106 protein-coding genes and 6 pseudogenes are annotated in these 110373 nt (G+C 73.6%); 58 read left to right on the forward strand and 54 right to left on the reverse strand.

Translation table 11 applies throughout. The annotated features are described in order from the left end of the window. The 5 genes from ACYVO2_RS05975 to ACYVO2_RS05995 all read left to right on the forward strand — a co-directional run. Positions 1-2032 (forward strand): tetratricopeptide repeat protein (locus tag ACYVO2_RS05975; protein WP_461006532.1); only part of this gene is annotated, 2032 nt, incomplete at its 5' end. Positions 2033-2250: 218 nt separating this feature from the next. Then, a complete protein-coding gene (locus ACYVO2_RS05980) occupies positions 2251-2646 on the forward strand; it encodes an effector-associated constant component EACC1 (RefSeq protein ID WP_461006533.1) in 396 nt (131 codons plus the stop codon). A gap of 6 nt (positions 2647-2652) precedes the next feature. Beyond that, complete coding sequence (locus ACYVO2_RS05985; RefSeq protein WP_461006534.1) at positions 2653-5688, forward strand: caspase, EACC1-associated type; 3036 nt, start codon at positions 2653-2655, stop codon at positions 5686-5688. Between the two features lie 308 nt (positions 5689-5996). Then, on the forward strand, positions 5997-6446 hold the full coding sequence (locus tag ACYVO2_RS05990) for an RICIN domain-containing protein (RefSeq protein ID WP_461006535.1): 450 nt from the start codon (positions 5997-5999) through the stop codon (positions 6444-6446). A 679-nt stretch (positions 6447-7125) separates the two neighbouring features. Continuing rightward, positions 7126-7509 carry a VOC family protein gene (locus ACYVO2_RS05995; protein ID WP_461006536.1) on the forward strand — a complete coding sequence of 128 codons (384 nt, stop codon included), beginning with the start codon at positions 7126-7128 and terminating at the stop codon, positions 7507-7509. A gap of 226 nt (positions 7510-7735) precedes the next feature. Here the strand turns inward: ACYVO2_RS05995 and ACYVO2_RS06000 are convergent. Then, positions 7736-8086: pseudogene (locus ACYVO2_RS06000) on the reverse strand (NUDIX hydrolase); the annotation flags it as partial. A gap of 112 nt (positions 8087-8198) precedes the next feature. Beyond that, positions 8199-9182 carry a carbohydrate kinase family protein gene (locus ACYVO2_RS06005; RefSeq protein ID WP_461006537.1) on the reverse strand — a complete coding sequence of 328 codons (984 nt, stop codon included), beginning with the start codon at positions 9180-9182 and terminating at the stop codon, positions 8199-8201. 376 nt (positions 9183-9558) lie between these two features. Here ACYVO2_RS06005 and ACYVO2_RS06010 point away from each other — a divergent pair, with 376 nt between their 5' ends. Next, positions 9559-10590 (forward strand): LacI family DNA-binding transcriptional regulator, encoded by a 1032-nt coding sequence (locus ACYVO2_RS06010; RefSeq protein ID WP_461006538.1) that lies wholly within the window; start codon positions 9559-9561, stop codon positions 10588-10590. A gap of 290 nt (positions 10591-10880) precedes the next feature. After that, on the forward strand, positions 10881-11972 hold the full coding sequence (locus ACYVO2_RS06015; RefSeq protein WP_461006539.1) for a LacI family DNA-binding transcriptional regulator: 1092 nt from the start codon (positions 10881-10883) through the stop codon (positions 11970-11972). Here ACYVO2_RS06015 and ACYVO2_RS06020 read toward each other — a convergent pair. Genes ACYVO2_RS06020 through ACYVO2_RS06035 form a run of 4 tightly spaced genes read right to left on the reverse strand, consistent with a single transcriptional unit; the run spans position 11935 to position 16587 of the window. Further along, positions 11935-13362: a glycoside hydrolase family 32 protein gene (locus tag ACYVO2_RS06020; protein ID WP_461006540.1), complete on the reverse strand. Its 1428-nt coding sequence runs from the start codon at positions 13360-13362 to the stop codon at positions 11935-11937. The genes ACYVO2_RS06015 and ACYVO2_RS06020 overlap by 38 nt on opposite strands. Then, positions 13359-14183: a carbohydrate ABC transporter permease gene (locus tag ACYVO2_RS06025; protein ID WP_461006731.1), complete on the reverse strand. Its 825-nt coding sequence runs from the start codon at positions 14181-14183 to the stop codon at positions 13359-13361. Before ACYVO2_RS06025 ends, ACYVO2_RS06020 begins: the two co-directional genes overlap by 4 nt. Positions 14184-14224: 41 nt before the next feature. Continuing rightward, a complete protein-coding gene (locus ACYVO2_RS06030) occupies positions 14225-15181 on the reverse strand; it encodes a carbohydrate ABC transporter permease (protein WP_461006541.1) in 957 nt (318 codons plus the stop codon). After that, entirely contained in the window at positions 15178-16587 is a 1410-nt protein-coding gene (locus tag ACYVO2_RS06035) for an extracellular solute-binding protein (RefSeq protein WP_461006542.1), read from the reverse strand. Before ACYVO2_RS06035 ends, ACYVO2_RS06030 begins: the two co-directional genes overlap by 4 nt. 253 nt (positions 16588-16840) lie before the next feature. On the opposite strand from ACYVO2_RS06035, the gene ACYVO2_RS06040 reads away from it, so the two are divergent. Then, positions 16841-18370: a glycoside hydrolase family 32 protein gene (locus tag ACYVO2_RS06040; RefSeq protein WP_461006732.1), complete on the forward strand. Its 1530-nt coding sequence runs from the start codon at positions 16841-16843 to the stop codon at positions 18368-18370. Between the two features lie 203 nt (positions 18371-18573). Here ACYVO2_RS06040 and ACYVO2_RS06045 read toward each other — a convergent pair whose 3' ends face one another. Beyond that, on the reverse strand, positions 18574-19149 hold the full coding sequence (locus tag ACYVO2_RS06045; protein ID WP_461006543.1) for a TetR/AcrR family transcriptional regulator: 576 nt from the start codon (positions 19147-19149) through the stop codon (positions 18574-18576). A 102-nt stretch (positions 19150-19251) separates the two neighbouring features. On the opposite strand from ACYVO2_RS06045, the gene ACYVO2_RS06050 reads away from it, so the two are divergent. Beyond that, entirely contained in the window at positions 19252-20103 is an 852-nt protein-coding gene (locus ACYVO2_RS06050) for an SDR family oxidoreductase (RefSeq protein ID WP_461006544.1), read from the forward strand. Between the two features lie 23 nt (positions 20104-20126). On the opposite strand, the gene ACYVO2_RS06055 is transcribed toward ACYVO2_RS06050, so the two are convergent. The 8 genes from ACYVO2_RS06055 to ACYVO2_RS06090 form a co-directional block, all read right to left on the reverse strand. Further along, positions 20127-20501: a hypothetical protein gene (locus ACYVO2_RS06055; RefSeq protein ID WP_461006545.1), complete on the reverse strand. Its 375-nt coding sequence runs from the start codon at positions 20499-20501 to the stop codon at positions 20127-20129. 64 nt (positions 20502-20565) lie between these two features. Continuing rightward, a complete protein-coding gene (locus ACYVO2_RS06060; RefSeq protein WP_461006546.1) occupies positions 20566-21159 on the reverse strand; it encodes a SigE family RNA polymerase sigma factor in 594 nt (197 codons plus the stop codon). 251 nt (positions 21160-21410) lie between these two features. Next, the gene (locus ACYVO2_RS06065) at positions 21411-21776 is read right to left on the reverse strand and encodes a hypothetical protein (protein WP_461006547.1); all 366 of its coding nucleotides are present in this window, start codon (positions 21774-21776) and stop codon (positions 21411-21413) included. 255 nt (positions 21777-22031) lie between these two features. Next, complete coding sequence (locus tag ACYVO2_RS06070; RefSeq protein ID WP_461006548.1) at positions 22032-22640, reverse strand: response regulator transcription factor; 609 nt, start codon at positions 22638-22640, stop codon at positions 22032-22034. Next, positions 22637-23911 carry a sensor histidine kinase gene (locus ACYVO2_RS06075; RefSeq protein WP_461006549.1) on the reverse strand — a complete coding sequence of 425 codons (1275 nt, stop codon included), beginning with the start codon at positions 23909-23911 and terminating at the stop codon, positions 22637-22639. The genes ACYVO2_RS06070 and ACYVO2_RS06075 overlap by 4 nt, the downstream gene beginning before the upstream one ends. Before the next feature lie 24 nt (positions 23912-23935). Next, complete coding sequence (locus tag ACYVO2_RS06080) at positions 23936-24766, reverse strand: ABC transporter permease (RefSeq protein WP_461006550.1); 831 nt, start codon at positions 24764-24766, stop codon at positions 23936-23938. Next, positions 24763-25740: an ABC transporter ATP-binding protein gene (locus ACYVO2_RS06085; RefSeq protein WP_461006551.1), complete on the reverse strand. Its 978-nt coding sequence runs from the start codon at positions 25738-25740 to the stop codon at positions 24763-24765. The genes ACYVO2_RS06080 and ACYVO2_RS06085 overlap by 4 nt, the downstream gene beginning before the upstream one ends. Positions 25741-25855: 115 nt before the next feature. Further along, complete coding sequence (locus tag ACYVO2_RS06090) at positions 25856-26980, reverse strand: amidinotransferase (RefSeq protein WP_461006552.1); 1125 nt, start codon at positions 26978-26980, stop codon at positions 25856-25858. A gap of 468 nt (positions 26981-27448) precedes the next feature. Between ACYVO2_RS06090 and ACYVO2_RS06095 the strand changes: the two genes are divergently transcribed. Next, entirely contained in the window at positions 27449-28249 is an 801-nt protein-coding gene (locus ACYVO2_RS06095; protein ID WP_461006553.1) for an MBL fold metallo-hydrolase, read from the forward strand. A 68-nt stretch (positions 28250-28317) separates the two neighbouring features. Here the strand turns inward: ACYVO2_RS06095 and ACYVO2_RS06100 are convergent, their stop codons facing one another. Further along, positions 28318-28857: a GNAT family N-acetyltransferase gene (locus tag ACYVO2_RS06100; protein ID WP_461006554.1), complete on the reverse strand. Its 540-nt coding sequence runs from the start codon at positions 28855-28857 to the stop codon at positions 28318-28320. Positions 28858-29215: 358 nt separating this feature from the next. Here ACYVO2_RS06100 and ACYVO2_RS06105 point away from each other — a divergent pair, with 358 nt between their 5' ends. From ACYVO2_RS06105 to ACYVO2_RS06120, 4 genes are all read left to right on the forward strand, one after another. Further along, positions 29216-29572 carry a PRC-barrel domain-containing protein gene (locus ACYVO2_RS06105; RefSeq protein WP_461006555.1) on the forward strand — a complete coding sequence of 119 codons (357 nt, stop codon included), beginning with the start codon at positions 29216-29218 and terminating at the stop codon, positions 29570-29572. Positions 29573-29606: 34 nt separating this feature from the next. Beyond that, entirely contained in the window at positions 29607-29777 is a 171-nt protein-coding gene (locus tag ACYVO2_RS06110) for a hypothetical protein (protein ID WP_461006556.1), read from the forward strand. Positions 29778-30410: 633 nt separating this feature from the next. After that, positions 30411-31637 carry a PP2C family protein-serine/threonine phosphatase gene (locus tag ACYVO2_RS06115; protein ID WP_461006557.1) on the forward strand — a complete coding sequence of 409 codons (1227 nt, stop codon included), beginning with the start codon at positions 30411-30413 and terminating at the stop codon, positions 31635-31637. A 262-nt stretch (positions 31638-31899) separates the two neighbouring features. Next, entirely contained in the window at positions 31900-33396 is a 1497-nt protein-coding gene (locus tag ACYVO2_RS06120) for an FGGY-family carbohydrate kinase (RefSeq protein ID WP_461006558.1), read from the forward strand. 309 nt (positions 33397-33705) lie between these two features. Here the strand turns inward: ACYVO2_RS06120 and ACYVO2_RS06125 are convergent. The 3 genes and pseudogenes from ACYVO2_RS06125 to ACYVO2_RS06135 form a co-directional block, all read right to left on the reverse strand. Beyond that, positions 33706-34014 (reverse strand): annotated as a pseudogene (locus ACYVO2_RS06125) (histidine decarboxylase, pyruvoyl type); the annotation flags it as partial. Further along, the gene (locus ACYVO2_RS06130; protein WP_461006559.1) at positions 33963-34958 is read right to left on the reverse strand and encodes an RICIN domain-containing protein; all 996 of its coding nucleotides are present in this window, start codon (positions 34956-34958) and stop codon (positions 33963-33965) included. The gene ACYVO2_RS06130 and the pseudogene ACYVO2_RS06125, both read right to left, overlap by 52 nt. Then, positions 34955-35257: a hypothetical protein gene (locus tag ACYVO2_RS06135; RefSeq protein WP_461006560.1), complete on the reverse strand. Its 303-nt coding sequence runs from the start codon at positions 35255-35257 to the stop codon at positions 34955-34957. The genes ACYVO2_RS06130 and ACYVO2_RS06135 overlap by 4 nt, the downstream gene beginning before the upstream one ends. Positions 35258-36752: 1495 nt before the next feature. On the opposite strand from ACYVO2_RS06135, the gene ACYVO2_RS06140 reads away from it, so the two are divergent. The 3 genes and pseudogenes from ACYVO2_RS06140 to ACYVO2_RS06150 all read left to right on the forward strand — a co-directional run. Further along, positions 36753-37718, forward strand: coding sequence for an RNA polymerase subunit sigma-70 (locus ACYVO2_RS06140; protein ID WP_461006561.1), 966 nt, complete (start codon positions 36753-36755; stop codon positions 37716-37718). Between the two features lie 111 nt (positions 37719-37829). After that, entirely contained in the window at positions 37830-39314 is a 1485-nt protein-coding gene (locus tag ACYVO2_RS06145) for an MFS transporter (protein WP_461006562.1), read from the forward strand. 252 nt (positions 39315-39566) lie between these two features. Next, positions 39567-39716 (forward strand): annotated as a pseudogene (locus tag ACYVO2_RS06150) (helix-turn-helix domain-containing protein); the annotation flags it as partial. 171 nt (positions 39717-39887) lie between these two features. Here ACYVO2_RS06150 and ACYVO2_RS06155 read toward each other — a convergent pair. Beyond that, a complete protein-coding gene (locus tag ACYVO2_RS06155) occupies positions 39888-40808 on the reverse strand; it encodes an aldo/keto reductase family oxidoreductase (protein WP_461006563.1) in 921 nt (306 codons plus the stop codon). Positions 40809-40988: 180 nt separating this feature from the next. On the opposite strand from ACYVO2_RS06155, the gene ACYVO2_RS06160 reads away from it, so the two are divergent. Further along, positions 40989-41852, forward strand: a complete 864-nt coding sequence (locus ACYVO2_RS06160) for a LysR family transcriptional regulator (protein ID WP_461006564.1) — start codon at positions 40989-40991, stop codon at positions 41850-41852. A gap of 231 nt (positions 41853-42083) precedes the next feature. Here the strand turns inward: ACYVO2_RS06160 and ACYVO2_RS06165 are convergent, their stop codons facing one another. Next, entirely contained in the window at positions 42084-42542 is a 459-nt protein-coding gene (locus ACYVO2_RS06165) for a carboxymuconolactone decarboxylase family protein (protein WP_461006565.1), read from the reverse strand. Between the two features lie 86 nt (positions 42543-42628). On the opposite strand from ACYVO2_RS06165, the gene ACYVO2_RS06170 reads away from it, so the two are divergent. Beyond that, complete coding sequence (locus ACYVO2_RS06170; protein ID WP_461006566.1) at positions 42629-43504, forward strand: sigma-70 family RNA polymerase sigma factor; 876 nt, start codon at positions 42629-42631, stop codon at positions 43502-43504. Between the two features lie 4 nt (positions 43505-43508). Here the strand turns inward: ACYVO2_RS06170 and ACYVO2_RS06175 are convergent, their stop codons facing one another. Together ACYVO2_RS06175 and ACYVO2_RS06180 are read right to left on the reverse strand one after the other, a co-directional pair. Beyond that, entirely contained in the window at positions 43509-44270 is a 762-nt protein-coding gene (locus ACYVO2_RS06175) for a cation transporter (RefSeq protein ID WP_461006567.1), read from the reverse strand. Next, entirely contained in the window at positions 44267-44605 is a 339-nt protein-coding gene (locus ACYVO2_RS06180) for an ArsR/SmtB family transcription factor (RefSeq protein WP_461006568.1), read from the reverse strand. Before ACYVO2_RS06180 ends, ACYVO2_RS06175 begins: the two co-directional genes overlap by 4 nt. A 299-nt stretch (positions 44606-44904) precedes the next feature. On the opposite strand from ACYVO2_RS06180, the gene ACYVO2_RS06185 reads away from it, so the two are divergent. Both ACYVO2_RS06185 and ACYVO2_RS06190 read left to right on the forward strand, forming a co-directional pair. Further along, complete coding sequence (locus ACYVO2_RS06185) at positions 44905-45654, forward strand: DUF4232 domain-containing protein (protein ID WP_461006569.1); 750 nt, start codon at positions 44905-44907, stop codon at positions 45652-45654. A gap of 167 nt (positions 45655-45821) precedes the next feature. After that, the gene (locus ACYVO2_RS06190; RefSeq protein WP_461006570.1) at positions 45822-46244 is read left to right on the forward strand and encodes a hypothetical protein; all 423 of its coding nucleotides are present in this window, start codon (positions 45822-45824) and stop codon (positions 46242-46244) included. Positions 46245-46369: 125 nt separating this feature from the next. Here the strand turns inward: ACYVO2_RS06190 and ACYVO2_RS06195 are convergent, their stop codons facing one another. Beyond that, complete coding sequence (locus ACYVO2_RS06195) at positions 46370-47056, reverse strand: SDR family oxidoreductase (RefSeq protein WP_461006571.1); 687 nt, start codon at positions 47054-47056, stop codon at positions 46370-46372. Between the two features lie 114 nt (positions 47057-47170). Here ACYVO2_RS06195 and ACYVO2_RS06200 point away from each other — a divergent pair, with 114 nt between their 5' ends. After that, positions 47171-47794 carry a TetR/AcrR family transcriptional regulator gene (locus ACYVO2_RS06200; RefSeq protein ID WP_461006572.1) on the forward strand — a complete coding sequence of 208 codons (624 nt, stop codon included), beginning with the start codon at positions 47171-47173 and terminating at the stop codon, positions 47792-47794. A gap of 37 nt (positions 47795-47831) precedes the next feature. Here the strand turns inward: ACYVO2_RS06200 and ACYVO2_RS06205 are convergent, their stop codons facing one another. Further along, on the reverse strand, positions 47832-48530 hold the full coding sequence (locus tag ACYVO2_RS06205; RefSeq protein WP_461006733.1) for a DNA alkylation repair protein: 699 nt from the start codon (positions 48528-48530) through the stop codon (positions 47832-47834). Between the two features lie 167 nt (positions 48531-48697). Between ACYVO2_RS06205 and ACYVO2_RS06210 the strand changes: the two genes are divergently transcribed. Both ACYVO2_RS06210 and ACYVO2_RS06215 read left to right on the forward strand, forming a co-directional pair. Further along, positions 48698-49795: a saccharopine dehydrogenase family protein gene (locus ACYVO2_RS06210; RefSeq protein ID WP_461006573.1), complete on the forward strand. Its 1098-nt coding sequence runs from the start codon at positions 48698-48700 to the stop codon at positions 49793-49795. Then, the gene (locus ACYVO2_RS06215; RefSeq protein WP_461006574.1) at positions 49792-50421 is read left to right on the forward strand and encodes a TetR/AcrR family transcriptional regulator; all 630 of its coding nucleotides are present in this window, start codon (positions 49792-49794) and stop codon (positions 50419-50421) included. Before ACYVO2_RS06210 ends, ACYVO2_RS06215 begins: the two co-directional genes overlap by 4 nt. A gap of 82 nt (positions 50422-50503) precedes the next feature. Here ACYVO2_RS06215 and ACYVO2_RS06220 read toward each other — a convergent pair whose 3' ends face one another. The 3 genes from ACYVO2_RS06220 to ACYVO2_RS06230 form a co-directional block, all read right to left on the reverse strand. After that, positions 50504-51247 (reverse strand): VOC family protein, encoded by a 744-nt coding sequence (locus tag ACYVO2_RS06220; RefSeq protein WP_461006575.1) that lies wholly within the window; start codon positions 51245-51247, stop codon positions 50504-50506. Between the two features lie 127 nt (positions 51248-51374). Next, the gene (locus ACYVO2_RS06225; protein WP_461006576.1) at positions 51375-51830 is read right to left on the reverse strand and encodes a Clp protease N-terminal domain-containing protein; all 456 of its coding nucleotides are present in this window, start codon (positions 51828-51830) and stop codon (positions 51375-51377) included. 6 nt (positions 51831-51836) lie between these two features. Further along, positions 51837-52040, reverse strand: a complete 204-nt coding sequence (locus ACYVO2_RS06230) for a helix-turn-helix domain-containing protein (protein WP_461006577.1) — start codon at positions 52038-52040, stop codon at positions 51837-51839. 223 nt (positions 52041-52263) lie between these two features. Here ACYVO2_RS06230 and ACYVO2_RS06235 point away from each other — a divergent pair, with 223 nt between their 5' ends. Beyond that, positions 52264-52893 carry a DUF998 domain-containing protein gene (locus ACYVO2_RS06235; RefSeq protein WP_461006578.1) on the forward strand — a complete coding sequence of 210 codons (630 nt, stop codon included), beginning with the start codon at positions 52264-52266 and terminating at the stop codon, positions 52891-52893. Between the two features lie 108 nt (positions 52894-53001). On the opposite strand, the gene ACYVO2_RS06240 is transcribed toward ACYVO2_RS06235, so the two are convergent. Beyond that, positions 53002-53613 (reverse strand): dihydrofolate reductase family protein, encoded by a 612-nt coding sequence (locus tag ACYVO2_RS06240; protein WP_461006579.1) that lies wholly within the window; start codon positions 53611-53613, stop codon positions 53002-53004. 434 nt (positions 53614-54047) lie between these two features. Then, positions 54048-54635: a TetR family transcriptional regulator gene (locus tag ACYVO2_RS06245; protein ID WP_461006580.1), complete on the reverse strand. Its 588-nt coding sequence runs from the start codon at positions 54633-54635 to the stop codon at positions 54048-54050. Positions 54636-54728: 93 nt separating this feature from the next. On the opposite strand from ACYVO2_RS06245, the gene ACYVO2_RS06250 reads away from it, so the two are divergent. Both ACYVO2_RS06250 and ACYVO2_RS06255 read left to right on the forward strand, forming a co-directional pair. Continuing rightward, positions 54729-55772, forward strand: coding sequence for an NAD(P)-dependent alcohol dehydrogenase (locus ACYVO2_RS06250; protein WP_461006581.1), 1044 nt, complete (start codon positions 54729-54731; stop codon positions 55770-55772). A gap of 207 nt (positions 55773-55979) precedes the next feature. Further along, positions 55980-56336, forward strand: coding sequence for an STAS domain-containing protein (locus tag ACYVO2_RS06255; protein WP_461006582.1), 357 nt, complete (start codon positions 55980-55982; stop codon positions 56334-56336). Positions 56337-56354: 18 nt separating this feature from the next. On the opposite strand, the gene ACYVO2_RS06260 is transcribed toward ACYVO2_RS06255, so the two are convergent. Further along, on the reverse strand, positions 56355-57155 hold the full coding sequence (locus tag ACYVO2_RS06260; RefSeq protein WP_461006583.1) for an SMP-30/gluconolactonase/LRE family protein: 801 nt from the start codon (positions 57153-57155) through the stop codon (positions 56355-56357). 275 nt (positions 57156-57430) lie between these two features. Here ACYVO2_RS06260 and ACYVO2_RS06265 point away from each other — a divergent pair, with 275 nt between their 5' ends. Further along, on the forward strand, positions 57431-57841 hold the full coding sequence (locus ACYVO2_RS06265) for an SRPBCC family protein (RefSeq protein ID WP_461006584.1): 411 nt from the start codon (positions 57431-57433) through the stop codon (positions 57839-57841). Between the two features lie 88 nt (positions 57842-57929). Continuing rightward, entirely contained in the window at positions 57930-58277 is a 348-nt protein-coding gene (locus ACYVO2_RS06270) for a VOC family protein (RefSeq protein WP_461006585.1), read from the forward strand. A 428-nt stretch (positions 58278-58705) separates the two neighbouring features. Here ACYVO2_RS06270 and ACYVO2_RS06275 read toward each other — a convergent pair whose 3' ends face one another. Continuing rightward, a complete protein-coding gene (locus ACYVO2_RS06275) occupies positions 58706-59191 on the reverse strand; it encodes a MarR family winged helix-turn-helix transcriptional regulator (RefSeq protein WP_461006586.1) in 486 nt (161 codons plus the stop codon). A gap of 231 nt (positions 59192-59422) precedes the next feature. Between ACYVO2_RS06275 and ACYVO2_RS06280 the strand changes: the two genes are divergently transcribed. The 6 genes from ACYVO2_RS06280 (at position 59423) to ACYVO2_RS06305 (ending at position 65263) form a co-directional block, all read left to right on the forward strand. After that, a complete protein-coding gene (locus ACYVO2_RS06280; protein ID WP_461006587.1) occupies positions 59423-60571 on the forward strand; it encodes a PP2C family protein-serine/threonine phosphatase in 1149 nt (382 codons plus the stop codon). A 131-nt stretch (positions 60572-60702) separates the two neighbouring features. Next, positions 60703-61587, forward strand: a complete 885-nt coding sequence (locus ACYVO2_RS06285) for an STAS domain-containing protein (RefSeq protein ID WP_461006588.1) — start codon at positions 60703-60705, stop codon at positions 61585-61587. Further along, positions 61584-61988 (forward strand): STAS domain-containing protein, encoded by a 405-nt coding sequence (locus tag ACYVO2_RS06290; RefSeq protein WP_461006589.1) that lies wholly within the window; start codon positions 61584-61586, stop codon positions 61986-61988. The genes ACYVO2_RS06285 and ACYVO2_RS06290 overlap by 4 nt, the downstream gene beginning before the upstream one ends. Further along, entirely contained in the window at positions 61988-62434 is a 447-nt protein-coding gene (locus ACYVO2_RS06295) for an anti-sigma regulatory factor (RefSeq protein WP_461006590.1), read from the forward strand. The genes ACYVO2_RS06290 and ACYVO2_RS06295 overlap by 1 nt, the downstream gene beginning before the upstream one ends. Next, a complete protein-coding gene (locus ACYVO2_RS06300) occupies positions 62431-63501 on the forward strand; it encodes an anti-sigma regulatory factor (RefSeq protein WP_461006591.1) in 1071 nt (356 codons plus the stop codon). Before ACYVO2_RS06295 ends, ACYVO2_RS06300 begins: the two co-directional genes overlap by 4 nt. Next, on the forward strand, positions 63488-65263 hold the full coding sequence (locus ACYVO2_RS06305; RefSeq protein WP_461006592.1) for a PP2C family protein-serine/threonine phosphatase: 1776 nt from the start codon (positions 63488-63490) through the stop codon (positions 65261-65263). The genes ACYVO2_RS06300 and ACYVO2_RS06305 overlap by 14 nt, the downstream gene beginning before the upstream one ends. 34 nt (positions 65264-65297) lie before the next feature. Here ACYVO2_RS06305 and ACYVO2_RS06310 read toward each other — a convergent pair whose 3' ends face one another. After that, positions 65298-65807: a MarR family winged helix-turn-helix transcriptional regulator gene (locus ACYVO2_RS06310; protein WP_461006593.1), complete on the reverse strand. Its 510-nt coding sequence runs from the start codon at positions 65805-65807 to the stop codon at positions 65298-65300. 161 nt (positions 65808-65968) lie between these two features. Beyond that, positions 65969-66577, reverse strand: coding sequence for a TetR/AcrR family transcriptional regulator (locus tag ACYVO2_RS06315; protein ID WP_461006594.1), 609 nt, complete (start codon positions 66575-66577; stop codon positions 65969-65971). A gap of 87 nt (positions 66578-66664) precedes the next feature. Between ACYVO2_RS06315 and ACYVO2_RS06320 the strand changes: the two genes are divergently transcribed. Next, a complete protein-coding gene (locus ACYVO2_RS06320; RefSeq protein WP_461006595.1) occupies positions 66665-67075 on the forward strand; it encodes a DUF4345 domain-containing protein in 411 nt (136 codons plus the stop codon). A gap of 58 nt (positions 67076-67133) precedes the next feature. On the opposite strand, the gene ACYVO2_RS06325 is transcribed toward ACYVO2_RS06320, so the two are convergent. Further along, entirely contained in the window at positions 67134-67973 is an 840-nt protein-coding gene (locus tag ACYVO2_RS06325) for a phytanoyl-CoA dioxygenase family protein (protein ID WP_461006596.1), read from the reverse strand. Positions 67974-68092: 119 nt separating this feature from the next. Here ACYVO2_RS06325 and ACYVO2_RS06330 point away from each other — a divergent pair, with 119 nt between their 5' ends. The 4 genes from ACYVO2_RS06330 to ACYVO2_RS06345 all read left to right on the forward strand — a co-directional run bounded on the left by ACYVO2_RS06330 (position 68093) and on the right by ACYVO2_RS06345 (position 71905). Continuing rightward, positions 68093-69112 (forward strand): LacI family DNA-binding transcriptional regulator, encoded by a 1020-nt coding sequence (locus ACYVO2_RS06330; protein WP_461006597.1) that lies wholly within the window; start codon positions 68093-68095, stop codon positions 69110-69112. Positions 69113-69274: 162 nt separating this feature from the next. Further along, the gene (locus ACYVO2_RS06335; protein ID WP_461006598.1) at positions 69275-70507 is read left to right on the forward strand and encodes a GNAT family N-acetyltransferase; all 1233 of its coding nucleotides are present in this window, start codon (positions 69275-69277) and stop codon (positions 70505-70507) included. 211 nt (positions 70508-70718) lie between these two features. Continuing rightward, on the forward strand, positions 70719-71165 hold the full coding sequence (locus ACYVO2_RS06340; protein ID WP_461006599.1) for a hypothetical protein: 447 nt from the start codon (positions 70719-70721) through the stop codon (positions 71163-71165). A gap of 233 nt (positions 71166-71398) precedes the next feature. Next, positions 71399-71905, forward strand: a complete 507-nt coding sequence (locus ACYVO2_RS06345; RefSeq protein ID WP_461006600.1) for a carboxymuconolactone decarboxylase family protein — start codon at positions 71399-71401, stop codon at positions 71903-71905. Positions 71906-72000: 95 nt separating this feature from the next. On the opposite strand, the gene ACYVO2_RS06350 is transcribed toward ACYVO2_RS06345, so the two are convergent. Both ACYVO2_RS06350 and ACYVO2_RS06355 read right to left on the reverse strand, forming a co-directional pair. Then, positions 72001-72414, reverse strand: a complete 414-nt coding sequence (locus ACYVO2_RS06350) for a hypothetical protein (protein ID WP_461006601.1) — start codon at positions 72412-72414, stop codon at positions 72001-72003. 66 nt (positions 72415-72480) lie between these two features. Next, complete coding sequence (locus ACYVO2_RS06355; RefSeq protein ID WP_461006602.1) at positions 72481-73434, reverse strand: helix-turn-helix transcriptional regulator; 954 nt, start codon at positions 73432-73434, stop codon at positions 72481-72483. A 226-nt stretch (positions 73435-73660) separates the two neighbouring features. Between ACYVO2_RS06355 and ACYVO2_RS06360 the strand changes: the two genes are divergently transcribed. Together ACYVO2_RS06360 and ACYVO2_RS06365 are read left to right on the forward strand one after the other, a co-directional pair. Continuing rightward, a complete protein-coding gene (locus ACYVO2_RS06360) occupies positions 73661-74968 on the forward strand; it encodes an ATP-grasp domain-containing protein (protein WP_461006603.1) in 1308 nt (435 codons plus the stop codon). Continuing rightward, a complete protein-coding gene (locus ACYVO2_RS06365) occupies positions 74965-76182 on the forward strand; it encodes an MFS transporter (RefSeq protein WP_461006604.1) in 1218 nt (405 codons plus the stop codon). The genes ACYVO2_RS06360 and ACYVO2_RS06365 overlap by 4 nt, the downstream gene beginning before the upstream one ends. A gap of 7 nt (positions 76183-76189) precedes the next feature. Here ACYVO2_RS06365 and ACYVO2_RS06370 read toward each other — a convergent pair whose 3' ends face one another. The 3 genes from ACYVO2_RS06370 to ACYVO2_RS06380 form a co-directional block, all read right to left on the reverse strand. Continuing rightward, positions 76190-76363 (reverse strand): hypothetical protein, encoded by a 174-nt coding sequence (locus ACYVO2_RS06370; RefSeq protein WP_461006605.1) that lies wholly within the window; start codon positions 76361-76363, stop codon positions 76190-76192. A 28-nt stretch (positions 76364-76391) separates the two neighbouring features. Continuing rightward, a complete protein-coding gene (locus ACYVO2_RS06375) occupies positions 76392-76931 on the reverse strand; it encodes a class I SAM-dependent methyltransferase (protein ID WP_461006606.1) in 540 nt (179 codons plus the stop codon). Between the two features lie 155 nt (positions 76932-77086). Then, entirely contained in the window at positions 77087-79852 is a 2766-nt protein-coding gene (locus ACYVO2_RS06380) for a glycosyl hydrolase (protein ID WP_461006607.1), read from the reverse strand. A 460-nt stretch (positions 79853-80312) separates the two neighbouring features. Here ACYVO2_RS06380 and ACYVO2_RS06385 point away from each other — a divergent pair, with 460 nt between their 5' ends. Further along, complete coding sequence (locus ACYVO2_RS06385) at positions 80313-80705, forward strand: metalloregulator ArsR/SmtB family transcription factor (protein ID WP_461006608.1); 393 nt, start codon at positions 80313-80315, stop codon at positions 80703-80705. Continuing rightward, positions 80702-81193 (forward strand): SRPBCC family protein, encoded by a 492-nt coding sequence (locus tag ACYVO2_RS06390; RefSeq protein ID WP_461006609.1) that lies wholly within the window; start codon positions 80702-80704, stop codon positions 81191-81193. The genes ACYVO2_RS06385 and ACYVO2_RS06390 overlap by 4 nt, the downstream gene beginning before the upstream one ends. 17 nt (positions 81194-81210) lie before the next feature. On the opposite strand, the gene ACYVO2_RS06395 is transcribed toward ACYVO2_RS06390, so the two are convergent. Then, positions 81211-82044: an MOSC domain-containing protein gene (locus ACYVO2_RS06395; RefSeq protein WP_461006610.1), complete on the reverse strand. Its 834-nt coding sequence runs from the start codon at positions 82042-82044 to the stop codon at positions 81211-81213. A 145-nt stretch (positions 82045-82189) separates the two neighbouring features. Further along, positions 82190-82945, reverse strand: coding sequence for a metallophosphoesterase (locus ACYVO2_RS06400; protein ID WP_461006611.1), 756 nt, complete (start codon positions 82943-82945; stop codon positions 82190-82192). Positions 82946-83073: 128 nt separating this feature from the next. On the opposite strand from ACYVO2_RS06400, the gene pdxR reads away from it, so the two are divergent. Next, positions 83074-84525 (forward strand): MocR-like pyridoxine biosynthesis transcription factor PdxR, encoded by a 1452-nt coding sequence (gene pdxR / locus ACYVO2_RS06405; RefSeq protein ID WP_461006612.1) that lies wholly within the window; start codon positions 83074-83076, stop codon positions 84523-84525. A gap of 229 nt (positions 84526-84754) precedes the next feature. On the opposite strand, the gene ACYVO2_RS06410 is transcribed toward pdxR, so the two are convergent. The 3 genes from ACYVO2_RS06410 to ACYVO2_RS06420 all read right to left on the reverse strand — a co-directional run bounded on the left by ACYVO2_RS06410 (position 84755) and on the right by ACYVO2_RS06420 (position 89672). Beyond that, positions 84755-85222 (reverse strand): cupin domain-containing protein, encoded by a 468-nt coding sequence (locus tag ACYVO2_RS06410; RefSeq protein ID WP_461006613.1) that lies wholly within the window; start codon positions 85220-85222, stop codon positions 84755-84757. Positions 85223-85514: 292 nt separating this feature from the next. After that, positions 85515-88520, reverse strand: coding sequence for a family 16 glycoside hydrolase (locus tag ACYVO2_RS06415; protein WP_461006614.1), 3006 nt, complete (start codon positions 88518-88520; stop codon positions 85515-85517). A gap of 846 nt (positions 88521-89366) precedes the next feature. After that, positions 89367-89672 (reverse strand): hypothetical protein, encoded by a 306-nt coding sequence (locus ACYVO2_RS06420; protein WP_461006615.1) that lies wholly within the window; start codon positions 89670-89672, stop codon positions 89367-89369. 145 nt (positions 89673-89817) lie between these two features. Here ACYVO2_RS06420 and ACYVO2_RS06425 point away from each other — a divergent pair. The 6 genes and pseudogenes from ACYVO2_RS06425 (at position 89818) to ACYVO2_RS06450 (ending at position 94740) form a co-directional block, all read left to right on the forward strand. Then, positions 89818-90385: pseudogene (locus tag ACYVO2_RS06425) on the forward strand (DinB family protein). Between the two features lie 81 nt (positions 90386-90466). Next, on the forward strand, positions 90467-91273 hold the full coding sequence (locus ACYVO2_RS06430) for a leucine-rich repeat domain-containing protein (RefSeq protein ID WP_461006616.1): 807 nt from the start codon (positions 90467-90469) through the stop codon (positions 91271-91273). Between the two features lie 224 nt (positions 91274-91497). After that, the gene (locus ACYVO2_RS06435; RefSeq protein ID WP_461006617.1) at positions 91498-93036 is read left to right on the forward strand and encodes an isocitrate lyase/PEP mutase family protein; all 1539 of its coding nucleotides are present in this window, start codon (positions 91498-91500) and stop codon (positions 93034-93036) included. 60 nt (positions 93037-93096) lie between these two features. Beyond that, positions 93097-93585 (forward strand): GNAT family N-acetyltransferase, encoded by a 489-nt coding sequence (locus ACYVO2_RS06440; protein WP_461006618.1) that lies wholly within the window; start codon positions 93097-93099, stop codon positions 93583-93585. A gap of 182 nt (positions 93586-93767) precedes the next feature. Further along, on the forward strand, positions 93768-94085 hold the full coding sequence (locus tag ACYVO2_RS06445; RefSeq protein WP_461006619.1) for a hypothetical protein: 318 nt from the start codon (positions 93768-93770) through the stop codon (positions 94083-94085). A gap of 202 nt (positions 94086-94287) precedes the next feature. After that, positions 94288-94740 carry an iron chaperone gene (locus ACYVO2_RS06450; protein ID WP_461006620.1) on the forward strand — a complete coding sequence of 151 codons (453 nt, stop codon included), beginning with the start codon at positions 94288-94290 and terminating at the stop codon, positions 94738-94740. A gap of 40 nt (positions 94741-94780) precedes the next feature. Here ACYVO2_RS06450 and ACYVO2_RS06455 read toward each other — a convergent pair. The 3 genes and pseudogenes from ACYVO2_RS06455 to ACYVO2_RS06465 form a co-directional block, all read right to left on the reverse strand. Continuing rightward, positions 94781-94929, reverse strand: a pseudogene (locus ACYVO2_RS06455) (acyl-CoA dehydrogenase family protein); the annotation flags it as partial. A gap of 122 nt (positions 94930-95051) precedes the next feature. Continuing rightward, complete coding sequence (locus ACYVO2_RS06460; RefSeq protein ID WP_461006621.1) at positions 95052-97313, reverse strand: glycoside hydrolase family 3 N-terminal domain-containing protein; 2262 nt, start codon at positions 97311-97313, stop codon at positions 95052-95054. 466 nt (positions 97314-97779) lie between these two features. Beyond that, positions 97780-98808 carry a saccharopine dehydrogenase family protein gene (locus ACYVO2_RS06465; protein WP_461006622.1) on the reverse strand — a complete coding sequence of 343 codons (1029 nt, stop codon included), beginning with the start codon at positions 98806-98808 and terminating at the stop codon, positions 97780-97782. A gap of 101 nt (positions 98809-98909) precedes the next feature. Here ACYVO2_RS06465 and ACYVO2_RS06470 point away from each other — a divergent pair, with 101 nt between their 5' ends. Further along, a complete protein-coding gene (locus ACYVO2_RS06470; protein WP_461006623.1) occupies positions 98910-99890 on the forward strand; it encodes a helix-turn-helix domain-containing protein in 981 nt (326 codons plus the stop codon). A 93-nt stretch (positions 99891-99983) separates the two neighbouring features. Here ACYVO2_RS06470 and ACYVO2_RS06475 read toward each other — a convergent pair whose 3' ends face one another. Then, entirely contained in the window at positions 99984-102500 is a 2517-nt protein-coding gene (locus ACYVO2_RS06475; protein ID WP_461006624.1) for a HelD family protein, read from the reverse strand. A gap of 134 nt (positions 102501-102634) precedes the next feature. After that, on the reverse strand, positions 102635-103540 hold the full coding sequence (locus ACYVO2_RS06480; protein ID WP_461006625.1) for an NADP-dependent oxidoreductase: 906 nt from the start codon (positions 103538-103540) through the stop codon (positions 102635-102637). 321 nt (positions 103541-103861) lie between these two features. Here ACYVO2_RS06480 and ACYVO2_RS06485 point away from each other — a divergent pair, with 321 nt between their 5' ends. Next, entirely contained in the window at positions 103862-104779 is a 918-nt protein-coding gene (locus tag ACYVO2_RS06485) for an RNA polymerase sigma-70 factor (RefSeq protein WP_461006626.1), read from the forward strand. A 512-nt stretch (positions 104780-105291) separates the two neighbouring features. Here ACYVO2_RS06485 and ACYVO2_RS06490 read toward each other — a convergent pair. Further along, a complete protein-coding gene (locus ACYVO2_RS06490) occupies positions 105292-106029 on the reverse strand; it encodes a dienelactone hydrolase family protein (RefSeq protein ID WP_461006627.1) in 738 nt (245 codons plus the stop codon). Positions 106030-106267: 238 nt separating this feature from the next. Here ACYVO2_RS06490 and ACYVO2_RS06495 point away from each other — a divergent pair, with 238 nt between their 5' ends. Further along, positions 106268-106519 carry a hypothetical protein gene (locus tag ACYVO2_RS06495; RefSeq protein ID WP_461006628.1) on the forward strand — a complete coding sequence of 84 codons (252 nt, stop codon included), beginning with the start codon at positions 106268-106270 and terminating at the stop codon, positions 106517-106519. A gap of 197 nt (positions 106520-106716) precedes the next feature. On the opposite strand, the gene ACYVO2_RS06500 is transcribed toward ACYVO2_RS06495, so the two are convergent. Continuing rightward, complete coding sequence (locus ACYVO2_RS06500) at positions 106717-107010, reverse strand: DUF1330 domain-containing protein (protein WP_461006629.1); 294 nt, start codon at positions 107008-107010, stop codon at positions 106717-106719. 436 nt (positions 107011-107446) lie between these two features. Between ACYVO2_RS06500 and ACYVO2_RS06505 the strand changes: the two genes are divergently transcribed. After that, positions 107447-107815 (forward strand): winged helix-turn-helix transcriptional regulator, encoded by a 369-nt coding sequence (locus ACYVO2_RS06505; RefSeq protein ID WP_461006734.1) that lies wholly within the window; start codon positions 107447-107449, stop codon positions 107813-107815. Further along, positions 107808-108677: a PhzF family phenazine biosynthesis protein gene (locus ACYVO2_RS06510; RefSeq protein WP_461006630.1), complete on the forward strand. Its 870-nt coding sequence runs from the start codon at positions 107808-107810 to the stop codon at positions 108675-108677. The genes ACYVO2_RS06505 and ACYVO2_RS06510 overlap by 8 nt, the downstream gene beginning before the upstream one ends. A 185-nt stretch (positions 108678-108862) precedes the next feature. Here the strand turns inward: ACYVO2_RS06510 and ACYVO2_RS06515 are convergent. Continuing rightward, positions 108863-108967, reverse strand: a pseudogene (locus ACYVO2_RS06515) (Tn3 family transposase); the annotation flags it as partial. Between the two features lie 44 nt (positions 108968-109011). Here ACYVO2_RS06515 and ACYVO2_RS06520 point away from each other — a divergent pair. Next, positions 109012-109341: a hypothetical protein gene (locus tag ACYVO2_RS06520; protein ID WP_461006631.1), complete on the forward strand. Its 330-nt coding sequence runs from the start codon at positions 109012-109014 to the stop codon at positions 109339-109341. 183 nt (positions 109342-109524) lie between these two features. Then, positions 109525-109731, forward strand: a complete 207-nt coding sequence (locus ACYVO2_RS06525) for a hypothetical protein (RefSeq protein WP_461006632.1) — start codon at positions 109525-109527, stop codon at positions 109729-109731. 105 nt (positions 109732-109836) lie between these two features. Here ACYVO2_RS06525 and ACYVO2_RS06530 read toward each other — a convergent pair whose 3' ends face one another. Continuing rightward, the gene (locus tag ACYVO2_RS06530; RefSeq protein ID WP_461006633.1) at positions 109837-110283 is read right to left on the reverse strand and encodes a nitroreductase family deazaflavin-dependent oxidoreductase; all 447 of its coding nucleotides are present in this window, start codon (positions 110281-110283) and stop codon (positions 109837-109839) included. Positions 110284-110373: the final 90 nt, after the last annotated feature.

Raw genomic sequence — 110373 nt, forward strand, 5'->3', positions numbered from 1 at the left:
CACCCTGCCGGAACACCGCGTCCTCACCCCCACCGTCGGCACCGAACTGCCCGCGGCGGTGGAGACCATCGAACGCAGCGGTGTGTCCTGTGTGGTGTGGCTGGACGATGTGGAGAAGTACCTCGGCCCCGGGGCTTTGGAGCCGGGGTTGCTGGCGGAGCTGGTGCGGCTGCGGGTGCCGGTGCTGGCCACGATGCGAGCGCGGCAGTGGGAGGCGTTCACCCGGCCTGAGGCCGACCGGGCCGCCGAGACGGGGGACCCGGCCCGGTACCTGGCCGCCGACCTCGGCGCGAAGGTCCTCAACCAGGTCCAGCCGATCGAGCTCGACCGCGTCTGGAGCAGCGCCGAGTTGGGGCGGGCCGGGGAGTGCGAGGATGAGCGGATCGTGGACGCCACCGTCCACCACGGCTCCCACGGGATCGCCGAGTACCTCGCCGCCGGGCCCGCGCTGCTGACCCAGTGGCACCGTGCTTGGGGTGCCGGCCACCCCCGCGGTGCCGCCTTGGTCGCCGCCGCCGTCGACCTGGCCCGCACCGGGCTGCGCGGCCCGTACAGCACCGAGGTCCTCGTCGGGCTCCACGGCCGCTACCTGAGGGAAAAGGGTGGCGCCCGGCTGCGTCCCGAACCGGTGGAGGGCGCGCTGGAGTGGGCGGCGCGGGTGCGGTACGGCGCCACCGGCCTGCTCAACCCCGCGGACACCGGCGGGGATCCCGACGGGCCGCAGGCAGGAGCGTGGCAGGCGTTCGACTACCTCGTCGACCACACCACCGGCCCCGTACCCGAGGCGGCCTGGCACACCGCACTCGACCACACCACCGACAGCAGCACGCGGTTCGTCATCGGCCTGCACGCCTACCAGCACCGCGCCATGGACATCGCCGAGACCGCCTGGCGCACCGCGGCCGACGCCGGGCACCTCGACGCCGCCTTCATCCTCGGGAATCTGCTCCAGGAGACCGGGCGGCCGGCGGAAGCCGAGACCGCCTGGCGCACCGCGGCCCACGCCGGACACCTCGACGCCGCTTTCAACCTCGGTCTCCTGCTCCACGAGGCCGGGCGGCTGGAGGAGGCCGAAACCCTCTACCGCACCGCGGCCGATGCCGGACACGCCAAAGCCGCCTACAACCTCGGTCTGCTGCTCCACAGGACCGGACGGCCGGCGGAAGCCGAAACCCTCTACCGCACCGCGGCCGACACGGGGAACCCCGACGCCGCGACCAACCTCGGCCTCCTGCTCCAGGAGACCGGACGGCAGGAGGAAGCCGAGACCACTTGGCGCACCGCGGCCGACACCGGAAACCTCGACGCCGCCTTCAACCTGGGCCTCCTGTTCCACCGGACCGGGCGGGTGGAGGAAGCCGAAGCCGCGTGGCGCACCGCGGCCGACGCCGGTCACATCAAAGCCGCCCACAACCTCGGCCTCCTGCTCCACGAGACCGGACGGCAGGAGGAAGCCGAGACCGCCTGGCGCACCGCGGCCGACGCCGGACACCTCGACGCCGCCTACAACCTCGGCCTGCTGCTCCACAGGACCGGACGCCGGGAGGAAGCCGAAACTCCCTGGCGCACCGCGGCCGAGGCGGGACACACCGCGGCCGCCCACAACCTCGGCGTCGTGCTCCATCAGACCGGGCGGCTGGACGAAGCCGAAACCCTCTACCGCGCCGCGGCCGACACCGGGCACCCCGACGCCGCCTACAACCTCGGCCTCCTGTTCCACAAGACCGGGCGGCGGGAGGAAGCCGAAACCGCTTGGCGCACCGCGGCCGACGCCGGACACACCAAGGCCGCCCACAACCTCGGTCTCCTGCTCCACCTGACCGGGCGGCTGGACGAAGCCGAAACCCTCTACCGCGCCGCGGCCGGGGCCGGAGACCTCGACGCCGCCTACAACCTCGGGATCCTGCTCGGCGGGATGGGGCGGGTGGGGGAGGCCGTGGTGGTGCTGGAGGGTGCGGCGCGGGCCGGGCACGAGGTGGCAGCGCGGATGTTGGAGCGCCTGGGCGGGTCGGCCGGGGGTGGTGGCGCGTAGGGCGGGGGTGGTCGGGCTGCCCGGCGTTGTGGGCCGCTGCACAGCACCGGAACCGCCCGAGGACCCTTTGTCGTGCTGACTCGTTAACCGGGCGTGGGTTTTCCGCTACGGTCGGCAGTGCTGTGGACGATTCGGTGGCTGACCGCAGGGTGACGGCAGAGGGCCGAGACGGCCTGACGCGGGTTGTGGGGGCGTGGGTGGATGTGACGGTCGCGGTCATGGGGGCAGGGGCGGCGGATGAGCTGCGTTCCCTGCATGGGTGGCTGGTCGCGGAGGAGGAGTTGCGGGGCCGGGTGCGGCTGGTGCAGTCGGCGCCACCGCCCGGCGCCCTCGGCTCGGTGCCGGAGACGCTGGCGGTCGTGCTGGCCCCGGGTGGGGCGTCGGCGGTGCTGGCGAGCGCTGTCATCGCCTGGATGCGGCACCGCACAGGTGAGGTGGTGTGCAAGCTGACCCGGCCGGACGGGTCCAGCGTGGAGGTCTCGGCCCAGCGGGTGCGCGGCACGGACGTGGCACAGGTGCGGGAGCTGGTCTCCGAGCTGGCCGAGACACTGGTCGACGACCCCGGGGCTGCCGCGGACGACGGAGCCGGTGCGGGCGCAGCACCCGGTCAGTAGATCCCGATGACGAGGTTGAGCGCGCCGGGGACGCGGGTGCTGCTGATCGGCACCGGCGCCCACAGCGCGGCCTCCGGCCTGCCGCCGGTTCCGGCGGTGATGGGCACCTTGGCCGACCTCGGGCAGGTGCTGGTCGAGCGGTGCGGGCTGGCGCAGGAGAACCTGCGCGTGGTGCGCGACCCGGCGAACCCGACGGAGCTGGGGATCGCGATCGCGCAGGAGGCTGAGCACGCCGAGGACGTGCTGTGGGTCTACTACGTGGGGCACGGGCTGGTCGGCCCCGCCGGCGACCTGTATCTGGCCACGGCCGCCACCGATCCGCGCCCGGGCTGGGTGGCCTACACCGCGCTGGCCTACACGGCGGTCCGCGGCTCCCTGCTGCAAACCGCGGCTCGGTCCATCGTCGTTGTGCTCGACTGCTGTTTCTCCGGGCGGGCTGTGGGGGTGCTGGGCGCCGCCGAAGAGCAGGAGGTGGACTTGGCCCGGGTCCACGGCGGGTACGTGCTGGCCGCCGCGGCCCGGGACGAGCTGGCCCTGGCCACGCCCGGAGCCCCGCACACCGCGTTCACCGGCGAGTTGATCCGTCTGCTCACCGAAGGCGATCCGGAAGGCCCGCAGCATCTGACGCTGGGCCACGCGTACCGGTACCTGAACCGGACGCTGCCCGCGCGGGGCTTCCCGCGCCCCCGCCGCCGCGCCAGCGAGTGGATCGAGGACCTGGTGCTGGGTCCGAACCCCGCCTACCGGCCGCCACCGCCGGCGCCCGCACCGACGCCGGCCCCGCGCGACGCGCTGCCGCACACCTGCCCCTACCCGGGCCTGGCCGCGTTCGGCCCGGGCCAGATGCAGTGGTTCTTCGGCCGGGAACGGTTGATCAACGAGCTGGCCGAAAGGCTGGCCGGGTGCATGGACGCGATCGTCCCGCTGTTCATGGTGGGGCCCTCCGGGGCCGGGAAGTCCTCTCTGCTGGGCGCGGGCCTGCTGTCCGCCCTGGGCAAGGGCGCGGTGCCGGTGCCCGGCTCCCAGACATGGCCGCACCTGCTGTTCACCCCGACCGAGCACCCGTTGCGGGAACTGGCCGACCGCCTGGCGGGGCTGACCGGCGGGCCGGGGGCGGCACTGCGCGAGGAACTGGCCGACGACCCGCGCCGGCTCGCCGCCGCCATCCGCGAGATGCTGCGGGCCCGAGCCGGCCGAGCGGCGATCACCGGGACGCGGCTGGTGCTGGTGGTGGACCAGTTCGAGGAGACCTTCACCCAGTGCGCCGACGCGCACGAGCGCCAAGTGTTCATCCGCGCCCTGTGCGCCGCCGCCGACGGCGACGGCGGTGAACCCCCGGCGCTGGTGGTCCTGGGCCTGCGATCGGATTTCCACGACCACTGCGCCACCTTTCCCGAACTGCGGTCCGCCCTGCACAGCACTCCCCTGTTCGTCGGACCGATGACCGCCCCCGAGTTGCGCGAGGCCATCGCGAAGCCCGCCCAACTCACCGGCTCGGCGCTGCAACCTGGACTGATCGAGGTCCTGCTGCGCGATCTGGGTGCCGACCGCGCCGGACAGGACCACGACCCGGGGGCGCTGCCGCTGCTCGCCCACGCCCTGCGCGCCACCTGGCAGCACCGCGAGGACCGTACGCTGACCGTGGCGGGCTATCTGGCGGCGGGCAGTGTCCGGGGCGCGGTCGCCACCACCGCCGAGGCGGCCTACAGCCGGTTCGACGCCACCGGACAGCAGGTGGCCCGGTTGCTGATGCTGCGTTTGGTGCACGTCGGAGAGGGCACCCAGGACACCCGTCGCCGGATCGGCCGCACCCGCCTGTTCCACGGCCTGCCGGACCCGGACATCGCGGCCACGGTCCTGGAAGCCCTGGCCCGCGCCCGGCTGGTCACCCTCCAGGCCGACACCGTAGAGATCACCCATGAGGCACTCCTGCACGCCTGGCCACGGCTTCGCGAGTGGATCGACACCGAACGGTCCGCGCTGCACATCCACCAACAGCTCGCCCATGCCGCCGACGCCTGGGAACGGGCAGGCCGCGATCCCGCCCGGCTCTACCGCGGCGCCCGCCTGGGTCTCACCCGAGACTGGGCCACCGACCCCGCCCACCACACCGACACCACCCCCGTGGAACGTGAGTTCCTGCACGCCAGCGCTCAAGCCGTGCGGCGGCGGCGGAAGCTGTTGGGGTTGCCCGCGGTCGCACTGTGCCTGCTGCTCCTGTTCAACGTCACCCAGGCGGCATACGACCGCTGGCGCGGCGGCACCGACCCGCTCAGCGGCTCGGCGACCTACCAGGAGGCGAGGAAGCGCGGCTACCTGGCCGTCGGGGTCCAGGCCGACCAGCCCGGAATGAGCGTCCTGGACTCCGCCAGGGACTCCTACCGGGGCTTCGAGGCGGACCTCGCCCGACACCTCGCCTCAGACCTCGGCTTCGAACGCACGCGGTTCATCCCCGTGTCTTCGCACAGCCGGGAGCTCCACTTGAAGAGAGGCAACGTGGACCTCATTGTCGCCGGCTACGGCATCACCGCGGCCCGGCAGAGGCAGGTCGACTTCGCCGGACCGTACCTGCTGGCCGGGCAGAGCTTCCTGCTGCGCCGCGACGGACCGGGGGGCGACGGTCCGGAGGACCTGGACGGCCGGATGGTCTGCACGGTGCGGGATTCCAGCTCCGAGCTCCTGCTGCGCGAGCAGTACCCGCGGGTCGACGTCACTTTGCGCAGAAGCCACCGGGAGTGTGTGAGCGACCTGGCCGACAACGCCGTGGAGGCGGTGTCCGGGGACGATGTCATCCTCGCCGGGCTCTCCTACCGGCACCGGGACCGGTTGCGCCTGCTCGATGCCCGGTTCGGCAGGGAGGCGTACGGGGTCGCGACAGCGCGCGGTGACGTGGCGCTCCGGCAGGCGGTGTGCGACTCGCTACAGCACTACGCCGGCAGCGGAGCATGGCGACGCTCCTACGACAAACACCTGGCGCCCCTGGGACTCCCTGCCTCACAGGCCCCGAAATTGGTCACCTGCGACGACGCGCCACGGGGTTGAAGCGCTGATCCGAGGCGGCGGTCCAGGTCCGCGGGGAAGGCGAGGACATGGCGGTCGCCTTGGCCCAATGTGCTCTGGCGGGGTTGCCCAACCGCCTGGGAGACTGCGACGTCGCCTTCGATGCGACGGCGTACAGCAGTGGCGAGCACGGACGCGTGTCCTGGGACGGCCGCACATTTCGCGCCGGGCCCTGGACGTGGTCGTGCCGTATGAGGGGACCTCGTGTTCTCCCGCGAGGCCCGGAGCAGCGCCGCCGTGAGCAGCACGCGAGGACCCCATCTCATCCGAGACAAGCAGGAGGTTCAGTCATGCGGTTACGAACGACCCTACTGGCCACCGTGGGCGTGGCGTGCGCCCTGGTGGGAACGTTGTCCAGCCCGGCCTCCGCTGCCTCGCAGACGCGGAACGTGAACGTGGCGACGGGCAGGTGCCTGGACAGCAACGGCGCCGGTGACGTCTACACCCTGGGCTGCAACGGCGGCAACTACCAGCTCTGGTCGGTGCAGTACGACCACACCGGGGGCGCAGAGGTCAGGAACGTGGCCACGGGCAGGTGCCTGGACAGCAACGGCGCCGGTGACGTCTACACGCTGGGCTGCAACGGCGGCAACTACCAGCGCTGGAGGGCACAGGTATCGGGCACCAACATCGTGGTGTGGCGGAACCTGGCCACGGGCAGGTGCCTGGACAGCAACACGGGCGGTGAGGTCTACACCCTGGGCTGCAACGGCGGCAATTACCAGCGCTGGGGACTGTGACCCTCGGGCAGGGCGCCGCCCTGCCCTGGCGTCGGCCCGGCCCGAGCCCGGGGCGACGCGCATCCCAGCCACGTGCCCCGGGACGGCACACCTGGCCTCGCGCTCGCACGAGGCGGGCTGTCCGGGGTCGATGACGACGGAGAAGCGCTCCTGACCGGGAACGAGAGGCTTCCGGTGCGCAGCCGGGTGTCCCGAGCCGCCGGCGGCCATCGTGATGGCTCCACCCTTGCCGGTCCTCGAAGCAGACGGGCAGGTGCCCGGGTAGGCGGCCCGGACCCAGCAGGGGCGGCAGCGGCACCGCCTTCTTCCCCGGCGGTCTTCTTCCCACCGACCTTCCCGTGGGCGGGATGGGCGGTCGGGTCGGTGGGCGGCTGCTGGTCGCAGTCCGGATCGTCGCAGCCCGGAGCGGCGAGCGCGGCGGGTGGGTTCGGCGTTGTCCGGTGGTGCCGGAGCGTCGGTGGGCGCCTCCCCGGGTGGGGACGCGCCGCCCCCGGGGACGGCGAGTTTCCGCACCGTCGGGCTGGTGAGTTCGGCGGGTTGTGGTGACTTCCCGCCGGAGGGCGGTGAGTGCGCGGTGCCTCGCTCGCGATCGAATGCCGCCGAGCGCCTGCCGCCGGGTACGCGGAGAACACGCGCGCATCGGTGGCGTTCGGCGTGGAGATCGGGAAGGATCGCGCGCATGGTTTCGGTAGTGCAGAACGTGGCGATCGACTGTGCGGATGCGTACGAGCTGGCCCGGTTTTGGAGCGGTGTGACCGGCCGTCCCATGCATCCGGAGGACAGGCCGGGTGACCGGGAGACTCAGGTGCCGCTGGCGGAGGGCCCGGTCCTGTACTTCAACCAGGTGCCCGAGACCAAGACGATCAAGAATCGGATCCACCTGTGTCTGCGCCCCGAGACCACGCGCGAGCAGGAGGTGGACCGGCTCCTGGGCCTCGGCGCCACCTTTGTCGCCGATCACCGGAATGCCGATGGTTCGGGCTGGGTGATCCTCGCTGATCCCGAAGGCAACGAGTTCTGCGTGCTGCGCAGCGAGTCCGAACGAGCCGCCGCCGATTCCTGACCCCCCACGCCCCACGCCCCGCCGTCCTGGCTGTCGGGAGAGGGCCGGGCGCGACAAGGCGGGCCGGGCTCCCGGGTCGGCCGATCGGGATGGTGACGGCGCCTCAGTGCTGGATCAGGCCGCCGACCGGGACGTGAGCGACGTGGCCGGTCGCCGGAAGCGTGCGGGCCAGTGCGAGGCCGATGTCGACCAGCGATGACCGGCGCAGTCCGGCGACGTCGGGAAGCGGAGTCCAGACCGACTCGGCGACTCCGCCGCCCGGCTCCGGCCGGAGTCGGCCGCCGGTGATGCGGACCTGATAAAAGATGCCGACATTCTGGTGGTCCGATCCACCGGGGACGGCACGTTCGGCCGCGGGGATCACCCTGGAGTCCACGCCCAGCAGGCGTTCGACCACCGCGTCGCAGCCGGTCTCCTCGGCGACCTCCCTGATCACCGCGTCGAACGGATCCTCCCCGTGCTCCACCCCACCGCCCGGAAGCGACCAGTTGCTCTCGCCCTCCGGCGACACGTGACGGGCGAGCAGCACCCGCCCGCCCTCGACGCACACGGCGTATGCCGCCAACCGGAAACTCATCCCCCGCACCTCCCCTCGAACCCTACCCGCCGCCCCGACGAGGAGCGCTTCCACGGTCTGTCTCGACGCCGGGCCGAGCGGCGCCCGGGCGGCGGCAGCCGTCCGGGAGGGATCAGCGGGCGGGGTCCGCCTCCCGCCGGGGGCCGGTGGTCGCGAGTGGCGCCAACTGGTGCTGCCACGGCGGATTCGGCCCGGCGACCGAGCAGGTCAGGGCCGCGACCCGGGTGCCGAACCGGCAGGCTTCGGCGACGTCGTCGAGACGGATGTCCGCCAGCCGGCCGCCGAGCAGCCCGCGGGCGCCGAGCCGGTGCAGCAGGCCGGCGGTGAAGGAGTCTCCCGCGCCGACCGTGTCCACGACCTCCACCGCCACCGCCGGCACGTGCACCCGTTCGCCGTCGAGTGAGGCCAGGACACCGTCGGTGCCCTGCGTGATCACGACCAGCCGCGCCCCGGCGGCGTGCCAGATGTCGCACGCCCGCTCGGGCGGCGTGTCCGGCAGGAGCAGACGCAGGTCCTCCAGGCTCAGCCGGAGCACGTCGGCGAGGCCGCACCAGTCCGCCAGCCGGGCACGGTAGACCTCGGGGCGCACCAGCAGCGGCCGGACATTGGGGTCGATGCTGACAGTGGCGTGAGGGGCGGCCGCGGCCAGGAACTCCTCCACCACCGCCGCGCCGGGCTCGCGGACCAAGGCCAACGACCCGGTGTGCACACAGGCGGTGGCGGAGAGGTCCACTCGGGCCAGTTCCGCCGCGGTCCACTGCCAGTCGGCCGTGTTCTGCGCGTGGAAGGAGAACGACGCCTGGCCCTGGTCGTCCAACTCCGCCACGGCCAGCGTGCTGGGCTCCGCGGCCGCGGCGGCGTACGACAGGTCCACCCCGGACCCCTCCAGGCGCGCCCGGAAGAGGCGGCCGAACACATCACCGGACAGACGTGCCAGGAAGCGGGCCGGGGTGCCCAGCCGCGCCAGGGCCACGGCCGTGTTGGCGGGCCCGCCGCCCGGCAGCACCCGCAGGGCGAGTTCGCTCGCGTCGTCGGCCGGTTCGGCGAACGCGTCCGCGACGCACTCTCCCAGGACGGTGATCTCGCGTGGGCTCATGGGCTGCTCTCCTCTGCGGACGGCAGATCGGGCTTGTCGCCACACCACCGGCTGTCGCTCGGTTTGGGAGCGGCAGCCTCTCGGGCGGTGCCGATCTGCGACGGGTGTGAGGCGTCGGTGTCGCCGGGATGCGGAGTCCATCATCCTTGCCAGGCAGTGTCAACGATGACACATGTCATCGTTGACAGTTCGGCGGGGTGGTACCTGGATGCCGAGCGCACCCGCTCACCGTGGACGCGGTCGGGGATACTGTCGTGGCGGACCTGGGGCGGCGAAGGCCGCGAGGGTCCGGGCCGGATGACGCGGGGCCGACGGCACCCACCGGTTCCGGCCGAGACCGCGGCCCGAACCGACGAGCACGGGAGAGCGTTTCCCCATGGCAGCGAACCGCCGCCCGACCCTGGCAGACGTCGCCCGGGAAGTGGGCGTCAGCGCCAAGACGGTCTCCCGCGTCCTCAACGAGGACGGGCCCGCCTCCGCCCGGACCAGGGAGCGGGTTCTCACCGCCGTGGCGAAGCTCGGCTTCCAGCCGAACCTCATGGCGCGCAACATCCGCGTCGGCGGGCCCGACACCACCGTCGGGCTGGTCGTCCCGGATCTCGGCAACCCCTTCTTCGGAGCCGTGGCCGGTGGCATCGAGGACACCGTCCGCGACCGCGGCCTGACCCTGCTCATGGGGTCCTCCGGGGAAGACCCCGACCGCGAACGCGCGCTGACGGAGAAGTTCCTGGCCCGTCGCGTCAGCGTGCTGATGCTCGTGCCGTCCGTCGGCGCCGACCACTCCCACCTCAAGCCCCACCGCGCCGCGGGCCTGCCCGTCGTCTTCATCGACCGCCCCGCGACCGGCCTGACCACGGACTGCGTCGTCAGCTCCAACCGCGCGGGCGCCCACGACGGCGTCGCCCATCTGATCGCCCACGGCCACCGGCGCATCGGGTTCGTCGGCGACCTGCCCCTCGGCCTCCACACCCGCCGCGAACGCCTGAAGGGGTACCGGTCGGCCCTGGCGGAGGCGGGCCTCGCCCACGACCGGTCCCTGGTCGCCGACGCCCACGACCGGAGCGCCGCCGGGACCGCGACCTCCCGGTTGCTCGGCCTGCCGGATCCCCCCACGGCGCTGTTCGCCGGCAACAACACGGTCGCCCTGGGCGTGATCGCCGAGCTCTCCCGCAGCGGGCGGAAGGACGTCGCCCTCGTCGCCTTCGACGACGTCCCGCTCGCCGAGGTGCTCGAGCCCGCCCTGACCGTCGTCGCCCAGAACCCCGAGGAGATCGGCAGAGCGGCAGCGGTCGCGGCGCTGGCCCGCCTGGACGGTGACCGCTCCCGCGCCCGCGTCGTCACCGTCCCCACCCGGCTGATCGTCCGGGGCTCGGGCGAGCGCTCCGCCGCCGCCCTCCGGGTCACCTGACCTTCCACGGGCCGCGTCGGCGGGTGCGGCGGCCGGGTGAGCGCGGGTGGCGTGCGCCGCCCCGGGGAGCCGGGGACGCGGGTGCGGACGTGCCGGCGGGGTACGGGCGGGCGGAGGCGCCGCGGACCCTCCCCCGCCCCCTGCTCGGGAGCGTCTTCCCGGCCGTCCTTCCTGACACCGGTTGGGCCCCTTAGGCTGGGCGGGCGGGGCGCGCGGCAGGGACGCGCCGCCCCGGGACGCGGATGGAATGGGGCGCGACGCCGCCCCGGACGGACGAGGACTTCGACGCCATGGAGAGGCAGGACGGCACCGATCGAACCGTGCCGCCGCGACACGGTGCGACGGGCCGCCGCCCCACGTCCCGGGACGTGGCGCAACTGGCGGGTGTGTCGCACACGGCGGTCTCGTTCGTCTTCAACGGCCGGGCCAAGGGGAACCTGTCCGAGCGGACCCAGGAGCGGATCCGGGCGGCGGCGGAGCAACTGGGGTACCGGCCCAACGCCGTCGCGCGCGGGCTGCGTCGCAGCCGGACGGCCGTCGTGGGGCTGATCACCGACGAGATCGCGTCATCGCCGTTCGCCGGCCGGCTGCTGCGCGGCGCCATGGAGACCGCGTGGAACCGGGACCACCTGGTGGTGACGGTCGATTCCGGCGGCGATCCGGAGAAGGAGGAGGCAGCCGTCACCGAGCTGCTGGACCGCCGGGTGGACGGCATCGTCTACGCCGCGATGTCGCTGCGCCCCGTGACCGTCCCCGACGGGCTGCGCCGCACCCGGACCGTGCTGGCCAACTGCCTGGCCGACGACGGCTCGCTGCCCGCGGTGATCCCCGCGGAACACGCCGGGGGGCACGCCGCGGCCCAGGTGCTGCTGGACGCCGGGCACCGCAGGATCGCCTCGGTGGGCGGGCTGGAGGCGGACGACATCGCCTCGGCGGAACGGCTGCGCGGCTTCCGGGAGGCGCTGGACGCCGCGGGGGTCGCCGTCGACGACGGCTGGATCGTCCGCGGCGGCGGCGAGATCTCCTCCGGCTACCAGGGGAGCCTGGCACTGCTGGCGGAGGTGCCCGCCGCCCGCCGCCCGACCGGCGTGGTCTGCTTCAACGACCGGGTGGCCGCGGGTGTCCTGCACGCCGCCGCCCGCCTGGGGCTGCGTGTCCCCGAGGAGCTGTCGGTCGTCGGCTACGACGACCAGGAGCACATGGCGGCCTTTCTCAGCCCGCCGCTGACCACCGTCGCGCTGCCGCACCGGGCGATGGGCGAGGCGGCCGTGCGGCTGCTGCTGGACGCGATCGACTCCGACACCGAGCCGCCCGTCACCGTGCACCGTCTGCGCTGCGACCTCGTCAGCCGAGGGTCGGTGGGACCAGCTCCCAACCCGTGACGCGGACTCCCGTGCCGCGCACGGTCAGCTCGGGGACGTCCCCCGGGCGCCGGTAGATCCGTTCGGTGGCGACGGCGGCGTCCCCGGCGAACAGCTCGAACAGCGAGCCGTCCACCAGCAGTTGGACGGTCAGCCCGCCCCCCGCCGTCCCGGGCCGGGTGGTGAGGGTGAGCGGGCCCGAGCCTCCGGGCCGCTCGCGGGGCCAGCCGGACCGGTCGAGCGTCACCGCCCCGGCCTCCGGGTCGAGGGTCAGCGTCACCCGCTTCCCGGCCGGTGCGCGCAGCACCTCCACCGTGGCGGGTCCGGTCGCGGTGACGACCAGCTCGTACGCGTCCGGGAGCGGGACCGGCGAGCCGTCGCCGGCCGTGAACGGCACCGGTGCGCGCAGCCGTTGCAGTTCGGGGGCCGGTGACACGGACAGGCCGCCGTCGGCCCGGACGTCCACCACCCGGGGAGCGGTCAGCACCCCGGCCCAGCCGGCCCGGTCCACCTCCTCCTGGCCGCGGGCCTCCCAGGACCAGCCCCACAGCAGGACCCGGCCGGCCCCGTCCCGCTGGAGCACGGCCGGGGCGTAGAAGTCCCGGCCCTGGTCGAGGCGGCCTCCGCCGCGGGGTTCGAACCGGGGAGCGGGGTCGCCGGGGCCGGCCGCGCGCAGGGTGCCGGTGAGCCGGGCGGTGGTCAGCGGCTGCCCGTTCCACAGGGACAGCACCAGCACCCAGCGGCCGTCGCCGGCCTCGAAGAGCTGGGGGCACTCCCAGCCGGTGGCCTCCTCGCCCAGCGCCTCGGCGGCGCGGGGGTGGTGGCCGTCCAGCAGGAGACCGGCGAACCGCCAGGAGCGCAGGTCGTCGCAGGCGTACAGCAGGACGGAGGGGGTGCCGTCGGCGTGGCCCGCGCCGACCGCGGCCCAGCGGTGGCCGCCGTGGTGGAAGACGAACGGGTCGCGGAACATGGTGACGTCCAGGCCGGGCGGCGGTGCCGTCACCACCGGCGCGGGCTCCGGCCCCCACGCGGTGAGCATGTCGTCGCCCGGCACGGCGCGGGCCAGGCAGATGGTGCCCAGGCCGGTGTGGTTCCGGTCGATGCCGGTGTAGACGGCGGTCGGGACACCGTCGTCGTCGACCACGCAGCCGGACCAGCACCCGGCCTCGTCCGGACCGCCCGGGGTCGGGGTGAGGGCGATCGGGTGGTGGTCCCAGCGGACGAGGTCGGGGCTGGAGACGTGCCCCCAGTGGATGTTGCCGTGCTCGGGGGCGGCGGGGTTGTGCTGGTAGAAGAGGTGGTGGCGGCCGCGCCAGCGGAACGGCCCGTTGGGGTCGTTGATCCAGGCGGCGGGCGGTCGGACCCGGAAGCGCGGCGCGTGCGGGTCGTGGGACGAGGGCTGCTGGTTCAACGGTTGACTCCGGCGGAGGAGATGCCCTCGCGCAGAGGGCGCTGGCCGACCACGAAGACGAGCACGGCCGGGATCATGGAAAGGACGACACCGGCGAGCACCACGGAGATGGAGCCGGTGCCGAGGTTGCCCTGGAGCGAGACCAGACCGAGCGGCAGGGTGAAGTTCTCCGTGGAGACCTCCAGGATCAGCGGCCGGAAGAACTCGTTCCAGTGGTAGTTGAAGGCGAGCACGCCGACGATGGCCAGGCCCGGGGCGGCGAGGGGCGCGTAGACCGAGCGGAAGATCCGCCAGGGGCCGGCGCCGTCGAGCATGGCCGCCTCGCCGAGGTCGGCCGGCATGGCCAGGAAGTACTGCCGCATCAGGAAGGTGCCGAAAGCGGTGGGGAAGGCGGGGATGATCAGGCCGAGCAGGGTGTCGGTCAGGCTCATCTCCTTGAGCACCAGGAAGACGGGCACGATGGTGACCTGGAGCGGGACCATCATGGTGGCCAGGACCAGGCCGAACAGCGCCTTCTTGAAGCGGAAGTCCAGGCGGGCGAACGCGTAGCCGGCCAGTCCCGCCGTGACCATCTGGCCCACGGCGATCAGCCCGGTCACCAGGGTGGAGTTCAGGGCCAGCAGCCACACGTCGATCGTGTCGAACACCTGGCCGTACGCCGCGGTGGTGGGATCGGTCGGGATGATCTCCGGGGGCAGGTCGAAGGACTCGGCGGGGGGCCGCAGGGAGGTGGAGACCGTCCAGATGACCGGGCCCAGGGTCAGCAGGGCGCACACCGCGAGGCCGGTCACTCTGGCCCAGGGGGCGAGTCCGTGGCGCAGACGGCCGGGGGAGGGTATCGGGCTCAAGGGAATCACTCGGCTCACTGGTAGTGGACGAAGCGCCGGCTGAGCCGGAACTGGAGGGCGGTGACCGCCATGATCAGCACGAACAGCAGGACGCCGACCGCGGACGCCTCGCCGAAGCGCAACTGCTCGAACGCGGTCTGGTAGATGACCATCACCACGGTGCGCGTGGAGTCACCGGGGCCGCCGTCGGTGAGGATGTACGGCTGCTCGAACACCTGGAGGGCGTTGATGATGCCGACGACCGAGGCCACGAGCAGCGTCGGGGACAGCAGCGGGAGGGTGACGGAGAGGTGTTTGCGCAGTCCGGTGGCGCCGTCGAGCGACGCGGCCTCGTGGATCTCGCGGGGGATGTTGTTCAGTCCGCCGACGAACAGGAGGAACGAGAAGCCGAACTGCTGCCACACATAGGCCAGCACCACCGCGGCCATCGCCGAGTTCCCCGAGGTCAGCCAGGGCACCGGGGAGACACCGACCTGGCCGAGCAGCCAGTTCACCACTCCGAGGTCCTGGTTGAACAGGTACTTCATCACCACCGAGACGGAGGCGGCGGACAGGATCAGCGGGAAGAAGAACGCCGAGCGGAACATCGAGCGCAGCCAGCCCGGCATCCGGCCGTTGACCGCGAGCGCGAGGGCCAGGGCCAGCAGCAGTTGCAGGCCCACGGCGAGCACCATGAAGACCAGCGTGTTGCGGAAGGACACCAGCACCGTCCGGTCGGCGAACACCTCGCGGTAGTTGGCCGTCCCCGCGTAGCGCGGCGAGGTGATCACGTCCCAGTGGAAGAAGCTGAGGACCACGGAGCCCGCGATCGGCACCACGGTGAACACGGTGATGCCGATCACGGTGGGGGCCAGGAACAGCCATGCCATCACCCGGGACGCGCGCCGACGTCCTGGGTGGTGCCGCGGGGGCGGTCGCCGGGCGGCGGTGCTCGGGCTCGGGCGTTCCTCGGTGAGCCGGACGTTCGTCATCGCGTACGCTCCATGGCGTCCTCCAGGTCGTGTTGCAGCCGGCGCAGGGCCGGGCGGACGGCGCCCGGGTCGGCCAGGGCTGTTCCGGTGTGCTTCAGCAGGAGCTGTTCGACCTCGGCGGCCTGCGGGGGCGCCGGGATCGGGCCGGTGTCGGGGAAGCGGTCGAGGGTGTCGTAGAAGACCGGCCAGTTCGCGGGGCCTGTCTCGCGGTAGCGCGCGGCGTCGACCATCGACCGGCGCGCCGGGGTGGTCTCGTTGGTGCGGAACAGTTCGGCGAGGACTTCGCGCCGGGTGGTGTACTTGATGAACTCCCAGGCCGCGTCCTGCTTCTTCGAGGTGCGCAGCAGGGCGTAGCCCGCCGCGCCGTACTGGTGCCGCTGGGTGCGCCAGCGCGGGAAGTGCTGCACGTCGTAGGCGTCGGCGGACATGCCCGCGGTGTGCAGGCCGCCCGCCCAGAAGCCGCCCGCCGGGGTCACCCCGACCCGTCCGTTGGCGAACACCCCGACGAGGTTGGTGCCGCCGCCGCCCTCGGGCCGTGAGCACAGGCCGTCCCGGATCAGGGACGTCAGATAGTCGTAGACCTCCTCGACCCGGTCGTCGGTGGCCTGCGGATCGGTCCACCGGTACCCGCCGCCCCGGCCGCGCCGTTCCGCGGCGGGGTAGAAGGTGTCCCACAGCCACTCGCCGCCGGGTGCCTTGGACTCCGCGAGGATGTTGGTGCCGTTGGCGAACAGCCAGGGCACCACGCCGCCCCACAGCCGGTTCGTCCAGAAGTACGGGGTGAATCCGGAGCCGCCGGAGCGCTTCATGGCGCGCAGCAGCGCGGTGAAGTCGTCACGCGTCCAGTCGGGCGGCGGCATGGCGGCCCCGGCGCGCGCCACGACCCCGGTGTTGAGGTACATGTCGGCCGCGTTGAACTCCAGCGGCAGTTGGTACAGGCTCCCCTCGTACATCATCGACTCCACCAGGGAGGGGTGGACGTCGGCGAAGTACTCGCGCAGCTCCCGCGCGTCCCGCCGCACCCAGTCGTCCAGGGCCACGCCGAGCCGCCGCGCGAAGAGCTGCACCCCCTCGGTGGCCACATAGACCACGTCGGGCGCGGTCCCCGCGGCGATCAGCGTGAGGATCTTGGCGAAGAAGTCGGACCAGTCCGTCGCCTGCACGGGGAACAGGCGAACCTCGATCTCGGGGTGGAGGGCGCGGAATCCGCTGCTGAGGGCACGCTGCGCGGCGGGATCGACGGCGGTGCCGAGCGTGGCCACCACCAGCGCGTCGTCGCCCCGGTGGGGGATGTCGGCACCGGTGAGGCGGTCCCGGTTGGCGGCGGTTCCGGCCAGGGCGGCCGCTCCCGCGCCGTAGGCGCCGTACCGCAGCAGGGTGCGGCGGGTGAGCTGCGAGTCGGTCATGGGGCAAGCCCTAACTCGTATTAGGCGTGAGTGATCGGCCCACATCATGTGAATCGGGTCACGGGGCTGTCAAGCGCCGCGAACCCTTGACCTTTAACGAGTTAGGTCTACAGTCCTGCTTCACATGAGCCGTTCCCCACGAGAGGAATGTCACGGTATGAGCCGAACACGCGCATCAGCCGGAGGTGCGGACAGGCCCGAGGCGTCCGCGGCTCCGGGCAGCACGAGGCGCGCCGTGCTGACGGCGTCGGCCCTGGGCGCGGCGGCGGTGGCGGCGACCGCCACCCGGGCCGCCGCCGCCCCGGCGGTACCGGCCGCCGCGGACGGGGCCCCTCGCCGCGCCGCCGCGCGGGCCGCCGCCAGCTACCGGGCGGAGTACCACTTCACCGTCCCCGACCAGTGGAAGAACGACCCCCAGCGGCCGATCTGGCTCGACGGCGAGTACCACTACTACTACCTGTACAACCCCGACTACTTCGCGGGCAGCCCCCCGGGCACCGCCTGGCGCCGCGCCTCCACCACCGACCTGGTGGCCTTCCGCGACGGGGGCATCGCGGTGCCGAAGACCACCGCGATCGGCGACGTGTGGTCGGGATGCGCGGTGGTGGACACCGAGGGCACCGCGGGCTTCGGGCGCGGCGCCGTCGTGATCGTCGCCACCGCCGATCCCCGCACCGCCCAGGAGCAGTACCTGTTCCGCTCCACCGACGGCGGCCGGTCCTTCACCCCGTACGGAACGACCCCCGTGCTGCCCAACCCCGGTGTCGTCGACTTCCGCGACCCCAAGATCATCCGCGACGAGGAGCGCGGCCGCTGGGTGATGGCCCTGGCCGAGAAGAACAAGATCGGCTTCTATCACTCCGGCAACCTCAGGAGCTGGACCTACGTCGGCGGCTTCATCAAGGACGGCCTCGGCGTCTTCGAGTGCCCCGACCTGTTCCGCATCACCGCCGCCGACGGCACCACGCGGTGGGTGCTCGGGGCGAGCGCCGACGGCAGGGCCTCCGGGCGGCCCAACACCTACGCCTACTGGACCGGCGCGTTCGACGGCTCGACCTTCACCCCCGACGCGCCCGACCCCCAGTGGCTGGACCACGGCTTCGACTGGTACGCCGCCGTCACCTTCGACCGGCACCGACCGGACGGCACCGTCGACCCGACGCGCCGGTACGCCATCGCCTGGATGAACAACTGGGCCTATTCCGGCATCACCCCCACCATCGACGCCGACGGCTTCAACGGCACCGACTCAATCGTCCGCGAGATCACCCTCGAGCGCGACGCCGCCGGAACCCTCTACCTGGCCTCCCGCCCCGTCTCCGGGCTGGACGGGCACGTCTCCCGCACCGTGCGCCTCGGTGACCTGCGGGTGGACGGCAACCTCCTGCTCGGCTACCGCGGCACCGCATACGAGCTGACCACCGAGATCACCTGGGACCAGCTCACCGGCGCCGGCGTGCAGCTACGGCGCTCGGCGGACGGCGGGCGCCACATCGACGCGGGCGTCTGGGGCGACTACGCCTTCGTCAACCGCCGCGGCGTCGCCAACCCGGACCACAGCGGCGCCATGCAGGAGAGCAGAAGCCCCTTCGCCCCCTCGGCCCGCCGCGTCGCGATGCGCGTGCTGGTGGACCGCACCACGGTCGAGGTCTTCTTCGGCGACGGCCGCCACACGCACTCCATGCAGGCCTTCCCCAACCTGACCGACACCGGGCTCGCCCTGTTCACCAGCGGCGGTCCGGCCATCTTCAGGAACACCGTGATCAGGGAGTTCAGCGTCTGACCTCCGCGGTGCCGTGTCCGGCGGGCCCCGGCCGGACGGACACGGCACCGGACGGACACGGCACCGGACGGACACGGCACCGGACGGCCGCGCGGCGGTGCGGCGGTGCGGCGGTGCGGCGGTGCGGCCCGGGGACTCGGACTCGGGTCCGTAGCAGTGCCGGTCGGCGGTCGCGTACGCCCAGGGCGGACGGCGGCCCGGGGTCAGCTCGCGGTCGAGTCCTTGGTGAGCGCGTCCATGAGGAGGTCGACGAGCCGACGGGCCTGCTCCGCGGTGCCGTGCTGCACGGAGTAGGCGATGCCGCCCATGAGGAGGAGGACGTCGTCGGCAGTGACGTCGGCGCGCAGGCTGCCGTCCCGGGCGCCGGCCTCGAGCAGGGCGGCGACGGCGCCGGTGAGCAGTGCGCGGCTGTCGGCGTACGGGTCCACTCCGGAAGCGATGACCGTGTTGAGTGCCGCGGACATGCCGCGCTTGGCCGTGGCGTAGTGGAGGAAGTGCTCCATCCACATCCGGGTGGCCTCGGCGGCCCGGTGCCGGGCGAGGAGGTCGTCCGCCTTCTCGCAGACGCGGGTGAGTTGGCGCCGGTAGGCGGCGTCGATGAGGGCTTCCCGAGTCGGGAAGTGCCGGTAGAGCGTGCCGACACCGACGCCCGCCCGCTTGGCGATGGCGGCCGGCGCGGTGTCCAGCCCCTGCTCGGCGAAGACCTGCGCGGCGACCTCCAGCAGGCGCTCCCGATTGTGCAGCGCGTCGCTCCTGGTCCGGCGGGGGGTGGAGGGCATGCGGGTTCCTTCGGTGCCTGTCTCCGATTGCGTTCCGGAATCCGTTCCGCTTAACTCGTAACCGGAACAGATTCCGGTATCACTCTACTCCAGGGGACTCCCATGCCCACTCTCTGCGACAAGGCCGTGCGCCACTGGTTCGTCACCGGAGCCTCCGGCGGCCTGGGCCGCCGGATCACCGAGTGCGCGCTCCAGCGCGGTGACCGGGTCACGGCCACGGTCCGCCGTCCCGCCGCCCTGGACGAGCTGCGCGGGACGTACGGCGACCGGCTGACCGTCGAGACCCTCGATCTCACCCGGCCGGGCGACGTCGGCGAGGTGATCGGCAGGACCCTCCGGACCGAGCCGGTCGACATCGTGGTCAACAACGCCGGATACGCGGTCGTGGGCGCCGCGGAGGAGATGACCGACGAGCAGGTCCGCGACCAGATCGAGGTCCTCCTGCTCGCTCCGATGCTGATCACCAGGGCCTTCCTGAAGCCGATGCGCAAGCAGGGCGGAGGCCGGATCGTCCAGATCTCCAGCATGGGCGGCCAGATCGGCGTTCCCACCCACAGCGCCTACCACGCGGGCAAGTGGGGACTGGAGGGCTTCACCGAGAGTGTCAGCCGCGAAGTCCGCGACTTCGGCATTCACCTCACCCTGGTCGAACCCGGTGCCACCCGCACCGGGTTCTCGTCGGCCCTGCGCTACACCGCCGAGACGGCCGTCTACCGGGACGGCGCCGTCGGGCGGACACGGCGCCATCTGGAGACCGCCGACGACAGCGCCTTCACCGGCGACCCGGCCAAGCTCGCCGCCGCCATCCACGACACCACCCGCCACCCCGACCCGCCCCTGCGCCTCACCCTGGGGTCCGACGCCTACGACGCCATCCACACCGCCCTCACCGAACGCCTCACCGCGCTCGGGACCCAGAAGGACCTCGCGGCGTCCGTCGCCTTCACCCGGTGACCCGCGCCGAACCACCCACGAGCTCACGGACGCGCCCCCGCGGGGGAAGCCGGGTCGGGTGCTCCCGCGGTGGCGGCCCCGCCGGGGGGCGGCACCGGGACGGCGGGGGACGCCGGGGCCGGAGACGTGGGCGGGCTTGTCGAGTGCGAGGGGCTGACGGCGGGACGGACCGGGCTGTCCGAACCGCCGTCCGTGACGGCGAGCAGTACGCAGGCGGCAGCCGCGGCCAGGCCGAACAACGCGACGACGGTCCGGCGGGGAGCGGGGAAGGACCGCCCGGATCCGGTGGGAAGGGCGGCGGGCCGCAGGTGTTGCCGGTCGACGCCGCCGGCGCGGGCCTCCAGGGCCTCGCGCAGTCGTCGCTCGATCTCCTCGTGGCGGTTGCGGCCGCGGCTCATGGCCGGATCTCCGCGAGGCGCCGGCGGCGGGAGGAGCGGGAGCGCGGCTGAGAGGGGTGCTCGGTCATCGAGGTGTCTCCAGTTGTCTGCCGAGAGCGTCCAGGGCCCGGCTGGCGGTCGACTTGACCGCGCCGCGGGAGATTCCGAGGGTGTCGGCGATCTGGGCTTCGGTGAGGTCCGACCAGTAGCGCAGGACCAGGACCTCGCGCTGCCGGCGGGTCAGACGCCGCAACGCGTCGATCACTTCCCGATGGGTCTCGGCGAGGAGCACGCTCCTGTCGGCGGACGGGACATGGCGTTCACGCTCAGGGATGTGGGCGCGTGCCGTACGGCGCCGGCGCAGAACCGAGCGGGCCGCGTTGACCACACAGGTCCGCAAGTACGCCTCGGGGTCGTCCAGCTCCGCCAGCCGAGGGCCGTGGCGGCGCAGGAGCGCGACGAAGGCGTCCTGCACCACGTCCTCCGCCGTCGGGAGGTCGTCCACCAGAAGCAGTGCCAGCCGCACGAGCGCCAGCCGGCGATGGTGGTAGAGCTCACTGAAGCCGTGTTCGTCCCCGGCTGCCGCCGTGCCGGGGGACGCGGCTCGGAACAGCCTTCCCGCGCCGTCCTTCCGGCCGGCCGGTGAACGCGGCGCGAACCTGTCCCGTGTTCGGCGCATCGGATCCGCTCCGCCGCGGAACAAGCGGGGCACCGGCCTGCACAGGGTTCGCCACCAGGCGATCGACGCCGCGGCGGTGGGGATCGTCGCTGTTCTCACTTGTCTCCTGGGCGTCACAGTCCGGTCCGTCCGCCCGGGGCCCCCGGGCGGACGGACCGTGCCGCCGGGCCTGGGCCCCGCGGCGCGCATTCACGTGGTGCCTGCCGCCGAACGACCTGGTGTCGATCAGCGGGACGAAACGCCGCCGGGCCTCACCTCGCCGCAGCCGCGAACTGCACCGGCTGCGCCGGCTGCGCGTCCTCCGGGACGTCGGTCTCCGACCCCGGCACGTGCGGCTGCGCCGGCTTCGCGTCCCGCGGAACGTTCGTCTCCGAGCTCGGAGCGGGCGTTTCCGACCCGGGCACGTAGGGCTTGGCGTGCTTCCCGGTGGAGGTGGACGTCACCGGGGAGGCCGCCTTCGCCTTCTGCGCCTCGGCGGGAGCGTCCGCCGAGGCGGGCGCGGCGTGGGCCGTGAAGGCTCCGCCGAGGGCCAGCGCGGCGCCCACGACCGAGGCGCCCACGGCGGCGCGGACCCGGCTCGGACGGAGGCTGCGGGCGGCGGCGTGACGTACTGACATGTTCGGTCCTCGAATCATCGGTTGCTTCTGTCGGCTGACCGACCGTCAGGGGTGGCTTCCCCTGCGGCGGTCCCGTGCTGGAGGCGCCTCCACCCCGACAGACGTCCGAAGGTCCTCGGGGTTGCGGGTGCGACGGGACCGGCACGGGGATGATTCAGTGATCTGCGTCACTGGGAGCCGGGGCCGGGGCAGGGGCGAATCGGGCGACGGCGCGGGCCGAGACCCCGCCGCCCCTCGCCCGCGCGGCCCCGGAGCTCACAGCCAGCCGCGGTCCTGGGCCAGGCGGGCCGCCGCGTGGCGGTTCTCCGCGCCGAGTTTGGCCGTGGCCGCGGAGAGGTAGTTGCGGACGGTGCCCGGGGCGAGACAGGCGCGGGCGGCGATCTCCGCGACCGGGGCGCCGTCGGCGGCGAGGGCGAGCAGCTCCGCCTCACGGGCGGTGAGGGGGGACTCGCCGGCGCTGATGGCGTCCGCCGCGAGTTCGGGGTCGACGTAGCGGGTGCCCGCGTGGACCAGGCGGATGATCTCCGCGAGGCGCTGCGCGGAGACGGTCTTGGGGAGGAAGCCGCGCACGCCCGCCGCGAGCGCCTGCTTGAGGGCGGCCGGGCGGCCGTGGCTGGTGACGATCATGACAGCGCAGGCGGGCAGCAGCGTCCGCAGCTCCGCGGCGACGGAGAGGCCGTCGCGGACCGGCATCTGGAGGTCCACCACGGCGACGTCGGGGGTACGGGCCCGGGCCATGGCCAGCGCCTCGTCGCCGTCGGCGGCCTCGGCGACGACCTCCAGGTCGTCCTCGAGGGCGAGCAGCGCGGCCAGGGCGCCGCGGATGAGGTGCTCGTCGTCGGCGAGCAGCACACGCAGGGTCATCGTTCCTCCTCGCGGGGGACGGACGCGGTGAGGACGAACGTGCCGTCCCGCGCGTGGGTGGTGAGGGTGCCGCCGAGGGCGGCGAGGCGCTCGCGCAGCCCGGTGAGCCCCGTGCCGCCGCCCGGTCCTGTGCCGCCGGTCCGCGGCCCGGGAGGGCGGGCTCCGTTGTTGGCGACGGTGAGCACGGCCCGCCGCGCCGCCACCCGCAGGCGGATCTCGCAGCTCGCGGCGTCGGCGTGGCGCAGCACGTTGGTGGTCGCCTCGCGGACCACCCAGCCCAGCGCCGCCTGCGCCGAAGGGGAGAGGGAGGCGGCGGTGTCGCCGCCCGGGCCGGGGGTGTCGATGGCGCAGTCGATGCCGGCGGCCTCCAGCACACCGCGCGCGCCGGAGAGTTCCGCGGCGAGGTCCGCCTCGCGGTAGCCCCGGACGACGGCGCGGATCTCGGCCTGCGCCTCCCGGGCGATGCGCTGCACCTCCTCCATCTGGCCGGCCGCCGCGTCCGTGGCCCCGCGCCGCGCCAGCCGGGCGGCCAGCTCGCTCTGGAGGGCCATGACGGACAGGTTGCGGCCCATGACGTCGTGGAGGTCGCGGGCGAAGCGGAGCCGCTCCTCGGCCACGGCGAGCCGCGCGCGGGTGTCGTGGGCGTCCTGCAACTCCCACATGATCTGTATCGACCAGCCGGACAGACGGCTGACGAACACCGCGACGCAGGCGAACGTGAACGCGCACCAGGCGTTCACCCACACCACGACCGCGGGCAGCCCGGCCGCCGCGGTCGCGGCCGTGGCCACCGCGACGGCCGCCGCCACGACACCGGCGATCCTGCGTGCCGGGAGGGCCCGTACGGTCAGCACCGCCACCGGGAGCATCGTGCAGCCGACGGCGAAGACGAACCCGGTCGCGTCGTCCCCGGACGGGGCTCGGTACTGCTCGTGGAGCACCAGCGCCAGGACCACGGCGGCCGTCGCGGTCACCGCGGCCATGAGGGCGGTGGGCCGGGCACGGCGGCCCACCGCCCAGTGCAGCGCCTGTGACGCCGCCCGTCCCCCGAGCAGGCCGTACGCGACGAGCAGGAGCACCGTCGCGGCGTCGGCCGACGGCGCGCGCGGCCCGTCCGTGAGGGAGGCAGCGGCTTCCGAGCAGGACGCCAGGGTGTAGGCGTAGAAGCACCAGTGGGTGACCAGTTCCATCCGGGCGGCGCCGGACCGGCCGGCCCACCACCGGAACCAGCGGCGTGGCGCCGCCGCCTTCCGCGGCGTACGGTCCGGCATGGTGTCTCTCGCTCCCGTGCGTCCCTAGCCGCGCGGCTCCCACCGGAACCGGCGCCGCACGATCACCACCGACAGTACCGTCCAGGCCAACGCCGTCCCCAAGGCACGGAGCGCCTCGGCCGCCCCCATGCCGCCGACCCAGCCGCCGCGGACCAGGTCCACCACCGGAGTGAGCGGCAGCAGGCGCAGCACCTCGGCGAGGCCGTCGGGGAACACCTCGAGCGGTACCCCGACGCCCGAGCCGACGAACGCGACGAGGATCAGCGGCAGCGCCGTCACCTGCGCGCTCTCCACCGTCCGGGTGGCCGCCGCGGTCGCCGCGGCCAGCGCCGCCGCCAGGACCGTGCCCAGGGCCACCCCGGCCAGCATCAGGTCCGGCCGCTGCGGCAGCCGGACGCTCCACAGGGCGGCGCCGAGCACCACCAGCAGCACGATCTGGACCAGGGCGATCACCACCGCGGGCAGCGCGGTGGCGCCGAGGATCTCGGCGTCCCGCACCTCGCCGGTGCGCAGCCGCTTCAGGACCAGCTCCTCGCGTCGGCTCACGTACGCGGCGACCAGCGTGGTGTACACGACCAGGGTCAGCACCATCACGATGCCGCCGGTCAGCAGCAGCTCGCCGGTGCCGAGCCCGGTCTTCGCGGGGGCGTCCGACCGGTCGAGCGAGGACTTCATGGAGCCGATCATCACCGGCGGCATCACCAGGGCGGTGAACAGCGCGGTGCGGTTGCGCGCCAGCAGCGTCACCTCGGCCCGGGCGAGGGCGGCCGTCCGCCCCGCCGCGGTGGTGCGCCGCGGTCCGGGTGCCGTGCGCGGCGTGTCCGCCGTCGTGCTCGTCGTGCTCGTCGTGCTCATCGGGTCGCCACCTCCGCCGCCTCGTGCGCCGCCGCGCCGTCGTGTGCGGCGCCCGGGTCGTGCTCCCGGCCGCCGGCGATCGCCAGGAAGGCCTCCTCCAGCGAGGCCGTACGGGCGTCCAGCTCACCGAGCCGTACGCCGTGCTCGCGCGCCCACAGCAGCAGACGCGTGAGCGTGCCCTGGAGGTCGTGTGTGGTGATCCGCACGTCGCGCCCGTCGCCGCGCGCGCCCAGCTCGGCGGGGAGCCGCCACCGCCCGGTGCCCTCGGGGAGGCGGAAGCCGATGCGCGAGGGACGCCGCGTCGTGACCTCCCGCGGGGTGCCCGCGGCGGCGATCCGCCCCTTGTGCATGATGGCCAGCCGGTCCGCCAGCTCTTCGGCCTCCTCCAGGTAGTGCGTCGTGAGGAGGACGGTCGTGCCCTGCTCCAGCAGGCCGCGGACGACCTGCCAGGTCGCCCGGCGGGCCTCGGCGTCCATGCCGGTGGTGGGCTCGTCCAGGAACAGCACCCGCGGCCGGCCCAGCACCGCGAGCGCCAGGTCCAGCCGCCGGCGCTCGCCGCCGGACAACTGCTTGACCCGCACCCCGGCGCGCTCCGCCAGGCCCACCGTCTCCAGCGCCTCCCGCACCGGCCGGGCCGCGCTGGTGCAGCCCGCCCACATCCGTGCGGTCTCCTCCGCGGTCAGGTCGGAGGGGAAGCCGCCCTCCTGAAGCATGATCCCGATGCACGGCCGCACGGCGCCGCGCTCGGTGTACGGGTCCCGGCCCAGCACGCGCACGGTGCCACGGGTGGCCGGGGCCAGGCCCTCAAGCACCTCGAGCGTGGAGGTCTTGCCCGCGCCGTTGGTGCCCAGGAGGGCGAACAGCTCGCCCTCCCGGACTTCCAGGTCCACCCCCCGCACGGCGTCGAAGCCGCCCTCCCCGGACGGACCGTACCTGCGCCACAGGCCGCTCACGCTGACAACGGTGTTCGTCATGCCCCCAGCATTCCGGCGCCCGGGGCCGGTCGGGCGTGCGGACTGTCATGACCTGACATGACATCTGTCATGGGAACGGTCAACGGGTCCCTGCGACGGCCCCGGGACGGGACGATCAATCGAAATACGATTCGAGGACGCCGCGGCGCCGGACGTCGAGTGCCGCGCAGTGGAAGGACCCGCCGAACGGCGCGTAGTGCAGCAGGTCGCACGGGACGGGTTCGAAGCCCCAGCGTTCGAGTGCGCGCAGCATCCCGGTGTGGTGCCGCTCGGCGATCACCCTTCTCTCGTCGATCATCAAGACGTTCATGCTGAGCCATTTGCCGCACATCGAGGTGACCGCGAGCAGGCGCTCGCGGATCGGGGTGGGCTCGGGAGCGATCAGGATGTCCCAGTTGCGCAGGATCTCCGGCAGGTGGTCGACGTCGATGTACTCGGGATTGACCAGCACCTTGCCGGGCGCGAGCGGCAGGAACGTGGTGTCGATGTGCATGGGCGTGCGGCAGCGGCTCTGGATCTCGTGGATGCGATAGCCGGGCCCGAGGTGGCGGCGCAACCAGTCGATGCCCATGCGGTTGGTGACGTTGCTGGGCGTGACGAACAGGTCGCGTCCCGCCCGGACGAAGTCCGCCGCGTCGAAAACCGGCTCGAACTCGGTGAGGATGTGGCGCATGGGATCGCCCGCCTCGGGGACACGGAAGTCCGCGTCGAACAGCTCGCCGGTGAGCTGCGGTCTCGGCGCCGCCGTCCAGCGCGCCCCGCGCCGGAAGTAGTCCTTGAGGACCGTGCGGTAGGTGTGGGTCTCGAAGTACCGGCACGGCCAGGCCATCGGGGTCTCGATGATCTCGTCACCGATCACGAGCAGGCTGTCGCGCGGGCAACTGTTGCAGAAGCCCCGTGACGACCAGTCAGGGGTGCCGAATCTCCGCTTGTGGTCGACCGGGTCCGGGCGCCTCACGACGATGCCGAGGGACTCCAGGAGGGCAACGAACCGATCGAGTTCCTGCTGCGCCGGCCCGATCAGCCCGCGCGGATACCTGAAGCCGGCGGCGGCCGACTGCATCCGCGCCGCCCATGGCGGGATGTTGCAGGTCACGACCGGATGCCTGGAGGGGATCACCGCGCCGTCCAGGCGTCCGACGATCACCTCCTCCAGCGGGTCCCACTCGTTGTGGGAATTGACCGGCGAGACGAGCGGGCCCGCGGCGCTGCCGCCCCCGGCCGGGGGCACCGGCGTCACGCGCGGCCCGCGGCCCGCGGCAGGGCACCGCCGCCCGCTGCCCCCGCTGCCCTGCCCGGCCTCCGCATCGCCACCACAGCCAACCGCTCTCCACTGCAAGGTGCGGCTCAACGTAACCGACGCGTCGCCGGGAACGGGAAGGCCGGTCCGCACCGACCGCGGAAATCACCCGCCCGGCGTCTCGCGGACCGGACCGCCGACGACGCCGCGGGGACGGTGCCTGAGCGGGGCGCGGACCCGTCGGCGTGGGGGGGGAAGGGCCGGCGGGGGGAAAGGGCCGGGTGTGCCCGCCGGAGCCGGCCCGGACGAGCCGCACGCCGGTCACGGGGATGCGCCGAGGACCTTCAGTCGGTGGCGTATGTCCAGGTGGTCGGTGGGTTCGTCCAGGACGGGCAGCGCCGGTCGAAGGAGTGAGCTCCGGGGCGACCCGCCTGCTCGTGGGCCGTCCTCGGGTGACACCATCTGGGGATGCCCCCCTCCATCCAGGTCGGCCCGTACACCGTCATCGCGCTCGCCGACGGCGTGGGCCCCTTCTTCTCCCCCAGGTCGGAGGCGTTCCCCGGCGCCACCACCGAGCAGTGGGCGGCGGCCGACCGGTTCGATCCCGGCGCGCGCGACGCCGACGGGCGCTGGCGGCTCCAGTTCCGCGCGTTCGCGATCCGCAGCGATCAGGGCGTGACGCTGGTCGACGCGGGGATCGGCCCGGCCGACAGCCCGGCGGCCTCGTGGGCGCCCGTACCCGGGGTGCTCCCGGCTTCGCTGGCCGCCGCGGGTATCGAACCGTCCGAAGTGGACACCGTGGTGCTCACGCACCTCCACACCGACCACGTGGGCTGGGCCGTCGTCGGAGAGCAGACTCGGCCGTTCTTCCCGAACGCCGAATACCTGTTGCAGCAGGCCGAACTCGACGCGATCGAGGAGCTCAACCCGCAACTGCGGTCCGCTGTGATCGACCCGCTCAGGAAGACCGATCAGCTACGACTGCTCGACGGCGACACCCCGCTGCGCGGCGGGGAGCGCGTGTCCGCCACGCCCGGTCACACGCCCGGGCACCAGAGCGTGCTCGTCACGTCCGGGCGCGAGCAGGTCGCCGTCACCGGCGACCTGCTCGTGCACGCGATCCAGTTGCTCCATCCCGAGATCGCCTACGCACACGAGATGAACCCTGAGCAGGCAAGGGCCTCGAGGGAACAGGTGCTCCACAGCCGGGCCGCCGACACCCTCTACCTGGCGACTCCGCACCTGACCGAGCCGTTCATCGCCCGCTGACCCACCCGGCGGGCCGGTCCTTTCCGCGAGCACGTGCGGCCGCTCGGCCGCGTGTACTCGGAGGTCGTTCAGTTCGGCAGCTTCGCCGCGTAGACCCAGTCGAGGCCGTCGTATCCGGTTCCGTCGAGGTGCTCCGCTCGGGTCAGGCCGGCACGGATCGCCACTCGTTGGGAGGCGATGTTGGCCGGCCTGACACGGGCGATCAGCGGCAGGTCGGGAACGTGGCGGGAGGCCCAGGTGGTGACCGCGGTGGCGGCATCGCCGGCGTAGCCCCGGCCCCAGGCGGAGGTGGCGAAGCGGTAGAAGAGGTTGAGGACCTCCATGCCGTGCAGGTCCATGGGCTTGATCCCGCAGAAACCCAGCCGCTGATCGGAGCCATGGCACCGGACGACCCAGTACCCGTATCCGCACCGCTGCCACTGGTCGTCCCAGCGTCGATAGAGTTCCCCGGCCTCGTCGAGCCGGGCGAGCGCGTCGGAGGGATTGTGCAGGCAGGTCTCGGGATCATGATGGATCGCGAAGATGGCGTCGATATCGGCTTCGGTCGGACGCCGTAGCGACAGCCTGGCGGTCCGCAGCTCCTCGGCCGGCGGATTCCGGTCCCTCATGCCGAGGATCGTAGGGCAGGGTCAGGCCGCCCTGGCGGGATGCTCGGGCCAACCGCGCATCGGTGGGTCGGGCGCGAAGGTCGTCTTCGATTCGGTGCGGGCGTTTGCGCCAAGGGGCGTGGACGGCGCCGACGGGGGTAGGCGGTCGACGGGTTCGGCCGGATGGGGCTGCCCCTGATGAGCGCGGTGAGCCTTGATTTCGCGCAGGAGCACGCCCCGCCCGGAGACAGGCACAGCGGTGAGCGGGTGGAGGGCAGAGGCTTTCCGACAGCACCAGTGAGTAAAGGGTTGTGGAATTCAGCGGGCTGCGAACTGCCTCCGGGCGGTTCGCGGCGCAACGGTCTTGGGAAGGCACATCGTGATCCACGCAGCGGATATTCGCGAGTGGCGCAATCAGAGCGTCGTCGATGTGAAGGGCCGCAAAATCGGCGTGCTGGAAGCGATCTATGTGGACACCAGCAGCGACGAGCCGGCCATGGCCACGGTGCGTATCGGACTGCCGACTCGTCACCAATTGGCCTTCGTGCCGCTCGACGAGGTCACCCTCGGTCCGGACTACGTCCGCGTCCGCTATGACAAGGCGCTGGTGAAGAAGGCGCCGTCGATCGGCATGGACGACATCCTGCCCGCCGAGGCAGAGAAGGAGATCTTCGCGCACTACGGTCTGGCCTACCAGCCGGGCGCCGGCGGCGAGCGTCAACTCGCTCGCCGCTGACTGTTCCGATCGGTTCGGAGGGGTTGTTGGCTTCATGGCACTTTTCCTGTTTCTCGTCCTGGTCGCCGTCGTGCTGGGAATTGTCGGAGTGGCCGCGGAAGGGGTGGGCTATCTGCTCTTCGTCGGCATGGCGGTCCTCGTGGCCGCGCTGGTGTTCATCGGCGTGCGCTGGTCCCAGCGCTCCGGTCGCCGGCCCGTCCGCTAGTCCTCCGAGTAGTCCTCCGAGTCAGGAGTTCGGTTCGGATGCGCGGGGTTGCGGAGCGGTTCCCGCCGAAGAGCGAGAGTGCCGCGAGAAGGAACCCGGACAGGCATCCGGCTCCACCGGTCGCCTCCTCATCGGCGACCATCCCGTCTCGAACCCGGCCGGCGCCGGCGCAAACCCGCCACGACCAGATCCTGATGATGGACGGCGCGCACAGGAAGGAAAAGGACGCGCAGAGATCGAGGGCGGACAAACACCGCCGGCCGGAGGAGGCGCGCCGGACCGCGGCCGCGGTGACCGGCCTCACCTCCTCGCACCCGTGAGCGAAACCTGAGGGGGCCCGCCGCCCCGGCCCGGGCGCCCTCGTCCGCGGCGGCGGTCCGGCGGTGCCGCCCCGCGGCATGGCCGGTCCCCCGCCCGGCCGCCCCGGCGTTCGCCGGGCCGCCGGGGCTTCCGATGCCCCTTGCGGCGGCATGCGCGCGCGTCGCAGGGCCGGTCGGTGCGGTAACTGGGATAATCGGGACACAGCCCGGTCGTCGCCGTGCGGCGCGGCGCCGTCGGCGGGTGTGGTGCCGCGGGCGCCGCGCGAGGTGTCGGACGCCGCCGGGGAGGCGCGGGCCGAGGAGGGAGTCCCGGGTGGTGCCGGAGACCGACCACGCGGCTGTGTTCGCCGCCGCGCCCAACCCCTATCTACTGCTGGGGCCGGACCTGGTGGTCGCGGACGTCAACGACGCGTATCTGGAGGTCACGGGCCGGACCCGGCGGGACGTCCTCGGCAGGCACGCCGTCGACGCCTTCCCCGGAGCCGTGGAGGACGCCGACACGGACGGAGTGCCGTCGCTCCGGGCGTCGCTGGAGCAGGTCCTCGCCACCCGCCGGGCCCGGACCATGCCGCTGCGGAAGTACACCGTCGAGGTCCCGGACCGGCCCGGGGTGTACGAGGAGCGGTGGTGGTCGCCGTCCCACACGCCCGTCCTGGGCACGGACGGCACCGTCGCGTGGATCATCCACCGTGTCGAGGACATGACGGACTTCGCGAAGGCGTACCGGGCCGGGGGGCGGAGCGAGCCGGTGCGGGAGCTGGAGGCGGAGTCGTACGTGCGGGCCCGTGAGCTGCTGCGGCTGAACGAGGAGCTGCGGCGGGCGCACGAGCGGGAGCGCCAGGTGGCCATGACGTTGCAGGAGGCCATGCTCCAGGCCCCGGACCTGGCCCGGCACCGCAACATCGCCGTGCGCTACCTGCCCGCCACCGGGTCGCTCAACATCTGCGGTGACTGGTACGACGTGGTCGACCTGGCGGCCGACCGCTTCGCGGTGGCCGTCGGCGACGTCATCGGCCACGGCCTGGACGCGGCCGCCGTCATGGGCATGCTCCGGAGCGCCCTGAGCGCCGCCGTCCGTGCCGTGGAGCGGCCCGCGCAGGCGCTGGAGGTGCTGGGCCTGTACGCGAGGTCCATCGAGGGGGCCATGGGCACCACCGCGGTCAAGGCACTCATCGACATCCGCAGCCGGCTGATCATGTACAGCAGCGCGGGGCATCCGCCGCCGGTGCTGGCCCATCCCGGTGGGGGCTACGAGCTGCTGGACCAGGCCACCGACCCGCCCCTGGGCGTCCGCCCGGTGCACGTCCCCCGCCCCCAGGCCAGCCTGCCCTACAGCCCGGGCGACACCCTGGTGCTCTACACCGACGGCCTCATCGAACGCCGCGGTGAGGACATCGACGTCGGCCTGCGCCGCCTGACCGACACGCTCGCCCGGTGCGGCGAGCTGGACAGCGGCTCCCTCGCGGACGCGCTGCTGGACGGCCTCGGCGTCGGCGACGGCGGCCGCGACGACATCGCCCTCGTCGTCATCCGCCTCTGACCGCTGTCTCCGGCTGCCGCCCGCGGCCGCCGCGCGGACGCGCCGGTCCGCGCCGGGAGTGCCGGGGGTGAGGACTCCGCTCGGCGGCACCCGTGCTGCTCGCGGACGTACGCCGCTACCATGCCGACCGTGACCCGTGGGACCCGCGCGAAAGCGCCCGGCGCGCCGCGCGGCACCCGGGCAGGCCCGGACGGCTGACGCCCGACCGGCCCCGGCGGCCGGCATCGCGGGCATGTCACACCCACCGCTCCCGAGGAGCCCCATGACCCTGTTCCTCGGTGCCGACATCGGCACCTCGAGCTCCAAGGGCGTGCTCGTCCGCCCCGACGGCACCCTGGTCGCCCGGGCGGTCAGGGAGCACCGCACCTCCACCCCGCACCCCGGCTGGTTCGAGCACGACGCGCAGGCCGTGTGGTGGGACGACTTCACCGCCCTGTGCGCCGAACTCCTCGCGCTCGCCCCAGGCGGCGAGCGGCCCGCCGCCGTCGGTGTCAGCGGGATCGGCCCCTGCCTGCTGCCCACGGACGCCGGAGGCGCGCCGCTGCGCCCGGCGATCCTGTACGGCGTGGACACCAGGGCCGGGCGGCAGGTCGCCGAGCAGACCGCCCGCTACGGCGAACGGGCCGTGCTGGAGCGCTGCGGCTCCGTCCTCACCAGCCAGGCGGTCGGCCCCAAGCTCGCCTGGCTGCGGCAGCGCGAGCCGGACGTGTACGCGCGCACCCGCCGCTGGTTCATGGCCGGCTCCCACCTCGTCCACCGGCTCACCGGCGCCTACGTCCTGGACCACCACTCGGCGAGCCAGTGCGCCCCGCTGTACGACCTGCGGCGGGGCGCCTGGATCGAGGAGTGGTGCGAGGAGATCGCCCCCGGCCTCGAGTGGCCGCGGCTGGTGTGGCCGAGCGACGTCGCCGGCACGGTCACGCCCGCGGCGGCGGCCGCCACCGGCCTGCCCGCGGGCATCCCCGTGGTCGCCGGGACAGTGGACGCCTGGGCGGAGGCCACGGGCGTCGGCGTGACCGCCCCCGGCGATCTGATGCTCATGTACGGGACGACGATGTTCCTGGTCAACGTGGTCGCCGAGCCCATGCCCACGCCCGGTCTGTGGTCCACGGCGGGGGCGTTCCCCGGCACGTACTGCCTGGCGGCCGGGATGGCCACCTCGGGAGCGGTCACCGCGTGGCTGCGCGACCTGACCGGGGCGTCGTTCGACACCCTGGTGGGCGAGGCGTCGGCGCTGCCGCCGGGTGCCGAGGGGCTGCTGATGCTGCCGTACTTCGCCGGGGAGCGCACCCCGCTGTTCGACCCCGACGCCCGCGGCCTCGTCCTCGGCCTCACCCTGCGGCACGGCCGCGGCCACCTGTACCGCGCGGCGCTGGAGGGGACGGCCTTCGGCGTGCGGCACAACCTGGAGGCCATGGCCGACGCCGGCGCCGGCAGCCGCCGCCTGGTGGCCGTGGGCGGCGGTGCCCGGAGCCTGTGGACCCGCGTCGTCTCCGACGTGACCGGCCGGCCCCAGGACCTGCCCCGGCACACCGTCGGCGCGGCCTACGGGGACGCTTTCCTGGCCGCCGTGGGAACGGGCGCCGCGGACCCTCGCGACATCGCCGACTGGAACCCGGTCGAGACGACCGTCACCCCGGACCCGTCGCACGCCGGAGTGTACGACGAGCTGTACCGGCTCTACCGGGAGCTGTACCCGGCGACCCGGACGGCGGCCCACGCCCTGGCCGCCCGCCAGCTCCGGGACACGGAGGGCTGACGCCACGGCGGCCGTGCGACGAGGCCGCCGGGCGGGCCGGGCCACGGCGGTGACGGGCGGAGCGGGCGGCCGCGAGGGGCCCCGGTCGCACTCCCGTGGTACACGGGCCGAGTCCGGAATGCGCCACCGCGGCGGGTCCGCGACGCTCGCACTGTGCGCGAAGCCGTCATGGGGCGCCGGACGCGTCCGCGGCGTGGTCGTCAGGTGTCCTCGGAGGGTGGCACGACGACCTCCCGGTCGGTGAACGGGTAGCGCAGCGGCGCCTGGTCGGGCCAGGCGGCCTGTTCCCAGTCGCCGGCTGCTCTTGTTGGCGCAGACGACGTGGGCGCCGGGGAGCGGCGGATGACGCGGTGTGCGGGCGGTTCCGAACAGCCGGTAGGTGGCGTCGAGCAGCGGGGTGGCGTCGTGGACCGGGAGGTCGTCCCCGTCCGGGAGCAGGGAGGAGACGCTGAAGAGGAGAATCGCGTACGCCCGCACCCACACCCGCGGCAGCACGCCGACCGGCTGGGACGCCGACCGGGAACACCGTGGCCGGGGCGCCCGGCTCCGCGCCCCGGCCGGTGTGGTCACACTCGCTGGCGCGTGAAGCGCTGGTTGGCGTTGCCGGTGTAGGTCCATTGGGAGATGCGGGCTCCGTCGGCGGTGGAGTACTCCCAGACGTCCATGGCCAGGCCGCTGGCCCGGTTGACCAGGCTGACCGTGCCGTCGCCGTGCTCGACGAGCCTCCACTGCTGGGCGGCGGCGCCGGTGTCGGGCTGCTGGGTGATGTCGGCGCCGCCTTCGTTGCCGGCGGCTTGGAGCACCAGGCCCGAGTGGCGGGCCTTGATGCGGACGTGGCCGTCGCCGGTGTCGAGGAACTGGAACTGCTGGTTGAGTCCGCTGCCGGACGTCCACTGGATGAGCCTCGCCCCGGCCGCGGTGGACGCCTCGTTGACGTCGGCCGCCTTGCCGCTGTGCTGGACGACCAGGCGGTGGTGGGCCGGGCCGTTCGATTCCCCGACGAACTCCCAGGTGGTGCCGCTGCTCTGGGCGTCGGAGGGGAGGCGGTCGCGTGCGGCGGTGTCGTCGTAGAGGCTCCAGCGCATCCAGTCCAGGAAGGTCCTGACGTTGCGGGTGTCGCCGAAGAAGTTGCTGTGGCCCCCGCCGAGGAAGGTGAGGAACCCCTTGGGCGCGGGCAGTTCGGAGTACGCCTGGCGGGCCGAGGAGATGGGGCAGGTGGTGTCCCGGTCGCCGTGGATGAACAGGACGTTGGCGGAGACCGCGCTGCTGGGGTTGCCCATGTCCACGCAGGACATCGGGATCGCGGCTTTGACCCGGCTGTCCGGCCACGCCGTCAGCAGGCCGTGGGTGGTCATGCCGCCCATGGAGTGGCCGGCCACACCGACGCCGGCCGCTGTGTCGATGTGACCGGCCAGCGGACCGCTGCCGCTGTTCAGCGCGAGGGTCTGGGTGAGGATCTCGGAGACGTCCTTGGACATGTTGCCGTTGTTGACGTCGGTCATGTTGAACTGGAAGTGGGGGCCGGGGACGATGAAGCCCGCCGCGGCCAGGGGGCGGATCACCGCCTCGGAGTTCTGCGGGCTACTGCCGTAGCCGTGGGTGAACTCGCAGACCGGGAAGACCCGTTGGCGACCGGCGCGTTGGTGACGGGGCTGCCGCCGGGGGTGCCGGTGGCCGGGTAGTAGACGTAGGTGGTCAGCCGCCGGCTGCCCCGCGTCCAGTCGTACCGGCGCACGCCCACGGCGTACGGCTGGGTGGGGGCGGTGCCCGCGGACGCCTGCCCGGCGCCGAGCAGGGACACGCCCGCGCCCATCGCCGTGGCGGCGCTCAGGCCCAGGAAGGTGCGTCGTTGCATCGACACGATGACTCCTTGTCGGTCGTTGGCGCATGGTGGGTTCGGCCGTCCGTGGCGGGCCGACCCCGATGAGCCGGGGCGGCCCGCCATGGGTTCGGTGCGGTGCGCAGCCGGTTGATCCACTGGTGCGGGGCACGGGCGCGTTCGCGGGGCCACGGGTGTCGCGGCCACCCGGCACCGCGAGAAGGAACACGGCCGGCCTGCGCGTCTTTACGGATTCCGGTCGAGTGTGTGCGGCTCCTTCAGATGGGCTGACAGAGGCTCGCGCATCCCGGAGTCAGCTTTTGAAACGATTCATCACAGGAGACGCGTAAAGGGGGACCTGAGTCGCGCATGGGGGTGTGGGAACGTTCCCATTGGAGGCTAGGTGCGGCGCGGCAAGGGCGGCAAGACTCGTGCACGGACCGGATGTGGGAAACAGTTCGGATGAGTGGGATTGAGTTGCTCAGTGATCATCACCAAATTCCTGCATCGAACGATTCGCGCCAGCGCGGCAGTGGTCACCACTTGACGAAAAGCGGCTTTGAACTGCTTCAATGCTGATCAATCCCCACGTCCACGCTCTGTAGACGTGGCGGAATTAATACCTTGCCGCGCGCCGAGGGACTCAGTACAGTCCCCCAACTACCAACAGAAACGAAAACACGGACGGCGCTTTCCGGCATCGCGGCCACGAGCCGCACGGGCCGAGAGGAGACTTCACGCCAGCCGACCCGACACGCCAATCCCGCGACTCCCCGGCCTCCCCCAGTGGTGCCCTCTCCGACGACCGCGCGGAGGCCAACGCTTGCCATGGGCGCGCCGGTCCGAAGTCGCGCCGTGACGATGCCGACGCTCCGTCAAGCGAACGCGAGGCATCCGGGGAACCGGTCCTCACGGCCTGGACGGCTGCCAGGATCGCCTGGCGACACACGCCCCGCAGCCTGCCCGCCGACGACCGGCGAACCGCTGGGCCCCGAGGTGGTCTCACCGCGGTGGAAGCCCGGCCCCGGCCCGGCCGGACACCTTGGGCCCCGCACGGGCCACCAGCCGGTCCGGCGCAGCGGAGCCACTCACCCACGGGGTCTGACCACCGAAGACGGCGGCCGTCACGCTGAATGGCGAGAGTGATGGCGCGAGGACGGGGTGGCCGCAGGTCACGGTGGCGCGGGCGGCGGGCGGCGGCATCCCGAACCTGCCGTCGAAGTCGGCGTCGTCCAGGGACCGGGGGCGGCCGGCCGCGTCCGCCGCGCCTGCTCGCGCGGCAGCCGGTCGCCGTCGGGGTGCACCGCCGTGTTCTCCTCCGCCCCGCCCCCGTACCGGGTGCCGACCCGCCGTGGAGGTCCCGAGGGTCCGTGCCGAGCGGCGCCGAGCCGGTGTGCACGCTGCCCGACCGGGCTGGGATCGCACCTCCGGAGCGTTCCTCCGGCGCAACGCGGCGGTGGGCGCGACGAGTTTTGGGGGCGCCGGGTGTCTCACTGGTGGGGGCGTCCGTGTCCCCGGAGTCTTGGAGGTGGTGTGTGTGGCCAGAGCGTCCGGAGCGGGGACCGTGGTGGATCGCTCGCTCGGCGAGGGACTCGAAGCGCTTCGGCGGCCGGTGTTCGGGTACTGCTACCGAATGCTCGGCTCGGTGCACGAGGCCGAGGACGCGGTGCAGGAGACGATGGTCCGGGCGTGGCGCGGCCTGCCGGGGCTCGCGGATCCGTCCGGGCTGCGGCCGTGGGTGTACCGGATCGCCACCAACGTCTGCATCGACGCGGCGCACGACCGGCGCGGCCGGGCGCTGCCGATGGACCTGGCCGCCGCGGGTGACGCGCGGGGTGAGCTGGGGCCTGCGCTGCCGGAGGCGACGTGGGTGTCGCCGGTGCCGAGCCGGCTGGTCGAGGTGGGCGATCCGCTGGAGCGGGTGGTGTCGCGGGAGTCGGTGCGGCTCGCGTTCGTGGCGGCGCTGCAACACCTGCTGCCGCGCCAGCGCGCGGTGCTGATCCTGCGTGATGTGCTGTGCTGGCGGGCGGCCGAGGTGGCGGCGCTGCTGGACACCAGCGTCGACGCGGTGAACAGCACCGTGCGGCGGGCGCGGGCCGCGCTGGCGGCGGCGCGGCGCGGGGAGGCCGGGCCGCCGGGCGGGAGCGAACCGGTCGATCCCCGGCTGCTGGAACGGTACGTCGACGCGTTCGAGCGGTTCGACATCGACCGCATCGTGGCGCTGCTGCACCAGGACGTGGTCGTCTCGATGCCGCCGTTCGCGTTCTGGCTGCGGGGCCGGGAGGCGTTCGGCACCTGGCTGGAGACCGGCGGCCGTGGCTGCGCGAACGCGCGGCTGCTGTCCACCGAGGCCAACGGGTGCCCGGCCGTGGCGCTGTACCGCCGGGGTGCCGACGGGCTGCTCGAGCCGACGGCCATCCAGGTCCTCGAGTGGCGGGACGGCCGGATCACCGCCCTGCACGCGTTCCTCGACCCCGCCCTGTTCGACGTCTTCGGGCTGTAGCGGCCCGGCCGGGTCGGTCGGTCGGCGGGCCCGGCCGGGCCGAGGGGCCGCGCCGGAAAGTCGTCGCGGCGGTCGCGACGACTTTCCGGCCTCGCGCCGGTTCTAGCGGGCATGGTCAACGTCAACACAGCGGCCGATCCGCTGATCCGTCCCGTCCGCCGCCGCCCGGTCCGTCCCGGAGTGGTCCTCGCGCTGGTGTGCAGCGCCCAATTCATGATCTCGCTCGACATCGCCATAGTGAACGTCGCGCTGCCGTCGATCCAGGCCGACCTCGGCCTGGCGCCGACCGACCTCCAGTGGGTGGTGATCACCTACGGGCTGCTGCTCGGCGGGCTGCTGCTGCTCGGCGGGCGCGCGGCGGACCTGCTCGGACGCCGGCGGGTGCTGCTCACCGGAATGGGCGTGTTCACCGTTTCGTCGCTCGTCGCCGGTCTCGCCGGCACGTTCGAGTTGCTGGTCGCCGGCCGCGCGGGCCAGGGGGTGGGGGCGGCGCTGGCCGCTCCGGCGGCGCTGGCGATCCTGGTCAACACCTATCCCGAGGGCGCCGAGCGGACCAAGGCCCTGGGTGTGCTCGGCGCCGTGGGCGGCAGCGCGGCGTCCTTCGGCGTCGTGCTCAGCGGGGTGCTGACCGCCGGGCCCGGCTGGGCGTGGATCTTCTTCGTCAACGTGCCGATCGGCCTGGCCCTGCTCGTGCTGGTCACCGGCTTCGTCCCGGCCGACCGGCCCGGCGACCGGGGCGGCGCCCGGGGCCGGTTCGACGTCCTCGGCGCGGTGGCGGTCACGGCGGGGCTGATGGCCGTGGTGTACGCCATCAACAGAAGCGTCGACCACGGCTGGACCTCCGCCGCGACGATCGGGTTCCTGGTGGCCGGCCTGGTCCTGCTCGCGGCGTTCGTGCTCGTCGAGCGCTCCGCCGCCGCGCCGCTGATGCCGCTGTCGATGTTCCGCAGGCCCACCCTCAACGCCGCGAACGCCGTCGCGGCGCTGGTGTTCGGCGCGTTCATCGCGACGATCTTCCAGGCGTCCCTGTTCATGCAGCAGGTGCTGGGCTACTCCGCGCTGCGCACCGGTGTCGCCTACCTCGCCATCGCCATGACCTCCGTCGTCGCCGCCGCCGGGATCGCGCCCCGCGTCCTGGGGCGACTGGGCCCCGGCTCGGCGCTCGCGATCGGCCAGGGTTCCTCGGCGGCCGGGCTGCTGCTGCTCGCGCGCGCCCCTGAGGACGCCGGGTACTGGCCGCACCTGTTCCCCGCCATGATCCTGATCGGCGTCGGCGTCGGCCTGTCGATGGTCGCGGTGCAGGTGGCGGCGTTCATCGGCATCCCGCCCTCGGTCAGCGGCCTCGCCGGCGGAATGGTCGAGACCTCCAGGGAGATCGGCGGCGCGCTGGGGACGGCGATCGTCGCCTCGGTGGCCATCGCCGCCACCGACGACCTGCTCGCCACAGGCACCCCCGCGGGCGCGGCGCTCACCGAGGGGTTCCAGCGAGGGTCGCTCGTCGCCGCCGGCCTCAACCTGGCGGGCGTCCTCCTCGCGCTCGTCGTGCTGCGCCGCGCGGAACGCACCCGCCCCGCGGCGGCCGCCCCGACCGGCTGAGGGGAGACGGCCGCGGGGCTCACGGGCGGCACAGCCGTCCCGGGGCGGGCCGGTGCCCGTGCCCGGCCGGGCGCCCGCCCCGGGGCGGTACCCGGGGCGGGCCCTGGCCCGCGCCCGGCTCACCCCGGTCGGCGCTCGGGCCGTCCCGGTCACCCGTATCCACGCCCGCAGGATCCGACCCGGACGGGCCGGGCAGCCCCTGCCCGGTGGCTGAGCCGGAGCGGCTCGGCGCCGAGCCGCTCACAGATCACGGTGCTGCGCGAGTGGCGCCGCGACGCGCATCTCGTCGCGCTCGCGGACAACCGCCTCGGGCCGTGGGAGTGCGACGTCATGCAGACCGCGACGGGCCGCCTGCCCATGGCGATCACTCCTGCGACCCGCCGGTGGAACGACGAGGAGTGGGCCGAAGGCCAGCCCGCCGACCGCGACCACAGCCCGGCGAGTGGCGCCCGTCCCGCACGCCGAACCGCGCCCCCGGCGCGGTGGAGCCGCCTTGCGGTGACGCCACCGCGCGCGGCGGTATGTGCGGACACGCCCCTCGGTCACCGGCGGGGAGGCGAGGCCCGCACCGCGTCACCCGCCACTGGCCCCTGGTCCGGCCGCGGGCGGGGTCGTGTCCGGCCGGTGGCCGATCTTGTCCAGCTCGGCGAGGTCGTCGTCGGAGAGCGAGAGTGCGGCGCCGGCGGCGTTCTCGCGCAGGTGCGCCACCGAGGAGGTGCCGGGAATGAGCAGGATGTTCGGTGACCGCCGCAGCAGCCAGGCCAGGGCGACCGAGATCGGCGTCGCGTCCAGCCGGGTGGCCACGGTGGTCAGCGCCGTGGACTGAAGCGGGGTGAAGCCGCCGAGCGGGAAGAAGGGCACATAGGCGATGCCCTTGTCGGCGAGGTCGTCGATCAGTTCGTCGTCCTGGCGGTTGGCGAGGTTGTACATGTTCTGCACACATACGATCGGCGCGATCGCCTGTGCCTCGGCGACCTGTTCCGCCGTCGCGTTGCTCACTCCGAGGTGTCGGATCAGGCCCTGCCGCTGGAGTTCGACGAGGGTCTCGAAGGGCTCGGCGAGCGAGCCGGGCCGGGGGCCCCGGGCGTCGCCGAGCCGGAGGTTGACCACGTCGAGCGAATCGAGGCCGAGGTCCTCGAGGTTCTCGCGGACGGCGCGGCGCAGGTCCTCGGGCTGCCGGGCGGGGGGCCAGCCGCCCTGCCGGTCGCGGACCGCGCCGACCTTGGTCACGATGTGCAGCGACGCGGGACGGGGGTGCAGCGCTTCGCGGATCAACCGGTTGGTGACGCGTGGTCCATACGCGCCGGCGGTGTCGATGTGGGTGATCCCGAGGGCGGCGGCCTCGCGCAGTACGGCGAGCGCGCCGTCGTGGTCGGCGGGCGGGCCCATGACCCCGGGGCCGGCGAGTTGCATGGCGCCGTAGCCGAAGCGGGTGACGGTCAGATCGCCCATGGTCCAAGTGCCGCCGGGCAGTGCCGCGGGGGGTGTGTTCATGCCTGTGTCTCTCCTGCCGAGCCGGATACCGGAGAGGGCTGCCTGCCACGCGGTGTGCCGGCCACCGGCGCGGAATTCGTCTCGCCCTGCGTCGATGTTCGCTCGCCGGCGAGCGGCGCATCCAATACCGGAGCGGTGCGCTGTCATACCCGGCGGGTATCACCGGGGTACGCTGTGGCCGTGGACACCTTGGAGACCCGCGAGCTGCGGTACTTCATCGCCGTCGCCGAGGAACTGCACTTCGGCCGCGCCGCCGAGCGCCTGGGCATGGCCCAGCCACCGCTGTCGCGGGCGATCCAGCAGCTCGAGCGGCGCCTCGGCGTCCGTCTGCTGGAGCGCGACCGCCGCGGCGTCGCCCTGACCGGCGCCGGGGAGATGCTGCTGCAAGAGGGCCGCGCGGCGCTCGACGCGACCACCGCCGCCGCCCGCCGCACCCGTCGCGCCGGTGGCGCCGACCGGCCGGGCGGCGCCCGCAACCGCCTGGTGCTGGCGGTGAAGGCCGGCGCGTCCCACGAGCTGCTGCACAAGCTCCTCCACGCCTACGCGGCCGAGCCCGGCGCCGCCGAGGTCGAGGTGCTGCCGAGCGGCACCTGTGAGCAGGAGGAGATGCTGCGCGACGGCCGCGCCGACGTGGCGCTGATGCACGCGCCGTTCAACTCCCTGGCCGGGTTCGACAGCGAGGAGCTGATGACCGAGGGGCAGATCGCCATCCTGCCCGCCGGGCACCCCCTGGCCGCGCGCACGTCCCTGTCCCTGGCCGACGTCAGCGAGATCCCGGATCTTCCGCTCGCCCGCTGGGCCCGCCACGGCACCTACCCGCCCGGCCCGGGCCCCGAGATCCACGACCAGACGCAACTGGCCCAGTTGATCGCCCTGGGACGCACCGTGGCCATCTTCCCCGACTCCGCCCGCGCCTGGCTGTGGGCCGAGCACACCGCCGTCCCCCTGAGCGACGCACCCCCCGTCGTCACCCACATCGCCTGGCCCGCGCACAGCCGCTCCCTCGCCCTCGCCGGGCTGATCCGCACAGCCACGCGGCTGTGACCCTCTCGCCCCCTCCCGTCGAGCGGCTTCGCCCGCGGCCGCCCCACTGGAGGGGTTCCCCGCGGACATCTGCCGCCCTCTCCCGCGCCGCTTGGCTTGCGCGCTGTTCAGGCGCCCCTTCGGAGCCGGTCGGCCGCCGCGGCGCCGTCCGGCGTCCCCCGCCACCGCCGACCGGGGGCCGACCGGTCCGGCCGGTGCGAGCGGCGGCTGGGACGCCGGGCCGGGTCGGGCTCAGCCCCAGGTCCGGCCGGCCGGTTCCTTGATGGTGCGGTTGATGCGGTTGAAGAAGTTGGTCAGCGCGATCTCCAGGTTGATCGCGCCGATCTGCTCCTCGGTGAAGTGGGCGTTGGCCTCGTCCCAGATCTCGTCGGTGACTCCCCGCGCGCCGTCCTGTAGCCGGGTGGCGGCCTCGGCCAACGCCAGTGCCGCGCGCTCCGCGTCGGTGTAGAACGGCGCCTCACGCCACGCCGCCGCGTTGTGCAGCCGCTCGTCGGTGTCACCCACCTTCTTCCCCGCGGCGGCACTGGCGTGAACGCACGCCGAGCAGCCGTTGATCTGGCTGACGCGCAGATGGACCAGCGCGAGCAGCTTCGGATCGACGCCCCCGGCGGCGATCGCCTTCTGGAGGTGCTGGATCGCGGTCCACACATCGGGGTTGTTCGTGTTCTTGTTCTTGAGCCGGTTCTCCATGCGGGAGTGCTCCCCCTCATCGGGTTACGTTGCGGGGCGTTTGCCCGTCACCCCTATGACGGAGCAGCTTCGAGGAAGGTAACAACATGCCCGGTACCCATTCCGCGGATCCGATCGTCGAAGCCTTCGAGGCCCAGCGTGACCGGCTCCGAGCCGTCGCCCACCGCCTGCTCGGATCACACGCCGACGCGGAGGACGTGGTCCAGCAGGCGTGGCTGCGTCTGTCCCGCCAGGACGCCGGCACCATCGACAACCTCGGCGGCTGGCTGACAACCGTGGTCGGCCGCATCAGCCTCGATGTCCTGCGGTCGGGCCGGACCCGCCCGGAAGTCTCCCTCGACGACGAGCCGGCCGAACGCACCGTGACGCTCGACGACGCCCCTGCTCCGGAGGACCTCGTGGCACTCGGGGACTCCGTCGGCCTCGCGCTGGTGACGGTCCTCGACTCGCTGCGCCCGCACGAACGGCTGGCGTTCGTGCTGCACGACGTGTTCGCCGTGCCCTACGAGGAGATCGGCGCCATCCTCGGCAAATCCGCCGACGCGACCAAAATGCTGACCAGCCGCGCCCGCAGGAAAGTGCGGGCCGCCCAGCAGCCGGCACCTGCCGGGCGACGACAGCGCGAGGTGGTCCAGGCCTTCCTGGCCGCGGCCCGCAACGGTCGGTTCGAGCAACTGCTCCAGCTTCTCCACCCCGAGGTGGAGTTCACCGTCCACGCCCCGAACGGCCGGTTCGTCACGCTCGGGGCCACCGAAGTCGCCACCCGCGCGCAACTGGCCGGCAGAGCAGCGCGCGCACACGCGGCGACCGTCAACGGGCGCCCCGGCGTCGTCTCCTGGAGCGAGGACGGCACCCCGCTGTCCCTCCTGGTCTTCACCGTCGCCGACGATCGCATCACCGGGATCACCGCTGTGATCGACCCGGCCGAACTCGCGCTCATGAACCTGCCGGCCCCGGTGTGAGTCCCTACCGGGTGCCGTGCGCCTCCGACCGGGGCGGCGGGTCCTGGTCGGCGCTGTCGCAGCAGTCGCAGCCGGGACGGCAGCCGCACCCGTCCGTCTCGGCGGCGGTGGACGGTGCCACCGCGGTGGCGGGGGCCGCGCAGCAGCCCTTGCCGTGCCAGGCGTCGCGGCCTTCCTTGACGGCGATGGCGGCGATGGTCAGGGCGGCGATGGGGTCGGCCCAGGACCAGCCGAGGGTGGCGTTGAGGAGCAGACCGGCCAGGAGGACGGCCGAGAGGTAGGTGCACAGCAGGGTCTGCTTGGAGTCGGCGACCGCGGAGGCGGAGCCGAGTTCGCGTCCGGCTCCGCGCTGGGCGGCGGACAGGAACGGCATCACGGCCAGGGACAGGGCGGCGAGCGTGATGCCCGGGATGGAGCGCTCGGCCTCGCCGGTGCCGGTCAGGGCGCGGACCGCGTCGAAGGTGACGTAGGCGGCGAGGGCGAGGAAGGAGACGGCGATGATCCGCAGGGTGGTCTTCTCGCGGGCCTGGCGCAGCGCGTGGTCGCGGGCGGAGAACTGCCAGGCGACCGCGGCGGCGGAGCAGACCTCGATGACGGAGTCGAGCGCGAAGCCGATCAGCGCGGTGGAGTTCGCCAGCGTTCCGGCGGTGAAGGCGACGATCGCCTCGATGGCGTTGTAGGTGATGGTCGCGGCGACCAGCAGGCGTATGCGGCGGGTGAGCACCTCGCGCCGGGCCGGTGAGGGCCCCAGGGAGATCGCGGTCATTCGCAGCAGTCCTCGGTCGGGGCGTCGGGGCAGGTCTTGTCCACCTCGACCGCGACGACGGCGGTGCGCAGGTCGTCGAGTGCGTGGCCGAGGCGGGGGTCGGCCAGTTCGTAGCGGGTGCGGCGGCCGTCGGGGGTGGCGACGACCAGGCCGCAGTCGCGCAGGCAGGCGAGGTGGTTCGAGAGTCTGGTGCGGGAGACGCCGAGGGCGTCGGCGAGGTCGGCTGGGTAGGCGGGGGCCTCGCGCAGGGCGAGCAGGATCCGGCAGCGGATCGGGTCGGCGAGCGCGCGGCCGAACCGGGCCAGCACCTCGATGTCGGAAGCAACGGTCAGCACGGCATGAGAGTACAGGTTTTGCTGAATTCAGGAAACCGTGTCGGATGGTGGCGGACTTGGACGGCTCGCCCGGTGCCGGGGAGGGGGTCGGCGGCCCGACCGCTTCCAGCGAGTCCGCCGGTCCCGGGTGCGGCAGCCGGGTTCGGCGCGGTGGTGCCGGAAGTGTCGCTTCCGTGTCTTCGATCTGTAACGGCGCCTGGTTGTACGTGAGTTCGATGTCGCGGGCGGTACATGCTGATCAAGCTGTTCGCGTCGTTCGCGAACGGACGTATGCCAGTCGACAGCCACAGGGAATCGTGATGCGCTCCTTCCGCAAGACCACCCGCCACTGGAAGCTCGGCACCCTGAGCATGGTCGCCGCCGCGCTCCTGGCGACCACGGCCTGCGAGTCGGGGGACGACACGGCCGGTGACGCCGCCTCCCCGAAGCCCACCGCCTCCTCCCCCGCATCGGCCCAGCCGGGGGGTTCCGGCAACACCGGCGGCACGGGCGGCGAGGCGGGCACCACCGGGGGCGACAGCGGCGGCACCGGCGGCGAGACGGACGGCACGTCGGGCGGCGGCGACACGGACGGCAGCGCGACGGGCGGCGGTGAGGATGCCGCCGAAGGGGACGCCTGCACCGACGCGAACACCGACGTGACCGCGGAGTTCGCCCTGCCCGCCCACAAGGACGACTCGAAGCTGCTGCTCACCGTCACCAACACCGGGGACAAGGCCTGCCGTCTGTTCGGCCATCCGGCGGTCAAGTTCGGCGAGGCGCAGTCCGTGCCGCCGGCCTTCGAGGACTCCAAGCCGCAGTCCGTGGTGGTCCTCGACCCCGGCGGCGAGGGCTACGCGGGCGTGCTCGCCAACCGGAGCAAGCCGGACGCGACCACCGAGACGACCCTGACGGTGGCCTTCCAGGGCGAGAACATCGGTGACGACACGGGCGAGGCCACGGCCGTCGAACTGCCCTCGGCGGAGGGCGTGGTCGTGGACGACTCGATCCGGGTGACCTACTGGCAGAGCGACTCGGAGAGCGCCGTGTCGCCGCTGTTCTCCGGCTGACACGCGGTGAGACGGCACCTCAGCCGGTGCCGGGTTCGCCCTTCACGGTGACGCCGTGGGCGCGGGGCTGCGGAGGACGGGGATTCGGAATGCACCCCCGCCTTTTCTCTCCGAAGCGGTGGACCGCCTCTTTGTTCGTGCAGTGGTGATGCCCGTTTCACGCACCCATGAAATTCATCAGGCGGACGGCCGTGGTGGCGTGCGCGACCGCGACGGCGGTCATGGCGTTCTCCGCGCCGGCCAGCGCCGCCACCACGCTGAGTTGCCATGCCAACGGGCCGGCCGACACGGGCCGCGGCTGCGACATGACGACCGAGGCGTACGGCTCCTGCACCTACTACGCGAGTGGTGGTGTCAAAGGTGGCCATCGGGCATACGCAGGTGGTTTCGACGCGTCGGAGCGCGATCTCCGCGTGAACGGCTCTTCATGGAATTGCACCACCGCCGACCCGATCAAGGTGACCACCGGTTGCGGTGACACCGTGCCGGGCGACTGGACCTTCAAAGACGTGCGCGATGTGAAGGTCTACAGTTGCCGGATCAACAGCGCCAGTGCGGTTTCGTCGTGCGCCAAGGCGACCTTTTACTGAAGGTTGCCCGTGGTGGCTCCTCGCCCTCGCGGGGAGGGTGTGTGATGACGAGTCCGGTGCCCTGGTGGCCGCCGTCGGCGGTGGTCGTCGTCTCGCCGACGGCGGCCTTGGCGCCGGTCGGGCGTTCACGCCGGGTTCGGCGCCGGGGCCAGGCTCTGCTTGACGAGCCGGGTGATGTCGTCGGCGAGGATCTCGGGCAGGCCCTGCTCGATGGCGTCCAGGGCTTGGGCGGCGACGTCGGCGGGGTCGGCCTTCCGGTCGGCCGGGACGGCACGGGCCATGTCGGTGTCCATGTACCCGACGTGCAGTGCCGAGACGGTGATGCCGCGGGGCGCCAGCTCCTCGCGGGCGGCGTCGGTCAGCGCCCACGCGGCGGCCTTGGCAGCCGCGTAGGCACCGAGGTCGGCGGGGTGCAGCCAGGACAGCACGGACAGGACGTTGAGCACGGCGCCGCCGCCGTTGCCCTCGATGACCGGAGCGAAGGCCCGGGTCACGGCGAGCGGCCCGAAGAAGTTGGTCTCCATCTCCAGGCGCACCGCTTCCGGATCACCGGCGAGCAAGGGGGTGCCGGTGGAGATCCCCGCGTTGTTCACCAGCAGTGTCGCGTCGGAGGCGATGCGCGCCGCGGAGCGGATCGACTCCTCGTCGGTCACATCCAGACGGATCGGGGTGACCCCGGGCAGGTCCACGCTCTCGGGGCGGCGCGCCGCCGCGTAGACCTTGGCTCCCCGGTCCAGAAGCTGGGTGGCCAGCCGCCGTCCCAGCCCTCGGTTGGCTCCGGTGACCACGGCGACCGCGTCGTTGAGTTCCATGTCCGCTCCCTGCTCTGCTGTGGCCCGGGGGCCGGGCCCGCCCATTAGATTACGACTGCAATCTAATTGGAGTCTAGGATAGATGGCAACCGACATCCAACCGGGAGGTGGCCGATGGGTCGCGTATCACAGACGCAGGCGCGGGAGAACCGGCAGCGGGTCGTGGAGACCGCCTCCCGGCTGTTCCGCGAGCAGGGCACCCATGTCAGCGTCGCCGACCTCATGAAGGCCGCCGGACTGACCCACGGCGGCTTCTACAAGCAGTTCGCCTCCAAGGACGCGCTCGTCGACGAGGCCACGGCTCACGCGTTCAACGAACTCGCCCAGGTGCACCGGGCCGGTCTGGAGCGGCACGCCGGGCAGCGCGAGGCCGCCCAGCGCGAGCTGATCGAGACGTACCTCTCCGTCGAGCACCGCGACAACGCGGCGAAGGGCTGCCCCGTCGCCGGGCTCGCCGCCGACATGGCGCGGGCCGACGGCAACCACGAGGCACACCGCGTCTACGCCGAGGGCGTGCGCGCCTTCGCCGACGCGCTCGCCACCGACGACCGCGACGGCATCACCCGGCTGTGCACCATGCTCGGAGCCCTCCTCCTGGCCCGCGCCACCAAGGACTCCCCGCTCTCGGAGGAGATCCTCACCACCGCACGCGCGGCCCTGACGGCAGGCGGCCGATCCATCGGGGAGACGCTCGGCCCGCCCGGTTCCACAGGGACGCCGCGCCTCGTCGAGGAGTGACGCGTTCACCGCCGGCGCGACCGAGGAACCACCGGCCCTAGAGGTGTTTCAGCGCCTCGCGCACCGACAGCGGCGACAGGCGGTCGCGGTGCCCGGCCACGTAGTCCCGTACGGCGGCCGGATCGGTCTTCGCGTACTCGCGCAGGGCCCACCCGACCGCCTTGCGCACGAAGAAGTCCCGGTGGCCCGCCTGCGCGGTGCAGTAGGCGAACAGCCGGTCCGCGTCCGTGCGCTCCTTGTACCGGAGCTGGTGCAGCAGCGCCGTCCTGACCACCCACATGTCGTCGTCCGTGATCCACTCGTCCATCACGGCGGGCAGCGCGCGGTCCGCGGCCACGAGCGGCCCCACGACGTGGGCGGCCAGCAGGTCCACCGTGTCCCACCAGGGCTTGACGGTGATCAGTCGCCGCACGACCGGCAGGAGCGCGGACGAGCAGCGGCCCGCGTGGCGGCGCAGGTAGTCCACCGCGAAGTACTGGTACTCCCGCTCCGGCAGCGCCCAGCAGCGCAGCGCGATCGCGGCGCAGTCCGCCTCCGAAGGGCGGGCGGTGCCGTCGAGCACGCGCCGCGACAGGGCCCGCCGCTCGGTGGTGGACATGCCGAGGAACGGGAACTGCCCGCGCATGTAGGCGCTCGCCCCGGCGGCATGCTCGGCGTTCCCCGCCGCCGCGTAAACGGGCGTGAGCCGCGCCAGCACCTGATCGGCGAGAGCACTGGCGGGCAGGTCAGCGGGCATGCCCGGGGACGGGCTGCCGATGGAGTCAGCCGTCTCGATCACGTCCCCCATCCTGACACGCGGGTACGACAGCCACCGGTCGCCCGCCCGCGGTCGGCCGCCGTGGCCGCACCCCCCTTTTCCGCCGGAGCTCGCGAATCTAGGTCGGATGACCTAAATTGGCTCTCGTGAACGACGAACTCTCCTTCGACGCCGCCGGACCGGTGCTCCTGGTCGGCGGCTACGGAACGGTCGGCGCCGAACTGGCCCGCATGGCGGCGCCCTCCTGGCCGCTGGTGCTGGCCGGGCGCACCGCCGCGCGCGGACAGGCGCCGGCCGAGGGGACCGGGGCGCGGCTGCGCCGGTGGGACCTGGGCGATCCGGCGCCGTTCCGCGCCCGGGTGCGCGCCGTGGTGCAACTGGTCAACGACCCGGAGGACCGGATCCTGCGCGCCGCGGTGGCGGGCGGGGTGCCGTTCGTGGACGTCACCCGGTGGACCGCGCGCCTCACCCGCGCGGCCACGGTCGCGGCCATGGCCGCCCCCGGGTCCCCGGTCCTGCTGTCCTCGGCGTGGATGGGCGGGGTGACGAGCCTGGTCGCCGCGCACCTGGCCGCCGTGCTCGGGGGCGCGGACACCGTCGAGGTGGCCGTGCGCTGGGACCTGAAGGACCGGGCAGGAGCGGACTCCGTGGAGTTCATGGACCGCCTCGGCCTGGACTACGAGGTGCGGCAGGACGGGCGGTGGCGGACCGTCACACCGCTCAGCGACGTCCGCCGGGTCCGCGTCGGCGACATCCCCACCCGGGTCGCCCGCGTCGACACCCCCGAGCAGTTCACCCTGCCGCTGACCCTCGGCGCGACCACCGCCGCCACCAGGATCGGGTTCAGTTCGACCGCGTCCACCTCCTCCCTGCTGGCCGTCAAACGGCTGGGGTTCTTCCGGTGGGGCCGCGGCGACCGCTTCACCCCGGTGCGGCAGGCCCTGCTGTACGCGCCGGGCGAGGGCGGCACGGCCCGCCTCCGCGTCGACGTCACCCGCGAGGGCCGCACCCGCACCGCCACCGTCACCGACCCGGCCGGGCAGGCCCACCTGACCGCCGTCGGCGCCCTGCTGGCGCTGCGCCGGGCCCTGGCCGCCGACGGCGCCCCGGCGCCGCGCGGCGTGGCCTTCCCCGAGCAGACCCCCGCCCCGCTCGACGTGCCGCGCCTGCTGCGGGAACACGGGGTCGACCTGCGCGCCGAGGGCGGCCCGGCGCGGGCCGGCGGGGAAGGGGCGGCCGCGTGACCGCCGACCCCACGCGCCCACCGCGGACGGCGGGCGGGACCGGCAAGGGCACCGAGCGCCGGGCCCGGCTGCTGGACACCGCCGAGCGGATCCTCGCCGAGTCCGGGCACACGGCGCTGACCATGCGCGCGGTCGCCACCGCGGCCGGGGTGCGACTGGGCCATCTCCAGTACTACTTCCCCTCCCGCGCCGACCTCGTCGCCGCCGTGCTCGCCCGCGCCCTGGACCGGTCCCTGCAACGCCTGGCCCCCCTGCTGGCCCCCGCCGCCGACGGCGCGCCCAGCCCCGAGCCCCTGGTACGGCGGCTGCTCGCCGAGCAGGACGACCCGCGGCTGGTGCGCACCTTCGCCGAGGTATGGGCCATGGCCGGCCGGGACGAGGCCGTCGCCGAGGCCGTGCACGGCTTCTACCGCGACTACCAGGCCCGGGTCGCCGCGTTCATCCGCTCCCGTGACCCCGGGCTGCCCGAGGAGCGGTGCCGGGCGCGGGCCGCCGTCTTCACCATGCTCGTCGAGGGCGCCTCCCTGTTCCGCTCCGGCGTCACCGCCCACCGCCACGACACCACGGACACCGAACTCGTCGCCGTCGCCGCCGCCCTGCTGGGCGGTCCCCCCTCCGATCGGTGACGACGGGCCCCAGGGGGTCTGCGCCCGCGGCGCCGGGAGGTGGGTGGGTGCCGTTCCGGGGGCGGAGCCGGGGGGCTTCGCGTCAGGGTCGGGCGAGGACGCAGAACTCGTGGCCCTCCGGGTCGGTCAGGCACGTCCAGGGGACGTCGCCCTGGCCGACGTCCAGGTCGGTGGCGCCGAGGGCCCGCAGCCGGGCCACCTCCGCCTCCTGATCGTCACCGGGGCCCGGCACCAGGTCCAGATGGATGCGGTCCGGCACGGTCTTCCCGCCGGGGGTGCGGAGGAATTCCAGGTACGGGCCGTCACCCCTGGCGGAGCGCAGCACCGCGTGGTGGTCGGTGACCTCGTGCAGGGTCCAGTCCGTCGCCTCGTCCCAGAACCGGGCCATGTCCCGCGGATTCGCGCAGTCGACGACCACCACGGCGATGGGACCGGTGTCCCGGTGCATCTCCCGAGGCTCCAGCACGCAGAACTCGTTGCCCTCCACGTCGGCGAGGACCGTCCACGGCACGTCGTCGCCCTGGCCCACGTGGGCGGGCGTCGCGCCGAGCGACCGCAGGCGCTCGACCAGCTCCGCCTGATGGGCCGCGGAGGTGGTGGCGAGATCGAGGTGCACACGGTTCTTCGTCGCCGTCTTGGGTTCCGGGACGGCGATGACGTCGATGCCGACGGTGACCGGGTCCGGCCAATCGAACCCGGCGGGTTGAACGGCGGTCGCGCCGGGTCCCGAGCCGGAAACGCCCCAGCCGAGCGCCTCCGCCCAGAACCGGCCGACCGCCGAGGCGTCGAGAGCCTTGATGTTCACCTGAACGGGTCGCAGTGTCATGTCGGCGACCCTATGCGCGCCGCGACGACATCCCCGGGTGCCGTCGCCGAACGGAGATCGACTCGCTCACCGGCGGCGGGGCCGAGCTCTCCGGCCGGAGCGCTCGGCCCCGCCGGCGCCGGGCGGGTCAGAGGCGGTCGCGTACGGCTGCGGGGGCGATGCCCAGGTGTGCCATCAGTTCCGCGGCGGGGTCGGGTCGTTCGCGGGCCAGGAGCGCCAGCAGGAGGTGGTCCGGGCCGATGCGGCGGCTGCCCGTCCTCCTTGCCTCGGCGGCACTGAGTGTGATGATCGAGCGGGCGGCGGAGGTGTGGGGGGTGCGCTTGCGCGAGGCGGGTATCGGCGCCCGCTCGATGCCCCGGACGTCGATGCCCACGACGGCCAGCGCCGCCCGGTCCAGGTCGTCGAGGGCCGCACGGGCTGCCGCCAGGTCGACGCCGAGAGCCCGTGCCGCGCCGGAGTCCCGGGCCCTGAGGACCCCGAGGAGGAAGTGCTCGGTGCCGAGGCGGCGGTCGCCGCGCAGCCGGGCCTCCTCGTGCGCCGAGGTGACCACGGCGCGGGCATCCGCTGTGAACTGTTCGAACACTGTCCCTCACTTCCCGTACTTGGCGTGCACGGACTGACGTGACACGCCCAGCGCGTCGCCGATCTGCTCCCAGGACCATCCCTGCTGCCGGGCGCGCGCCACGGCCACCGCCTCGACCTGCTCGGCCAGCCGGTGCAGCGCGCTCACCGCCCGCAGCCCTACGGCGGGGTCGTGGGACCGGAGGCTCTCGGCCAGATCTCCCGTTTCCATGGCTGTCAGTCTGGGTTGACAGAGATGACCTTGTCAACCCAGACTGACAGCCGCCCTGGCGGCGTCGCGCCGCCTTCACGCCGCCGACCTGCGTCCCCTCCGCGCGGAGCGGGCGCAGGTCGCGGATCACCGACCCTCCGGAGGAACGTTGCAGCCCACACCAGCGCGAGTCCCGCCCCGGCCGGGCGACGCGGCACGGACAGGCCGTCTGCTCGCCTGCGGCGTGGTCGCCGGACCACTGTTCGTCGTGGCCTTCCTCGTCACCGGCGCCACCCGCGCCCACTACGACCCGCTGCGCCACCCGGTGAGCTCGCTCGCCCTGGGTGACCTCGGCTGGATACAGATGGCCAACTTCATCGTCACCGGCGCCCTCGGGCTCGCCTTCGCCCTCGGGCTGCGCCGCGCCCTTCGCCCCCTGGGAGGCTCGCCCTGGGGCGTGCTGCTGGTCGGGACCTGGGCGACGGGGATCATCGGCGCGGGGATCTTCGTCACCGATCCGGTCAACGGGTACCCTCCCGGCACCCCCGACAGGCCCACCCACTACGGCAGCACACACGCCGCCCTGCACGACGGGTTCTCGCTCGCCGCCTTCCTGGCACTGGCAGCGGCCTGCTTCGTCTTCGCCCGACGCTTCGCCGGATGGGGCAACCGCGCCTTGGCGATCCACTCGGCGCTCGCCGGCGCCGTCTTCACCGCGACGTTCGCCCTGGCCAGTGCGGGTTTTGACCAGACCGAGGGACTGGTCGACCACGCGGGGCTGCTCCAGCGTGCCGCGATCGTCACCGGCTGGTGCTGGCTGAGCGTGCTCGCCCTGCACATGCGCCGGCGCCGGGCGGAGGAAGGCGGTCCGTGACCCTCTCCTCGCCGTGTCACGCCCGAGCAGCGGAGTGGACGCCGGGCGAGGGGTCGGGGCTCGCCCGGCGGGCGCTGCGGGAGTCGGGATCAGTCCGGCCCGGCGCGGCTACGCGTCGGCCCTGTAGGTCCCGTACTCGGGGAGCCCTGTCGACTCGTACACGTGGATCGCCAGTCCGCCCGGCGTCGTCCTGTGGCTCAGGAGCCGCAGGCCGACCGGGGCGCCGCCGTCCGGGAACAGACGGCGGCCCCTGCCCACGACCACCGGGGCGATGACCAGGCGCAGCTCGTCGATCAGCCCGGCGGCCAGCAGGGACTGGGCCAGCCGGCCGCTGCCGTGGATCTGCAACTCGCGGCCGGGCTGCCGCTTCACCTCGGCGACCTGGGCGGGGATGTCGCCGGACAGGATCGTGGTCGGGTCCCACTCGGCCCGGGCCAGGCTGTGGGAGGCGACGTACTTCGGCAGACCGTTGAGGATGCTCGCGAACGGGTGCTCGGTCATCTTCGGCCAGTCCCGCGCGAAGTTCACATAGGTACGGCGGCCGAACAGGAACGCGTCCGCCGCCCCGAGCCAGACGCCGGCCTGCCGTTCGAACTCCTCGTCCATGTGCGGCACGAACCAGCCGCCCCGGCTGAACCCGTCGCTGGTGTCCTCGTCCGGGGACCCCGGGCCCTGGTAGACGCCGTCCAGCGACAGGAACTCCTGTAGTACCAACCTCATCGCGCACCACACTCTCTTGGGCAGGGACGTGTCCTCCCTCCTTGGACGTCGTGCCGCGCGGAAACTCATCGGTCCGAACGCCACGGATCGGCCCCGGCGGCCCCAGCGGCCTCGGCGGCCGACCCCACCACCGCCACCGCCACCGGCCGGATGGCCTGATGAAGCTCAGCGCCGCGGTCGGTGCCACCGGGTCCCGCCGGCTGGGCGTGAGCCGTCCGCGTCCGGTCCCGGGCCTCCGCGAGAACCGATTGGCGGACGCCACCGCGCAGCCGTTCGCCGCGGAGTGGCGGGCCCGGGCCACCAGGCGGGACTCCCTCTTGGGCAGGCCGTTGACGCCATCGACGCCCCCCTGGGCTCGGGCACCCGTAGTTGTTCCAGCCGGTCACGACAAACGTGCGGTCGCGCGGCGCGGCTCACGGCGCGACGCACGCCGCTCATCCCGGGGCGACGGCGCGGCGAACGCAGTCGCGCAGCAGGGCGCGTCGCCGATCGTGTACGTCTTGGGGTTCGGTCGCGGTGGCGGCGTAGACGTTGCTCACCGGCGACCAGGCCATGGACATGGCGATGACCACGGCCATCACGTCGAAGGGGTCGCCCTGTCTGACGCGCCCGGCGGCCTGGGCCTCGGCGATGGCGCGGAGCTTGTGGTCGTCGTAGCGCTCGTGCTCGGCGACGAGGTGCCCGATCGGGCGGCGCTCCAGACGGGCCCAGGTGGCGAGGCGGATGAGGTCGGGGCGGGCGAGGTACTCGTCGTAGAGGCGCACGGCCCAGTCGGCCAGATCCTCGACGTCGATGGGGACGACGTCGGTGATGCGCTCCAGTGAGGCCAAGAAGATCGCGTCGAAGAGTTGTTCCTTGTTGCCGAAGTAGCCGTAGAGCTGGGCCTTGTTGGTGCGGGCGGCGGCGACGATCCGCTCGACGCGGGCCCCGGCGATGCCGTACTGGGCGAATTCCCGCGTGGCGGCGTCGATGATCCGCTGGTATGTCGCGGCCCCGCGAGGGCTCGATGGCTGGTCGGGCACGGCCTCGATGCTAGCAGACAGAACGGTTTGTTTGCGTACCCGGACCGGTCCGCTTAGAGTCAAATAGACCGAACGGTTTGTCTAAGGAGAGCGATGCGCACCACAGCCGGCTGGCAGGCGGACCCGACGACGCGCGCGCTGCGCCGCGCGACCCTCCAACGCCGCGACATGCGCCCGGACGACGTCGCGGTGCGCGTGGAGTACTGCGGCGTCTGCCACAGCGACCTGCACGCCGTGCACGCGCACACCGGCGACACGGACGGGGTGCTGGTGCCGGGGCACGAGTTCACGGGCACGGTGAGCGAGGTCGGCGGCGCGGTCACCGGCTTCGCCCCGGGCGACCGCGTGGCCGTCGGCAACATCGTCGACTCGTGCGGGACGTGCCCCATGTGCCGGGCCGGCCAGGAGAATTTCTGCCGCGACTTCCCGACCCTGACCTACGGTGGACGCGACCGGCAGGACGGGACGACCACCCTGGGCGGCTACTCCCGTGAGTACCTCGTGCGCGAGAAGTTCACCCACCACCTGCCCGCGGGCCTCGACGCGGCCGGAGCGGCCCCCCTGCTCTGCGCCGGCGTCACCGTCTGGGAACCCCTGCGCGCCCTGGGGGTGGGCCCGGGCAGCACGGTCGCCGTGGCCGGACTGGGCGGGCTGGGGCACCTCGCCGTCAAACTGGCCGTCGCGCTCGGCGCCACGACCTCCGTCATCAGCCGCACCCCGGAGAAGGCCGGCGAGGCACACGGCCTCGGCGCGGACGGATTCGTCGTCTCCACCGACGCCCGGCGGATGGAGGCCGTCCGGGACCGGTTCGACGTGGTCATCGACACCATCTCCGCTCCCCACGACCTGGCCCCCTACCTGCGCACGGTCGCCATGGACGGCACCCTCAGCCACCTCGGTCACCTGGGGCCGGTCACCGTGGACACCATCGACCTGCTCATCGGCCGCAAGAAGCTCAGCTCCGCCGGCAGCGGCGGGCTCCCGTCCACCGCCGCCCTGTTGCGCTTCTGCGCCGAGCACGACATCACGGCCGACATCGAACTGCTGCCGTCCTCTCAGGTGAACACGGCACTTGAGCGGCTGGAGCGCAACGACGTCCGCCACCGCTTCGTGCTCGACATGTCCGACCTGGACTGACCGGCCCGAGGCCGCTGGGCGCTCCGCCCCGGGCCGGAGAGAGCCGGAGGGGGATGATGCGCGTGTTTGGGCGGATATTCTGTCCGGGCACCGGTTGTCGGTGCCCTGCCGCCGACTCTTGATGTGCACCGCCTTCAGGTGCGGCTGCTTGCGGTCGGGCGGGCATCCACTGCCCGGTCTTCGGGGCACGAGGTAGTGGGGGCCGCCATGGCCGATGAGTTGCTCGAGTTGACCGTCTCGTACAGCGTGGGGTCGCTGGCGGTCCTGGCCGTGGCAGGGGACGTGGACCTGCACACCTCCCCGCGGCTGCGCGACGCCGCTGCGGAGCTGGTGGAGACGGGCCGGCATCATCTGGTCCTGGACCTGTCGGGGGTGGAGTTCTTCGACTCCTCCGGCATGAGCGTCCTGGTGGGCGTCTGGCGGGTGGCGCAGGCCCGGGGCGGATCGCTGACGCTGGCCGCCGTGCCCGACCGGTTGCAGCGCATGCTCACGCTGACCGGGCTGGCCGCGTACCTGCCCGCCCACCCCAGCATCGCCGCCGCGCTCGCCGCCCACCACACCTGACGCCGCCCGGGGGCAGCCCTACGGCCAGCCCGCTCCCGGTACGGCGACCTCGGTGGCGAGTACCCGGCCGGAGCCCGCCGGGACCAGCTCCGGCAGGTCGTCTCGCCACTCGGCCGCCACCATGTACAGCGTCCTGCCGTCGGGGCCGCCGAGCGCACAGGCGAACCCGCCGCGGTCCAGCGCCACCGTTCGCAGCACACGGCCGCCCTCGGCGACCCGCACGCACCGCTTGTTGGGCACGTCCGCGTACCAGACGGCGTTCTCGGCGTCGAGGCAGATGCCGTCGGGGGTGCCGTCGCCGAGGTCGGCCCACACCCGACGGCGCGACAGTCCGCCGTCGGGGTCGATGCCGAAGGCCGTGAGGCGGTGGCCGTAGGACTCGGCGACGACGAGCGTGGAGTTGTCGGCGGTCACCGCCATGCCGTTGGGGAAGGCGAGTCCGTCCGCCACCCGCCGGACCGAGCCGTCCGGGGTGACCAGGCTGACGAATCCGGGGGCGTACGCCTCGCCGGCCATCATGTCGAAGCCGATGCTGTTGACGTAGGCGTTGCCGCGGCCGTCCACGACGATGTCGTTCCAGCCCGACTTCCCGAGGTCGGCATGGGTCACCAGCGTCCCGTCCGGCTCCCGGCGCAGCAGCAGCCCTTCGGCCGACGAGACGATCAGCAGCCGGTCGTCCGGCGACCAGGCGGTGCACAGCGGAAGCGACTCCACCCGGGCGATGACCTCACCGCGGCCGGCGAGGTCCACGGCGATCACCTCGTGCGCCGACCAGTCGGAGAAGTAGAGCCGGTCGCCGTGCCACCGGGGTGACTCCACCAGACCCCGCCCCCCCAGCACGGTCCGAACCTCGGCCTCCCGCGTCCCGGTCACCCTCACCACATCCTGTTCTCGACGACGTCTGCCCGTACCGACGTACTGACCCGCGGCCGCGCGGAAAGTCATCGCCGCGCCCGCGGGCACTCGGCGGCTCCCGCGGTCGGTCGCCTCGGCGAGACCCGTGGCGGGTGTCGCCGTTCCCGGCGCTGTCCGGCCGGTCGTGCGTGTCCGATTCGTTCAAGATGACGGTGGCGGTGCCCGCTACCGTCGCTGCCATGAACAGCACCGACAGGGAATCCCGCCACCTCAGTGTCTTCATCGACCGCTCCGTCGGCGACGTCTACGCCTACGCGTCGGACCCGGCGAACCTTCCCGCCTGGGCCCACGGTCTTGGCGGCTCGATCGCGCGGATCGACGGTCAGTGGGTCGCCGAGTCCTCCCCCATGGGCCGGGTCGTGGTGGCCTTCGGGCCCCGCAACGAGCTCGGCGTGCTCGACCACGACGTCACGTTGCCCTCCGGGGAGACCGTCTACAACCCGGTCCGGGTGATCGCCCACGACTCGGGGAGCGAGGTGGTGTTCACCCTCCGCCGCCGGCCCGGGATGAACGACGCCGACTTCCGACGCGACGCCGACATGGTCACCGCCGACCTGGCCCGGCTCAAGGAGCTGATGGAGGCCGTCTAGGGCGCGTATCGAAAGTGCATGCGAGGACGGGTGCGGTGTAGTACTCCTGGAGAGCCTCGGGACACGTCTCTTCACTTGGAGTTGTTCGATGGCCGTTCGCCGTGTCGTGCCCAACGTCCAGTCGGAGGCGGTGCAGGAGAGCCGGACGTTCTACGGCCTGCTCGGGTTCGAGGAGGTCATGAATCACGGCTGGATCATGACGCTCGGCTCCCCGTCCAGCCCGGCGGCGCAGGTCAGTTTCATGGCCGGCGACAGGACCGCACCGGTCACGCCCGACATGAGTGTCGAGGTGGACGATGTGGACGCGGCCTACGAGGTCATGCGGGAGAGCGGCGCGGAGATCGTGCATCCCTTGCAGGACGAGGAATGGGGAGTGCGCCGGTTCTTCGTCCGCGACCCCAACGGCCGAGTGGTCAACGTGCTGGGCCACCGCTGAGGCCCATCCCGGCCTTGGGCGAGGGCGCTGGTCACAGCCCTTCGCAACAGCCGTCCCGGCCGGGCCCACTGCGCATCCGTCAGGTCCCCACGCGGCCAGGAAGCGAGGACATCCCACCTCGAGATTCACTTTCGATACGTGCCCTCGCCCGTACCGGGAAGAGGGCGCCGGGCTCAGGGCCTCCGCGGAGCCGTTCGGCTCGCAGGGCCGTGGCCCGCCGAATGACGCGGCGGGCCACGGCCCTGTTCCGTCGTGGGCGTGGCGGCCGTTCGGTGCGGCCCCGTCGCCGGTGTCCCTCCGTCGGGGAAGACATCGAACGCATAGTTGTCGTTTGACAATTGTAGTCGTGGGGCAACAAAGTAGCCGTGTCGGACCGCGCGGGGAGGGAAGGGGAATGTTCCGGTGGACCCGCGCCCCGGCGTGGCGCTTCAGGCGCTCTGGCTGCCGGGGTCCTGGACGTCGTCGTGTATCTGCGTCGTCGCCGCGGCGCAGAAGGCTTCCAGCCCCTCCAGCAGAGCGGTGCGCTTGGCCGCGGGCATCAGGTCCAGGACGGCCCGCAGCTCCCGCTGCCTGCGCGTGCGCAGGTCCGCCAGGAAGGCGCGGCCCCGGCTGCTGAGGCGCAGGCACACCTCGCGCCGGTCGGCGGGGCTCACCACGCGTTCGACGAGGCCGGCGGCCTGGAGCCGGTCGCACAGCCGGCTGGTGGACGGGGGCGTGGAGGCGAGGGAGTCGGCGAGGGTGCGCAGATTGATGCCCTCGTGGTGCTCGAGGGTGAGCAGGACGCGCAACTGGGAGGCGGAGGCCGGCGCGGTCGAGGCCCGGCCCCACAGGACTTCCAGCAGCTCCGCGGCCGTCGAGGTCACCCGCGCGACCTCGTCGGGCGTCGGGCGGCGGTGGATGGAAGTCACGGTCACGCTCTCAAGGTGCTGGGAGGGCCACCAGCGTACTAGGGCCTGTCGTCGAATCCCCGTCCGCCCCGCGGCGACAGGCCTGGAGGCATGCGAGCCGGGCCGGAAGGGCTGAGGCGGGCGAGCCGGTCGGAGAGGGCTTCCGGCGCCCGGCGCGGCTGAATCGAGCGGCGGCGGGCACCAGCGAGGTGACAGTGTCCGGCGAGAGATTGGTGAGTTCGTCACGTGAAGAGATTTGTGGCCGCCGAACGTGCTCTGCGGACGGCGGCGCCCCACGAGTTGCTCGACGCTGTCCGCGGTGTACTGATCGAGCAGTACGCGGCGGAGTCCGTCGAGCTCTTCATGGCCGACTACGGCCTGAGCGTGCTCCAGCCGGTGTCGGTGCTGCCGCACACCCTGGAGCCGGTCTCGGTGCACGACAGCCCGGCCGGCCGGGCCTTCGGGGCCCAGGCGCCGTTCGTGCAGGCCGAGCGGGACGGTTCGGTGCGTGTGCACCTTCCGGTCACCGTGCGCGGCGACCGGCTGGGCGTGCTTTCGGTGGCCCTGCGGGACGAGGAGCAGGCGCACCGCGATCTGGACGAGCTGGCGCAGATCGCGGACGTGCTCGCCCACGAGGTGATCGTCGCCGAGCGGGACACCGACCTCTACCTCCAGGCACGCCGCAGGGACCGGCTCACCCTGGCCGCCGAGATGCAGTGGCAACTGCTGCCCGGCCGCTCCTGCAAGCGCCCGGAGTACGAGCTGGGCGCGCAACTGGAGCCCGCCTACGCGATCTTCGGTGACAACTTCGACTGGTCGGCGACCGCCGACCACCTGATGCTGTACGTCTCCAACGGCATGGGCGAGGGCATAGAGGCCTCCCTGCTGACGAACCTGGCCCTCAACGCCCTGCGCAACGCGCGCCGGGCCGGCATCCCCATCGCCGACCAGGCCGCCCTGGCCGACCAGGCCGTCTACGCCCACTACCGCGGCCGCTGCTACCTGTCGGTCCTGATGCTGGACTTCGAACTGGCCACGGGACGGGCCTGGGTGGTGGACGCCGGGTCGCCGCAACTGCTGCGGCTGCGCGGCGGAACCGTGGAACGGATCTCCTTCGACGCCCAGTTGCCGCTGGGCATGTTCGAGGAGACCGACTACGTGGCGCAGCAGTTCCAGGTGGAGCCCGGGGACCGGCTGGTCTTCGTCAGCGACGGCGTCCACGCGGTCGCCTCCCCCGGGGGCGAGGCGTACGGGGAGGCCGCCCTGGCCCGGGCCATCACCGCCACCCGCCTGCTGCCCGCCGCCGAGGTCCCGCGCGCCCTCCTGCGGGAGCTGACCGGCCACCGCGGCCGGCCGGCGCCGGACGACGACGCCCTGGTGGTCTGCCTGGACTGGCGCGGACGCTGACCTGCGGTGACGGCCGCGCGGCGGTCCGGGAACGACGAGCGTGTGTTGTTGGCACCACGCCCCGGGGCTACTGTTGCCATAGGGCAACGATCGTCCCGGGCGGGCCGGTGGTCCTGCGCAGAAGGGTATCGATGCGGGTGTTGGACCAGGATGCGGCGCGGCGGGTGGGGGTCTTCCTCCAGCGGCGCCGGGAGCAGATCGCCCAGCGCTGGGCCGACGCCACACTGTTCCGCACGGTTTTCACCGTCTCCCGGGACGAGGCGGTGGAGGCCTGCAAGGCCGTGGTGGACGCCCTGGCCGAGGTGGCGGCGTCCGGGCAACCGGAGGCCGTGTCGGCGCCCGGTTTCACCGCCGTGCGCGAGCAACTGGGGCGCACGGCCGCCTCCCGCGCGCACATCGGCACGAGCCCGGCGCAGATCGCCGACGAGGTCGCCGCGCTGCGCGCGCCCACCGCCGACCTGCTGCGCGGTGAGTTCCCGGATCCGGCCGACCCGCTGGCCCAGGAGAGCCTGCTGGCGCTGACCGTGCTGATGGGCACCCTGCGCCTGGTGGTCATGGAGACGGCGCTCGACGCGGGCGAGGAGCTCATCGAGCGCCAGCGCCAGCAGTTGCTCGAAGTGGCCACCCCGGTGATCAGGCTGTGGGAGGGCGTCGTCGCGGTGCCGCTGATCGGCACGCTGGACAGCGCCCGCAGCCAGGTGGTCATGGAGAGCCTGCTGGACGCCGTGGTCGAACAGCGCGCCCGCTACGCCATCCTGGACATCACGGGTGTGCCCACGGTCGACTCGCTGGTGGCCCAGCATCTGATGAAGACGGTGGCCGCCGCCCGGCTGATGGGCGCCGAGTGCGTCGTCTCCGGTATCCGGCCCGCGATCGCGCAGACCATCGTGCACCTGGGCATCGACCTGGGGACGGTGCTCACCCGGGCCACCCTCGCCGATGCCCTGGCGTACGCGCTCGCCCAGCAGGGGATCCGCGTCTCCCCGCGCGCGGACGCCATGGCGAGCCGCCCGTGAGCAGCCCCTCCGCCGGTCATGTGGTCCCGGTCCTGCCCCTGGGGGACGCCCTGCTGGTGACGTTGCAGGGCGAGCTGCACGACGGCATGGCCGAGCAGCTCCAGGAGGACGTCGCCCGGGCCGTCGCGCGCGGCGGAGTGACCGGCCTGGTGATCGACATCTCCGGTGTGGACACCGTGGACTCGTTCCTGGGCCGCGTCCTGGCCGAGATCGCCGCCGGCGCCCGGCTGATGGCGGCCCGCACGGTCCTGGCCGGGATGCGCCCCGCGGTGGCGATCACGCTGGTCGAGCTGGGGCTCACCCTGCCCGGTCTGGACACGGCCCTCGATGTCGCGCGGGCGCTGGACGTGCTCGGCCGGCCCGCGCCGACGGCCGATCACGGGCGGGACGGGAGGACGTGATGGCGGCCTCCCGGCCCGCCGCGAAGGTCAGCGTGCCCATCGGCTCGGACGCGGATCTGGCCTGGGTGCGGCAGCGGGTGCGACAGGCCGCGGCCGAGCTCGGATTCGGCCTGGTGCAGCAGACGAAACTGGTGACGGCGGCCAGTGAACTGGCCCGCAACACCCTGGTCCACGGCGGAGGTGGGCACGTGGAGATCGCTCCCGTGGAGAGGGGGGCCACCCGTGGACTGCGGCTCACCTTCACCGACACGGGCCCCGGCATCCGCGACCTGGATCTGGCGATGACCGACGGCTACACCACGGGCGACGGGCTCGGCCTGGGACTGAGCGGGGCCAAGCGGCTGGTGCACGAGTTCGCCGTGGACACCGCGCCGGGCCGCGGCACGACCGTCACCGCCGTCGCCTGGGTGCTCGCCGTCCCCGCGTCCCGCCGGGGGCCGGAATGAGCCGGGTGTGGGACGTGCCGGTGCACGACTCCACGCGGGTGCGGGACGTCCGGGTGGCGGCCGAGGAGGCGAGCGCCCGGGTCGGTCTCGGCCCGCGGCGCACGGCCGCGGCGGCCCTGGTGGCGACCGAGTTGGCCACCAACCTGCTCAAGCACGCGGGCGGCGGCCGCATGGTGATCGGCCTCGTCGAGGAGCCGCCCGCGAGCGGCGGCGCCCGCCGGGCGGCGGTGCAGCTCTGCTCCCTCGACCACGGCCCCGGCATCCCCGATGTCGCGGTGGCCATGCGCGACGGCTACACCACCACGGGCTCCTCCCTCGGCGCGGGGCTGGGTAGCTGCGCGCGCACATCCAACGCGTTCGACCTGCACAGCGTGCGCGGACGGGGAACCGTCGCCACGGCCCGCATCGAGCGGGAACGGGCCCCGCGGCAGGCGCAGCTCCCGCCGGGTCCCCGGGTGGGGGGCGTCAACGTGCCGCTCGACCGGGCCCGGCACTCCGGCGACGCCTTCGGCTGGACGCGCTCCGGTCCGCGCCTGACCCTGATGCTCGCCGACGGTCTGGGGCACGGCGCCGGGGCCGCGGCGGCGTCCACCGCCGCCGTCGAGGAGCTGCACCGGGCCGCGCACCTGCCGCCCGCCGACATCCTGCGCCGCCTGAACACCGCGCTGCGCCCCACCCGCGGCGCCGCCGTCACCGTGGCGCAACTGGACACGGACGCCGGGGTGCTGCACTGCGCCGGGGTCGGCAACGTCGCCGCCCGCGCGCTCACCGCCGGCACCTGGCGGCCCGTGGTCTGCCGGCCCGGCATCGTCGGCGCGCACTTCCCGGCCACCGTGCGCGTGGAGCAGGTGCCGTGGGGGGCGGACAGCCTGCTCGTCCTGCACAGCGACGGGCTGCCGAGCCGCTGGTCGCCACCGCGGGACGAGCACCTGCTCGCCCGGGACCCGGCGGTGGTGGCCGCGGTCATCCTGCGGGACGCCAGCAGCCCCGCCCGCCCCGTACGCGACGACACCAGCGTGGCCGTACTCGCCCCCGACCGCCGGACCCCTGCGCATGCCCATCCCTGACGTCTGGAAGATCGCTTCGACGGCCGACGCCGCCCGGGTCCGCGCCCGGCTGGCCCGGCTCACGGCCGAGGCCGGCGTCCCCGCGCTCGACCGGGCGCGTTTCCTGGCCGCGCTGACCGAGCGGCTCACGCGGTGTCTCGGCCGGGGCGGGGCGGAGGTGTCCGTCACCGTCGAGCAGCCCACCGCGGACGCCGGCGGGCACCTGCACATCGCCCTGCGCCCGGCCGGCCGTCCGGCCGGCACGGCGTGGTGGCGGTCCACGCTGGTGTGCCCCGCTCCCGTCCGCCTGCCGCGGGCGGGCCTGGCGGGGACCAGCGGCGCGGAGTTGGCCGAGGCCCTGTTGGCCGCCGACGAGGACACCGCGTCGGTCCTGGCGGCGCTCACCGAGAAGGAGGCGCTGCTGCGCCTCCACCGCGAGGAGCTGCACCAGACCAACCAGGGCGTGCTGGCGCTGCACGCCGAGCTGGAAGCCGCCGCCGCGGTGCAGCGCGAACTGCTCGACGCGGAACGTGCCGCGCGGGCCGAGGCCGAGAACGCGCGGCGGCTGCTCACCTTCCTGGCCGACGCGAGCGCCGCCGTGTCCGCCTCCCTCGACCAGGACGACATCGCCCGGGGCCTGACCGGGCTGCTCGTCCCCGAATACGCCGACCACGTCGACGTCTGGCTCTTCGACGACGACCGGGCGTCCGGCAACGGCGGGCGCCCGGCCGCCGCGGTGACCGCGGCCCGCACCGGGCGCCCCCAGCACGCGGCCGCGCACCCCGGCGGCCTGCCCGGCGTCGACGACCTCCCGCCGTCCGTGCTGGCCCCGGACCGCCCGCTGCTGTGCATCCCGCTGATCGCGCACCAACTGCTGGGCGTCCTCACGCTGACCGCGCCCGGTTCCCGCTTCGAGCCCGACACCTGCGTGATGCTGATCGAACTGGCCCGGCACGCGGCCGGCGCCCTGCACAACGCCCGCCGCTACGAACAGCACCGGTCGGTCGCCGAGGCCCTGCAACGCGCCCAGCTCACCGACCTGCCCACCACCGAGGGCGTGCACCTGGCCGCGCAGTACCTGCCGGCCACCCGCGGCCTGAACATCGGCGGGGACTGGTACGACGCCTTCGTCCAGCCCGACGGCAGCCTGCTCGCCGTCATAGGGGACGTCACCGGGCACGGGCTGCACGCGGCCGTGGTGATGGGCCAGTTGCGCACCGCGCTGCGCGCCTACGCCGTGGAGGACGACAGCCCCGCCCGCATCCTGACGCGGCTGCACCGCCTGCTCCGCCACCAGCAGCCCGATCTGTACGCGACCGCCGCCATCGCCCGCCTGACGCCCGGCGACCCCACCCTCGTCTGGGCCGCCGCAGGGCACCCGCCCGCCGTGGTCCGGGCCCCCGACGGCACGGTGCGGGTCCTGGACACCAAACCGGGCGTCATGCTGGGGGTGCCGATCCCCTACGAGTACCAGGACCACGCCCTGGACCTGCGGCCCGGCTCCACCCTGGCCCTGTACACCGACGGCCTGGTCGAGCGGCGGTCCGAGGGGATCACCCCGGGCATCGACCGCCTCGCCCGGGCCCTCGCCGCGTTGACCGCGGTGGACCTGGAGGACCTGGACTCCTCCGCGGAGTCCCTGCTCAAGGGGCTCCTGCACGACTCCGAGCGCGACGACGACGTGTGCGTCCTGCTGTGCCGCACCGGCCCCGAGTCCCCGTCCCCTCCCGCGGACCGCGGACCCGGGGAGCACGGCCCCAGGTCGAGCCCGGTCATCGCCTGACCGCCGCGGACACCCGGCGCCTCGGGCCCGCAGGTCACCGCGGGGTGCCGCTCCCGCCCGTCCAGTGCGGCGGCGCGCCCCCGCTCGCGAGGAAGGCCCGCAGACCGCGCCGCAGCGCCGCCAGCTCGGCCGGGTCCATCGCCGCCAGGGCGACGGCGAGGGCCTGCGTCCGCCGTGCGGCCACGTCCCCCAGCACCCGCCGTCCGTGCGCGGTGAGGCTCAGCCGCACCTCCCGGCGCCGGTGCGGGTGCAGCCCGCGCTCCAGCAGTCCCGCCGCCTCCAGCCGGTCGCACAGCCGGCTGGCGGTGGGCAGCCCTATGTCCAGGCGCTCCGCCAGAGCGGTCAGGTTCAGCTCCGGCGCCGCCTCCAGCGTCCGCAGGGCCCGCAACTGATGCAGGGACAGCCGCATGGCCGCCTCCTGCGCCGCCAGCGACCACAGGTCCGTCAGGCTCTCCACGGCGCCGGCGATCTCGCGCGCCACGGCCTCCGGGCTGTCGCGCGGCCGCTCCGCCTGCTCATCGCCGAGGCCGCCGTGGTGGGTCACGAGCGCATCACTTTCCGTAAACTCCGCGTACCGGTACCGCCCTCATCCCAACGCTGTACCCGAACACCCGGAAGGCAAGCCGCCCACGGCGGGGCAGCCTCCCGGCCCGCGGCCCGGTTCGCGGATCCGGGAGTCGTCGGGGTGCGGCGGTGGACTGCTCGTCAGCGGGGCCAGTCCGGGGCGGGGTCCTCGGGGAGCAGGGGGCGGATGGCGCCCAGCGCGGCGCCGACGCACACGTCGCGCAGTTCGGTGCGGGTGCAGGTCTCGTTGGTGAGCCAGTCGAGGCAGAGCACCTGCACGAACACCAGCCAGCTCTTCAGGACGCCCGACACGGCGTCCCGGGTGCCGTCCTCGGCGAGCGGGAGCACGCCGAGCAGCCCCTCGCGCAGGGCGTCGAGTTCCTCGGCGATGATCGTCTGGACCAGGGGGTCGCCGGCCAGGACCCGGTTCGCCGCCAGGACCGTGTTGCGGTTCTCCGCGAAGTACTCGATATGGGCGTCCAAGCCCTCGGTGAGCTGCTCGATCAGGGTGTCGGCGGGGTCGAGCCGGGTCTTGGCGAGCAGTTGGTCGGCCACCTGCTGGTAGAGGGCGGCGAACAGGTCCCGCTTGCTGGGGAAGTGCCGGTAGAGCAGCGCGCGGGAGACTCCGGCGCGTTCGGCGACGTCCTCCATCAGCACCTCGTCGTACGGGTGCGCGGCGAAGAGCCGTGCGGCGACGGCGAGGAGCTGGGCGCGGCGTTCTGCGGGGCTGAGTCGCTGACGGGGAGACACGGGACGCCATTTTACTTGACACATGTCTACTATCCGACCGTAGTGTGGTGTACACGTGTCTACCAGTGGTGAGGGGGCGGGCGGACCGTGGTCAGAGTCAAGGTGCTCCGAGGTCTCGTACTGGCGATGGGGTACGCCTGCGTGGCGATCGGGCTGTTGCACGTGCTGCTGGGGAACGCCGCGGTCCCGGGCGCGGGATCGGCCGGCCCGACGGTCGACAGCCTCGGCCGCTTCTTCGGCGCGGTCTTCGCCGGGTACGGCCTGGCCTGGCTCTGGGCGGCCCGGCAGTCGCCGATCCCGGCGACGGTGGTCCGCTGGCTGACCGGGGTGTTCCTGCTGGGTGCGGTCGGGCGGCTGCTGTCGCTCGCCGTGCACGGGTGGCCGCACCCGTTCCAGGTGGCGCTGACCGTCGTCGAACTGGCGCTGCCGCCGGTGCTCTTCGCGCTCGCGGACGCCGGGGAGAGGGCGCTCCGCCCGGTCCCCGCGGGCAAGCCGTGACCCGGCGCCGCGGGCGACCGCGCCGCGGCGTCAAGCGCGGCGCCCTTCCGCCACGCGCTCAGGCGTCGCCCATGACCAGGCCCTCGATGGTGTGCTTCTGCACGATGGGCGCGAGCGAGTCCACCACGGGGCACGCCAGGTGGTCGCGGACGCGTCGCGGCAGCGTCGCCCAGTAGCCGCGGGTGACGGCCATGTCGTGGCGCTCCGCGTTGTCCGCCTCGGGTCCGTCCACGCCGAGGACGACCACCGGGCGGGCCTTGTCCGAGCGGTTGGCGGTGCCGCGGTGGACGGTCAGCGCGCTGCGGGCGGAGATGTCGCCCCGCATCGGGTACTTGCGCACGGCCCGCTCCTGGTAGCGCCCGTACGACGACCGGGGCGGGAACATGCCGTGGGCGAACTCGGGCCCGTCGTCCCACTGCGTGCCGGGGGCGATCTCGAAGGGGCCCATGTCCTCCTCGGTGTCGACCGTGGTGAGGTTGAACGCCAGCGAGGTCAGCCGCCGCTCGCGGCGGGTCTCCTCGGGGCTGGGGAAGTCCCGGTGCCACGGCTGGTCCACGGCGCCGGGGAAGGGGATGTCGAAGCCGAGCTCGACGATGCGGTGGTCGGGGCCCAGCACGGCCTCGCACACGCCGCGCACCCAGGGGTGGTCGACGAGGCCGACGAAGTCGGTGATCTGCTCGGGGTGGATCTCGGCGTACCACCGGTCGGGGCCGCGGCCGACCGCGCCGCCCTCCCGGCCGCGCGCCTCCTCGAAGGCGGCCATCACCTCCCGGCCGAGCCGGTCGATCCACTCCGTGGTGAACGCGCCCCGGCGCGCGGTGATGCCGTCGCGGTGGAGCGCCTCGACGTCCGCCGTCACGTCCGGGGCCGCTCCGTCGCATGCCGCGCGCCTGGCCATCTCCTGCCTCCTGTGGTGTCGGGAACGCCTCCCGGGCATGCTGCAATCGATGCATGCAACGTTGCAAGAGGGTGGACGCCACTGTCTCGGGCCGACCTGGTCGTGCGAGGATGCCGCGCGTGGGAAGCAGGTTGAAGGACGTGGCCGCGCGCGCGGGCGTCTCCGTGCGCACCGTCTCCAACGTGGTCAACGGATCCGCACCGGTCGCCGAGAGCACCCGGCGCCGGGTGCAGGAGGCCCTGGACGAGCTCGGCTACCGGCCCAACCTCGCCGCCCGCAGCCTGCGCGCCGGCCGCACCGGCATCGTCGGCCTGCTCATCCCGGAGATCCACTCACCGTACTTCGGTGAGCTGGCCGGCCTCCTCGTGGACGCGGCGCAGCGGCGCTCCTGGACCGTCCTGATCGACCAGACCCGCGGCAGCGCCGACGGCGAACGCCGGCTGCTCCAGGGCACCGGCGGCCGCGTGGTGGACGGCCTCATCATCAGCCCCTGGGCGCTCGCCCCCGCCGAACTGCGGCGGTACGCGGGGAGCACGCCCATGGTGCTGCTCGGCGAACGCGACCCCGACCACGTCGCGGACCACGTCGCCGTCGACAACGTCCGCGCCGCCGAGGAGGCCACCGCCCACCTGCTGGCGCTCGGCCGGCGCCGCATCGCGGCCCTGGGGCTCCAGCCGCACCTGCGCAACGGCACCGCCGAACTGCGCAGGCGCGGCTACCACCGCGCGCTGCGCAACGCCGGTCTGGAACCCGACCCCGCGCTCGAGGTGGCGGTGCCGACGCTGCACCGCGCCGCGGGCGTCGACGCCATGGCCGAACTCCTCGACCGCCCCGGGCCCGCGCCCGACGCCGTCTTCGCCTTCAGCGACGAACTCGCCCTCGGCGCCCTGCACCTGGCCCGCACCCGCGGCCTGCGCGTTCCCGAGGACCTCGCGGTGGTCGGCTTCGACGACATCGAGGACGGCCGCTACGCGGCGCCGACGCTCACCACCGTCAGCCCCGACAAGGCGCAGATCGCCGAGCAGGCGCTGCTGTGCCTGTCCGACCGCGTCGCCGGCCCGCGCAGCGCGGTGCCGCCGCGATCCGTGGTCGTGCCCCACCGCCTGGTGTGCCGCGGCACCACCGCGGGCGCCGCCTGAACGGGCGCGGGGCGCGCCCCACCCCGGGACCGGGCCGGGCTGTGCCGTGACCGGCCGCGGGTCCGGGCGGGATTTCGCTTGACCCGGACCGGGGGCGGCGCTGCACTGTGGCGGGACGCCACCAGTCGTGGCGCCGGTATCCCGGGGAGGCGGCGGCAGCACATGGAGATACGTCCCACGACCGACCAGGACCTCGACGTCTTCGTCGACACGCTCCACGCCGCGTTCGGGCGCTTCCCGGAAAACCCGGCCGAGGGCGGCGGGGTCTGGTGGGCGGCGCTCGAGATGGACCGCAACCTGCTCGCCGTGACGGCGGACGGGCGGCCCGTCGGCACCGCCGGCGCCTACTCCTTCGAGCTCACCCTGCCCGGGGGGATCCCCGTCCCGGCGGCCGGGGTGACCGCCGTCGGCGTCCTGCCCTCGCACCGGCGCCGGGGCGTGCTCAGCGCGATGATGCGGCACCAGCTCGCCGAGCTGCGGGCCCGCGGGGAGTTCCTCTCCGTGCTGCTGGCCTCCGAGGCCCTGATCTACCGCAGGTTCGGCTACGGGCCGGCGACCTACACGCGGCGGCTGACGGTGCGGCGCCACCAGGCCGCCTTCGCCCTCCCCCGGGCGCGCGGAACGGCCGACGCCGCGGCGGCGGGCCCGGACGCCGGCTCGGTCGAGCTGCTGCGGCGCGCCGAGTGCGGCGAGACCCTGGAGGACGTCTACGACCGGTACCGCCGCGCGCAGCCCGGCGCGCTGTCCCGGCCGCACCGCTGGTGGACCTCCGGCGCCGGGCAGGCCCCCGTCTCCCCCGCGCCGCGCTACGTCGCCGTCCACCGCGCCGCCGACGGCGTCCCGGACGGGTACGCCAGCTACTCGGTCGGCGAGCCCGCCACCTTGACGGTCGACGAGACCGTGGCCGCCGACGACGCGGTCTTCGCGGCCCTGGCCCGGTTCGTGCTCGGACACGACCTGGTCACCCAGGTCGTGTTCCGGCACTTCCCGCCCGAGCACCCGCTGCGCTGGCAGCTCGCGGACTTCCGCGCCGGTCAGGTCAGCGACGACACCGACTGGCTGTGGGTGCGGCTGCTGGACGTGCCGCGCGCGCTGACCGCGCGCGACTGGTTCACGGACGGTGAGCTCGTCCTCGACGTCGAGGACCCGTTCCTCGGCGAGCACGGCCGCCACCTGCTGACCGTCCGGGACGGCAGGGCCGACTGCGCCCCGACGGACCGGGAGCCCGACCTGTCCCTGGACGTGAGCGACCTGGGCTCGGTGTACCTGGGCGGCACCGCCCCGAGCACGCTCGTGCGCGCCGGGCACATACGGGCCCACCGCCCGGGCGCGGCGGCCCTGGCCGACGCCCTCTTCCGCGCCGAGCGCGCCCCGCACTGCCTGCACTGGTTCTGACCCGACGGCGGGCCGGGCGGGCGCGGTCCCACTGGGACGAGGCGACGAGAGGGAGGAGGGGGACGAGGGGGACGAGGAGCACTGGGCGAGGGCCGCCGAGCGGACACCCCCATGGGCGCGGGTGGCGACTGTGTGTCATTCTCTGGCCCACGCTAGCGAGGGCTTTCGGCCGTCCCCGGCCGTGGCGCTCCACGAGGGACAGGGGAACGTCATGAGGTGGGGGTTGGTCGCCGTTCTGGTGGCCGGAGCCGCGGTGCTTTCGGCGTGCGGGTCGTCGGACGCGGCGGGGCCGTCCGCGAAGGCGAAGGGCGGCCGGCAGGACGGCGGCGCCGCCTCCGGGGAGGACGTCCACGTCACCTACCAGGTGAGCTCCAGCGGGGCCGGCGGCACGGTGGACATCACCTTCACCGACGACAGCGCGGCGGGCCACCAGACCCAGCAGACCCCGGTCGGGTCCCCGTGGATGATGACGGTGACGGTTCCCGCGGGCAGCACGGTCACGCTCACCGCGACCGCGGTCCCCTCTCCCGGCGACCCGGGCGACCCCCTCTCCGGGGCGCTGCCGCCGCGGCTCGACTGCTCCATCATCATGCCGGGCCAGAAGGAGGGCACCGGCGCGGGAGACGGCGTCTGCAACGCGGTGCTGATGCCCCGCTGACCGGTTCTCGTCCGCTCCCTCCCTTTCCCGCCGGGCGCCCTCCCGGGCCGGGGGTGCCGGTCCGGTTCCCGACGTGAGCGTCTGCCCTCGCCCCCCGGGACAAGACAGCCCCGCCGCCTGTAGCACGGCTGGGAACTGTCGGGCGGAGGACGGCTGTCCGGTGTCCGGTCACATTCCTCCGCCGCGATCCGTCAGGACGGTGACAGCAAAGAGCAAGCCCCTGGGAGGCGGCTATGGAAACGCGTTCGATCACGGCGGAGGTCCCGATGGTTCCGCGGATGTCCGAGGACCCCGCGGAGCTCGTCCCCGAACTGGCCGAGGTGTCGGCGGCGCTGTTCAAGGTCACCGGGAACGGTTCGGTGCCCCGCTCCACGATCAGCCTGGTGCAGCTCCGTGCCGGTCAGATCGTCGGCAGCACCTATCTGACCGTTCTGCACACGGGTTTCCTGCGCAGGGCCGGGGAGACGGAGGAGCGGATCACGTCGGTGGCGTCCTGGAAGGACTCGCCGTACTTCACCGGCGCCGAGCGGGCCGCGCTGGCACTGGTGGAAGCCGTGCTCCAGCCGTCCGGGGGCGGTGAGCGGGTCACCGACGAGCTGTACGCGCGGGCGGCCGAGCACTACGAGGCCAAGGCGCTCGCCACGCTGATGTTCGTGATCGGCCAGGTGAACTTCTTCATCCCCGTGGCGCTCATCGCCAAGCCGGTGCCCGGCCGGTCGTTCAGCGACCCCTGGAAGTAGCGGCCACCGGGGGAGGCGAGCAGGGCGGCGTAGGCGGAGACCGCGCGCGGACGCCGACGGCCCGGGCGGGCGGCGGGGTTCGGGTGCGGGGTCGGCTACGGGCCCGCGGGGCCGCCGTCGCCTGCTCGGGCGGCGGCGGCCGCGTCCAGCAGAAGCCAGCCGTCGATCTCGACCGCCCGCCGCTGCCCCGGCTGCCACCCGCGGGCCGACGCCGCGTCGAGCAGGGCGCGGACGGCGCCCGGTTCGTGCAGGTTCAGGGAGCTGCCCCGGATGTACCCCACGTCCCCGGAGCCCAGGGGAGCCCCGCCCGGGACGTACCGGCCGGGGGCCTTGGCGAAGACGATGCGCAGCGGGCCGCCGGTGCCGGCGGGCAGGGGGTGCAGGGTCAGGGTCTCCCGGCAGTCCGCGGACCGGCCGCCGTCCGGCGCGCGGTGGCTGTGGCGGAGCGTCCACAGGTACGTACGCCCGTCGGCGACCAGGCGGCGGGGCTTCCTCGGGTGGCGGGGCATGGAACCGAGGGTACGCGCGGCCCGACCGCTGCGGCACGTCCCCGGTGGTGCGCGGTCCACGCGGCGTCAGGTGGCCCCGCCGCCCGGCTCCAGGGCCGCCGTGAAGCGGGCCGCCACCGCGGCCACCGCCGCCCGGAGCTCCGGTCCGCCCTCGACGCGGAACCCGAATGGCATCCTCGCCAGCCACTGCTGCGCGTACATCTCCGGACTGCTCGTACTGCCGACCAGCACGCACCCGTCGCCCGACGCCTCGAGGCGTCCCATGGGGGGCCTGACCCACCGCGCCACCTCGGGCAGGGGGGCGTCGAACACCACGCGGGTGGGGTACTCCCAGCCGGTGCCCAGGTTCTCCTCCAGCGTCGCCACCGGGTCGAGGTCGGCGGGCGGGTCGAACGCGCGGGTCGTCGGCCGGACCGCGCCGATCCGGTCGACCCGGTAGGTGCGGATCGCGTCCGCGCGGTGCGAGCGGCACAGCAGGTACCAGCGCCCGTGGCGGACCACCAGCGCCCAGGGGTCCACCTCTTCCTCCCACTCCTTGCCCGACTCGCTCCGGTACTCCACCCGCACGCTGCGCCGGACCGCGGACGCCGCGACCAGTGCGCTGGTGGTGGCCGGATCAGGCCGGGCCGAGTACGGGTCCGGCGCGGCCGACGCGTGGTCGCGCAGCGCCGCCGCCTGCCGGCCGACGTTCTCCGGCAGCGCTCGGATCACCTTGCTCAGCGCGCTCCCCACGAGCTCGTCGGCGTCGTCGAGCGCCGCCATGACCAGCCCCAGCGCCTCCGGTTCGGTGAAGACCACCGGCGGCAGCCTGGTCCCGCGGCCCAGCCGGTACCCGCCGTACGGGCCCCGGGTGGACTCCACCGGGATGCCCGCCTCCCGGAGGATCCCGATGTACCGGCGCGCGGCCCGCTCCGTGACACCCAGCGACGCGGCGAGCTCGTCGGCCGTCGCGCCGGGTCGGGTCTGGAGGATCTCCATGGTGCGCAGGGCCCGTGCGGTGGGGCTGAGGTCGGTCGGCACACGAGCAGATTAGGCGGCCGCTTCCGGTACCGGAAGCGGATTGTCCGGAACCCGTCGTAGCGTGATCCGTGATCCGCCGCACGGAGCGATCACCGTCCCCGACGCCGTGGTCAATGGCCTGGTCGAAGCTGTCGGGCGAGCGGCGTGCGACGTCCCCGTCGTGGCCGGCGGGCCGCCGGGACGGGACGGAGGAGACGGGCGGAGACGGGACGGGACAGGAGGGGACATGACAGAGGGAGCCGCGTTGTCCGACGAGGTGCTGCCCGCCGGCCGACGGTCCTCGGCGGTCGCCGGCGGGCGGCCTCGCGTCCTGGTCGTCGGCGGCAGGCTCGAGCATGTGCGCAAGGCCCGGGAGCTCGGCCTGGACGTGGTGCACGCCCAGTTCCCGGACGAGTACGACCGCGGCCACTGGCCGTACGTCGATCAGGCGCTGCTGCTCGACTACGGCGCCACCGACCGGCTCCTGCCGCTGGTCCGGGCGTTGCACCAGGCGTACCCGTTCCAGGCGGCCGTGTCGCTGTTCGAACTCGGGCTGCTGCCGGCGGCGCGGATCAACGAGGCGCTCGGCCTCGGCGGCGTGCCGGTCGCCACCGTGGAGCTGCTGCTGGACAAGTGGCGGATGCGCCGGCACCTGGCCGCGTCGGGCATCAGCCCGGTGGCCTGCGCGGTGGGCCGTTCCGCGCGGGAGGTCCGGGAGTTCGTCCGGGCGCACGGGCTCCCGATCGTCGTCAAGCCGATCCGCGAATCGGGCAGCCTGGGGGTCTTTCACGTCCGCGACCGGGCCGACGTGGAGGCCGTCGCCGAGCGGTTCCGCTCCCTCGACGGGCGGGACTGGGCCGCCAAGGACCTGTCCCGCGCCGACTCCTTCGACGAGTTCCTCATGGAGGAGTTCCTGGACGGCCCGGAGATCAGCGTGGAGACCCTGTCCTTCGACGGCCGGCACGTGGTCGTCGCGGTGACCGACAAGGAGTGCGGCGGCCCGGGTTTCGTCGAGATCGGGCACGCGCAGCCCAGCGGTTGCCCGGCCGGGACGCTGCGCGAGGTCACGCGGCTGGTGACGGACTTCCTCGACGCGGTGGGGCTGCGCAGCGGCCCGGGGCACACCGAGGTCAAGCTGACCTCGCGCGGCCCGCGGATCGTGGAGTCGCACAACCGCGTCGGCGGTGACCGGATCAACGACCTCACCGAGATCGTCCACGGCGTGGACATGGAGCGCCACGCGCTGGGCGCCGGGTTCGGCGTGGTGGAGCCGCTGACCGCGTCGCCCGAGCCGCGGGGCGGGGCGGCCGTCCGGTTCCTGACGCCGGAGCCCGGCCGGGTGGTGGAGGTGACCGGCCTCGACGCCGTGCGCGCGGACCCGGCGTTCGTCGACCTGCGGCTGAGGGTGGGGCCTGGCGACGAGGTGCCGCCGCTGGCCTGGAACGAGGACAAGGTCGGTCATGTCATCGCCCGCGGCGCCACCGCCGCCGAGGCGGTCGCCAACGGCAGGCGGCTGGCCGCGGCGATCCACGTGCGCACCGAGCCCGTCGCGTGAGCACCGCGCAGCCGGACATCGACGAGCCGCGGTTCCGCGAGGCGCTGCGCGGCCTGCCCGCCCGGGTGTGGGTCATCAGTCTCGGCGTCCTGGTCAACCGGGTCGGCAACTTCCTGCCCGTGTTCATCGTGCTCTACCTGATCGAGCGCGGCTGCTCCGCTGGCGCCGCCGGGCTCGTGCTGGGCGTGTCCGGGGTGGGCAACGTGCTCGGCAACGCCGTCGGCGGCCACCTCGCCGACCGGGTCGGCCGGCGGTGGACCATCGTGCTGTCCGCCGTGGCCACCTCGGGGCTGACGGCGGCCGTGCCGTTCCTCGGGCCGTTCCCGGCCGTCACCGCGGTGGTCGGTCTCATCGGCGTGACGTCGCAGGTCCACCGGCCGGCCGCGGCCGCGGTGCTGCTCGACTCCGTGGCGACCAACCGGCAGCGGCTCGCCGCCTTCGCGGTGTTCCGGGCCGCGATGAACATCGGCGCCGCCCTGGGCGGCGTCATCGGCGGTGTGCTGGCCGGCACCTCCTACGCGGGGCTCTTCCTGGCCAATGCCGCCGCGTGCCTGCTGTTCGGCGTGGTCGTGGCGGTGCTGCTGCGGGACGCGCCCCGGCCGCGGTCCGACCGGGACGACGCGGACCCGCGGGCGGACCGGGCGGCGGGGTACCGGCAGGCGCTCGCCGACCGCACACTGGTGCGGTTCCTGCTGATGACGGTGGTCGCCGAGTTCGTCTACGTCCAGTCCACCGTCGGCCTGCCCCTGCACGTCGGCGACGCGGGTCTGAGCGCGCGCGACTTCGGTCTCCTCATCGGGCTCAACGGTCTGCTGGTGCTGGTGCTGGAGCTGCCGGTCACCGGCGCGGTCTCCCGGTACCGGCCGGAGTACGTCCTGGCGGTCGGCAACCTGCTGGTGGGCGCCGGTCTCGCGCTGACCGGGCTGACGACGGACATGGTGCTGCTGTCGGCGACGGTGCTGGTGTGGACGCTCGGCGAGATGGCGACCAGCTCTGTGTCCTACGCCTACCTGGGAAGCCTGACCCCGCCGCGGATGGTCGGGCGCTACCAGGGGCTGCACGGCGCCGCGTACACGATCGGCACGGGCGCCGGGCCGCTCGTCGGCGGCGCCGTGTACGCGATCGGCCCCTGGGCGCTGTGGGCCCTGATCGGCGCGGCGGGGCTGCTGTCCGCCCGGCTCTGCCTGCCGCGCCGCCGCGCGGCGTCCACCTGAGCCGTCGTCAGGGCGATCGGAGCTCGGCCCGGTGGCACTCGGTCACATAGGGCATCTCCGTCGGGCGGCGCGCGTCCAGCAGCGAGCGGACCCGCGCCAGCAGTCCCTCCCGTGCCGTGGGCTCCAGAGTGATCACGTAGCTGCGGGAGGCGACCATGTCGACGACCTCTCCAGCGGTCATCGGATGGTTCCAGCGGAACTCCCGCCGCTCAGCGGGGCCGATCCGGCGCGCTCACCGTCTTCACTCGGCGGTCCTCCGGGGGCACCGCGGCCCAGTCGCGCAGGACGCGGTCGAGCTCCGCCACCCAGGGCACCGACACGTCACGGGTGTTCCACACCAGGCCGAGTCGCCCGCCCGGGCGCAGCACCCGGGCGGCTTCCGGGATCGCCCGCTCCGGGTCCACCCAGTGCCACGCCTGCGCGCAGACCAGGGCGTCCACGCTCGAGTCCGGCAGCGGGACCGACTCCCCGGCCCCTGCCAGGACCGGCACATCGGGGAGCACCCGGGAGAACTGCTCGCGCATCCCGGGCGAGGGCTCCACCGCGACGACCTCCCGGCCCGGGGCCCGCAGCGCGCGGGTCAGCTTGCCGGTGCCCGCGCCGAGATCGACCACCCTCCGGGCGTCCTCGGGCACCAGCCAGGCCACCGCCTCCGGGGGGTAGGGCGGGCGGCCGCGCTCGTAGGCGGCCGCCGCCGCTCCGAACGAGGCCGCCTGACGGCGTCTGTCCTGCTCCTCGGGTCTCGTCATGCCCGGCATCCTGCCAGGCGGCCACCGCGGGGAGCGGCCCGGTGCGGCCGTCCGGCCGTCCGCGCGGGCGGGTGTGGCCGTGCGCGCGACGACGGCGGGCGCCGGGCGGCTGCCCCGCGCCCGCCGTCACCCGGCGGGACGCCCTCACCCGCGCGTCACGCGTGGGGGATGACCACCACGGACGTGTCCGTGCCCGTGCGGAGCAGCGAGTCCGCGTTCCCGATCGCGCTCCAGACCTCCAGTCGCACCGTGCCCCCGCGCAGGTCCCCAAGGGTGCCGGTGGCGGACTTCAGGCCGCGGGCCTGGCTGTACTCCTCCCAGCCCGGGACCGGGTCGGTGGCGAAGTAGCCGTAGGTCTCGACCCGGTCGAAGGTGCCGTCGCCGGTGAGGTCGTAGCTGATCCGGGCCTGCTGGCCGAGGCCGACCGCGGTACCGGCGTCCACCGGGAGGCGGAACGTGGTGGCCGCGCCCTGCTTCAGCGTGCCGTTGACGCCCTTGGCCTCGTAGACCAGCGGCCGGTACGGGGTGCCGTCGCGGTTGGTGCCGCCGGCGGAGGGGATGGTGTCGGTGCCGGCCGTGCCGCCGCCGGCCGTGGTGAGAGTGCCGCCGGAGCGGAGCTGGAAGGTGCTGCCGGTGGACGGTCCGGGATCGGTGCCGCCGGTGCCGGTGGCGGTGGCGGTGGACCGTGCGGGGACGGTGAGCGTCCTGCCGTCGGAGAAGGTGACCGTGCGGGCGGTGGAGCCGTGGTTGTGGGCGGCGTAGGTGCGGGTGCCGTTCTTGGCGAAGACGGCGGACGTGGGGATGTCGCCGGTCACCGAGGTGTCCGGGGCGCCCAGCGTGTCCAGGGTGGTGATCCAGTGGTACGTGTGGGCCTTGGACTCGCCCTGCTCGGGGGTGTACCCGGCGTTGCCGGCGTCCCACTTCGCCTTCGCGGCGGCCGGGTCGGCCAGCGACTGGAACTCCCAGAGGATGTCCCGCCATTCGACGGCGGGTCCGCCGTTGTTGCGCTCCATCTCGGCGAGGTTCCGCCGGATCGCGTCCTTGTGCCCGCCGAAGTGCAGGGAGCCGCCGGTCACCGGGAGGACGTTGATGCCGTGGATCTCCTCCGGGTTGGCGGTCCACCACGTGGCGTAGGCGGCGCCGCTGCCCCACACCATGCCGGCCGTGTCGTGCCCGAAGGCGGCGGGGAAGACCTGCTGGTCGGCGTCGAACCAGTACTGGGCGATCGCCTCGCTCTCGGTGGCCAGCAGATAGCTGCCGAGGTCGCGCAGGGTCGTGTCGCCGGTGGCCGAGCCCCACAGCACCAGCGCGGCGCTGAGGTTGGTGGACTCCGACGAGGACTCCTGGTTGTTGCCCGCGGCGAAGCCCTGGTGGCCGGAGGCCCAACTGTGCCCGGCGTAGACGTCGAAGCCGCGCAGGAAGGGATAGGCGGCGTCGGTGCGGCTGGGGTTGGCGACGTCGCGGACCAGGGTCTGGACCATGCCGCCCCAGGCGGAGTCGGCGGCCCAGGCCGGGTCGTACTGGGCGACGATCGCGGCCGCATGGACGTAGTAGCCGTAGTGGAAGTGGTGGTCGTTGAGTTCGGCGTCGCTGCCGTAGGAGGCGGGGTAGCCGATGAGGGTCTTCCAGTCGCGGTCGTAGGAGAACTCGCTCGCTCCGCCCGCGGTGAACCACTCCTGGAGCCGGCCCTTGAGCTGGCCGACGAGCTTGTCGCGGACCGCGGTCTCGCCGATCTGGTCGGCGAGCGGCACCAACTGGGCGAGCTTGCCGAGCGCCTTGCCGGTCCAGTAGGTGTCCACGGCCCCGGAGAACGGGTCGGCGGAGTTCGCGACCTCGTTCAGATGGCCGCGCAGCCGGGCGGTGTCCACGCCGCCGCTCCTGGGCAGCCCGGGCAGGACCGGGGCGGCCTTCTGGCTGGTGGTGAAGGAGGTGCCCTCCCGGACCTTCATCGTGCCGCGGGGCGAGACGTAGGTGTGGGCGGTGAGGGGGTCGGTGGTGTGCAGCCACTGGTGCCGGTAGAGGGCCTGGAGGGTGCCGCGCTCGGTGCCCTCCTTCGCCTCGGTGGTGAGGGTGTAGGTGGCGCGGACCGTGCCGCCCGCGGTGCTCCAGGTCACCTGGGAGCCGGTGACGAAGCTGAACGCGTACTTGCGGTAGGTCGCGAGCGCGTCCGTGGAGGGCAGGACGGCGACGGAGAAGTAGTTCCCGCCGCCGAGGCCGGCGGTGATCGCGGTGCCGGAGACGTTCCAGTCGCTGCCGCTGGGCGCGAAGAGGGCGTAGTGGTGTCCGCCGACGGTGATGCCCAGGACGTTGCCCTGGTCGGAGAAGACGGCGGGCGTGGCCGCGGTGGTGATCTGCGCGTTGCCGCCGGACCCCTGGGCGTACACGAACGGCAGGCCGTGGCCGATGGTGGTGCGCAGGGTGCGGGTGCCGTCGGACCAGTAGGGGGTGACGGTCCAGTCGGACCAGGCGTCGGCCTTGGCGTCGGGCGAGTTCAGCCCGCTCAGGCCGACGGTGAGGTCCCGCTTGTGGGCGTACTCGTACTGGCGGCCGTCACCGACGATGGCGGGGCTGGTGGGGTAGCCGACCTCGAGTCCGCCCGCCACGGCCTGGTAGGTGAGCGGGTGGCCGTACATGGGCGTGGAGTACGGGTTGTCGCCGTAGCGCTGGAACGCCAGGGAGGACCACCAGTCGTTGGTGGGGACGGGCTTGTCCCGGGCGGCGGCGGTGACCTTCGGGGTGACCGGGGCGCCCGTGTTGGTCGTGGGGCCGGTCGTGCCGGCGGGGCGCGTGTCGGAGTGGCTTCCGGCGCCGACGGGGACGGTGGCGGCCGTCGCCGGGGTCGCGGCCGGGCCGAGGCCGACGGCGGCCAGGGCGGCGGCGAGGAGCAGTGCGGCGGCTGGTCGTGGTCGCAGGGCTGGCATGGAGGACACCTCATGTCATCACGACGGACGGGGCCTCAGCAGCGGTGGGCCGCGCACACCGTCAGGCGCGGTGGGGCGCGCGACGGGGCGGGCGGGATGTGGTGGTACCGCTGTGGGGGGAGTTGCGGATTGCAGGTTGAGAGCGCTCTCAAGCGCAGAAAACGTAAGACTCATGAACGCGAGTGTCAATGGATCGCGCAAAGGCGAGAACTAACCAGTGCATAACGGAACTTGACGAGCAATTCCTTTCCACTGACCCTTCGAGACTTGACGGAAGGCTAGGGGCGCGGGCCGGGGCGGGACGGCGGCGGTCCCTCGGCACGGCGGGTCCGAGGGTGCGGCGCGGGCGCGGCCGACGGCGGGGCGGGGGGGCGGCGCCCAGGGTCCGGCGGAGCCCGGTCACCGGCTCGGGGGCACCGCGGTGCGCGCCGACGTGTAACCCATGGGTTACGCTTCTAGTGTGGACGAGCTGAGCGCAGTGGCGGGCGCCGTCGCCGATCCGGTGCGCCGGGAGATCCTGGTGATGCTGCGCGCCGCTCCGTTGACGGCCGGTGAGATCGCCGCCCGGTTCAGCATCAGCCGGCCCGCGGTGAGCCGCCATCTGCGGGTGCTGCGCGAGAGCGGCCTGGTCCGGGACGAGCAGGTCGGACGCCACCGGCGCTACTCGCTGGTGCCCTCCGGGCTGGCCCGCCTCGCGATGTGGCTCGCCCCGTTCGACACCCGGTCCCTCCAGTGGTCGCAGCGTCTGGCGGCACTGGAGACCGAGGTCCACCGCACGCGCCGGGAGCGGAGGCGGGACGAGTCCGCCGACACCCCGCGCGTCACCCGCCGCCCCAGAAAGGACACGGCATGACACCGGTGCCCACCGGACAGCTCGTACCCACCCCGACGGGGTTCGATCTGGTCCTCACCCGCACCTACCGGGCCTCGGCCGCCGATGTGTGGGCCAGCGTCACCGAGCCGGAGCGCACCGCCCGGTGGTTCGGCCCCTGGCGCGGCGAGGCGGCGCCGGGACGCACCGTGGAGGTGCGGTTGGCGTTCGAGGAGTCGGCGCCCTGGTGCCCGCTCCGGATCGAGGTCTGCGAGCCGCCGCGGCGGCTGGCCGTCACGATGGCGGACGAGGCCGGATCGTGGTCACTGGAGCTGCTGCTGGCCGAGCGCGACGGCACCACCGAGCTGCGGCTGGTGCACCACCTCGCCTCCACGGCGCTCCTCGGCGCGACCGGCCCGGGATGGGAGTACTACCTGGACATGCTCACCGCCGCGCGCACGGGCGGGCCCCGGCCCGACTTCGCGGACTACTACCCCGCGCAGCAGGCGTACTTCGATTCCCTGGCCTGAGGCGCCGTCGGCTCCGGTCACCTGTGCACGACGTCGCCGGGCTCGATCCGGCCGGGGCTGACCACCAGCGCGTACACCCCGGCGCACGGTTCCGGGGCGCGCCCCGGCATGGCGGGGACGCGGTGGTGCTCGGAGAGCGTCCGCAGGGCGGCCGGGTCACGCGGCAGGTCGCCGTGCGCGAGGGTCGGCACCGCGCAGCGCGGCGTCGAGGCCACCACGCGCAGGACCAGCTCCGCGCCGACGCGCAGTTCGGTGCCGGTCCACTCCGCCTCCGGGAAGCCGTCGCCGCCGGTGTCGATCACGAGGTTGGGACGGTACCGCTCGGCCTCGCCGACCCCCCTCGGGTTCAGGGCGGCCAGTCGGCGCAGGGTGGAGGTGGTGATCAGATGGACCGGCGCGAAGTCGAAGAAGGTTCCCGGCGGTGAGGCCGAGCCGAACGGCACCACGTCGGCCTGGACGTCGGCGTCCTCGCCCTCCCGCAGCACCTGCTCGGGCCGGGACCGCTCCAGGGTGTTCCGCGCCGGGGGCGTGCCGGTGAGCGTCACGGCCCGGCCCGTGATCCCGGACAGCAGGTCGTCGGCCCCGGCGTCGGTGCTCAGCGCGCTCTCGCCGCCCGGCCCGGTGATGCGCGTCCCGGACGGGCCGTGTTCGGCCCGGCAGGTGAGCAGGGACCGCCACAGCCGGGGGTGCTTGGCGCTGGCCACCCTCCCCGTCTCGCGGTCGAGGACGGCGAGCCGCCGGTCCCCCTCCAGTCCGCGCTCGGTCACGACCGCGGCGGACACCCGCTCGCCGAGCAGCGACTTCACCGGGTAGCGCCACAGGGCGCCGACCGTCCCGACCGCGTTCGTCATGGGGAGGCGTCTCCTCGTGGGTCTCGTCGTTCCGGCCGGCGTGATCACCGCGATCATGCCCCGTGCCGGTGGACGCGGTCCAGGAGGGCGGGTTCCGCCTCCGGCGGCGAGGGGCGCCCGTGGCGGCGTCACCGGCCCGGCCCCCTCAGCCGGTGACGCTCCGGTAGTGGCTGGTCAGCCGTCCCGTGTCGTCCAGGACGTGGAAGACCAGCGCCGGGGGCAGGTCGAGGTGGACGTGGTCCGCGGGATGGGCGTGCCGCTCCCAGGGCAGTTTGAGGGCGGAGACCACACCGGGGGCGACGACCAGGGGCCTGCCGGCGTAGGTGGTCGCCGCCGCGGTGTGGGCGTGGCCGCAGATCAGGGCGGCGATGTTGGGGTGGCGGCGCACCAGGGCGGCGAGCCGGTGCTCCTCGAACTGGCGGATGCTGTCGACGTAGGGGCTGTGGAGCAGGGTCGGCGGGTGGTGGAAGCCGACGAGCACGGGCACGTCGCCCGGTGTCCGGGCGAGGACGTCCTCCAGCCAGAGCAGGGTCTCGTCCTCGATGAACCCCTCGTCCTTCCCCGGTATCGAGGAGTCGCACAGGGCGATGACGCAGCCGGGGGTGCGGAGGACCTGGTTGACGGGAGCCGCCGAGGGGGGCTCCCCGAGCAGGAACCGGCGGAGGGCGCCGCGATCGTCGTGGTTCCCCGGGCAGACCAGCACGGGGTGGCGGGAGGCCAGCAGTTCCCGGGCCCGCTCGTACTCAGCCGGCAGACCGTGGTCGGCGATGTCGCCGGTCACCACGACGGCGTCGAGGTCGCAGGGGAGGGCGTCCAGGTAGTCCATCACCGCTCTCGCGCGGTCGACGCTGCGCTGCCGGCCGTCGATGTGGATGTCGCTGAGGTGGGCTGTCACATGCACGAGTCGTTCCCGTCCTTCCGTGCGGCGGCCCGGGCGCGAGGGGGCGGCCGGGTGCGCGTGCCCGTGATCCCGGGTCGGCGCTCGGACGAACCTATGCGGCAACCGGACTACGGGTAAGATCCGGTTCCATGCCGAAAGGTTGGTCCGGTTCGGGGTTCGACCTCCATCTCGACATCGGCACCGGGGGCGGGCGGCGCTCCGCGTTGGAGGCCGCGCTGCGCGAGGCGATCCGGACGGGGCGCCTGGGTCCGGGGACGCTGCTGCCGTCCACTCGCGGGCTGGCCGAGGAGCTGGGGCTGTCGCGGGGCACCGTGAGCGCGGCCTACGGGCAACTCGCCGAGGAGGGTTACCTGGCCGTCCGCCCCGGCTCCGGCACCCGCGTCGCCGACACCCCAGGCACCGACCCCTCCCCCGCCGTCCCGGCCACGCCCGGGCGGCCGCCCCGTCACGACCTGCGGCCCGGGCTGCCCGACCTGAGCGCGTTCCCCGTCCGGGCCTGGCTCCGCGCGTGCCGCCGCGCGCTGGGGTCCGCGCCGCCGCGGGTCTTCGGCGCCGGGGACCCCCAGGGGCATCCCCGGCTGCGGGCCGCGCTCGCCGACCACCTCGGCCGCACCCGGGGAGTGCTCACCACACCGGACCGGATCGTGATCACGTCGGGCTTCCACCAGTCCATCGCACTGCTCGGCCGGGTGCTCGCGGCGAGCGGCGTCGACGCGGTCGCCATGGAGGACCCGGGACACAACGTCCATCGCCGGGTCGTCCAGCGCGCCGGGCTCGCCACCCCGGCGCTGCCCGTGGACGCGCGGGGGGCACGGGTCGGGTCGCCGCCGCGGGGCGTCGGGGCGTTGGTGGTCACCCCGTCGCACCAGTACCCGACCGGGGTGCCGCTGCACCCCGACCGGCGCCAGGCGCTGTGCGCGTGGGCGCGCGCCACCGGCGGACTGGTCGTGGAGGACGACTACGACGGGGAGTTCCGCTACGACCGCCAGCCCGTCGGGGCTCTCCAGGGCATCGCCCCGGACCGGGTGGTGTACTGCGGCACCGCCTCCAAGACCCTCGGTCCGGCCCTGCGGCTGGCCTGGATGGCCCTGCCCGGCCACCTGGTGGCGCCGGTCGTGCGGGCCAAGGAGGAGACGGACCCGTACACCGAGACGATCGGCCAGGTCGTCCTCGCCGAGCTGATCGGCACGCACGCCTACGAGCGCCACATCCGCGCGGCCCGCCTGCGGTACCGCCGACGCCGGGCACTGCTCGTCGAGCACCTGAAGGCGTTCCCGGGGCTCGTTCCGTGCGGCGTCCCGGCGGGCCTGCACACCCTCGTCACCCTCCCGCCCGGCGGGGTCACCGAGCAGCGGCTGCTGGCCGACTGCGCGGATCGGGGCATCGCGCTGCGAGGCCTGACCGAACTCCACCACCGGCCGACGGACGGCGCACCGGGAGGACTGCTGATCGGTTTCGCGGCGCCCTCGGAGGCCGGGTATCCCAGGGCCTTGGCGGCCCTGTCCTCGGTGCTGGCCGCGGCGACGGGCCAGGCGCCTGGCCGTCTCCCGGACCCGTCCGTGGGATCGTCGCGCTCGTGAACGAGTCCGGGTGATCGATGACGACGGCCCCGCCCGGGTGTCGTCCGGGACGGTGCTGGCGACCCTCCGGGCGAGAATCGACGACGGGCGGCACGGCGAGTAGCCGGACGAGGACACCGTCCTCATCGGTGAGGCGTTCCGGCTCGTCCGACACATCGTCAGCACGGTGTGGTGGTCTGCGGATCGCGCTGGGTGGCCGGTCGCCGTGGCAGCGGTCCGGCCGCTGTCGTCAGCGTCGTGGACCGACGACGACCTGCCCGTGGGCGTCGGCCGCGGCGGCGAGCGCCTCCGGGGAGATCTCGAAGCCGGCGGGGCGGGGCGTGGAGCGGTCGCGCCCGGCCTGGCGGAACATGCCCTCGATGCCGCCGGGTGTAGTGATCATGAGCAGGTCGGCGGTGTCGGAGGTGATGCGGTAGCCGTGCGGAATGTTCCTGGGCAGGTAGACGATGCCGCCCTCGGACAACTCCCGCTCCTCGTCGCCGACCCACACCAGGGCGGTGCCCTTGATCAGCAGGAAGATCTCGTCCTCGCGGGTGTGCAGGTGGAAGGGCGGCGCCTCCCCCTTGACGACGTCGAACCGGCCGACGGTGATCTGGCCGCCGGTCGCGGCTGAGTCCAACAGGATGGCCAGGGTGCTGCCTTCCAGCCACTCGATTCGCTGCTGCTGGTCGGGCTGGGCCAGGTAGGGAATGCTCATCGCGGGTTCCTCGTGTTGTGGGTGGGGTGCCGGAGCCGGGAGCCGTCGGAGGGCGCGCTCGCGCCGTCGTCGGCGGGGTGGCCATCGGGGATCCCCCGACGAGCCGGGGCCACGGTAATTATGTGGCTGACCACATAATGCGCCGGAACATGTGGCCGGTCAAGTAATCCGGGGCCGCCGTCCTCGGTGGCGGGTGACCCAACCCCGGCCCCCCGCGGCGGTGCGGGGGGCCGGGGTGCCGGTCCCGCGGCCGTGTCCGGGGTGCCGGACGCGGCCGCGGGACCGGTCGGGGCTAGGCCGAGGGCTCGATCCAGATGTTCCGGTAGCGCACCTTGCTGCCGTGGTCCTGGAGGCGGATCGCGCCGGTCGCCGCCGTCTCCGGGGCGCCGCCCCCGGTCGGTCCTTCGATGGCGACGCCGTCGTGGACGACCGTGCCGTTCCACCTCACCGTGACGCGGGCGTTCTCGGTCTTGTTCCCCTCGCCGTCGAAGCGGGCCGCGCGGAAGGTGATCTCGTAGGCCTGCCAGGTCTCGGGCGCCGTGGCGGCGTTGACGTCGGGAGCCTTCCTGTCGTAGATCGACGCGGCCTCGTTGGGAGCCGGCGAGGTGTCGCCGTACGAGTCGAGGATCTGGATCTCGTAGCGGTCCTGGAGGTACACGCCGCTGTTGGCGCGGTCCTGGCCGGTGACCTCCGGCGGCAGGTTCGGCAGCCAGAACTCGACGTGCAGCGTGAAGTCGCGGAAGCCCTGCTTGGTGCGCAGGTCGCCGCAGCAGACCTCCATCGCGTCGCCGTCCGCGGACGGCCACTGGGCGCTGCGCCCGTCGGTGTGCTGCCAGTTCGCCAGGGTGTCCGCCCCGTCGAACAGGGTGACGCGGCTGCCGGTGCGGTGGACGGTGACGAGGTCGAGGTTGACATGGCCGGTGTCACCGCTGTCGACCCGGTAGGCGATCGTGTTCTGCCCCCGGCGCAGGGGCAGCGCCTCGGTGTGGGTGGCCCAGGTGTCCCAGTTCCCGGTGCTCGGCAGGCCGGTCTGCTTCACCTTGCGGCCGTTGACGTACACGCTCACCGTCTTGGTGCCGGTGAACGGGTCCGGGCCGTTGGAGTACCGCAGTCCGACGTCGTGGGTGCCCGCCCTGGCGGTCTCCACGGTGAACGTGGTGGTGGCGCCCGCGGTCCCGTAGCGGTCGACGAAGCCGCCGCCCGAGTAGCCCGGGTGGTTGGTGTTGACGTGGGCTCCGCCGGTCAGCGCGGCTTCCTCCGCCTCGTAGTGGGTGGCGGGCGGCTGCTTGCCCGGGAGGGAGTTCAGCGTGTACCACGCCTCGGTGCTCCACAGCGACTCGCCGTTCGCCGCGGCGAACGGGCGGGGCGAGCGCACATGGACGACCCGGTTGGGCTTCAGGCCGTCGACGGCGAGCAGGACCTTCCTGCCGTCGCCGGACAGCGTGGCCGACCGCACCTTCAGGCTCTCCTGGCCGATCTTGGGGCCGCCGTAGTCGGCGGTCGCGGCGTAGTGCCACTGCTGGACCCGGTAGCGCTCGGCCAGTTCCCGCGCCGTCTCCTCGGAGAGCGGCTGGGTGTACTCGAGCTCGAAGCCTCCGGGCTTGGCGCGCATCGCCAGGATGTCGAAGGCGTTCCTGCCGTTGGGTGTCAGCTTCTGGAGGCCGTGGGTCAGCTTGCCCTCCTGGCCCCAGTTGCCGCCCGCGCCCAGGCCCCCGGCGTAGATCGCCCCGTCCGGGCCGACGCTGATGCGGTTGACCCCGGCCTCCAGGCCCTGGGTGAGCCGGAAGACCGCGCCCTGGTACTGGCCGTCCACCTTCTCCAGGTAGGCGCGCTGTATCCCCCCGTAGGTCACGTCGCCGAACAGCATCTGCCCGGCGAAGGGGCCCTTCTTCAGCAGCACCGGGTTGCTGGGCGAGTTCGCGATCTCGTTCTGCGGCAGCCACAGGACCGGCTTGGTCACCGGGTTGGCGTCGAAGGGGCCGCTGGGGTTGGTGTAGTGGTTGAAGAAACGATTCTGCTCGATCTGGACCAGCTTCGAGGAGGGCAGCCAGCCGCCCTGGTTGTCGGTGACGAAGATGTCGCCCTCCGGGCCCCACCCGATCCCGTTGGGGGTGCGCAGGCCGCCCGCCACGTAGGAGACCTTGCCGGTCCTCCTGTCGACCTTGATCGTGGTGCCGCGGTTCGGCGCGGGCTGGGGGTCGGTGGTCGCGCCGCCCAGGTTGATGGCCACCGACAGGTTGAGGTAGAAGAACCCGTCCCGGTAGAGCAGCCCGAAGGCGAACTCGTGGAAGTTGCCCCCGTAGGGCCAGGTCGCGACCGTCCGGTACCGGTCGGTGACGCCGTCGCGGTCGCGGTCCTGGAGCTCGGTCAGCTCGTGCTTCTGGGAGACGTACAGCTTCCCGTCGACGTACTTGATGCCCATCGGCTCCTTCAGGCCGTCGGCCACCTTCTTGACCGTCACCCGGTCCGGGCCGGTCCGGCCGGTGACGCCGCCGAGCAGGTAGACCTCGCCCGCCGTGTTGTCGGTGCCGCCCCAGGTGGCCACGGCCAGGCGCCCGTCGGGCAGCCAGTCCATCGCCGAGACCTGCGGCTCGAAGCCGCCGGGCCGCAGGTCCGTGAGGTCGTAGCCCGGGTGCACCGCGTTCAGGGGCAGGCCGTCGCCCGGGGACTCGTCGACGCCCTCGCACTCCTTGCGGCCCGGCGCCGTGACGCGGACGACGTCGGCGTCGGTGCTGAGCACGGAGTTCGGCACCACGTCGAACCCGGAGGCGCCCGGGGGCTGCCAGGCGAGCGTGAGCTGCTGCCCGCCGGTGCGCTCGAAGTGGTCGATGCGGAGGGAGTGGTGACCCGCCGTGAGGTTGACCGTGCCGTCCTTCGGGGACTCCGGGCCGTGCAGGCCGTCGTGGTCTATGACAACGTTGCCGTCTATGGCGAGACGTGACCCGTCGTCGCTGGTCAGGCGGAAGGTGTACGCGCCGTCCTCGGGAACGTCGAGGTTGGCGATCACCTGGGACACGAAGTGGTCGCCGAAGCCGCCGAAGTCGTCGGCCGAGGAGAAGTCGACCACGGGCATGAGCTTGTCCGCGTTGGGGGTCTGCCCGGGCTTGAGCACGCATATCTCGTCCAGCGGCACCTGCACGTCGAACACCCGCAGCGTGACGCCGGGCTCCTGCGGCGGTAGCGCGCGCCCGTCCCGCTCCTGCGCGAAGGCGGGGGACGAGAGCCCACCGGCGAGCAGGCAGGCGACGAAGAGCCCGGTCAGGCGTCTGCGGAAGCGGTGGTGCGGTCGTTGTTGCATTCTTCCTCCTGGCACTTCCCGCACCGGGAGAACGCGTCGGCGCCGGGCGGGATCCCTTGCCCTGAGGCGAACCGTTCGGCCCGGATACGGAGGTCTGACACGGTCAGGTACATGGCGCGCAACGGTGGACCGGCCCGGTTGGCGGGGCCCTGACGGGCCGCCAACGTTCCGACGCAACGAAACGATAGGGACTTCTTCCGAGATGGTCCATACTTTGTCGCCAGCCAGCGAAAGTTCTTCGACTCCGGGTCCTGGCCCCCGTTCGGACTCCGGTGCAGGCTCCGGTTCGGCTCCGGGTGACCGTGTGGACAGGGCCGGTTTCGAGCCGCGTACGGGGGGTCGCTTTCCAGCCGCTCGGAGCGGCGGACACGCCATCAGGCCGGATCGTGAGACCGGCAGGGCGGAGGAGGAGCCGGTGCGATCGTTCGTCCACCCGGGCCGCGGAACGGGCGGTGGCGAACGCGGAGCGGAGCGGAGGCGCCTACGGCAGCGACGGCGGCCGGGAGCTGCGGCCGGAGGTGGAGCCGTACATCCGGCTCAGGGAGAAACCGCCCGCGCCGCCGGTCTCGCGGCAGGCGCGCGGCCACGCGCAACGGAGCCGGCGACCGGCGCGCCGACCCGCTGCCGGACGGCAGGATCGCCGTCGGGCTGAAGGCCGAGGCTGCCGAGGCGTTCGGCCGATCCGAGGCGTTCGGCCGGTCCGAGGCGTTCGGCCGATCCGGGGCGGGCGAGCGCGCCGTCCGGGGCCTGGGGGCCTTCTAGGTGACGGAGACGGGCTGACTCTCCGTCTTCTGGGAGCCGACCGGCTGAGCCCGCCCTCGCCGCGACCGCCGCCGGAGGCTCCGTTCAGGGCCGGGGGTTGGTCCGCCGCCAGGCGGGGCGCGCCTCGGTGCCGCGGCGGCCCGCCACCGAGGCGCACCTGGGGCAGACGCGCTGCACGCGGTCGGCGCGGCCTCCCGAATCGGGGAGGACGTCGGCCCAGGTCACGTGGTGGAAGCGGGCGAGCTGGGAGCGGCTGAGGGCGAGCCCGCACACGGTCTGGTTCATCCCGGGCTCCCAGGCGTGCACCTCACCCGCGGGCAGACGCACGCCGTCCTCGTCGTCCACCCACTGGCCGGACGCCGCCACGGCATGGGTTCTGCGTTTCGGCACGTCTCCCGGGTGCCCCCGCCGGAGCGCTTCACGCACACCCGCGGCCCGGGCCGGCGCCGGGCGATGACGCACGGTGGTGACGCCACCCCGGCGGCGTGTCGAGGCTGACAAATCCAGTGGCGGAAACGGGCCGCCGCGGATCACCATGCAACGCATGACCGACGGACCCGCGCGATGGACCCAGGCCACCGTCTACCCCGACATGTGGGCCGACCCGGCCGACGACCCCCGCGACAACGAGAGCACCCCGGAGGGTGAGCTCGCGACACTGCTGGACTACCTGGCGAACTACCGCATCACCCTGCGGATGAAGTGCGAGGGCCTGACCCCGGAGCAACTGGCCCGGCGGTCGGTTCCGCCGTCGACGATGTCGCTGCTCGGCCTGCTGCGGCACCTCGCCGAGGTGGAGCGCGACTGGCACAACTGGATCACCGAGGGCGAGCCGCTGCCGAGGCTGTACGGCGAGAAGGACGCGGACTTCGACGGAGCCGTCGCCGAACAGGCCGTGGTGGATGCCGCGTACGCCGATCTGGAGCGCGAGCAGGCAGCGACCGACGCCGCGGCTGGCCGGGCACCCGGACCTGGGGGAGCGGGTGGGCAGGGAGCAGGTCACGGTCCGGGAGCTGATGGTGCACCGGATCGAGGAGTACGCCCGGCACTGCGGGCACGCCGACCTGTTGCGGGAGTGCGTGGACGGAAGGGTGGGCCAGTGACGCCGCTCGGTCTCCCCGCGCCCACCCCGCCTCCGCCCGGGTGGCTGCGCCGAAGCGGGCAACGTTTGTATGTTCACCCCCGTGGATGAACAGCCGAAACCTCACCTCGATCGCCGGGCCGACGGCTCGAACCCGGCCCCCGGCGGCGGCAGGCCGTCTCAGGACATGTGCACCTGCTTCGACCAGTGCGCTCCGCGGTCACCCGCGCCCGTGGGCTTCCACCCGGAGCGGCAGGATGTCTCAGCCCCCGGCTGGCGGCGCCTGCTGGCGCTCATCGAGGAAGCGGCCGCCGACGGCAGGGAGGAGTTCCGCCCCCTCGCCGAGCTCAGCCCCGACGAGCGACGGCAGATCGTCACGCTGCCCCAGAGCATCGCGAAGCTGACCGCGGTCAGGCGCCTCGTCCTGTACGGCAGCAACCTCGTCCGCGTCCCTCCCCAGATCGGCGCCATGAGCAGCCTGGAGGAGTTCACCCCCTACACCTCCTACCGGCTGCACTGGTTCCCCTACGAGATCACCAGGTGCCCGAGGCTGACCAGGAGCACCGTCAGCACGCGCGCGCTGTACGGCAACTACAAGCTGCGCCCGCCCTTCCCCCGCCTTCAGCCCGCCGGCTCCGGCCAGGGGCGCGGTTTCGATCCCGCCGACGCGGATCCGGGCACCTGGGGTGCAACGGCGATCCGCTCGTGCAGCGTCTGCGACCGGCGGATCGAACCGGGCCGGCTCCACCAGGCGTGGATCTCCCTGCGCGTCGCCACCGACGTCCTTCCCCTGCTGGTCAACGCATGCTCCGCCCAGTGCTTGTCGGCGCTGCCCCCGGGAGCCGAGCACCACATCCGCACGCCCCATCAAGGCGGTCACGTCGCCCAGCCCGCCGCCGACCATCTGTGACGGCTCCCCCGCCGCGGCCCGCCGTGTGCGCACGGGGTGCCCTCTGCGTCGCCCGAGCGGTTCCGGAGGCGAAGGGCGGCGGTACCGGATCGGTGCCGATCCCGACGTGCGTCGACGCGGGCGGGAGGGTGCGGCCGCCCGGGGCGATGGGTACCGGACCGGGTGGTGTGCTGGGCGGGGACGGTTCGGTGGGGGCCGAACCGTCGCGGCCGTAGCGTCGGCTCATGACGAATCACAGGCATGTGTTCGACCAGTACACGGATGTGCGGGAGGCCCTGGCCGACCCGGCGCTCGTCCCGGAGCCCGCGGCGGGCGGCGGGGCGGTCGGGGCGAGTGTCGCGTGGCTGCGGGCCACCGTGGCCCGCTTCAGTGCCGGGGAGCCGCACCGGCGGCGGCGGGCCCTGGTGGAGGCGGAGCTGGCCCGGCTGGAGCCCGCCGCGCTGCGGGAGGCGGTGGCGGAGGGGCCGGAGGAGGAGGTCCGGGTGCGGGTGGTGCGTACCCTGGCCGAGGCCATGGGGATGCCGGAGCCCGGGGCGGTCGCGGCGGCGGTGACCGTGGTGGCCGAGGCGTACTTCGGGGGTGCGCCGGCGTCCGCGACCGCAGCCGCGGACGAGGCGGTGGCGTGGCTGGTGACGCGGCTGGCGCCGGAGCGGGCGGACGAAGCCGGTCTCGAGGCCGCCGCCAACCGCGTCGGGCTGCTGGTGCAGGCGTGTGCGGCGACGGCCGCGCTGGTGGAGGCCGCCGCCGACGGCGACGCCCCACTGGCCCGGGTGCTGCGCCAGACCCCGCCGGTGCCGGCCATGCGCCGGGTCGCCGTACGCGCCACCCGGGTCGCCGGGCGGGAGATCGCCGAGGGCGACGCGGTGCTGCTGGATCTCGCCACCGCCAACCGCGCGCACCCCGTGCCCCTCACCTTCGGCGCGCCGCCGCGGGTCTGCCCCGGCCGGGCGCACGCCCTCGCCCTGGCCGAGGGCCTGCTCCGGCGCCCGCTGACCGCCTTCGCCCGCCTGCACCACCGGGCCGCCCCGCTGCTGCTGCCCAACGCCTGGGACCACGCCTCGGCGGCCGCCCTGGCGGCGCGGGGGTTCCCGGCGATCGGCACCACCAGCCTGGGCGTGGCCGCGGCGGCCGGCCTGCCGGACGGCGCGGCCGCGACCGCGGGGGCGACCCTGGCGCTGGCCCGGCGGCTCGGGCAGGGCTCCTTCCTGTTCACCGTCGACGCCGAGGGGGGCTTCAGCGACGACCCGCGGGAGGTCGCCGAGCTGGCCCGGAAGCTGCACGACGCGGGTGCCGCGGGCATCAACCTGGAGGACGGCCGTCCGGACGGCACCCTGGCCCCTGTCGAGCTGCACGCCGCAAAGATCGCCGCCGTCAAGGCCGCCGCGCCCACGCTGTTCGTCAACGCCCGCACCGACACCCACTGGCTCGGATGCCAGGAGGACGGGACCGCGGCCCGCCTCGCCGTCTACGAGCAGGCCGGCGCGGACGGGGTGTTCGTGCCGGGGCTGTCGGATCCGGACGGGATCGCCGCCCTGACGGCGACCCTCGTGGTCCCGCTGAACATCCTGTACACGCCGACCGGCCCCACCGTCGCCGAGCTGGCCGCGCTGGGCGTGCGCAGGGTCAGCCTCGGCTCGCTGCTCTACCGCAGGGCCCTGGCGGCGGCCGTGACCGCCGCGACCGCCATCCGGGACGGCCTGCCGACCGACCTGGCGTCCCCCTCCTACGCGGAGGTGGACGCGCTGGCGGCGGCGCCGCGGTGACGCCCCGGCCCGCCGGAAAAGCCATGGCGGTCCCCGCGGCCGGGCCGCCATCCTGACCGCATGCTGATCAGGGAAGCGAACACCGGCGACTGGCCCGCCGTCTGGCCCTTCTTCCACCGGATCGTGGCCGCCGGTGAGACCTTCACCTACCCGGTGGACCTCGGCGAGGAGCAGGGCCGCGACTGGTGGCTGCTGCCGCCCCCGAACCGCACGGTCGTCGCCGTGGACGACGCCGGAACGGTCCTCGGCACGGCGAAGATGAACAACAACCACATGGGCAACGGCTCGCACATCGCCAGCGCCAGCTACATGGTGGACCCCGCGCACTCCGGACGGGGCGTGGGCCGGGCGCTGTGCCGGTACACGTTGCGGTGGGCACGCGCGGCCGGCTTCCGGGCGATGCAGTTCAACGCGGTCGTCGAGACGAACGTCCGAGCGGTGGCGCTGTACCGGTCCCTCGGCTTCGAGGTGCTGGGCACGCTGCCGGAGGGCTTCCGGCATCCGGCGGAGGGCTATGTGGGGCTGCACATCATGCACCGCAGGCTCTGAGCCGCGCGGGCGACCCGGCGCACGTCCACGACAGGGTCACCGTCCCGACCGATTCCGATCGTCGCAAGGACGTGTTCCGCCTTTGTCGGTCATTTCCCTCCAAGGCACACATAAAGCCACCGAGTGGTGGATTGTGGTAATCGCCTTTGAAAGAAGCACTTGTCCCGTCAGGGGGGAAAGTCATGCCTTCACCCGGAAACCTCGCCGTAGCCGTCGTCACGACGGTGGCGATCGCCGGCGGCTTCACCGTCTCCGCGACCGCCGCGACCACCGCCCCGGAGTCCGCCGTCGGCCCGCAGGGCATCGCCCCGGCGTGCGTGACACGCGACGTGGTCAAGCAGGAGAAGAAGGTGACCATCAAGAACAACTGCGGCAAGACCATGCACGTGAAGCTGGTCATCGACAACGGCCCCGACGGCCAGTGCTGGACCTACCGCCACGGCGAGTCCCGGCTGTGGAAGTGGAAGACCGGCTCGTACGACAAGGTCGTCACCTGCTGAGGCCGACGGCGCGGCACCACGTCCGGACCCCGGCGCCGGCCGCCCGGGGTCCGGAGCCCCCGGCTCGGTCGCTCGACCTTGACCGCGCCGGACATGGAGGCGTTCCCTGTACTGCGTGATCGACCGGGGAGGCTGTGATCACAGCGATCGGGCCCGGCGGGACACCCCGGGCCGATCGTGACCCACGGCTACAGGAGTGATCATGAGCGACACCGGGAGCAGCGCCTACGAGGGGTTCACGGCCGAGGAGCGGGCCGCGATGAAGGAGCACGCCCAGGAGCGGAAGAAGGCGGCGCGCCGCGGCTCGCGCGCGGACAAGGCGGCGGAGGCGGAGCGCGACGTGCTCGCGAAGATCGCCGAGATGCCGGACGCGGACCGGGTCATGGCCGAGCGCGTCCATGCCGTCGTCACCGCCAGCGCGCCGGAGCTCGCGCCGAAGCTCTGGTACGGGATGCCCGCCTACGCGCTGGACGGCAAGGTCGTCTGCTTCTTCCAGAGTGCCGCGAAGTTCAAGGCGCGCTACGCGACGCTCGGGTTCAACGACCCGGCGAAGCTGGACGAGGGCACGATGTGGCCGACCGCCTTCGCCCTGACCGAGGTCACCGACAAGGTGGAGGCGCGGATCGCCGCCCTGGTGAAGCAGGCAGTGGGCTGACGGCGCCCGCCCGCCGACGGGGCGGGCGCCGGTGACCCGGTCACCGCCCACGGGGCCCGGGCAGCTCGCCGGTCAGGACGCGGCGGCCCACCTCGCGGCGCTTGCGGGCGACAGGGTCGTGCAGGGTGTGCGTGCGGACGTTGCGCCAGCGCGGTCCAGCCCCTCCGCGGAGACGGTGGCGCGGGCACCGGCTCGGCCAGCGCCTCGGCGTCGCCGGCGATCAGGTGCGCGGCGCCCATCGGGCGGCCGCCCGGGCCGCGGACGCGGTGCCGCGGCCCGGGGTGTTCCTCACGACGGGGTCCCGGGCTCGCTCAGGTGGCGAACTGGAACCAGTTGAGGTTGACGAAGTCGCCGGTGCCGCCGCTGGTGAAGGTGACGTACACGGTGTGCCTGCCGGTCGCGGTGCCGGTGAGGGCGGTCGTCCTGGTGGTCCAGTTCTGCCAGCCGCCGGTCGAGGTGACCGGGACGGTGGCGATGACGGGCCCGGTGGCGCTGTCCAGCCGGTACTGCACCGTGCCGCCGGTGGCCGAGGCGGAGGCGAGGCGGGTGGCCACGGAGGCGGCTCCGGTGGTTCCGAAGTCGAGGTTCCCGTAGGCCAGCCAGTCGCCGGGGGCGATGTACCCGACGTTCTGCCCGCCGCCGGTGTCGGTGGTGGTCTCGGTCTGGGTGCCGGACTGGGCGGTGAACTGCTCCGCCTGGGTGACCTCGTAGGCGCTGCGGTCCTGTGCGGCGCCGTAGGTGAGGCCGAAGCCGAGGGGGAACAGGGGCGTCTTGCCGTCGCCCTGGTTGATGGGCTGCTGGCCGGCGGACTGCATCCAGGTCATGGGCAGCTTGCCGGTCGGCGCCCAGTCGCCGAAGAGGACGTCGGAGACGCCGTTGCCCTCGGTGCCGGGCAGCCAGGCGGCGACCAGGGCCCTCCAGTCGGGCAGTTGCGCCGCGATGTCGAGCGGACGGCCGGAGACGAGCACGACGACCACGGGCACGCCGGAGGCCTTGAGGTTGTTGAGGGTGGCGATGTCGGTGGCGTCCAGGCCCAGGGAGCCGGGCCGGTCCCCGGCGCCCTCGGCGTAGGGGGTCTCGCCGATCACCGCGACGGCCACGTCGTACGAGCCGTCGATGCCGGAGCCGCTCGCGTTGTAGGTGACCGAGCTGCCCGAGCCCACGCTGTTGCGGATGCCCTGGAGGATGGTCGTGCCCGGGGTGGTGGCGCCGCTGCCGCCCTGCCAGGAGATGGTCCAGCCGCCGGACTGAAGGCCGATGTTGTCGGCGCTCTTCCCGGCCACGAAGATCTTGTTGTTGTTCTTCGCCAGCGGCAGGACGTTCCCGGAGTTCTTCAGCAGCACCTGGGACTCGCGCACGGCCTGGCGGGCGAGCGCCCGGTGCTCGGCGGAGCCCACGGTCGAGGTCCAGTTGCGGTCGGTCAGCGGCTTCTCGAACAGGCCGAGCTCGAACTTCTTGGTGAGGATGCGCCGGTTGGCGTCGTCGATCCGCGACATCGGCACCCGGCCGGCGTCCACCTCGCCGCGCAGCGTGGTGAGGAACCTCCGCCACTCGGTGGGCACCATCACCATGTCGATGCCGGCGTTGACGGCCTGCCGGACCTCGGCGGCGGTGAAGCCGGACTGCCCGTCGATCTGGTCGATGCCGTTCCAGTCGGACACCACCAGGCCGTCGAAGCCCAGCTCCCCCTTGAGCAGGTCGGTGATCAGGTACTTGTGGCCGTGGGCCTTGACCCCGTTCCAACTGCTGTACGAGATCATGACGGAGCCGACGTCGCGGCGGACGGCCTCCCGGAAGGGCGGGAGGTGGACGGCGCGCAGCTCGGACTCGCTCAGCTCGGTGTTGCCCTGGTCGACGCCGCCGGTGGTGCCGCCGTCGCCGATGTAGTGCTTGGCGGTGGCCATGACCGAGCCGGGCGCGTTCAGTGCGGTGCCCTGCATGCCGTTGATGACGGTGCTCATGGAGGTGGGCAGTTCGGGCACCTCGCCGAAGGACTCGTAGGTGCGGCCCCACCGGTCGTTGCGGGCCACGCACAGGCAGGGGGCGAAGTTCCAGTCGACGCCGGTGCCCGAGACCTCCTCGGCGGTGGCCCGGCCGATCCGCTGCACCAGGTCGGGGTTGCGGGTGGCGCCCAGCCCTATGTTGTGCGGGAAGATCGTCGCGCCGCGGACGTTGTTGTGGCCGTGCACCGCGTCGACGCCGTAGACGAGCGGGATGCGCAGGCGGCCGGCGAGCGCGGCGTTCTGGAAGCCGTCGTACATGTCCGCCCAGGCGGTGGGGGTGTTGGGCGTGGGCGCGGAGCCGCCGCCGGACAGCAGGGAGCCGAGCTTGTGGTTGGTGACGTCGGCGTTGGTGACGGACCCCCGCTCGGCCTGCGTCATCTGGCCGATCTTCTCGTCCACGGTCATCCGGGAGAGCAGGTCGTCGACGCGGGTCGCCACCGGCAGGGACGGGTCGAGGTACGGCTCCCCGGCCGCCTGGGCCGACTGGGCTTGCAGGCCGGTCAGCAGGGTGGCGGTCGCGGCGAGGAGCACCGCCGCGGTCCGCGGGATCCTGAGCAAGGCTGATGGCACTGGGACTCTCCTGACATGTTCGTGGGGGAACGGTGTTCTCGGAGGGTTGTGCCGCCCGGGAGGCTGGCGAGGAGACGGCGTGCGCTGCTCAGTGACGGGGATCGGCCCTGGTCACCCATGGCCTCTCGGTGCGGGTGCCCGCGCCTTCACAACCTGAACGCTCGGTGGGGGGCGAGCCCGGCGGCTGCCGGGGAGGCGCTCCGGGTCGGGAAGGCGGGAGGAGAACGGCACAAGCGGGGTGCTGCGGCTCAACTGGCTTATCTCAAGCCGCGATTAAACGGGCGCGGCATTCCCGCGTCAATAAGGTGCGTTCATATTCCTTACCCGGAGCCGCCGCGCTCCAGCCCCGGCCCGACAAGACTTGAGGACCGCGGCGGCTCCACTGGCGTTCACCCGGCACTGGCCGCGGCCGTCCTCGTGCCACTTTCCGCCGGCCTCGGCCTCGCCCCCCGCCGGCTCCCGGCCGCTACGGACGCAGTTCCAGGGAGATGTGCGGGGACAGCGCCCGGAGGAAGTCCGGCGCGTCGAAGATCTCGCCGGCGGAGGCGACGCCGACCGCCTTGGTCTGCCCCGCCAGGATGCGGTGCACCGCTTCCACCGCGAGCGGCGCGGTGACGGCGTAGATGTCCTGGCCCGTCGCCACGGCGCGCCGCTCGGAGCCGCCGGAGCGCACGACGACGTCGACGAGGAAGGTCTGCGCGGACCGCCCGCTGTCGTCGACCGGGGCCGGCGTCGGCGTGTCCGGGGCCGACACGTCCTTGGCCGCCTCGACCGTCATGTAGGTGCGCACCTCGGGAATGGGCAGGTGGCTGGGGATGGTGACGACATCGGCCATCGTGAACTCCCCGATGACGGCCCGGGTGCCCATCGGGTCGGGAAAGGGCCACTGGAGGGTGGGCAGGTCGTCGGTGTGGTACTCCAGCCGCCCGTTGGTGTAGCGGACCCGCTGCCCGTTCCGCCGCCCCTGGACGACCTTGCTCGCCACCCGGGTCCCGGCGGTGGGGTGCCAACTGCTCAGCCCGTACGCGATGTGCGCCTCGTCGGCCGACGTCCAGTCGCCCATCGCAGCGGTGGCCAGCAGGTCGCCGAGGGCGCCGTAGAAGGCCATCGCGGGGACGATCACCGCTCCCTCGGCGCGGGCGCGGTCGGCGAACTGCGTGAAGGTGTCCACGTTGGCCTCGATCTCGGCCGCCACATCCACATACGGGATCCTGGCCCGCAGCGCCGCCTCGATCACGGGGGCCGCGGTCGTGGAGAAGGGACCGGCGCAGTTGATCACAGCGGAGGCGCCGGCCAGTGCGCGGTCGAGCGAGGCCGGGTCGTCGACCGACGCCGGACGGGCGTCCAGCCCGGACTCGGCGGCGAGCGCCGCCAGCTTGCCGGCGTCGCGGCCGGCGAGGACCGGGACGAACCCGCGCTCCAGCAGGTGCGCCACCACGAACCGCCCGGTGTGCCCGTACGCGCCGAACACCGCCACCGTGTGCCCCGTTGCCATGACTTCTCCCGCTGCTCGAAACGATCTGACGGGTACATCCTGTCGAGCTCGGGCACCCCGCCGTGAGTGTCTGGAACGCCATGCCGCGTACAATTACGGACATGGGTACTGTCGCGCTGGCCGTCACCGAGGGCATGCTGCACTTCGAGCTGTCCGTGGCGTACGAGGTGTTCGGCTCCGCACCGGCGGCGGTGCCCGGCCCCTGGTACGACGTCGCCGTCTGCGGGTCGGACGCCGTGCGGATCGGCCGGTTCGCGCTGGAGCCCGACGCCGGGCTCGACCGGCTCCGGCACGCCGACACGGTGATCGTCCCCGGCTGGGCCGACGTGGACCGGGACCCGCCCGCCGACCTGGTCGGCGCGGTGCGCGCGGCCCACGAGGCGGGCGCGCGCGTGGCCTCCCTGTGCACCGGCGCGTTCGTGCTGGCCGCCGCGGGCCTGCTGGACGGGAAGCGCGCCACCACGCACTGGGCGCACACCGACGCCCTGGCCGCCCGCTACCCCGAGGTGGAGGTGGACCCGGACGTGCTCTACGTGGACAACGGCAGCGTCTTCACCTCCGCCGGCAAGGCCGCCGCGCTGGACCTGTGCCTGCACCTGGTCCGCCTCGACCACGGCTCCTCGACGGCCAACGTCGTCGCCCGCCGCCTGGTCGTGCCACCGCACCGGGCCGGCGGCCAGGCCCAGTTCGTCGCCACCCCGATGCCCGCCCGGGACGACCACCCGCTCGCCGCGCTGCTCCCCTGGGCGATCGAACGCCTCGACCACCCGCTGACCGTGGAGGACCTGGCCCGCCGGGCGCGGATGAGCTCACGCAACCTGGGCCGCCACTTCAGGGCGGCGACCGGCACCACCCCGCTGCAATGGCTGCTCACCCAGCGGATCCGCCGCGCCCAGGAGCTGCTGGAGACCACCGACGACAGCGTCGACGCCATAGCGACCGCCACCGGCATGGGCACCGCCACGACGCTGCGCCGGCACTTCAACCGCACGGTCGGCGTCCCCCCGGACACCTACCGCCGCACCTTCCGCGCACGAACCCGCACCGGCCCCGACGACGGCGGGCGGCACCGTCGCCCCTGAGCCGGCGCCCACGGCGCCGGCGGGCGGGCAGCGGTCGCGCCCGCGCCGCCCGCCTCGCCGGACCCTCCGTTCGGCCTCCGCCGGCGGTCCCGGTCAGGGCTCGCGGGGCCGGACCGTCCGGGCGAGCAGGGGCGGGGCGGGATCGGGGTGGACGACGGCGAGACTGCGGGTGGGGCGGGTGAGGGCCACGTACAGGTCGTTCAGGCCGCGTGGCGAGTCGTCCGTGATTCCTCGCGGGTCGGCGATCACCACGGAGTCGAACTCCAGCCCCTTGGCCTGGCGTGCGGTGAGCACCACGACCGGCCGCTCCAGGTCCGGGTCGGCGCCGAAGGACGCCAGGGGAAGCCGGGAGCGGACGGCCGCGCCGAGTTCGGCGAGGCGCGGGGCGGGGACGATGACGGCCAGTGTTCCGCCGTCCCCGTCGGCCGCGAGGCGCTCCGCCTCGGCGGCGGCGATGTCGGCGAGGCGTGCGGGCAGGGCGGTTCCGGTGGTGGCCAGGCGCCACGGGTGTTCGCCGGTGCCGCGTACCGCGCGGGGCGGCTCGAGCTCGGGGTCGATCGCGGCCAGGACGTCGTCCGTGGCGGCCATGACCTCCCTGGGGGTGCGGTAGTTGACGGTCAGCCGCTCCAGCCGCCAGCGGTCGCCGACATGCGGGGCCAGGGCGTCGGCCCAGGAGGTGGTCCCGGCTTCCTCGCCGGTCTGCGCAACATCCCCGACCACGGTCATCGACCGGCCGGGGCAGCGGCGCACGAGCATGCGCCAGGCCATGGCCGACAGCTCCTGCGCCTCGTCCACGATCACGTGCCCGAAGGCCCAGGTGCGGTCGGCGGCGGCGCGCTCGGCGACGGTGCGGGTGTCCTCCGGCACGTGGCGTTCGGCCAGTTGCTCGGCGTTCAGCAGGTCGGCGGCGGTCAGCCGCTCGGGGCCGTCGTCGTCCTCGGCGGCGCGCGAGGCGCGGGCGATGTCCAGGATGCCCTGGGCGTAGGCGACCTGCTCGGCGTGCTCGCGAGCGGCCCGGGCGCGCTCGGCGCGGTCGTCGTGCCCCAGCAGCTCGGCCGCCTCGTCCAGCAGCGGCACGTCGGCGGGGCTCCAGCCGCCGCCCGCGGGGCGGTGCAGCAGGGCGCGCTCGGCCGGGGAGAGCCCGGGGGCGGCGGAGGCGACGCGGGCCGGGTCGGCGTACAGCTCGGTCAGCAGTCGCTGCGGGGTGAGGTGGGGCCACAGGTCGTCGAGGACGGCGCGCACCGCCGGGTCCCGGGGCAGGGCGCGGCGCCAGTACGCCTCCTCGGCCTCGGCCTCGGCGAGGACGTCCTGCCGTCCGGCCGCGGCCGGGCCGTGGGCGTCCTCGCCGAAGAGGCCGGCCAGGTCGGTCGCCACCGCCCGGTCCAGCGCCTCGGTGTCCACGACGGCGGCGAGCTCCTCGTCGATCCGGTCGGTGAGGTCGCGGGTCAGGCCGGCCATCCGAGCGGCGAGGTGGGCGATGACGGCCTGCCGGAAGAGCGGCCGGGCCCGGTTGTGCGGCAGTCGGCTGCCTCGGGCCCGCTCCGCCGCGCGGTGGCAGAACCCGGGATCCAGCCGTATCACGTCATCGGCGATCTCGACGGGCACCGGCTCGGTGACGGCGGCTTGGCGGTCCCGCACGGCCGCGGCGAGCACCTCGGCCATCCCGGCCCGGCCCTTGACCTCGGCGGCGGCCGGCGGCTCGGCGCGGGTGGCGGTCACTCCGGGGAACAGCTTGCCGACCGTGGCCAGCAGCACGTTCGTCTCGCCGAGGCCCGGCAGGACCTGCCCGATGTAGGACAGGAAGGTGGCGTTGGGTCCGACGACCAGAACCCCGCGCTCGGCGAGCCTCGGATGGGTGTAGAGCAGGTAGGCGGCACGGTGCAGCGCGACGGCGGTCTTGCCGGTCCCGGGGCCGCCCTGGACGACCAGGACACCGGAGTGCGGGGCGCGGATGATCCGGTCCTGCTCGGCCTGGAGGGTGGCGACGATGTCCCGCATGCGTCCGGTGCGTGCCGCGTCCAGCGCGCTGATCAGCGCCGCCTCCCCGGTGACGGCGAGCGCGTCCGGGCCGCCGCGGGCCGCGCGGTCCAGCAGTTCGTCGTCGAGCCGGACCACCCGGCGGCCCCTGGTGTGGATGTGGCGCCGCCGGCGCACACCCTGCGGCGCCGCGGCCGTCGCGGTGTAGAACGGGCGGGCGGCGGATGCCCGCCAGTCGAGGAGCAGCGGGTCGTCTCCCGGCGACGGCGCCGGCAGCCCGATGCGGCCGATGTGGAGACGCGCGCCGTCGCGCAGGTCCAGGCGCCCGAAGCACAGGCCCTGCTCGGCCGCCTCGTACCCGGCGAGCAGCCGTGCGCACAGTTCGACGGCGACGCCGCGCTCGACGCGGGCCTGCGCGGTGGCCGCCGGTTCCCGCAGTACGGCGGCGAGCCGCCGCCTGGTCTCCTCGCGCAGTTCGTCGAGCCGCCGGTGGAGACGGTCGACGTACCGCTGCTCACGGGCGGTCTCCTCCTCCCGGGTACTCCTCGCGACGGCGGATCGGGCGGGGGCGTCGGGGGCAGGGTCGGCAGGGGTCGCGGCGGTGGTGGCGGGCGTGCGCTCGTGTGCGGTCAAGGCTGCTCCGGCGTCGGCTGTCGGGGACGTTCGGGCACATCGGCGCGCCCGGCCCGCCCGTTACACCCCGCCCGGCGGCCCGCCGGCGCCGCCTTCCTTCCGGCCCCGCCGGGGCCGGAAGGAAGGCGGCGGGGTCAGAAGGTCACCGCGATCTTCCCCGTCAGGCCGCCCCGGGCGAAGCGCTCGTGGGCGGTGCGGATCTCGTGGAGGGCGAAGGCGGAGTGCACGCGGGGCCGCAGCGAGCCGCGGTCGACGAGCTCGGCCAGCTCGCGCAGCCCCGCCCCGTCCTCCCGCACCTGGTTGACCGTGGTGCGGACGCCTCGCGCCGACAGGTCGGGGACGGGCCCGGCCTGGGTGGCGATCGACGCGTACCGGCCTCCGTCGGTCACCGCCTCGGTCACGAAGGCGCCGAAGGTGTCGAAGACCGCGTCGTAGCCGCGGTCCCGGAGCGCGTTCGGGTCGGTGGTGGCGAGTTCGGCGCCGTGCGCGCGGGCGAAGCCGATGTGTGCGTCGCGGGACACCAGGGCGTCCACCCGGATGCCTCGCGCGTGGGCGATCTGGAGCGCCAGCCCGCCGACCGCGCCCGCGGCTCCGGCGATGAGCAGCCGTTCACCGGCGGACAGCGCGAGCCAGTCCAGGGTCTGGAGGGCCGTCAGCCCGGGCAGCGGCAAGGTGGCCGCCTCCACCGGGCCGACGGCCCGCGGCGCGGGTGCGAGCGCGTGCGCCGGAAGCGCCACCAGGTCCGCCCAGGTTCCCCGGCCGGTGCTGAGCTGGTGCGACATCGCGAAGACGGGCTCCCCGGGACGCAGGCCGCTGGAGCCGCCGTCGGCCACGGTGCCCGCGAGGTCCCAGCCGAGTGTGGTCGGCAGCGGCGGCGTCCCCTCGCCGATGGCGCCCTGCCGGGTCTTGTCGTCCACGGGATTGATGCTGGTCGCGACGGTACGGATCAGCACGTCACCGGCGGCCGGCTCGGGCTCGGGGGCGTCCGCGACCGCCAGGACCTCGGGTCCGCCGAAACGATCGATCCGTATGGCGCGCATGGGTGGCCTTTCGCAGTGCCGTTGATCACGGGCGGTGCAACGCCCTTGCGGGCCACGGGATTCCCGTCCTCGGCCACCGCGCCGGCGGGTCCGCCCGGCCTCCGCGGTGGGGCGCTTCGGGGCGGGGAGCGCCGCGTGACGCGGCTCACATCGACGCCTGTCACGCACGCGCGGCCTCGTCTGTCCCATGGGCGTACCCCCGATCGTGACGAGCCCCGGAGCGAGCGGGCGTGTGACCCGCGGGTCCGCGGCGCCGGTGTGGGCGCCCCGACCGCGGAGATCGCCTTGCCGCCCGCCGCCGAGCGCTGGGAGCATGGACCGGTGATCGACACGGAGAGCGAGCAGACCGTCGGCCAGGACCCGTTCACGGCACACCGGCGGCTGCTGTTCGGCACCGCGTACCGGATGCTGGGCAGCGTCGCCGACGCCGAGGACGTGCTCCAGGACGCCTGGCTGGCCTGGCGGGGAGCGGACCGCGCCGAGGTCCGCAATCCCCGCGCGTACCTGGTGCGCACGGTCACCAACCTCGCCCTCAACCGGCTCACCTCCGCCCGCGCCACCCGCGAGAGCTACGTCGGGCCCTGGCTGCCCGAGCCGCTGCTGACCTCCCCGGACGTCGCCGACGACGCCGAGCTGGCCGACACCGTCTCGACCGCGCTGCTGGTGGTGCTGGAGACGCTGACGCCGGTGGAGCGGGCGGTGTTCGTGCTCCGGGAGGCGTTCGCCTTCTCGCACGCCGAGATCGCGGAGGTCCTCGGGCGGCCGGAGCCGACCGTGCGGCAGATCGCCCGCCGGGCACGTCGGCACGTGGACGCCCGCCGCTCCCGCCACGACGCCGACACCACGCGGCACCGCGAGGTCACCGAGCGGTTCAGGGCGGCCTGCGCGGGCGGCGACCTGAACGCCGTGATGGAGCTGCTCGCGCCGGACGTCGTCGCCTGGTCCGACGGCGGCGGCAAGGTCACGGCGGCCCGCCGCCCGCTGCACGGCACCGACCACGTCGCGCGGTGGCTGCTCGGTGTGCTGGCCAAGCCGGTGTCGGCCGGCGTGGTCCTGGAGCCGGCCACGATCAACGCCGAGCCGGGCCTGCTCGTCACCCTGAGCGGGCGGCCCGTCGGCGCCATGTCGCTCGACGTGGCGGACGGCCTGATCCGGCACCTGCGCCTCCAGCTCAACCCGGACAAGCTGCGCGGCGTGCGAGCGGCCGGGGCCCGCCCCGCCGCGTGGCCCGAAGGGTGACCCCCACCCGCCGGGCCCGCGACACCACGGACCGGGGCGTGCACCGGCTGACCGGGTGAGCCGGACGTGGGCGGCCGCCGCGGCGGCCGCGCCCGGCGCGGCGGGCGGTGACGATGAGTCCGTGCGTCGCCTCCCGCATCTGCGCCGCGAGGTCGCGGCGTTCTGTGCGACATCCCGTGAGTTCTCCTGAGCCCCGCAGAGTCACCAACCTCGTGGCCAGGGGGGTCGCCCTCTCTGTGGTGACCCTTTGCACCCTGACGTCACTTCGGGATTCCTGAAACGTTCTCACTGTGTCTGACCGGCCGACGGTCAGGGTGAAGGTGAGGGGGCTCGGGTTGGCGCTGGCCTCGGTGGGGCTGGCGGACGGCACGATCCGCGGGGACGTCGGGCACTTGGGGCAGATGCGGGCCTGGTTCGGCCGGCCGCTATGCGGGTCTGCTGTGAGGGCTTGAGGGGAGGAGACTGTCAGTGCGCGACGCCGACCAGGCCTGGCACCGGCATGTTTGCCTGGGTCATGCCCCCAGGTCCTCCGTCACGGGCAGGCACTCGGCGAGCAGGTTGACGACGTCGCGCCAGGCGCGCTGCGCGTGCTGTCGGTGGTAGCCGACGCCGGGGACCACGGGGTGGTCGACCGGCGGGTGGTGGAAGGCGTGCAAGGCTCCGCCGTAGACCGTGAGGCGCCAGTCGACGCCCGCGGCCTGCATCTCAGCGGTAAACGCGTTTCGTTGCGCGGGCGGCATGATCGGGTCTTCCGACCCGACCCCGGCCCACACCGGGCAGCGAATGCGCGCCGCCTCGCCCGGTCGGCCCGTGGTCAGTGCGTTGACTGTCCCGATCGCGCGCAGGCTGACGCCGCCGCGCCCGAGTTCCAGCCCGACGGCGCCCCCGGTGCCGTAGCCGACGGCGGCGATCCGGTCGGGGTCGGTCCGGGGCTCGGTGCGCAACACGTCGAGCGCCGCATGGCCGATCCCCCGCATCCGGTCGGGATCAGCGAGCAGCGGCAGGCAACGGGCCAGCATCTCCTCGGGGTCACCCAGATAGCGCCCGCCATGAAGGTCGAAGGCCAGCGCTACATATCCCAGCTCGGCGAGAGCATCGGCCCGGCGGCGCTCGACGTCGCTGAGCCCCATGCCCTCTGGTCCGAGCAGCACCGCGGGCCGGCGGTCGACACCGGCCGGGAGCGCGAGGTGCCCGATCATCGTCAAACCGTCGGCCGGATACTCGACCGTACGCGTCGTAATCGTCGTCATGACACTGGACTGTAGTGATCGCCGAGCCCGGCCCGGCCGGTGTTCTGCCGCCGGCAGAACAGCACGGGTGTCCCTCTGAGATACGGGACGGGCCCGGCGCTCAGGGCTTCAAGAGATCATCCCGTTGCCCCTTTGGCGCGTACGAACCCGCGGGCCCAACCGGCAGAATCAGGAGATCCACCCGTGGGTTCGCGGTGAACAACCTTCAGTGCCTCTGAACCCACGGACCTCCACGGGTGTGAGTAGTTGCGGTACAGGAAATCCCGGTGAGAACGATCGTGGTCACGAGCTGCTGAGCGCCGCGGCGTCCGGGCGGGGCCGGGGGGACGTCTGGGGTCGGGAGGTCGGCGAAGTCGGCGCGGGCGTGCTCAACGGCTTCGGGGTGCGCCTCGCGTTCGGTGTGTTCGGCGAGCACCCGGTGGATGCCGTACCCCGCGAGCGCGTCGAGCCGGGAGTCGAGTTCCTGCCGAGCGTCGAGCAGCGGGCGTAGCCGATGCGGATGTCCGCGCTCGGCGGGTCCGATTCGATCGGCGCCGGGGGCCGGGTACCCGGCCGCCACGGCTCCCCTCCCCCGGCCTACGCTCGGCCGGGGAGGGGTGCTGAGCGGGGGTGACCGCCACGGCGATGATGACGGATCAGCACCCCGACTGCCCCAGCGGTGGGACTCGCGATGGCTGAGCCCGTCGGTCAGTTGGTCTCTTCGACGATGCGGAAGTCGCGCTCGACGGCGTCGGAGAGGACCACCAGCGCCTTCTGGTAGGCCTCGCTCTCGTATGCCGCGACGGCCTGTTCGAAGCTGTCGAACTCGATCAGAACGACGCGGTGCGTGTTTCCGGCTTCGTAGGCGACGGCTCGGCCGCCGCTGGACAGGATCCGCCCGCCTCCGGCTTGGACGGCCGGACCGGCCAGCTTGTCGTAGGCAGCCATCCTCTCGGGGTCGGAAACGACGCGGTAGACACTGACCCAGTAGCCCTTGGCCATGGAAACCTCCTGTGTTCGGCCGGACATGTCCGGCTGGGAATTGACGCTCGGATTGCTCGATCCCGGCGACGGAACACCGGGCATTGGTGAGGACGTGCTGGTCCGGCCTGGTTCGGCTCTGCCGCCCGCGCGGCTGCCGGTTCGCGTCCCGGCGAAGTCTTCCTCGGCGCCCCGGGCGCCTTCGGCGACGGGGGAACGTGCCGGAGACGGAAACGAAGGCCTCCGGGTCGACGGGGTCGGCCATGGCGGGCATTCCAGCCCGTCCACGCAGGAGGAGACACGGCCTCACATCATGCGCGCGAGGAGCGCGCCGGCCTGGTCGGCGTACGGCGGTTACAGCAGGGCCATGCGCGACATCGGCGCTCCGTTGCTAGTGCTTCTGCTTTCGAATCACTATGCTGCTTCGAGAAGCGAAGCGCAAGGAGGAGAGGGGAACATGGGAGGCGGAACACCGCGGCCCGGCGTACCGGTGCGGGGGTCCACATCCGGACGCCCGGTCATGGCCGCACTCGATCTGCTGGGACGGCGCTGGACGCTGCTCATACTGTGGGAGCTGAGTCAAGCCCCGGGCGGTTTCCGTGAGTTGCAGCGCCGGTGCGAGCGCATGTCCTCCAGTGTGCTCAGTACCCGGCTCGGCGAGCTGACCGACGTCCGCCTGGTCACTCTGCGCGAGGACGGATATCACCTCACCCAGCTCGGTGGGGACCTTGTCGACGCCCTCCAACCGCTGTTCGCGTGGAGCCGGCGGTGGGCGGAGGAAACGGACGCCGGCCCGGCACAAGGATCCCGGCACTGCGATGAGTAGATACGGTCTGCCCGTCACGATCGTCCGCGCGTGTCTGCGCGACGGGCACGGCGGTAGTCCCACCGCGGTGCTGGTCGAGGCGCCGTTGAGTGACGATGAGCGCCGTCGTGTGCCGGTTCTGATGGGGACGTCGCATGCCGTCTTCGTGTCGGTGCGCGACAGCCGACGGGGCGGTCCGGTCGTGTCCCTCCGCTTCTTCACCGCCGAGGGAGAACTGCCTGCGTGCGGTCATGGGACGGTTGCCGCTCTGGCCTTCCTGGCCGAGCGCGCCGGGGGCCGGGAGTACCGAGCCACCATCCATGCGGCAGGGCGTGTCTTCCCTGGTTGGTCCGTACGGGAGAAGACGCATGTCAATGCCGCCTTCGACCCCGGTCCTGTACACCTCCGCAGGCCCACAGCGATCGAGTGCGACCTTGTCCTGCCCGCACTCGGTGTCACCTCGGACACACTCGCTCCCGGTGCCCGCGTCGCCTCAGTGGGGCGGTCGCGGTTGCTGGTTCCCCTTACTACGCGGTCCGCTCTCACCACCCTCAGCCCGGACTTCGAACGGCTCCATGCCGCCTGCGACCGTCTCGGTTTCCTGGGCTGCTACGCCTACTCGGTGCCGACGCCCACCGGCCGCGTCGCGGCCCGCATGTTCGCCCCGTCGATCGGCGTCGCGGAAGACATCGCCAACGCCAACAGCACCGCCTGCCTCGCTGCGCACCTGGCCGGCCAGGGCATCAGCGACATCGCAGTCGACATGGGTGACTCCCTCGGCAGTCCCTCCACGATCACCGCCACCGCACAACCCGACGCGTCGGGGCTGCGGGTCCTGTTGGGCGGCGCCGCGGATGTCATACGCAGCATCCGCATGCCATAGCCGGCCCGAAGCTCGTCAGCGGCCGGCACGTCAGGCGATCTCCACCGCGGACACCGGCCGACGACCAGCCCGAGCATCCCGCCCGCCACCCCAGCAGATCGCGCGGGCGAGCCGGTGGCGGGGCTCTGCACGGTGAGCTGCCGGTTCATCAGCCGCCGGTAGGTGTCGTCGACCGGGTCGACCACGGCCAGGTCGCGGAAGCGCGGGGCGAAGCGGAAGCCGAGCATCTTGTAGAGGCCGAACGCCATGTCGGAGTATGAGGCGTTGTCGGTGGCGACCATCTCCGGCTTCGTGGTTCGCGCGGGGCGCGCGCGCCCTGGCGGAACTGTTCGAGGTGCGGGACCCGGCGGAGCCGGTGTGGACCTGGTCCCGGGAGCGGACCGTCGGTTTCCGGCTGCGCATGCAGACCATCGAGGCGGCCGTGCACCGCTGGGACGCCCAGGTCGCCCCGGTGGACGGGGTGCTGGTCGCGGACGCCGTCAGCCAGACGTTCCAGGTGATGGCGCCGTTCCGCCGGGCCGCGGAGTGGGCGCCGGCGGCGCGGGCGAGCTCTGCCTGCTGCGCAGGGCCGGCGGCCGCCCCCGCGGTGTGGAGCCGGCCGGCACGGCGCCGGACCTCATGCTGTTCCTGTGGGGCCGTGTCCCCGCCGACCGCCTGGCGGTGAGCGGGGACCGGGCCCTGGTGGACACCGGTACTCCACCCCGGTCCCGCCCGTCTGAGGCCCTGCTCGGGGCCCCTCCACCACGTCCGGGTGAATCCTCGGCGCGCCCGGAGTGGACCGGTGGGCGGCGCGGTAGCTCCGGGGTGAGCCCGTCACGGGACCGGCTCCGACCCAAGGAGAAACCCCATGCGCGCACGCAGGCCCCTCACCACCGCGGCGTTGGTCGCGACCGCCGTACTCGGCGGAGCCGGCACCGCGGCGGCGGACGAGTACCCGCACCACTCCCACAACGGGTCCAGGTTCGCCCTGATCAACACCGGGCAGATCGACGACCCCATGGAGGACGTGCTGGAGCACACCCTGAACTTCGGCGACGGCTACGCATGGGACTGACCACCCCCCGAACGGCTCCCCGCGCCGGCGCGCACCCCAGCCGCTGAGCGCCCCGGGCCGGGACGGGTCCCGGCCCGGGCAGGCGGTGCGGCGGGTCGCGCCGCGTCATCGCTCCTCGGTCACCGGCTCCAGAACGAAGACCGGGATCTCACGGTCCGTCTTCCGCTGGTACTCGGCATAGTCCGGGTACGCCTCGACGGCCCGGGCCCACCACGCGGCCTTCTCCTCCCCGGTCACCTCGCGTGCCACCATGTCCTGGCGCACCGGTCCGTCCTGGAGCTCGACCCGGGGGTTGGCCACCACGTTGTGGTACCAGACCGGGTGGTTGGGGGCTCCTCCCGCGGAGGCGACCACGGCGTAGCGGCCGTCGTGCTCCACCCGCATCAGCGGGGACTTGCGGATCTTGCCGCTCTTCGCGCCCAGGGTGGTCAGGATGACGACCGGCAGGCCCCGCAGGGTCGTCCCTTCCGTGCCGCCGGAGCCCTCGTACAGCTCCACCTGGTCACGCACGAACTCCTCCGTGCTCGGCTCGTACTCGCCCTTGAGCGGCATGGTGCCTACCTCCCTGCTGTCCGGGACCGTCGACGCTGTCGGCGTGGGTATCAGTGGTTCCCGGGCCTCGGCTTCGGCAACCTCCATGGC

Source organism: Streptomyces capparidis (genome assembly GCF_054782095.1).

Bases quoted from the DNA above. Each gene is read 5' to 3' on its own strand.
- ACYVO2_RS05980 (WP_461006533.1), top strand. From the start codon at position 2,251: ATGGGGGCAGGGGCGGCGGATGAGCTGCGTTCCCTGCATGGGTGGCTG.
- ACYVO2_RS05985 (WP_461006534.1), top strand. From the start codon at position 2,653: ATGACGAGGTTGAGCGCGCCGGGGACGCGGGTGCTGCTGATCGGCACC.
- ACYVO2_RS05990 (WP_461006535.1), top strand. From the start codon at position 5,997: ATGCGGTTACGAACGACCCTACTGGCCACCGTGGGCGTGGCGTGCGCC.
- ACYVO2_RS05995 (WP_461006536.1), top strand. From the start codon at position 7,126: ATGGTTTCGGTAGTGCAGAACGTGGCGATCGACTGTGCGGATGCGTAC.
- ACYVO2_RS06005 (WP_461006537.1), bottom strand. From the start codon at position 9,182: ATGAGCCCACGCGAGATCACCGTCCTGGGAGAGTGCGTCGCGGACGCG.
- ACYVO2_RS06010 (WP_461006538.1), top strand. From the start codon at position 9,559: ATGGCAGCGAACCGCCGCCCGACCCTGGCAGACGTCGCCCGGGAAGTG.
- ACYVO2_RS06015 (WP_461006539.1), top strand. From the start codon at position 10,881: ATGGAGAGGCAGGACGGCACCGATCGAACCGTGCCGCCGCGACACGGT.
- ACYVO2_RS06030 (WP_461006541.1), bottom strand. From the start codon at position 15,181: ATGACGAACGTCCGGCTCACCGAGGAACGCCCGAGCCCGAGCACCGCC.
- ACYVO2_RS06035 (WP_461006542.1), bottom strand. From the start codon at position 16,587: ATGACCGACTCGCAGCTCACCCGCCGCACCCTGCTGCGGTACGGCGCC.
- ACYVO2_RS06045 (WP_461006543.1), bottom strand. From the start codon at position 19,149: ATGCCCTCCACCCCCCGCCGGACCAGGAGCGACGCGCTGCACAATCGG.
- ACYVO2_RS06050 (WP_461006544.1), top strand. From the start codon at position 19,252: ATGCCCACTCTCTGCGACAAGGCCGTGCGCCACTGGTTCGTCACCGGA.
- ACYVO2_RS06055 (WP_461006545.1), bottom strand. From the start codon at position 20,501: ATGAGCCGCGGCCGCAACCGCCACGAGGAGATCGAGCGACGACTGCGC.
- ACYVO2_RS06060 (WP_461006546.1), bottom strand. From the start codon at position 21,159: ATGCGCCGAACACGGGACAGGTTCGCGCCGCGTTCACCGGCCGGCCGG.
- ACYVO2_RS06065 (WP_461006547.1), bottom strand. From the start codon at position 21,776: ATGTCAGTACGTCACGCCGCCGCCCGCAGCCTCCGTCCGAGCCGGGTC.
- ACYVO2_RS06070 (WP_461006548.1), bottom strand. From the start codon at position 22,640: ATGACCCTGCGTGTGCTGCTCGCCGACGACGAGCACCTCATCCGCGGC.
- ACYVO2_RS06075 (WP_461006549.1), bottom strand. From the start codon at position 23,911: ATGCCGGACCGTACGCCGCGGAAGGCGGCGGCGCCACGCCGCTGGTTC.
- ACYVO2_RS06080 (WP_461006550.1), bottom strand. From the start codon at position 24,766: ATGAGCACGACGAGCACGACGAGCACGACGGCGGACACGCCGCGCACG.
- ACYVO2_RS06085 (WP_461006551.1), bottom strand. From the start codon at position 25,740: ATGACGAACACCGTTGTCAGCGTGAGCGGCCTGTGGCGCAGGTACGGT.
- ACYVO2_RS06095 (WP_461006553.1), top strand. From the start codon at position 27,449: ATGCCCCCCTCCATCCAGGTCGGCCCGTACACCGTCATCGCGCTCGCC.
- ACYVO2_RS06100 (WP_461006554.1), bottom strand. From the start codon at position 28,857: ATGAGGGACCGGAATCCGCCGGCCGAGGAGCTGCGGACCGCCAGGCTG.
- ACYVO2_RS06110 (WP_461006556.1), top strand. From the start codon at position 29,607: ATGGCACTTTTCCTGTTTCTCGTCCTGGTCGCCGTCGTGCTGGGAATT.
- ACYVO2_RS06120 (WP_461006558.1), top strand. From the start codon at position 31,900: ATGACCCTGTTCCTCGGTGCCGACATCGGCACCTCGAGCTCCAAGGGC.
- ACYVO2_RS06145 (WP_461006562.1), top strand. From the start codon at position 37,830: ATGGTCAACGTCAACACAGCGGCCGATCCGCTGATCCGTCCCGTCCGC.
- ACYVO2_RS06155 (WP_461006563.1), bottom strand. From the start codon at position 40,808: ATGAACACACCCCCCGCGGCACTGCCCGGCGGCACTTGGACCATGGGC.
- ACYVO2_RS06165 (WP_461006565.1), bottom strand. From the start codon at position 42,542: ATGGAGAACCGGCTCAAGAACAAGAACACGAACAACCCCGATGTGTGG.
- ACYVO2_RS06170 (WP_461006566.1), top strand. From the start codon at position 42,629: ATGCCCGGTACCCATTCCGCGGATCCGATCGTCGAAGCCTTCGAGGCC.
- ACYVO2_RS06175 (WP_461006567.1), bottom strand. From the start codon at position 44,270: ATGACCGCGATCTCCCTGGGGCCCTCACCGGCCCGGCGCGAGGTGCTC.
- ACYVO2_RS06185 (WP_461006569.1), top strand. From the start codon at position 44,905: ATGCGCTCCTTCCGCAAGACCACCCGCCACTGGAAGCTCGGCACCCTG.
- ACYVO2_RS06190 (WP_461006570.1), top strand. From the start codon at position 45,822: ATGAAATTCATCAGGCGGACGGCCGTGGTGGCGTGCGCGACCGCGACG.
- ACYVO2_RS06195 (WP_461006571.1), bottom strand. From the start codon at position 47,056: ATGGAACTCAACGACGCGGTCGCCGTGGTCACCGGAGCCAACCGAGGG.
- ACYVO2_RS06200 (WP_461006572.1), top strand. From the start codon at position 47,171: ATGGGTCGCGTATCACAGACGCAGGCGCGGGAGAACCGGCAGCGGGTC.
- ACYVO2_RS06205 (WP_461006733.1), bottom strand. From the start codon at position 48,530: ATGCCCGCTGACCTGCCCGCCAGTGCTCTCGCCGATCAGGTGCTGGCG.
- ACYVO2_RS06220 (WP_461006575.1), bottom strand. From the start codon at position 51,247: ATGACACTGCGACCCGTTCAGGTGAACATCAAGGCTCTCGACGCCTCG.
- ACYVO2_RS06230 (WP_461006577.1), bottom strand. From the start codon at position 52,040: ATGGAAACGGGAGATCTGGCCGAGAGCCTCCGGTCCCACGACCCCGCC.
- ACYVO2_RS06240 (WP_461006579.1), bottom strand. From the start codon at position 53,613: ATGAGGTTGGTACTACAGGAGTTCCTGTCGCTGGACGGCGTCTACCAG.
- ACYVO2_RS06250 (WP_461006581.1), top strand. From the start codon at position 54,729: ATGCGCACCACAGCCGGCTGGCAGGCGGACCCGACGACGCGCGCGCTG.
- ACYVO2_RS06255 (WP_461006582.1), top strand. From the start codon at position 55,980: ATGGCCGATGAGTTGCTCGAGTTGACCGTCTCGTACAGCGTGGGGTCG.
- ACYVO2_RS06265 (WP_461006584.1), top strand. From the start codon at position 57,431: ATGAACAGCACCGACAGGGAATCCCGCCACCTCAGTGTCTTCATCGAC.
- ACYVO2_RS06270 (WP_461006585.1), top strand. From the start codon at position 57,930: ATGGCCGTTCGCCGTGTCGTGCCCAACGTCCAGTCGGAGGCGGTGCAG.
- ACYVO2_RS06285 (WP_461006588.1), top strand. From the start codon at position 60,703: ATGCGGGTGTTGGACCAGGATGCGGCGCGGCGGGTGGGGGTCTTCCTC.
- ACYVO2_RS06295 (WP_461006590.1), top strand. From the start codon at position 61,988: ATGGCGGCCTCCCGGCCCGCCGCGAAGGTCAGCGTGCCCATCGGCTCG.
- ACYVO2_RS06300 (WP_461006591.1), top strand. From the start codon at position 62,431: ATGAGCCGGGTGTGGGACGTGCCGGTGCACGACTCCACGCGGGTGCGG.
- ACYVO2_RS06305 (WP_461006592.1), top strand. From the start codon at position 63,488: ATGCCCATCCCTGACGTCTGGAAGATCGCTTCGACGGCCGACGCCGCC.
- ACYVO2_RS06325 (WP_461006596.1), bottom strand. From the start codon at position 67,973: ATGGCCAGGCGCGCGGCATGCGACGGAGCGGCCCCGGACGTGACGGCG.
- ACYVO2_RS06335 (WP_461006598.1), top strand. From the start codon at position 69,275: ATGGAGATACGTCCCACGACCGACCAGGACCTCGACGTCTTCGTCGAC.
- ACYVO2_RS06340 (WP_461006599.1), top strand. From the start codon at position 70,719: ATGAGGTGGGGGTTGGTCGCCGTTCTGGTGGCCGGAGCCGCGGTGCTT.
- ACYVO2_RS06345 (WP_461006600.1), top strand. From the start codon at position 71,399: ATGGAAACGCGTTCGATCACGGCGGAGGTCCCGATGGTTCCGCGGATG.
- ACYVO2_RS06350 (WP_461006601.1), bottom strand. From the start codon at position 72,414: ATGCCCCGCCACCCGAGGAAGCCCCGCCGCCTGGTCGCCGACGGGCGT.
- ACYVO2_RS06360 (WP_461006603.1), top strand. From the start codon at position 73,661: ATGACAGAGGGAGCCGCGTTGTCCGACGAGGTGCTGCCCGCCGGCCGA.
- ACYVO2_RS06370 (WP_461006605.1), bottom strand. From the start codon at position 76,363: ATGACCGCTGGAGAGGTCGTCGACATGGTCGCCTCCCGCAGCTACGTG.
- ACYVO2_RS06375 (WP_461006606.1), bottom strand. From the start codon at position 76,931: ATGACGAGACCCGAGGAGCAGGACAGACGCCGTCAGGCGGCCTCGTTC.
- ACYVO2_RS06380 (WP_461006607.1), bottom strand. From the start codon at position 79,852: ATGCCAGCCCTGCGACCACGACCAGCCGCCGCACTGCTCCTCGCCGCC.
- ACYVO2_RS06390 (WP_461006609.1), top strand. From the start codon at position 80,702: ATGACACCGGTGCCCACCGGACAGCTCGTACCCACCCCGACGGGGTTC.
- ACYVO2_RS06395 (WP_461006610.1), bottom strand. From the start codon at position 82,044: ATGACGAACGCGGTCGGGACGGTCGGCGCCCTGTGGCGCTACCCGGTG.
- pdxR (WP_461006612.1), top strand. From the start codon at position 83,074: ATGCCGAAAGGTTGGTCCGGTTCGGGGTTCGACCTCCATCTCGACATC.
- ACYVO2_RS06410 (WP_461006613.1), bottom strand. From the start codon at position 85,222: ATGAGCATTCCCTACCTGGCCCAGCCCGACCAGCAGCAGCGAATCGAG.
- ACYVO2_RS06415 (WP_461006614.1), bottom strand. From the start codon at position 88,520: ATGCAACAACGACCGCACCACCGCTTCCGCAGACGCCTGACCGGGCTC.
- ACYVO2_RS06435 (WP_461006617.1), top strand. From the start codon at position 91,498: ATGACGAATCACAGGCATGTGTTCGACCAGTACACGGATGTGCGGGAG.
- ACYVO2_RS06440 (WP_461006618.1), top strand. From the start codon at position 93,097: ATGCTGATCAGGGAAGCGAACACCGGCGACTGGCCCGCCGTCTGGCCC.
- ACYVO2_RS06445 (WP_461006619.1), top strand. From the start codon at position 93,768: ATGCCTTCACCCGGAAACCTCGCCGTAGCCGTCGTCACGACGGTGGCG.
- ACYVO2_RS06450 (WP_461006620.1), top strand. From the start codon at position 94,288: ATGAGCGACACCGGGAGCAGCGCCTACGAGGGGTTCACGGCCGAGGAG.
- ACYVO2_RS06465 (WP_461006622.1), bottom strand. From the start codon at position 98,808: ATGGCAACGGGGCACACGGTGGCGGTGTTCGGCGCGTACGGGCACACC.
- ACYVO2_RS06470 (WP_461006623.1), top strand. From the start codon at position 98,910: ATGGGTACTGTCGCGCTGGCCGTCACCGAGGGCATGCTGCACTTCGAG.
- ACYVO2_RS06480 (WP_461006625.1), bottom strand. From the start codon at position 103,540: ATGCGCGCCATACGGATCGATCGTTTCGGCGGACCCGAGGTCCTGGCG.
- ACYVO2_RS06490 (WP_461006627.1), bottom strand. From the start codon at position 106,029: ATGACGACGATTACGACGCGTACGGTCGAGTATCCGGCCGACGGTTTG.
- ACYVO2_RS06500 (WP_461006629.1), bottom strand. From the start codon at position 107,010: ATGGCCAAGGGCTACTGGGTCAGTGTCTACCGCGTCGTTTCCGACCCC.
- ACYVO2_RS06505 (WP_461006734.1), top strand. From the start codon at position 107,447: ATGGGAGGCGGAACACCGCGGCCCGGCGTACCGGTGCGGGGGTCCACA.
- ACYVO2_RS06510 (WP_461006630.1), top strand. From the start codon at position 107,808: ATGAGTAGATACGGTCTGCCCGTCACGATCGTCCGCGCGTGTCTGCGC.
- ACYVO2_RS06525 (WP_461006632.1), top strand. From the start codon at position 109,525: ATGCGCGCACGCAGGCCCCTCACCACCGCGGCGTTGGTCGCGACCGCC.
- ACYVO2_RS06530 (WP_461006633.1), bottom strand. From the start codon at position 110,283: ATGCCGCTCAAGGGCGAGTACGAGCCGAGCACGGAGGAGTTCGTGCGT.